The following is a 91315-nucleotide window of genomic DNA, read 5'->3' on the forward strand; positions in this document are numbered from 1 at the left end:
AACCCGGAAGCTAAGCCTTACAGCGCCGATGGTACTGCAGGGGGGACCCTGTGGGAGAGTAGGACGCCGCCGAACAAATTTTGAGAAAACCCCCGGCCGGGATTCCCGGCACGGGGGTTTTCTGCGTTCCGAGTTCCTGGCCTATGTCCGACTCCGCAGAGTGAGCGAACCCTCCCCTCAGAGCGCGCTCACCCCTCATCTCACAGGCGACCGGCAGCCTTCAGCGCCAGATACGCGTCCGCCAGCGTGGGAGCCAGTTCGTCCGGAGTCGCATCGATGACCGTGACTCCATGCCGGCGGAGCTGTTCGGCTGTGCGATGGCGTTCTGCTTGGGCCTGGGCGGCGGCCGCAGCCTCGTACACCGCGTCGGCGTTGCCGCGTGCCGTCGCCATACGGGCGATGCGCGGGTCGGCGACCGATGCAACCAGCACCGTATGGCGCTGGGTGAGCTGGGCGAGGACGGGGAGGAGGCCTTCCTCCACAGGGGCCGCGTCGAGGGTACTGAGCAGCACGATCAAGGAGCGGCGGGGGGCGGTACGAAGGGCGGTGGCCGTGAGGCCACGGGCGTTCGTCTCGACCAGTTCAGGTTCGAGTGTGGCCATGGCGTTGACCAGGGACGGCAGGACGTCGCTTGCGGTTCGGCCCTGGACGAGGGCGCGTACCCGGCGGTCGTATGCGAGCAGGTCGACTCGGTCGCCGGCGCGGGATGCCAGGGCTGCCAGTAGCAGGGCCGCGTCCATCGAGGCGTCGAGGCGTGGGGCGTCGCCCACGCGACCCGCCGAGGTACGACCGGTGTCGAGGACCAGCAAGATGTGGCGGTCGCGTTCGGGGCGCCAGGTGCGTACAGCGACCGTGGTCTGGCGGGCCGTGGCTCGCCAGTCGATGGAGCGGGTGTCGTCGCCGGGGACGTACTCGCGCAGGCTGTCGAATTCCGTGCCTTCGCCCCGGGTGAGCACGCTGGTGCGGCCGTCGAGCTCGCGCAGACGGGCGAGTTTGGACGGCAGGTGCTTGCGGCTGGTGAAGGGGGGAAGGACCCGTACCGTCCACGGGACTCTGTGGGTGCCTTGACGGGAAAAGAGGCGCAGGGGCCCGTAGGAACGGATTGTCACTCGGTCCGCCTGGCGGTCGCCTCGGCGGGTGGGGCGTAGGCGAGTGGTGATCTGCCTGCGTTCGCCCGCCGGGACCGCCAGGCGGTGGCGGGAGGCGGGTCCCTCGGTGCCGGGCTGCCAGCTGCTGGGGGGCCAGGCGTCGCGGAGTTGTGCGCGAAGCGGGCGGCGAGTGGGGTTGGTGACGGTGAGGGTGACGTCGGCGGCCTCGCCCAGACGCACGGAAGTGTCGCCGGAGCGCGTCAGGCCCAGGCGTCGTACCGGTGCCGCGAGGGCGAAATCGCAGGCGCACGCCACGGCCAGGGGCGCGTTCACCGCGAGGATGCCCGTCCAGCTGGGGGCCCAGATGCCGATGGGGACGGAGCCGAGTGCCGCCAGAAGGGCGGCGCGTCCGGTGAGCGCCATCAGCGGGGGACGGGGACGTGGGCGAGGATCGCGGTGATGACCGAGTCGGCCGTCACGCCCTCCATCTCTGCCTCCGGGCGAAGCTGCACGCGGTGGCGGAGCGTGGGCAGGGCCAGGGCCTTCACGTCGTCGGGGATGACGTAGTCGCGGCCCGTGAGCCATGCCCAGGCGCGCGAGGTGGCCAGGAGGGCGGTGGCGCCGCGCGGGGAGACGCCCAGGGTGAGGGACGGGGACTCGCGTGTGGCGCGGCAGATGTCCACCACGTAGGCGGTGATCTCCGGGGAGACCGTCGTCTTGGCGACCGCGGCGCGGGCGGCTTCCAGGTCGGCCGGGCCTGCTACGGGGCGTACGCCGGCGGCGCGCAGGTCGCGCGGGTTGAAGCCCTCGGCGTGGCGGGTGAGGACGTCGATCTCGTCCTGTCGGGAGGGGAGAGGGATCGTCAGTTTGAGGAGGAAGCGGTCCAGTTGGGCCTCGGGCAGAGGATACGTGCCTTCGTACTCGACGGGGTTCTGGGTCGCGGCGACCAGGAAGGGGTCGGGAAGCAGGCGGGGGGTGCCGTCGACCGTGACCTGGCGTTCCTCCATGGCCTCGAGGAGGGACGACTGGGTTTTCGGGGGCGTGCGGTTGATCTCGTCGGCGAGCAGGAGGTTGGTGAAGACCGGGCCGGGCTGGAAGGAGAACTCGGCGGTGCGGGCATCGTAGACCAGGGAGCCCGTCACGTCGCTCGGCATCAGGTCCGGAGTGAACTGGACGCGTTTGGTGTCGAGTTCGAGCGCGGAAGCGAGGGCGCGGACGAGCAACGTTTTGGCGACTCCGGGGACTCCTTCGAGGAGAACGTGTCCGCGGCAGAGGAGGGCGACGACGAGGCCGGTCACGGCGGGGTCCTGGCCGACCACGGCTTTGGCGATCTCGGCGCGCAGGGCTTCCAGGGAGTTCCGGGCGTTGCCCTGATCCCTGGTGTACCCGGCGTTGTCAGTGGTCGGGTCCATCATGGACGGCGTACCTCTCTTTCGAGGGCGTCGAGTTGGTCGGCGAGTGCGATCAGGGCCGTGTCGTCGCTGGGCGGCGGGCCGAACAGCAGGGAGTGCAGGGACTGTCCGTCGCCGTGGAGGTGGGCGGACAGCGCGGGGAGCAGGGCTTCGGGCGCGTGCGCCTGGGGCACGGGGACGCCTACGAGGGGGGCGAGGCGGGTGCGGGTGGTGGAGCGAAGAGCGGCGGCCGCGCGGTCGCGGGCGTTCGCCTTGCGGTAGAGGCGGGCGCGGCCTTCGACGGTTTCGGAGGCGCGGATCGCCACGGGGAGTCTTTCGGGCACGAGAGGGCCGAGTCGGCGTGCCCGCCACAGGGCGGCCAGGGCTGCGGCGACGAAGAGCTGCAGGGTGCCCCAGAGCCAGCCGGACGGGAGCAGGTCGAAGAAGTCCTTTTCGCCGTCCGGGCCGGTGGCCGAGTCGTCGGAGAGCGAGGGGAGGTACCAGACCAGATGGGGGCGGGAGCCGAGGAGTTGGAGGGCGAGCGAGGCGTTGCCCTGCTCGTCGAGGGTGTCGTTGTAGAAGATGTCGGGCGCGCCGAGTACGACGGTGTCGCCGTCCCCGGAGGCGTCCGGGATGCGCAGCAGGGTGGCCAGGAGCTCACTGGGGTAGCACTCGTCGGCGTCGAGGTGGGTGGTGGTGTAGCGGATGCCGCCGGTGTCGGCGGTGCCCGCGCGCCGGGCGGCGGGCAGGTTGCACGAGGGGGAGAGCGTCGAGTCGAGGCTCGTGGCGGGGTCCGCGGTGACACCGGGGGCGAGCTTCCGGACGGACCAGCTGCCGGCGGCGACGAGGACGGTACGGCCGCCGGAGGCGGCGGTCGCGGAGTGCAACCGGGTTTGTTGGCGATCCGTCAGCAGGTCGGGGACGGCGACCAGGAGGGTGGTGTCCGGGGCGGCCGCGGCGCGGGCCTCCTGCAGGGTCGTCACCACGCGTGTGTCGACGCCGCGTTCGGCGAGGAGTTCGGCGACCGCGCGGCTGCCGTAGGGGTCGGCGGAGCGTGGGTCGAGCTCGCCGTGCCGGGCGTCGGAGCGCAGGACGGCGATCGCTACGGCCCCTGCCAGGAGCAGGACGAGGGCGAGAGCGATGCCTCGCGCGCGGGTCCACACCTGGCGGGTGGTGGGCGAGGTCGAGGTGGATGGCAGCGTGGCCCCGATGGTCATTCGGAGGCTCCCTGGCGGGCGTGGTGGGCCGTGCTGGGGGTGCTGCTCGCGAGCTGGGGTTTGGTGCGCTCCAGGTCGCGGTCGAGTTCGGCGATGCGGTGGTACGACTGCTCGCTCGCTCTGCGGCCGCCGTATGTGACGTCGTCGAAGTCCCGCGCGGTGGTGCGCAGCCGGTCCGTGTGGTCGGGCAGTGCGCGGCCCGCCTCCGCGGCGGCCTCGTCGGCCGTGCGACCGGGGCGGACGTCGAGGAGGGCGCGTTCCTCCAGGGAGCGGACGATGGCCCGCATGCGTTCCTGGACGGCCTGGTTCCAGTGGCCCTGGGCGGCGTGGGCCTCGGCGGCCGCGCGGTGCTCGGCGGCGGTACGGGGGCGGTCGTCGAACAGGGCGGGGGAGGAGGTGGGTCGGCGGCGCGGGGTGCCCAGGCGCCACCACAGGGCGACCAGGACGGCGACGACGGCCAGGACGATCACGACCAGTCCGAGTGTCCCTCCGGGAGTCGCGGTCGAGGCGGTGTCGAGCAGTTTGCCGACCCAGTCCCAGAAGGCGTTCATGGCGCGTTCGATCAGGCCGGGGTCGTTCTGGTGGTACACGCCCTTGGACAGCTCGCGCCGGGCGGCCTCCCGCGCGGGGTCCCGCCCGATCGTCACCGGCGGCTCGCCGCCGGAGCGTGCCGGCGACAGTACGGATGTGTCGCCGGCGCGCAGCAAGGACCGTACGGCCGTGGTGGTGGTGCGGGGCAGCGCCGGCACCGTTGTGAGAACTCCCCCCGTCAGGCTCACCGCATCAGCTCCCTGGTGTGGCGCCGGAGGAGCCGTAGCCCTGGACGCCTGCGGCGCGGGCCAGTTCGAGGTCGAGGGCCTCGCGGCGGATGCGCTGGTCGATGTAGAGGAGCACGGTGACGCCGGCACTGATCGGGAACGTGATCATGGAGCCGATCACCGCGCCGATTCCACTGATGATGAGGAACGTCCAGCCGTAGTCGCTGCTGCTGGTGAGGAAGCCGGAGACGCCGCCGCCGCTCAGAGCGGCGGCGAGGAAGGTGAAGGGGACGACGACGATCGCGGCGACGATGTTCGCGATGAACGCCCCGAGCAGCTGGATGCCGAAGACCCGCCACCAGGCGCCGCGCACGAGCTTCGCGGAGCGGCTCATCGACTTCACGATGCCCTGCTTCTCCAGCATCAGCGCGGGCGAGGCCAGGGAGTAGCGGACCATCAGCCACAGGGCCACGACGGTGGAGCCCATGCTGCCCAGGATGGCGAGGGCGGTGCCCGCGTCACCGGCTCCCGCGACGGCGATGAGGATGCCGGGCACCGCGCCGGCGACGGCGACACCGAACGTGAGGAGCAGGAGCAGGAAGATCAGGCCGAACAGTTTCGCCACCTGCGGGCGGGCGTCGCGCCAGGCCTCGCCCGTGGTCACCGACTTGCCGAGGACCGCGCGGCTGGTGACCGCGGTGAGCAGGGCGGTCGCCACGATGGTGCCGATCATGGAGACCAGGAGGAGGACACCGGAGTTGAGCAGGGAGTTCCCCATGGCTCGGGTCAGTTCGCTCAGTGTCGCGCTCGGGTCGTCGAGGGCCTCGGCGCCCGCGCTCTCGTCCAGGACGAGGCCGCGCAGCAGGACGACGACGATCTCCATGACGACCGCGACAGCGAGCGAGAAGCCCAGCACGGTGCGCCAGTGGGTGCGCATGGTGGCCACCGCGCCGTCGAGGATCTCGCCGACGCCGAGCGGGCGCAGTGGGATCACGCCGGGCTTGGCCGCGGGCGGGGGGCCGCCCCAGCCTGCTCCCCAGCCGGGGTAGCGGGCCGGGCCGCCGGGGCCGCCGTAGCCCCCGCCGGGGGCGTTGGGGGGCCGGTTGCCCCAGCCCGGGCCGGGCGGTGGGGGCGGCGGAGCCTGGCCGGGGCTCTGCGGGCCGGTCGGCGCGGACCACTGGGCCGGTGGCGGCTGCACCTGGGACCACTTCGCGGCGGGGTTCTGCGGGTCTGTGCCCGACTCGCCCGCGGGCTGTGCGGAGCCGGGTCGGTCGGCGGGCTCGGCAGGGCCGGACGCACCGGGCTCCTGCCCGTTGGACGGGGCGGATCCGGGCGAGGCCCAGCCCGGAGTGTCTTTCATCGTCGCTCCTTCACGGTGCCCGTCCGCGGTCGCGGCGGAAGGTTGGCAGACATCGTGCCATGGGGTGGTCACCGAGGGACCGGCCGCGGTCGGTGCTGTACACCTTCAATTGTCCGCCGGATACGGGGCAGACTGACCGCATGGCTGATCAGTACGCGCAATCCGGCGAGGACAAGCGGCCGACCGAGATACCCGTGATCCGTTGGGAAGAGCCACCCGAAGGCCCGGTACTGGTGCTTCTCGACCAGACGAGACTGCCGGCCGAGGAGGTCGAACTGGTTTGTACGGACGCGTCCGCGCTGGTGGAGGCGATCCGTTCGCTCGCCGTGCGCGGCGCGCCGCTGCTCGGCATCGCCGGGGCATACGGCGTCGCGCTCGCCGCCGCTCGCGGGTTCGACGTGGACGAGGCCGCGAACGGGCTGGCGGGTGCCCGGCCCACGGCGGTGAACCTCGCCGTCGGTGTACGCAGGGCGCGGTCGGCGCACGCGGCCGCGCTCGCCCGCAGTGGTGACGAGCGGCAGGCCGCCGAGGCGGCGCTGGCTGCGGCGCGGCAGCTGCACCGGGAGGACGCGGAGGCCAGCGCCCGTATGGCCCGGCACGGGCTGGCGCTGCTCGACGAGCTGCTGCCCGGCGGCGGGCACCGCGTGCTCACGCACTGCAACACCGGATCGCTGGTGTCCGGCGGGGAGGGAACGGCGTTCGCGGTGGCCCTCGCGGCGCACCGGGTGGGGCGGCTGCGGCGCCTGTGGGTGGACGAAACGCGTCCGTTGCTGCAAGGTGCTCGCCTGACGGCGTACGAGGCGGCCCGTACCGGCATGGCGTACACCTTGCTCACGGACAACGCGGCAGGTTCGCTGTTCGCGGCGGGGGAGGTGGACGCGGTGCTGATCGGGGCCGACCGCATCGCGGCCGACGGTTCGGTGGCGAACAAGGTGGGGAGCTATCCGCTCGCGGTGCTCGCGCGGTACCACCATGTGCCGTTCATCGTGGTGGCACCGGTGACGACGGTGGATCCGCAGACGCCGGACGGGGCGGCGATCGAGGTCGAGCAGCGTCCGGGATTCGAAGTGACCGAGGTCACAGCACCGCAGGTGCCGGTGACGGGAGGGGGTGGCGGGGTTCCGGTGGCACCCCTGGGAACCCAGGCGTACAACCCGGCGTTCGATGTGACGCCGCCGGAGCTGGTGACGGCGATCGTCACCGAAGAAGGCGCCGTTTCGCCCGTGACCGCTGAGGCTCTTGCCGAGCTGTGTGCCAGGTCACGCCAGGTAACGATTAGCTAATGGGATGATGTCGTTTATGAAGGGACGAGTCCTTGTCGTCGATGACGACACCGCACTGGCCGAGATGCTCGGCATTGTGTTGCGTGGTGAAGGTTTTGAGCCGTCTTTCGTAGCCGACGGCGACAAGGCGCTGGCCGCTTTCCGTGAGAGCAAGCCCGACCTGGTGCTCCTGGACCTGATGCTGCCCGGACGGGACGGTATCGAGGTGTGCCGCCTGATCAGGGCGGAGTCAGGGGTGCCGATCGTGATGCTCACGGCGAAGAGCGACACCGTCGACGTCGTCGTGGGCCTGGAGTCGGGTGCCGACGACTACATCGTGAAGCCGTTCAAGCCGAAGGAGCTGGTCGCCCGGATCCGGGCGCGGCTGCGGAGGTCGGAGGAGCCGACGCCGGAGCAGCTCGCCATCGGCGATCTGGTCATCGACGTGGCCGGTCACTCCGTGAAGCGGGACGGGCAGTCGATCGCGCTGACGCCGCTGGAGTTCGACCTGCTGGTCGCGCTGGCCCGCAAGCCGTGGCAGGTGTTCACGCGTGAGGTCCTGCTCGAGCAGGTGTGGGGCTACCGGCACGCGGCGGACACCCGTCTGGTCAATGTGCATGTACAGCGGCTGCGCTCCAAGGTCGAGAAGGATCCGGAGCGGCCGGAGATCGTGGTGACCGTCCGTGGGGTGGGTTACAAGGCAGGGCCGAGCTGACATGTCCGGTGACAGTGCCGCGTCGGCGCCCGGGCGGAACGGGGCCCGAGCCGGGCGGCCTGTCGGCCGGAAGACGGCGGGCTCCCGCTGGGGACGCCTGTGGGAGGCCGGGCTGCTCCAGGGCGGAGTCCAGGGCAGCCCGGTCCTCCGCCTGTTCATGCGCTGGGTGCGCCGGCCGCTGCTGCCTGTCATGCGGCTGTGGCGGCGCAACATCCAGCTCAAGGTCGTCGTCACGACGCTGCTGATGTCGCTGGGTGTCGTCCTGCTGCTGGGCTTCGTCGTCATCGGCCAGGTGCGCAACGGCCTGCTGGACGCCAAGGTGAAGGCGTCGCAGAGTCAGGCCACGGGCGGGTTCGCGGTGGCCAAGCAGAAGGCGGACGAGGCGGCGGCCGGCACCGACGGCGAGGCCTCCGCGGTGGACGGCCAGCCCTCCCAGAACCTCATCGAGTGGATGAGCAACCTGGTGTCGTCGCTCTCCAGCGGCGGCCAGGGGGCCTTCGACGTGGTGACCCTGCCCGCGGGCGACGACAGCGCCGGCGGGCGCGGACCGCGTGCCTCCGGCGGCGTCGACCCGACGTCGAGCGTGCCCGAGGATCTGCGCGCGCGGATCGACAGCAGCACTGGGGCAGCCCAGCGCTATACCCGCATCATCTACAAGGACGACGACAAGGAGTCGCAGCCGGCCCTGGTCATCGGCAAGCAGGTCAACGACCCGCACGGCGACCCGTACCAGCTGTACTACCTCTTCCCGCTCACGCAGGAGGAGAAGTCCCTGAGTCTGGTCAAGGGCACGCTCGCGACCGCCGGGCTCTTCGTCGTCGTACTCCTCGGGGCCATCGCGTGGCTCGTGGTGCGGCAGGTCGTCACGCCCGTGCGGATGGCTGCCGGGATCGCCGAGCGGCTGTCCGCGGGGCGCCTGCAGGAACGTATGAAGGTCACCGGCGAGGACGACATCGCGCGGCTCGGCGAGGCCTTCAACAAGATGGCGCAGAACCTGCAGCTGAAGATCCAGCAGTTGGAGGACCTGTCGCGGATGCAGCGACGGTTCGTGTCCGACGTGTCCCACGAGCTGCGCACGCCGCTGACGACCGTGCGGATGGCCGCCGACGTCATCCACGACGCGCGCGTGGACTTCGACCCGGTGACCGCGCGGTCGGCCGAGCTGCTCGCCGATCAGCTGGACCGGTTCGAGACGCTGCTCGCGGACCTGCTGGAGATCAGCCGCTTCGACGCGGGCGCGGCGGCGCTGGAGGCCGAGGCGATAGACCTCAGGGAGGTCGTGTGGCGGGTGGTCAGCGGTGCCGAGCCACTGGCCGAGCGCAAGGGCACGACGATACGGGTCGTCGGCGACCAGCAGCCGGTCGTCGCCGAGGCGGATGCCCGGCGGGTGGAGCGGGTGCTGCGCAACCTCGTCGTCAACGCCGTGGAGCACGGCGAGGGCAACGACGTCGTCGTCAAGCTCGCCGCGGCGGGCGGAGCGGTCGCGGTCGCGGTGCGCGACTACGGCGTCGGGCTCAAGCCCGGCGAGGCGACCCGCGTCTTCAGCCGCTTCTGGCGGGCGGACCCGGCACGCGCGCGTACCACCGGTGGTACGGGCCTGGGGCTGTCCATCGCCCTGGAGGACGCGCGGTTGCACGGCGGCTGGCTGCAGGCCTGGGGTGAGCCGGGCGGCGGGTCACAGTTCCGGCTGACGCTGCCGCGCACCGCGGACGAGCCGCTACGGGGCTCGCCGATACCGCTGGAGCCCAAGGACTCGCGGCGTAATCGTGGACTTGATGAGGCCGGTCTGCCGCGCGGGGGCGGGGAGAAGGCCGCCACCGTGCCGGTGCAGCAGACCGGTGACCAGGTGTCGCCGTCGCGGGCCGCTCTGGTACCGCGGCCGGCCACCGTGGTCCCCACCGCCGACCCGACGGCGCTGCCCGGCAACGGCGCGCGCGTGGTGCCACGGCCGGGTCCGCCCGGTCCGGACGGGCGACGACAGGACGACACGCCCGCCGTGGATGCGGGGGTCGCCTCCCGCCGGGACACCGGGCCTGAGGACGCGGACAAGCAAGGGGAGGCATTTCGTGGGCGCTGACCGCGAGGGGGGCGCCCGGCGCAGGCCAGGGCGCGCGGTGGCCTACGCCGCCGGTGGGGTCGTACTGCTGGCGGGGTGTGCGTCGATGCCGGACAGCGGGGACCTGCGTGGTGTCGAGTCCACGCCGCGCCAGGACACGCAGGTGCGCGTGTTCGCGATGCCACCGCGGGAGGATGCGCAGCCCTCGGAGATCGTTCAGGGCTTTCTGGAGGCGCTGACCAGCGACGATCCGACTTATGCGACCGCGCGCCAGTACCTGACGGGTGAGGCCAAGCAGACGTGGAAGCCGGACGTGTCGACCACGGTGCTCACGGACGGGCCGGGGACCGAGGCCGACCCTTCGGGGAGCCGGGTGGACGGCGTCGACTTCTCGTTCACACTGACCGGCACCCGGGTCGCCAGCGTGGACGCACAGCAGGCCTACACGCCCGCCTCCGGGAGCTACCGCCAGCAGGTGCACCTCACGCGGAACCAGAAGTCCGGGCAGTGGCGCATCGACGGGCTGCCGCAGGGCGTCGTCATGGGCAAGTCGGACTTCCAGCGCAACTACATGTCCGTCAACAAGTACTACTTCGCCTCGAACAGTGCCGTCTCGGCGAACAGGCAGCCGGCGGCCGTCGCCGATCCCGTCTACGTGCGTGAGCGCGTGGATCCGATGACGGAGATGGTGCGCTCACTCCTCGAAGGGCCCACCAGCTGGCTGCGGCCCGTCGTCAGGTCGAGCTTTCCCACCGGTACGGCGCTGACGAAGGGCGTCACCTCGCTGACGCCCGACGACCAGAACAAGCTGACCGTGCCGTTGAACGACAAGGCCGCCCGGGTCGGGCAGGCCCAGTGCAACGAGATGGCGGCCCAGCTCCTGTTCACGCTGCAGAACCTCACCCCGGCCGTGGACGAGGTCGAACTGCGGGCGGGTAACACCCGGCTGTGCTCGCTCCGCGAGGGCCGGGCCAGGAGCGTCGCCTCTCGGGGCTCGGTGAAGCACCCCGAGTACCTCTACTTCGTCGACGGCAAGCACCGGTTGGTGCGGATCTCGGGCGCCAGCAGCGACACGAAGGCTGATCCGGTGCCGGGGGCGCTCGGTGAGGGCGCCAAGGGGCTGCGGGCGGCGGCCGTGTCACGGGACGAGCACATGGCGGCCGGCGTGAGTTATGACGGCAAGGCGCTGTACGTCGGGTCACTGGTCTCGGGCAGTTCGCTCGGGGAGCCCGTGCTGCGCAGCCAGGGCGCGAAGGAGGCCGACAGGCTGACGACGCCCAGCTGGGACGCGCGGGGTGACCTGTGGGTGGCCGACCGCGACCCGGCCGACCCACGGCTGCTCCTGCTGGAGCAGGGTGCGGGCCAGCCGCTGGAGGTGCGCACTCCGGGCCTGGACGGGCGCATCAGGGACGTGCGGGTGGCCGCCGACGGGGTGCGCATCGCGCTCGTGGTGGAGAAGGACGGCAAGGGGTCATTGCTCGTCGGGCGGATCGAGCGGGACGAGAAGGGCGGCGAGCGGCCGGTGGTCTCGGTCCTCGAACTGCGTTCCGCGACCCCTGAGTTGGAAGAGGTCACGACCATGGCGTGGGCCGGTGACAGCCGGCTCGTGGTGGTCGGGCAGGAGCAGGGGGGCGTGCAGCAGGTGCGGTACGCCCAGGTCGACGGCTCCGTCCCGGAGGCGCCGGCCCCGCCTGCCGCCCTGACCGGCGTGAAGGAGATCGCCGCGTCCGAGGACGAACGGCTGCCACTGGTGGCGTACTCGGAGGACGGGATCGTCCGGCTGCCCTCCGGGGCGCAGTGGCAGAAGGTGGTCAAGGACGGGTCGGCGCCGGTTTATCCGGGGTGAGCAGGCCGGTCTGCTCCGGTTTTCGGGGTGAGCTGACACGGCTCCGGATTCTTTCCCGGTGAAAGGTTGAGGCGGGCGGCCGTTTCCGTTCGGGGTATTGCCCGGGCGGAGGCGGCCGTCCGCTTTTGCGGGCTGTCGGCGCTCGGGGCGGTGACCGCGGAGTGTGGGCATTGGCGCGGAGTTTTCCACAGGCCGTTTTCCGCAGGGTGGGGGTTTTCCACAGGCCTGGTCGAGTCGTGCGGGTTTTGGCACAGTGGTGGGCATGCGGGGGTGGTGGCAGGACCTCACCGATCTGGTGCTGCCGGCCGAGTGCGGAGGCTGCGGAAGGCCTCGCACGGTGCTCTGCGTGGAGTGCCGTGCCGCCCTGAGCGGGGCCGCGCCGTGCCGGGTGCGACCGGTTCCGGAGCCGTCCGGGCTGCCGGTCGTGCACGCGGCGGCCCGGTACGGGGACGAGGCGCGGGCTGTGTTGCTGGCCCATAAGGAGCGGGGCGCGCTGGCGCTCGCGGGGCCGCTCGGCACCGCTCTGGCGGGAGCCGTGCGGTCGGGGCTGAGGGAGGCCGGGGCGCGGGGCCACGGGGCCGTCACCGCCGCAGGAGGCGGATGGGGGGTGGATGGCACCGATCGACCGGTGCTCCTTGTCCCCGTGCCGTCCGGGCGGCGTGCGGTGCGGGCGCGGGGACACGATCCGGCACGGCGGATCGCGCTCGCGGCGGCCGGTGAGCTACGACGGACCGGGACGCCGGCCCGTGTGCTCGCCGTGTTGCGACAGCGGCGGGCCGTGGCCGACCAGGCGGGACTCAACTCCCGGCAGCGGCTGGACAATCTCGCGGGCGCGCTGGCCGTGGTGTCCGGTGCGGAGCGGCTGCTGGGTGGCGGACCGGTCGTTCTCGTCGACGACCTGATGACGACGGGCGCCTCCCTCGCCGAGGCGGCGCGGGCCGTTCGGGCGACGACGGCGCAGGCCGGGGCGTACGGGAGGCCACCGTCAGCGGTCGTCCGCGGGGCTACGAGGGCAATGCCCGTGTATCCGCGGGCAAGTCGGGAAGGCAGAGAGGAGCGAACGGGCGGGGCAGCCGAAGGGAGGCCGGACCTGGGCAGGACCGAGCAGGCAACGGCGGATGCGGACGGGATCCACGGCCTGATCTGCGCGGCCGTGGTCGCGGCGCCGCAAGATTCTTTCGAATTAAACCGGAACTGACTGCGAACTTGCATCGTTGCAGGTATTGAGAGGGTCAATTCACCTGAACGGAGGTATGCCGCGGTAGAGGGTGACGACATCCGTCCGGGCGAGATATGTTCAGTTGTGAGGGAAACCTGCAGGCCACCCCTCGTATATCTGAATGCCGCGCTGGTGTTTTGCGCAATCAACCTCAGCGCCGGGGGTGTAGACCTTGCCCATGGGGGAGGAGGAGGTGGAAGTCACGGAGTCCGAGGTTCCGGAGTTCACCGGAGCCTGGTGCAAAAGGGAGACGCTCCGCCGCTGATGCGGGGCTATCCGGGAACGGAGTTCTGCGTGGACATCGTCGTCAAGGGCCGCAAGACCGAGGTGCCCGAGCGGTTCCGCAAGCACGTGGCCGAGAAGCTGAACCTGGAGAAGATCCAGAAGCTCGATGGCAAGGTGATCAGCCTCGACGTCGAGGTGTCCAAGGAGCCCAACCCCCGACAGGCCGACCGCTGCGACCGAGTGGAGATCACGCTCCGCTCCCGCGGGCCGGTGATCCGGGCGGAGGCAGCGGCCAGCGATCCGTATGCGGCGCTCGACCTGGCAGCGGAGAAGCTGGACGCCCGGCTGCGCAAGCAGCACGACAAGCGATACACGCGCCGTGGTGCCCGCAGGCTCACGGCAGCAGAGGTCCCCGACCACGTTCCGGGAGTGGCGACACTCAACGGCAACGGCCTCCCCGTCTCGGCGGACGAGTCGGAGGGCGTGCCCACGAAGAAGGTCGGCTCGCTGGAAGTACAGGGTGAAGGCCCCCTGGTGGTCCGCGAGAAGACCCACGTCGCCGCCCCCATGACGCTCGACCAGGCTCTCTATGAGATGGAGCTGGTCGGACACGACTTCTATCTGTTCGTCGACTCCGAGACCAAGGAACCGAGTGTCGTCTACCGGCGGCACGCCTACGACTACGGTGTGATCCACCTCAGCACGGACACGATGGTCACCCAGACGCACTCCCCCGACGCGGGCGGCGCGCTCGGTGGCTGACCCCTTCACGGATGACAGCTGAGGCGGTGCCCCTGGAGCGCGCGTGCGCTCCCAGGGGCACCGGTGTGCGCCCACTCCGCGCACCGCTCTGTCACCGCGTTGTGGTCCGGGCATGAAATCATGGGCACAACGGCTCAACCGGTGGGCCGTTGCCTTGGGTTGGCGATGGCACGGGACCACAGGCCGCAGCCTTCAGGGGGAGGAACGATGGCGGACAGCTTCGGACCGATGCATGACGGGGATGCCGACGGCGGCGTCGTCGGCATGGGCCCGGACACAGGCACACGCAAGGAACCGATCAGAGTCCTTGTCGTGGACGACCACGCCCTGTTCCGCCGTGGCCTGGAGATCGTGCTCGCGGCCGAGGAGGACATCCAGGTCGTAGGAGAGGCGGGCGACGGGGCCGAGGCCGTCGACAAGGCCGCCGACCTGCTGCCGGACATCATCCTGATGGACGTACGGATGCCGAAGCGCGGCGGTATCGAGGCGTGCACCTCCATCAAGGAGGTGGCGCCCAGCGCCAAGATCATCATGCTGACGATCAGCGACGAGGAAGCCGATCTCTACGAGGCGATCAAGGCCGGCGCGACCGGTTACCTGCTGAAGGAGATCTCCACGGACGAGGTGGCCACCGCCATTCGCGCGGTGGCCGACGGGCAGTCGCAGATCAGCCCCTCCATGGCGTCGAAGCTGCTCACCGAGTTCAAGTCGATGATCCAGCGGACCGACGAGCGCCGACTGGTGCCCGCGCCGCGGTTGACGGACCGCGAGCTGGAGGTGCTCAAGCTCGTCGCCACCGGGATGAACAACCGGGACATCGCCAAGGAGTTGTTCATCTCCGAGAACACCGTGAAGAACCACGTGCGCAACATCCTGGAGAAGCTGCAGCTGCACTCCAGGATGGAGGCGGTGGTGTACGCGATGCGGGAGAAGATCCTCGAGATCCGGTAGCCCGGTAGCCCGGTAGCCGGGAGCCGGGAGCGGCTATGCGAGGGCGCGGGCGAGTTCCTTGACGAGGGGCTCGCGCAGGTGCGGTGCGTCCACGCGCTCCACGCGTACGTCCGTGCAGTCGACCCAGCTCGCCGCTTCCACCAGGGCCTCGGCCACTGCCGGGACCGCCTTCGCGCCCTCCAGGGAGACCTGTTTGGCGACGAGCGTGCGGCCCTCGCGGGCGGGGTCCACGCGGCCGACGAGCCGGCCGCCGGCGAGGACCGGCATCGCGAAGTAGCCGTAGACACGCTTCGGCTTGGGGACGTAGGCCTCGAGGCGGTGGGCGAAGCCGAAGATTCGCTCCGTGCGCGCCCGCTCCCAGATCAGCGAGTCGAACGGGGACAGGAGCGTGGTGCGGTGGCGGCCGCGCGGGGCGGTCTCCAGCGCCGCCGGGTCGGCCCACGCGGGCTTGCCCCAGCCCTCCACGGTGACCGGCACGAGACCCGAGTCCGCGATCACCGCGTCGAACTGCTCGCCCTTGAGACGGTGGTAGTCGGCGATGTCCGCGCGGGTGCCGACGCCGAGGGACTGGCCGGCCAGGCGGACGAGGCGGCGCACGCACTCGGTGTCGTCCAGTTCGTCGTGCCGCAGCGCGCCCGGGATCGCGCGCTCGGCCAGATCGTACACACGCTTCCAGCCGCGGCGCTCGACGCAGACCACCTCGCCGTACATCAGCGCGCGTTCGACGGCGACCTTAGTGCCGGACCAGTCCCACCACTCGCTGGTCTTCTTCGCGCCGCCCAACTCCGTCGCCGTGAGAGGGCCTTCGGTGCGGAGCTGCTTGATGACCTGGTCGTAGGTGCCGTCGGGGAGATCGTGGTTCCAGTGGGGGCGGTTGCGGTAGGCGCGGCGGCGGAAGGCGAAGTGGGGCCACTCCTCGATGGGGAGGATGCAGGCGGCGTGCGACCAGTACTCGAACGCGTGCGTGTCCGTCCAGTAGGCGTCGTCCACCGTCTTGCGGCCCACGGCACCGAGGCGGGCGTACGGGACAAGTTCGTGGGAGCGGGCGAGGACGGAGATGGTGTCGAGCTGGACCGCGCCGAGGTGGCGGAGGACACCGCGGACGCCGCCGCGGCGGTCGGCGCCGCCGAGGAAGCCCTGAGCGCGGAGCGCGATGCGGCGGGCGTCGTCTGCCGACAGGGGGGTGGGGCGCGGGGTCGTCATGGTTCCGCACGATAGGGGGTGGGACTGACAACGGGGAGTGAGCTGCGGGTTTGGTGGGTACGCAGCAGCCCGCGGCTGCCCGCAGTCATGCCGGATTTACAGGCGCGGGCAGATACGGGGCCGTCGACGGCAACCCCACGTCCGACGGCAGCAGGGAGCCCACCCAGCAGTCTCGTCGTACGCCCTTGTTGTTGATCGCGGAGCGGAGTGTGCCCTCGATGGTGAAGCCGGTGTTCTCCGCTACTGCTCGGGAGGCGTGGTTGCCGACCTCGGCGCGCCATTCGACGCGGTCGACGGCGAGTCGGGTGAAGGCCCAGCGGGCGGCGGCCAGGGCGGCCTCGGTGGTGTAGCCGTTGCCGCGGTGCTGCTTCGTGGCCCAGAAGCCGATCTCCGCCATGCCCAGGGAGCGCATCGAGAGGGCGAGCATGCCCACCAGCTCCCCTTCGGGGAGGAAAACACCGAACGTGAACATCGAGGCGTTGGCCCAGCCGTCCGGGGCCAGCTGTTCCGTGAAGCCCTGGGCATGCTCGGGAAGATAGGGCGAGGGGATCATGGTCCAGCGCTGGATGTCGGGGTCCTGGGCGGCGGCGTACACGGCGTCGGTGTCGTCCGGGCCGACGGTGCGCAGGACCAGGCGGCCGGTGGTGAGCGTGACGGGTTCCATCGGGCGATTCTGCGCGTGGGCGCGTGGCGGACGCCAGATCTTTGCGGTGCGTGAGCAGGTGATCACATTTCGCGCGATTCGGCGGCAGGGCGCGGCACCATCCGAGGACCCCGGCCGTTGTCCTTATTGAAGACCGCGGTCGTCGTCGCGGCAGGCCTCCCGGCGTGGTGGGGTCCTCGCATACGATGGCCGTTGCTCAGTAAGTCAAATGGAAACCGACCGTCCCAGGCCCGACCGGCAAGGAGACCAACCCCCGTGTCCGTCCTCTCGAAGATCATGCGTGCAGGCGAAGGCAAGATCCTGCGCAAGCTGCACCGCATCGCGGACCAGGTCAACTCCATCGAAGAGGACTTCGTCGACCTCTCCGACGCCGAGCTGCGGGCCCTCACCGATGAGTACAAGCAGCGCTACGCCGACGGTGAGAGCCTGGACGACCTGCTGCCCGAGGCCTTCGCCACCGTGCGGGAGGCCGCCAAGCGCGTCCTCGGCCAGCGGCACTACGACGTCCAGATGATGGGCGGCGCCGCCCTCCACCTCGGCTATGTCGCAGAGATGAAGACCGGTGAGGGCAAGACCCTGGTCGGCACGCTGCCGGCCTATCTGAACGCCCTCTCCGGAGGCGGCGTCCACCTCATCACGGTCAACGACTACCTGGCCGAGCGCGACTCCGAGATGATGGGGCGCGTCCACAAGTTCCTGGGCCTGGAAGTCGGCTGCATCCTCGCCAACATGACGCCGGCCCAGCGCCGCGAGCAGTACGCGTGCGACATCACCTACGGCACGAACAACGAGTTCGGCTTCGACTACCTGCGCGACAACATGGCGTGGTCGCAGGACGAACTCGTTCAGCGCGGTCACAACTTCGCGATCGTCGACGAGGTCGACTCCATCCTCGTCGACGAGGCCCGTACCCCGCTGATCATCTCCGGGCCCGCCGACCAGGCCACCAAGTGGTACGGCGACTTCGCCAAGCTGGTCACGCGCCTGAAGAAGGGCGAGGTGGGCAACCCGCTGAAGGGCGTCGAGGAGACCGGGGACTACGACGTCGACGAGAAGAAGCGCACCGTCGCCATCCACGAGTCCGGCGTAGCCAAGGTCGAGGACTGGCTGGGCATCGACAACCTCTACGAGTCGGTGAACACCCCGCTCGTGGGCTACCTGAACAACGCCATCAAGGCCAAGGAGCTCTTCAAGAAGGACAAGGACTACGTCGTCATCGACGGCGAAGTCATGATCGTCGACGAGCACACCGGCCGTATCCTCGCCGGCCGTCGCTACAACGAGGGCATGCACCAGGCGATCGAGGCGAAGGAAGGGGTGCCGATCAAGGACGAGAACCAGACCCTCGCCACGATCACCCTGCAGAACTTCTTCCGCCTCTACAAGCGCCACGACCAGAACGGCAAGGAACTGCCCGGTCTCTCCGGCATGACCGGTACGGCGATGACCGAGGCCGCCGAGTTCCACCAGATCTACAAGCTCGGCGTCGTCCCGATCCCGACCAACCGGCCGATGGTCCGCAAGGACCAGTCCGACCTGATCTACCGCACCGAGGTCGCGAAGTTCGAGGCGGTTGTCGACGACATCGCCGAGAAGCACGAGAAGGGCCAGCCGATCCTCGTCGGCACGACGTCGGTCGAGAAGTCCGAGTACCTCTCGCAGCAGCTGAGCAAGCGCGGTATTCAGCACGAAGTGCTGAACGCCAAGCAGCACGACCGTGAGGCGACGATCGTCGCCCAGGCCGGCCGCAAGGGCGCCGTCACCGTCGCCACGAACATGGCCGGCCGTGGTACGGACATCAAGCTCGGCGGCAACCCCGACGACCTCGCCGAGGCGGAGCTGCGCCAGCGCGGCCTCGACCCCGAGGAGCACATCGAGGAGTGGGCCGCTGCCCTGCCCGCCGCCCTGGAGAAGGCCGAGCGGGCGGTCAAGGCGGAGTTCGAGGAGGTCAAGGATCTCGGCGGGCTCTACGTCCTCGGTACCGAGCGGCACGAGTCGCGTCGTATCGACAACCAGCTGCGCGGTCGTTCCGGCCGTCAGGGCGACCCCGGCGAGTCCCGCTTCTACCTCTCCCTCGGCGACGACCTGATGCGGCTGTTCAAGGCCCAGATGGTCGAGCGCGTGATGTCGATGGCCAACGTGCCCGACGACGTGCCGATCGAGAACAAGATGGTCACGCGCGCGATCGCGTCCGCCCAGTCGCAGGTCGAGCAGCAGAACTTCGAGACCCGTAAGAACGTCCTGAAGTACGACGAGGTCCTCAACCGGCAGCGCGAGGTCATCTACGGCGAGCGGCGCCGCGTCCTGGAGGGCGAGGACCTGCAGGAGCAGGTGCAGCACTTCACGAACGACACCATCGACGCCTACATCGAGGCGGAGACCGCAGAAGGCTTCCCGGAGGACTGGGACCTCGACCGGCTGTGGGGCGCGTTCAAGCAGCTCTACCCGGTGAAGGTCACCATCGAGGAGCTGGAGGAGGCGGCCGGCGACCGCGCCGGTCTGACCGCCGAGTTCATCTCCGAGTCCATCAAGGACGACATCCGCGAGCAGTACGAGGCGCGTGAGGCGCAGCTCGGCTCCGAGATCATGCGTGAGCTGGAGCGCCGGGTCGTGCTGTCGGTCCTCGACCGCAAGTGGCGCGAGCACCTCTACGAGATGGACTACCTCCAGGAGGGCATCGGCCTGCGCGCGATGGCCCAGAAGGACCCGCTGGTCGAGTACCAGCGCGAGGGCTTCGACATGTTCACCGCGATGATGGAGGGCATCAAGGAGGAGTCCGTCGGCTACCTGTTCAACCTGGAGGTCCAGGTCGAGCAGCAGGTCGAGGAGGTTCCGGTCGAGGACGCCCAGCCGTCGCTGGAGAAGGAGACCCAGGACGCGGTGCCGGCGCAGGCGGGCGCGCGTCCCGAGATCCGCGCCAAGGGCCTGGAGGCCCCGCAGCGCCGGGACCGGCTGCACTTCTCCGCGCCCACCGTGGACGGCGAGGGTGGCATCGTCGAGGGTGACTTCGCCGACGACGAGGAGCCGGTGCGCTCCGAGGCCGACGGCCTCACGCGCGCGGAGCGCCGCAAGCAGGGGCGTGCGGGGCGTCGTCGCAAGAAGTGACGGGCGCGGGCGCTCCGCGAGGAGCGAGTGGCGAGCAGCGAGCACACTGAGCCGTGAGCCGTGAGCCGTGAGCCGTGAGCCGTGAGCCGTGAGCCGTGAGCGCCGAAGGGCCGGACATCCTCCAGGATGTCCGGCCCTTCGGCTTGGGTGGACTCAGCCGGTGGTGAGCCGGTGGTCAGTCGTCGTCCGCGCTCGGCCTGCGTGGGCCGCCCAAGTCCACCGCCGTGCAGCGCCAGCGCTGGTCGGGGCCGAGTTCCAGGCGGAAGGCCATGGCGCGCAGGCGGTCGCCCGCGCCGATGCGAGCGAAGGCCTCGATGGCGCCGGGGCGGGGTTCGTAGTAGCCGATGTCGCGGACGACGGGGCGGGTGCCGTGGGTGGTGCGCAGGGGGCCGCGTTCGGCGAGCCAGGCCAGTTCGTCGTAGGCGCGGCCGATGGTGTGGCGCAGCATGCAGTGCACCGGTCGCAGGCCGCTGAGCACCGCGAGGAGGCGTTCGGCGAAGACGTCGGTGGGACGGGGCTGAGGGACCGGCCTGCGGGGCGTCTGGGTGGGCACTACGGGGGTGCTGAGGGCGGCGGGAGCGGTGCGTGGACGGGAGGCGGTGGCGGAAGTCGGGGGTGTGCGGGAGGGGCCTGTTCCTGGGGCGGTGCGTGTGGGGGTGCCGCCGGGGCGGCGGGTGTCGTGGCGGACCGGCGGGCGGCTGCCGGTGTGCCGGCGGGTCCTGGTCATCACCTTGTTCATGTGCGTCCCCGTTCCATGGGTCCATGGGTTCCACGGCCCGGTCGGTTGTCCGACCCGGGTGATACCGACGAGTAACTTTCGGTGGGGATCTTGTATGGGGTCGCGGGCGGCAGCGGCAAGGAAGCGATCGCCCGGGGCGAACGGCCGGAAGGTTCACCTATCCGGGTGGTCGAGGGGGGCGTGCGGCCGGTGCCTGCGGGGGCGTACCGGGTGAGTTCCGGGGCGCAGGGTGGACGCGTGCAGGGGCATGGGCAGGGACCCGAAAGGGGACTCCCGCACGTATCCTGAAGGCCCTCCGGGAGGTGCGGCCTCCGCCCTCCCCGGGGTCATCCGAGCTCCCGACCACGAAAGCGGCCAGCCATGCGCGTCTACGTCCCCCTGACCCTCTCCGGTCTCGCCGAGGCGTACAAGACGGGTGAGCTGGGGGCGGGACCCCTCGTCGCGTACGCCGTCACGCCCGGCCTGCGCGACTGGTACCTCTCCGACGACATCGAGGAACTGGAGTACGCGGCGCTGAGCCGGGCCGCGCTCGCCTCGCTGCGGCTGCTCGCGGCGGACTCGGGGGCGACGCGGCGGCGGGTCGTGGTCGCCGTCGACGTACCCGACGGTGCGGCGGCCGCCGACCCCGACCGGAGCCTCGACCCGGCAGCGCTCGGCGAGGTGCGGGTCGCCGGGGCCGTGGCGGTGGCCAAGGTGGCCTCCGTGCACGTCGACTCGGGGGACGCGGAGGGGGACGTGGCGGCCGCGGCGGAGGCGCTTTCGGCGGCGGACGACGGGGACGACGACGCGCAGTTCGTCGTGGACGGGGCCGAGGACCATGAGCTGCTGTGGTACGCGACGCAGGAGATCCCGAATCTGGTGGGGCTCGGGGGCTGAGGCGGCCTGCCGCTCGTCTTTGACCTGCTGTTCTCTTGAGTGTCAGTGGCTCCGGGTAGCTTTTGTGGCATGGGGAAGCATGGAGCTGCGCACATTGTCTGGGACTGGAACGGGACGCTGTTCCACGACAATGAGGCGATCATCGGGGCGACGAACGCGGCGTTCGCCGAGCTGGGTCTTGAACCGATCACGCTGGAGCGGTACCGGGCGCTGTACTGCGTGCCGGTGCCGAAGTTCTACGAGCGGCTGATAGGGCGGCTGCCGACCGGCGCCGAGTGGGAGGTCATGGACGAGACCTTCCACCGGTACTACGCCGAGCACCGGGCGACCTGCGGGCTCACCGCGGGAGTGGCCGAGCTGCTCTCGGGGTGGCGGTCGGAGGGGCGGAGCCAGTCGATCCTGAGCATGTACGTGCACGACGAGCTCGTCCCGCTGGTGCGGGGGTTCGGGATCGAGTCGCACTTCCTGCGTGTCGACGGGCGGACCGGGCCCTCCGGGGGCAGCAAGGCCGAGCACATGGTGCGTCACCTCGGGGCGCTCGCCGGGCTTGCCGGGGTGGACCCCGCTCGTACGGTGGTGATCGGGGACGCGGCAGACGACGCGGTGGCCGCGCGGCATGCGGGGGCGCGGGCTGTGCTCTACACCGGGGGGTCGCACAGTCGGGCCAGCCTGGAAGAGGTGGGGGTGCCTGTGGTGGACACGTTGGAGGAGGCGGTGGAGGAGGCGCAGCGGGTGGCTGCGTGAGGGGGTCCGCTGCGTGAGGCTGGCGCGGTGCGCCGTGGCGGGGCTGGGGGTGCGTGGGTGCGTCGGGCCGGGTTGGGCTGGGGGTGCGTGGGTGGCGCCGTGCCCGGTCGGGCTGGGGGTGCGTGGGGGCGGCTCGGGTGCGTAGGTGTGTGGATCAGGTGGCCGGTGCCTTTGCGCGCAGCACCTTCAGGAACTCGCGCATCCAGGCGGGGTGGTCCGGCCAGGCGCGGGAGGAGACCAGGGTGCCGTCGACCACGGCCTCGGTGTCCTGGAAGGTGGCGCCGGCGGCCTGCATGTCGAGTTCCAGCGCCGGGTACGCCGTGACGCGGCGGCCTCGGAGGCCGTCGATCGCCGCGGTGAGCAGGGGGCCGTGGCAGATCTGGGCGACCGGCTTGTCCGTGTCGAAGAACGACTTGAGGATCTTGCGGAGTTCGGGGTCGTTGCGGAGGTACTCGGGGGCGCGGCCGCCGGGGACGACGACTGCGGCGTACTGGCCGGGGTCGACCTCGGAGAAGGCGAGGTCGGCGGGCCAGGTGTAGCCGGGTTTCTCGGTGTAGGTGTCGAAGCCGGGTTCGAAGTCGTGGACGACGAACTGGAGCTTCTTGCAGGTGGGGGCTGCGATGTGGACTTCGTAGCCTTCTTCGCGGAGGCGCTGGTAGGGGTAGAGGACCTCCAGGGACTCTGCTGCGTCGCCGGTGAGGATGAGGATTTTCGCTGGCATGTCGGGAGGCTCCCCTCGGGCGGGCGTGGGCTGTCATGGGCAACGTGCCGCTTGGGGGCGGGGTTGCCAAGAGGCGCGGTCGCTTTCAGGGTGCGCGCAGCTGGGGCCGACGTCGACTTTTCTCGCCCCCGCCGCCCTTACCCGTCCCATCCTCAGGGGCGCAGCCCCTGCACCCCGCCAGGGGCTGCGCCCCTGCACCCCCGTTCGGCCTGAACGGCCTCGTCCTCAAACGCCGGACGGGCTGAATACAGCTCACCCGGCACGGCACGGCACGACACGCCCCCCGGCACGACACCCGCACGCACGACACCCGCACGCACCACACCCGCACGCACCACACCCGCACGCACCACACCCGCACGCACGACACCCACACGCACCACACCCGCACGCACGACTCCCGCGTACGCCCCCACGCACGACCCCCCTCCCCCCGCCCCTGTGCAGACTGTCAAAGTTCCACCCCCTGTTTTGTACACATACGGCTCATGACGGGCCCCCTGTAGGGAGCGATAGCCTTGGTGGCGTGATCAGCGCGATAGCTCGCGGGGGCGTTGTTGTCCCTGCCCTGCGCCCGGGATGCACGGACTACATCCGTGACCGGGCGGCGGTCGCTGGTCTTCGCGGGCGGGACGGGGCTTCCAGGGCTCCCAGGACGCCGTACACACCCCGGACCGAGGCTCGACAGAGAGCAGCGTCACACCCCGTGGGAGTGTCGAACATGGCTGATAAACCCGCGCTCATCTCACCTTGCGGCATAGCGTCGGAGCAGACCGGAGACCCCGCGTCGCGGCGTTACGCCGGAAGGCAAGGGACCGTACTTCCTTCTACGTCACGCAACGGCGCGCGACAGGAGTCAGAGGACAATGCAGACCAAGCTGGACGAAGCCAAGGCCGAGCTGCTCGAGAGGGCCGCCCGGGTCGCTGAGAACAGCCCGGTCGGGGGGCACCTACCGACTGGGACGACGAGCGAGGGGGCCCCGGACCGGGACTCCGTGCTCGCGTTCCTCCAGCGCTACTACCTGCACACCGCCCCGGAGGACCTCAGCGGCCGTGACCCGGTCGACGTCTTCGGAGCCGCCGTCTCCCACTACCGGCTGGCGGAGAACCGGCCGCAGGGCACCGCCAACGTCCGGGTGCACACCCCGACGGTCGAGGAGAACGGCTGGACCTGCAGCCACTCTGTCGTCGAGGTCGTCACCGACGACATGCCCTTCCTCGTGGATTCGGTGACCAACGAGCTGACTCGGCAGGGGCGTGGGATTCACGTCGTCATTCACCCCCAGGTCGTCGTCCGGCGCGATGTCACCGGCAAGCTCGTCGAGGTGCTCACTGACCCGCCCGCCGGTGAGCTGCCGCACGACGCACACATCGAGTCCTGGATCCACGTCGAGATCGACCGTGAGACCGACCGCGCCGACCTGAAGCAGATCACCGCCGATCTGCTGCGGGTGCTCTCCGACGTCCGCGAGACCGTCGAGGACTGGGAGAAGATGCGGGACGCGGCCATCCGTGTCGCCGACGGGCTGCAGAGCGAGCCCGTGCCCGGTGATCTGGCCCGGCCCGAGGTCGAGGAGGCCCGCGAGCTGCTGCGCTGGCTGGCCGCCGACCACTTCACCTTCCTCGGCTACCGCGAGTACGAGCTGCGCGGGGACGACTCCCTCGTCGCCGTCCCGGGGACAGGCCTCGGCATCCTGCGTTCCGACCCGCACCACGCCGGTGACGAGGGCCACCCCGTGAGCCCCTCCTTCGAGCGGCTCCCCGCCGACGCCCGCGCCAAGGCCCGCGAGCACAAGCTCCTCGTCCTGACCAAGGCGAACAGCCGGTCCACCGTGCACCGGCCGTCGTACCTCGACTACGTGGGTGTGAAGAAGTTCGACGCGGACGGCAATGTCGTCGGCGAGCGGCGTTTCCTCGGGCTGTTCTCCTCCGCCGCCTACACCGAGTCCGTGCGCCGTGTGCCGGTCATCCGGCGCAAGGTCGACGACGTCCTGCACCGCGCCGGCTTCTCGCCCGACAGTCACGACGGGCGCGACCTGCTCCAGATCCTGGAGACGTACCCGCGTGACGAGCTCTTCCAGACGCCGGTCGACGAGCTCCAGTCCATCGTCACGTCCGTGCTGTACCTGCAGGAACGCAGGCGGCTGCGGCTGTATCTGCGCCAGGACGAGTACGGGCGCTACTACTCCGCCCTCGTCTACCTGCCCCGCGACCGCTACACCACCGGTGTCCGGCTGCGCATCATCGACATCCTGAAGGAGGAGCTCGGCGGCACCAGCGTCGACTTCACCGCCTGGAACACCGAGTCGATCCTGTCCCGGCTGCACTTCGTCGTGCGTGTTCCGCAGGGCACCGAGCTGCCCCAGCTCAGCGACGCCGACAAGGAGCGCATCGAGGCACGGCTGGTGGAGGCCGCGCGGTCCTGGGCCGACGCGTTCGCCGAGGCGATGAACGCCGAGTGCGGCGAGGAGCGGGCCGCCGAGCTGCTGCGCCGCTACAACAACGCCTTCCCCGAGGGCTACAAGGCCGACCACACGCCGCGCGCCGCGGTCGCCGACCTCGGCCACCTCGAACGCCTCAGCGAGGAGGCGGGCAACGACTTCTCGCTCAGCCTGTACGAGCCGGTCGGCGCCGCCCCCGACGAGCGCCGCTTCAAGATCTACCGCAAGGGCGCCGCCATCTCCCTCTCCGCTGTGCTGCCGGTTCTCAACCGGCTCGGCGTCGAGGTGATCGACGAGCGGCCGTACGAACTGCGCTGCGCGGACCGTTCGAGCGCCTGGATCTACGACTTCGGCCTGCGCATTCCCAAGTCGATGGGCGGCGGCAACGGCGACTACCTCGGTGACGGCGGCCGTGAGCGCTTCCAGAAGGCGTTCGAGGCCACCTGGACCGGCAAGGCGGAGAACGACGGCTTCAACGCCCTCGTGCTGAGCGCCGGGCTGGACTGGCGGCAGGCGATGGTGCTGCGGGCGTACGCCAAGTACCTGCGCCAGGCGGGCTCCACCTTCAGCCAGGACTACATGGAGGACACCCTCCGCAACAACGTCCACACGACCCGACTCCTCGTCTCCCTCTTCGAGGCGCGGATGGCGCCCGAGCGCCAGCGCGCGGGCCTCGAGATCGTCGACGCCCTCCTCGAAGAGCTCGAAGCCGCCCTCGACCAGGTGGCCTCCCTCGACGAGGACCGGATCCTGCGGTCCTTCCTCACCGTCATCAAGGCGACCCTGCGCACGAACTTCTTCCAGGAGGCCGCGGCCGGCAAGCCGCACGACTACGTCTCCATGAAGTTCGACCCGCAGGCGATCCCCGACCTGCCGGCGCCGCGCCCGGCGTTCGAGATCTGGGTGTACTCGCCGCGGGTGGAAGGCGTGCACCTGCGCTTCGGCAAGGTCGCGCGGGGCGGGCTGCGCTGGTCCGACCGGCGTGAGGACTTCCGTACCGAGATCCTCGGCCTGGTCAAGGCGCAGATGGTCAAGAACACCGTCATCGTGCCCGTCGGCGCCAAGGGCGGCTTCGTCGCCAAGCAGCTGCCGGACCCGGCCGTCGACCGGGACGCGTGGCTGGCCGAGGGCATCGCCAGCTACCAGACCTTCATCTCGGCGCTGCTCGACATCACCGACAACATGGTCGCCGGTGAGGTCGTGCCCCCGGCGGACGTCGTGCGGCACGACGAGGACGACACCTACCTGGTGGTCGCGGCCGACAAGGGCACGGCGACGTTCTCGGACATCGCCAACGAGGTCGCGCAGTCGTACAACTTCTGGCTCGGCGACGCCTTCGCCTCCGGTGGCTCGGCCGGCTACGACCACAAGGCCATGGGCATCACCGCCCGTGGCGCCTGGGAGTCCGTGAAGCGGCACTTCCGGGAGCTGGGCGTGAACACCCAGGTCGAGGACTTCACGGTCGTCGGCATCGGCGACATGTCCGGCGACGTGTTCGGCAACGGCATGCTGCTGAGCGAGCACATCCGCCTGGTCGCCGCCTTCGACCACCGGCACATCTTCATCGACCCCACCCCGGACGCGGCCACCTCCTACGCCGAGCGCCGCCGCCTGTTCGAGCTGCCGCGCAGCTCGTGGGCCGACTACAACAGCGAGCTCATCTCCGCGGGCGGCGGTGTCTTCCCGCGCACGGCGAAGGCCATCCCGGTCAACGGCCACATCCGCGAGGCCCTCGGCATCGAGGCCAAGGTCCTCAAGATGACCCCCGCCGACCTGATGAAGGCCATCCTCCAGGCCCCGGTGGACCTGCTGTGGAACGGCGGCATCGGCACGTACGTCAAGGCGTCCACCGAGACCCACGCGGACGTCGGTGACAAGGGCAACGACGCCATCCGCGTCGACGGCCGCGACCTGCGCGTCAAGGTCGTCGGCGAGGGCGGCAACCTGGGCCTGACCCAGCTGGGCCGGATCGAGTTCGCGCGGCAGGGCGGCCGGATCAACAACGACGCCATCGACAACAGCGCGGGCGTGGACACCTCCGACCACGAGGTGAACATCAAGATCCTGCTCAACGGCCTGGTCGCGGACGGCGACATGACCGTCAAGCAGCGCAACAAGCTGCTCGCCGACATGACCGACGAGGTCGGCAGCCTGGTCCTGCGCAACAACTACGCGCAGAACACGGCGATCGCCAACGCCCTCGCCCAGTCCAAGGACATGCTCCACGCGCAGCAGCGCTTCATCCGCCACCTGGTGCGCGAGGGCCACCTCGACCGGGCGCTGGAGTTCCTGCCCACCGACCGCCAGATCCGCGAGCGACTCGGCTCCGGCCAGGGCCTGACCAGCCCGGAAACGGCCGTCCTGCTGGCGTACACGAAGATCACGGTCGCCGAGGAACTGCTGCACACCTCGCTGCCCGACGACCCGTACCTGCGCAGCCTGCTGCACGCGTACTTCCCGACGGCGCTGCGCGAGCAGTTCTCCGAGCGCATCGACAACCACCCGCTGCGCCGTGAGATCACCACGACCGTGCTGGTCAACGACACGGTCAACACGGGCGGTACGACCTACCTGCACCGGCTGCGCGAGGAGACCGGCGCCTCGCTGGAGGAGATCGTGCGTGCGCAGACCGTGGCCCGCGCGATCTTCCGCTCGGCGCCCGTGTGGGACGCGGTCGAGGCGCTGGACAGCAAGGTCGAGGCCGACGTCCAGACCCGGATCCGGCTGCACTCGCGCCGCCTGGTCGAGCGCGGCACGCGCTGGCTGCTCAACAACCGGCCGCAGCCGCTCCAGCTCGCCGAGGCCGTCGACTTCTTCGCCGAGCGGGTCGAGCAGGTCTGGCAGCAGCTGCCGAAGCTGCTGCGCGGCGCGGACGTGGAGTGGTACCAGCACATCTACGACGAGCTGACGGGCGCGGGCGTCCCGGACGAGCTGGCCACGCGCGTGGCCGGGTTCTCCTCCGCCTTCCCGGCGCTCGACGTGGTCTCGGTGGCCGACCGCATGGGCAAGGAGCCGCTGGACGTCGCCGAGGTCTACTACGACCTCGCCGACCGTCTGCACATCACCCAGCTCATGGACCGCATCATCGAGCTGCCCCGCGCCGACCGCTGGCAGTCCATGGCCCGCGCCTCGATCCGCGAGGACCTGTACGCGGCCCACGCGGCCCTCACCGCGGACGTCCTCGCCGTCGGTAACGGCACCTCGACTCCCGAGCAGCGCTTCAAGGCGTGGGAGGAGAAGAACGCGGCGATCCTCGGCCGGGCGCGCGCGACGCTGGAGGAGATCCAGAGCTCGGACACGTTCGACCTCGCCAACCTGTCGGTGGCGATGCGGACGATGCGGACGCTGCTGCGGACGCATTCGTAGCAAGTAGGAATACGTCGACGGGGGCGCCCCGGGCCGGTCTGGCTCGGGGCGCCCCGTTTCTACTGCCACCGTGCGGAGAATTTGCCTTTCCCTCCAATTGGGATGATTCGCTTAAAGTGGCGCGTAAGGTGGCGCGCGTGACGGTGAATCAGGATGCGCGGCGCGCCTTCTAGGGCGACGGCGGCCGTTCCGCCGGCGGCCGCCGCGCTCGTGCTCGGCCTCATGGTCCTGGTGATCGTCCGTCTCCCGTGGGCGGGCGATCTCGGCATGCACGCGGCGACCGTCGAACGCCTGCGCCACAACCTCCTCGACCCGGGCAACCCGCTGGTCGACGCGGACACGCCGAGCCCGTACTACTCGCCGTGGATGCTGCTGCTGGGGTGCGTCGCGCGGGTGACGGGACTGTCGGTCTTCGTCGTCCTGCGCATCGGAGCGGTCGTCGGACTCGCGCTGCTCGTGACCGGGGTCCAGCGGTACGTGCGGACCCTGAGCCGGCATCCCGTGGCGCCGGCGCTCGTGCTGCTGTGCCTGCTGTTTCTGTGGGGCACGGCGTTGTTCGAGTGGAGCGGGTTCCTCGGTCTCAACTCCCTCGCGTTGACGGTGTCGTATCCGAGTGTGTTCACCCTGGGGCTCGCCTTTCACTTCTGGGCGTGGCTGGCGCGGGCGGTGCATTCGTCCGGGAGTTTCGGGAGTTTCGGGAGTTTCGGGAGTTCTGGGGGGTGGGGGGACTGGCTCGGGCTCGGGGTGCTGTGGGCGGTGATCCTGCTCTGCCACCAGTTCTCGGGCGTCGTCGCCTCGCTGGGCGCGCTCGCCACGGTGCTCGCGGCGCGGCCGCGGCCCGCGCGGGCGGTGTGGGCGCGGCCGGCGGCGGGGCTCGCGCTGGGGGTGGTGGTGCTGTGGCTGTGGCCGTACTACGACTTCTTCGCGCTGTTCGGGGCCGGTGCGGATCTGGAGTCGGTGCACCGGGCGCTGTACCGGGACCCGGTCGGGCGGTTCGGGCTGGTGCTGGTGGGGGTGGTGGCGCTGGGGCTGCGGTGGCGGCGGGACCGGTGGGATCCGCTGGTGCTGTTCTTCGGGCTGGGGGTCGTGGTGTGCGCGGGGGGCTGGCTGAGCGGGCACTACTCGTGGGGGCGTGCGCTGCCCGCCGTACTGATTCCGGCGCAGGTCGCCGCCGCCCTGGAAGTGGTGGCGGCCGGGCGGCGGAGTGTGCGGGTGGCGTGGGCGTGTGTGCTCGGCGCGGCGCTGCTGGTGGGGGCGTGGACGCAGGCCGGGACGCTGGGGTACGTGGTGGGGCGGGAGCGGCTGCCGGAGGTGGTCGCGGCGAAGTACCGGGAGCCTTGGGTGGGGTACCGGTGGATCACGCCGTGGGTGAAGTACGGGGATGTGGTGCTGGCGCGGACGTCCGCGGCGCGGCAGATCCCGGCGTACGGGCCGTACACCGTGGCTCCCGGGTATCCCGACTTCTTCCTCTCGGACGAGGGGCGGCGGGTGGCCGCGGTGCGCAGGTACTTCGCGGCGGGGACGGCGGACGGGGTGCGGCGGGACATCGTGAAGTCGTACGGGGTGCGGTGGGTGGTGGCCCGGGGGGCGGTGCGGGGGGCCGGTGAACTGCGCGAGGTGACTCGGGGGCCGGGCGGGCAGGTGCTGTACGTCGTCGTGCCGTGAGTGGACTTCGCCCCGCCGCCCTGCCCATGGGCGCTGATGTCTTCCCTCACCTCAGTGCGCTTCTCACCAGCCGGGCCGCTCTCCTCACCCTCGGCCGTGCCACCTTGCGCGCCAGCGGTCGTACGACCCGTGCCGTCACGCCCACCGGGCGCCACCGCACCTGCAGGCGGCCCGGGCCGCGGCCCTCCGGTTCCACCGTGACCTGGTGGAAGGACGTGCCGGAGCGGTAGGCGATGTGGGCCGTGACGGTGGGGAAGGTGAGGGGAGCCAGGAGGAGGGCGGTGTGCGGCATGCCCTGCTGTTCGATGCGGAGCACCGGGTGGCGGACGCCGGCGAAGCCCCGGATGGGCAGGGGGGCCGTCGCGAGGTCGAGGTGGACGCGGCCCTCGAAGACGCCGGGGCGGACCGGGAGCAGGCGGAAGGGGACCGTGAGGCGTCGTCCTGGCGCGAGGAGGAGGCAGGCGCGGTGGGGGCCGACGGCCAGGCGCAGGCCCGGGTCGTACGTCCGTATGGCCAGGTCGAGCGAGGCGCCCGGCCCCGGGGTCAGCTCCGTGATCTCGTGGCGGAACTGCGCGCTCGGGAAGGGCCGCGTGTCCAGTTCCAGGTCGGAGACGTCCAGTTCGCGGCGGGCATCCGGGGACTGCGGGACCGTGTCGCCCCAGTACGTCCTGCCCTGCGCGTCCGCAGTCACCGTCCTCGGGGACACGCCATGGCCCAGGCCTCGGGCCGCCAGCCGGGCCTCCGCCAAGTGCCCCTCGCGGATCAGCTGGAGGACCACACGCTCCGCGCGCGGGAGGCGGGCGTACGCACCCGGTGCCAGCGTCGCCAGATACGGGTTCACGATCTCCGCGAACGACGCCAGCCACTCCTCGTCCCGGTAGGGCAGGTCGCCGGCGTACATGCGGAAGTCGTGCTTGAGGAACTTGTAGTCCTTGTCCTCACGCAGCGACTCGTGCCCGCTCTCGGCCAGGAAGGCGTCGATCAGCCGCTGCACATGGACGCGGTCGCCGACGTTGCTGAGCTTGTGCCGCTGGTTGGAGATCGACCGCGACTCCGAGTCCGCGTACGGCTCGATGTACCAGCGGTAGACCGGCTCCGGGATGACGGTGAACTCCTTGGCCAGGCAGTACGCCTGGGCCGTGAACAGCTGGTCCTCGTAGTGGATGCCCTCGGGGAAGCGCAGGCCGTGGCGGTCGAGGAAGGTGCGCGCGTACATCTTGCTCGTCGACAGGTGCTCGAACAGCAGGCGCGGGTCGGCCTCGATGCCCTCCACCGTGCGCCGCTCGGCGACCAGGTGCGGCATCCAGGTCGAACGGCGCCCGGTGTCCGTGCGCACCCGCTGCACCGCGCCCATCACGAAGTCGACCTCGCGCTCACGGTGCGCCGCGAGGAGCAACTCCACCGCGTCGGCGGGGAGTTCGTCGTCGCTGTCCAGGAACATCAGGTACGGCGCCCGGGCGATCTCCAGCGCGCGGTTGCGCGGGGCGCTGCAACCGCCGCTGTTCTCCGGCAGCCGCAGGAGCAGGATGCGCGGGTCCTCGGCCGCCAGTCGCCGGGCCACTTCCGGTGTGTCGTCGGTCGAGTGGTCGTCGCTGATGATGATCTCGATGTCGGCGTGCGTCTGCCGGCGCAGTGAGGCGACGGCGCGGGGGAGGCGTTCGGCGTCGTTGTAGACGATCACCGTGACGGTGACATCGGGGGTCGCCTCGGGCAGCGTGGTCATCGGGCGCTCGCCTCCTCCGGGGTCGGGGCCGGGATCCGTTCGTCGACCGGGATCACCGGTGGCAGGGACTTCTCGTGCTCGCCGAGGAAGACGCGCCGTACGACCCGTTCGGCGGCGCGTCCGTCGTCGTACTCGCAGAAGCGGCGTCGGAAGGCGGCCCGCGCCTTCGCCGCGCCCTCGTCGCGCCAGGCGCCCGAGGCGAAGACCTCGGTCAGTTCCTCCTGGGTGCGGGCCACCTGGCCCGGCGCCTCGGCCATCAGGTCGAAGTAGACGCCTCGGGTCGTCGCGTACGTCTCCCAGTCGTCGGCGTAGATCACGATCGGGCGGTCGAGGTTGGCGTAGTCGAACATGATGGACGAGTAGTCCGTGACCAGCGCGTCGGCGGCCAGCGCGAGTTCCTCGACCGGGTCGTAGGAGGAGACGTCGATGATCCGGCCCGCGCGGCGCAGGCCCGTCAGGGGGGTCGCCGAGCCGTCGTAGAAGTAGTGGCCGCGGACGAGGAGGACGGTGTCCTCGCCGAGGTGGTCGGCGAGGGCGGCGAGGTCCAGGCGCGGGGTCCAGCCGGCCTCGTAGTCGCGGTGGGTGGGGGCGTAGAGGATGGCTCGCCGGCCGGGAGCGATGCCCAGGCGTTCGCGGACGGCGAGGACGTCCGCCGCCGTGGCGCAGTAGTAGACGTCGTTGCGCGGATAGCCGTGGTCCAAGGAGGCGAAGCGGGACGGGTACGCGCGTTCCCACATGCGGGTGGAGTGGCTGTTGGCGGAGACGCTGTAGTCCCACTTGTCGATGCGGGCCAGCAGGGCGGCGAAGTCCATGCCCTTGGCGGCGGCCGGGAAGCGCATCTGGTCCAGGCCCATACGCTTGAGGGGGGTGCCGTGGTGGGTCTGGAGGTGGACCGCGTCCGGGCGTTTGACCACCGCGTTGGCGAAGTTGACGTTGTTGACCAGGTACTTGGCCGTCGCCAGGACCTCCCAGTAGCGGCGGGTGCCGGGGGCGACGTGGTCCGTGCCGGGCGGGAGGAGCGCTTCGTTCTTCGGCGAGACCACCCACACCGGGTGGATGTGCGGGGCGAGTTCGGAGAGCTTCGCGGCGATCGCGGCCGGGTTACAGGTGACCCCGCGGTTCCAGTAGGCGGAGAAGACGGCCAGGTCCGGGTCGACCGGGCGGCCGAGCGCCCTGCGGTACTGGTGGTCGCGAAGCTTCGCACCGAGCTTGCGCCTGCGGGCCCGGACGGCCGATCTGGCCGCGCGGCGCGTGCGGTTGGCGGCCTGGAACGCGCGGTACTTGGTGTAGGCGCCCTCTTCGAGGAGGGAACGGCGAACGCCTTCGAGGCCGGCCGGGTGACGGTGGTGCTCCGGGCGCCGGCGGACCGCCGCGAGCGACGCCCGGCGGAAGAACTCCCGGGCCACCGCCTCCGGCATCGCCGAGCGGGCGAATGTGCGCAGGCAGTCCTGGACCATCACGTCGTAGAGGACGGCGTGGGGGCCGGGACGGTCCTGCGTGGTGCGGGCGAGGAGCGTCTCGTAGCGGTCGATCAGGGCGTAACGGTCGTCCGGGGTGAGCGGCGGGAGACTCTCGGGGCGCAACTCGCGGTGTTCGTACGCGATCTGGGGGAGGCAGGCGACGTGGTCGGCGTGCAGGAGGGCGGCATACGCGGCGAACGGCTCGTCGTCCGTGGTGAGGTCCTCCTCGTGCGCCCGCCAGAAGTCGGCGCGGATCGCGCGGTTGCCGAGCAGCGGGGCGAGGCGCAGGAGGTGCGGGGCGTCGTTCAGGGCGTGGGCGGTCCGGCCCGCGCGGGCCAGCAGGCGGCCGTCCTTGGAGGGCCTTTGGGGCGTCTGCCAGGTGGAGTGGACGTGGTCGAAGAGCAGGATGTCCACCGTGTCCGGCAACTCCGCCAGCTCAGCGGCGCGCTCGGCGACCGTGCGCGGGGCGCCCGTGGGCAGTCCGTCCCTGGCGTGGACGAAGTGCAGCCAGCGGCCGGACGCCCGTGCGGCCCCCGCGGCCCTGGCCTCGGCGTCTCCCGTGCCGTCCGGCAGGGGCAGCACCGTCAGCTCGGGTGCGTGCCCCTGGGCGGTCTCGCGGGCCCAGGCGCCGACCGCGGCGACGATCACCTCGACGTCCGGGAGGGGGTGGGCGGCCAGGCCGTCGAGGAGGGCGGTCAAGTGCCCCTGGGTGTTAGGGCCGTGGACGATGACGCTGAGCTCGGGCATCGCGGTGGACTCCTTCGCATGGTGACGTCTCGTCGTCGTCCGCCTTGTCGTCGGCCGGGCGTCCCCTTCTGGTTCATAGTGGCATTAGTCGGATGAATGGATCGGGTGTGATTGGGCCGATCGTGTCAGGTGTGCTGGTTGTGCTGGTCGTGTCGGGTGTTGCGGATCAGGAGGGAAGGGCGACCTTCTCCCGCCGCGGTTCCGGGCGTGCCTCCCGGAGCGGCCGGGGCGCCTTGCCCGTGCCGTTCGTGAACGCCTCGTACTCCTTCATGACCTCGTCCGTCGGACCGTCCATGAGCAGCTCGCCGCGCTCCAGCCACAGGACGCGGTCGCAGGTGTCGCGGATCGACTTGCTGCTGTGGCTGACCAGGAACACCGTGCCCGCCTCCTTGCGCAGCTCGCGGATCCGCTGCTCGGAACGCCGTTGGAAGGAGCGGTCACCGGTGGCCAGTGCCTCGTCGATGAGGAGGACGTCGTGGTCCTTGGCGGCGGCGATGGAGAAGCGCAGCCGGGCACCCATGCCGGAGGAGTACGTCCGCATGGGGAGGCTGATGAAGTCGCCCTTCTCGTTGATGCCGGAGAAGTCGACGATCTCCTGGTAGCGCTCCTTGATCTGCTCCCGGGACATGCCCATGGCCAGGCCGCCGAGGTAGACGTTGCGCTCGCCGGTCAGGTCGCCCATCAGGGCCGCGTTGACACCGAGGAGCGAGGGCTGGCCGTCGGTGTAGATCCTGCCGCTCTCCACCGGAAGCAGGCCGGCGACCGCCTTGAGCAGGGTCGACTTGCCGGAGCCGTTGGTGCCGATCAGACCGATCGCCTCGCCCTTGTACGCGACGAACGACACCTCCTTCACCGCGTGCACCTTGCGCACGCCCGCCGCCCTCTCGGCCTTCTCGCGGCGCATCATGCGGTTGAGGGCGGCGGTCGCGGAGCCGCGGCCGGCGCCGGTGCCGTTGACCCGGTAGACGATGTCGACGTGGTCGGCGACGACGGTGGGGATCTGCGCGTTCACGGAAGTCGAGTTCTCAGCCACGGCCGTACGTCTCCTCAGCCTTCCAGAAGTAGATGAAGCCGCCGACTCCGGCGAGCAGCGCCCAGCCCGTCGCGACCAGCCACACGTGGGGCGGCAGCTGGCCGGCGTGGAAGCTGTCGATCAGGGCGAAGCGCATCAGGTCGATGTAGACCGCGGCCGGGTTGCACTGGAGTGCCGTCATCGCCCAGTGGGGCAGATCGTCCTTGCTGAGCACCTTGTCGATGCTCCACATCACGCCCGAGACGTACATCCAGGTGCGCAGGATGAACGGCATCAGCTGGGCGATGTCCGGCGTCTTCGCACCCATCCGGGCCACGATCAACGAGACGCCGGCGTTGAAGGTGAACTGCAGCACCAGGGCGGGCACCGCCAGCACCCAGGACATGCTGACGGGCACGCCGAAGCAGAGCAGGATGACGATCAGCGCGGCCATCGAGAACAGCAGCTGCTGCAGCTGCTGGAGGCAGAAGGAGATCGGCAGCGCGGCCCGCGGGAAGTGCAGGGCCCGTACGAGGCCGAGGTTGCCGGAGATCGCCCGCGTGCCCGCCATGATCGAGCTCTGTGTGAACTGCCAGATGAACACGCCCGTAACCAGGAAGGGCACGAAGTCCGGCACGCCGTGAGAGGTGCCCAGCAGCAGGCCGAAGATGAAGTAGAACACCGCCGCGTTCAGCAACGGGTTCATCACCTGCCAGAGCTGGCCCAGCTTCGCCTGGCTGTACTGGGCGGTGAGCTTGGCGGTGGCGAAGGCGTTGATGAAGTGGCGTCGCGCCCACAGTTGGCGGATGTACTCGGGCAGGGAGGGGCGGGCACCGCTGACCGCGAGACCGTGGCGGGCGGCCAGGGCCGGGAGGTCGTCGTCGGCCGGGGCCGGTGCGGGGGGCGGTGTGTGGAGGACCTGGCTCACATCCGCTGCTTTCGTTCGGGGGAGGGGGTGCGCGCGTCCGGCTCGCGCCGGGTCCGTGGGCCCGGAGTTCCTTACGCTCTTCTTAACGATTTCTCACGTCGGGACGGGACCGTATCGTCGCAACGTGAGCGTAGGCCGAGTCGGCGTCGGAACGCAACCGTTTCGTCGTGACGAGCTACGCGAGGACGAGACCGTATCGACGCAAGGACGAGACCGTTTCGTCGCGGTGACGAGACTCTGGCGTCGAGGGGACGGGATCGTGGCGTCGTGGCGACGAGGCCGTGGCGTTGCGAGGGCGAGACGGTAGCGTCGCGGGGACGGGCCCGTTGCGTCGCTACGTGTTGCGTGGGGACGGAACCGTATCGTCGTAACGCCCTATGCTGGTCCGCATGACGACGAACGCCGACGGGCCCCAGACGCGTCCGCGCCGCCGCACCCCTGCGGGAGCTGCCGTACTCCGCGAGGATGTGACGGAAGCCATCCGCGCGGCCGTCTTCGAGGAGCTCGCAGCCGTCGGCTACGCGCGGATGTCCATAGAGGGCATCGCCCGCCGGGCGGGCGTCGGCAAGACGGCGGTGTACCGCCGCTGGCGCTCCAAGCTGCACCTCGTCCTCGACGTGGTCTCGGCGATCGCCATGCAGGGCCTGCCCACCCCGGACACGGGCTCCCTCGAGGGTGATCTGCGACTGCTGTACGAGATGACCTCCCGTGCGCTGCGCCACCCCGTGGCCTCGCAGATCATCCCGGACCTCCAGGCCGAGGCGGCCCGCAACCCCGAGATCGCCGAGGCCATGCAGAAGGCCCTGCGGGAGGGGCAGGAGGGCGTCGCCAGCGGGATCGTCGCGGCGGCGGAGCGGCGCGGCGAGGTCCGTCCGGGCATCGACGAGGAGCTCGCCCTCGACCTGATTTCGGGCCCCCTGTACTGGCGTTCGGTGGTGATCCGCAGCGCGAAGCTCCCGAAGGGATACTTGGGGGCCTTGGCGCGAGCGACCAGTGAGGCGCTCAAGGCGCTCTGACTGGAGGGCCCAAGAGAGTAGTGATCGCCGAGGACAACGCCCTCCTCGTGTTCACCGTGGATCGTCCGGAACTGGAGGACGTCATGCGCGACGACCCGTACTACCACCGCACCCCGGGTGTCGAGGTCCGTTCGATCCGTGAATGGACCCCGGTCGTGGGCGCCCCGGAATCCGCCTAGGTATCCGCGCGCGTGCACCACGCCCGCGCCTACGCGCGTGCCGCCTCCGGATGCAGCCGAACCCAGCCCGCCCACGCCGACATGATCATGTCCTGGACGTCGTGCTTGGCCTTCCAGCCCAGTTCGGTGGCGATGCGGTCGGCGGAGGCGACGACCCGGGCTGGGTCGCCGGGGCGGCGCGGGGTGACCGTGGGGGGACGGTCGTAGCCGGTGACGGCGTTGATGCGGTCGATCATCTCGCGCACCGAGACGCCCTCCCCGCGGCCGATGTTGAGGGTGAGGTCGCGGCCGGGGGCCGCCTGCAGGGCGCGGGCCGTGGCCACGTGGGCCTCGGCCAGGTCGACGACGTGGATGTAGTCGCGGACGCAGGTGCCGTCGGGGGTGGGGTAGTCGTCGCCGAAGATGCGCGGGGGCGCCTTCTCCGTGAGCTTCTCGAAGACCATGGGGATGAGATTGAAGACGCCCACGTCCGCGAGTTCGGGGCTTGCCGCGCCCGCCACGTTGAAGTAGCGCAGCGAGGCCGTGGACAGGCCGGTTGCCCGGCCCGTCGCCCGCACCAGCCACTCGCCGGCCAGCTTTGTCTCGCCGTACGGCGACATGGGCACGCACGGCGTCTCCTCCGTCACCAGGCCGTCGCGACCCGCGGCGGCGTCCGGCATGCCGTACACCGCGGCGGAGGAGGAGAAGACGAAGGAGGGGACGCGGGCCGCGGTGACCGCCTCCAGGAGGACGCGCAGGCCCTCCAGGTTCTCGCGGTAGTAGTGCAGGGGGAGGTCCACCGACTCGCCCACCTGTTTCTTCGCCGCCAGGTGCACCACGCCGGTGACGTCGTGGTCGGCGAGGGTGCGCGCCAGCAGCGCCCCGTCCAGCGTCGAGCCCACGACCAGGGGCACCTCGTGCGGCACGCGCTCGGCGATGCCGGTGGACAGGTCGTCGTACACCACGGTCCTCTCGCCCGCCTCGGTCATCGCCCGGATGACATGTGCCCCGATGTAGCCGGCGCCGCCGGTGATCAGCCAGGTCATGTGCGGCCGTCCCCTCGTCAGTTGGCCCCTGGGTGGTGCGAGCTCGTGCGCGGTATGTGCGGCTTTCAGTCAATCAGGCGGCGGAGCCTCCTGTGGACGACTGCCGCGACTCCCCGTGCTCCTGGCGCCACGCGCAGTGCCAGCGCCCCGGAGTGTGTGGCGTACGGCTGCACGAGCACGACGGCGTGGCGGGCGCTCACCACGGCGCGACGGCGCAGCCGACCGGCGCCCGTGACGGCGTGCGCAGTCACTTCGCGGCCCGTGCTGTCCGCGAACAGTACGTGCAGGCGCAGGTCCCAGGTGCCTGCGCCGCACGCCCCGAGCGCCGCCAGGTCCACGGTCGTATCGGCCGTCCAGGTGCCGTCCAAGGCGGGGGTGAATGCGACGGAACCGGCGCCGGCCGCACGCACGCACCCCCTTCCCCCGCCGTCGCGCATCCGCCACTCCACCTCCACCGCCTCGGGGCACGCCTCCTCCATCCGGCCGTACAGCTCGTGCAGGCGCAGCCGCAGGAGGGTGCCACGCGCGCGTGGGCGCAGTTGTGCGTCGACCGTGAAGGGGAGGAGGCGGACGGGGCGGGTCAGCAGGGGCTCCAGGGTGACCTGGGGGAGGTCGGCGGACCAGACGGGCGTGCCGTCCGCGGCGCGCGTGTAGGGCGGGAGCAGGCGCGCCGGGCGGGCCGCCAGCTCCCTGAGCCGGGGCAGGTCACGCGGCTCGGTGGAGGCGAGGACGACCCGCGCGAGGAGACGGCCGGGTGCGGTCGGGTCGGGCGTCCAGTCGGCGGCGTCGTACTCCGCGAGGTACGCCCGCGTGTGCGTCCACCACGCGCGCTGGTATCGCGTGTCGCGCAGCCCCAGCTCGCGCGCGTACATGCGCAGCTCGTGGTCGAGGAACTTGGCGCGTGCCGCCCGCGCGAGCTCCTTCTGCCCGGCGCCCAGCAGGATCTCGTAGGCCATCCGGCTCGCCTCCGTGCGCGCCCGCCAGTTGTCGATGCCCGCGCGGTCCAGGGAGATCGACAGCCGCTCGGCGGACCGGCGTACGTGCCACACGTACACGCGCTCCGGGACGAGCGCGAAGCGCGGGCCGGCGGCGAGCACGCGCGCGGTGAAGACGACGTCCTCGTAGCGGAAGCGGCCTTCGGGGAAACGGATGCCGTGCGCGTTCAGGAAGGCGGTGCGGTAGAGCTTGTTGACGCAGAGCGTGTCGTGGACCAGGTGCGGGCGCCGTGCGGGACGCGCGATCACGGCACGCTCCGCGTACAGGCGCCCCTGCCAGGGCACTTCGCGTCCCGAGGGCAGCTCGCGGCGCACGCACAGGCCGCCCGCCACCTCCGCGCGCTCCTCGGTCGCCGCTGTGAGCAACGCGTCCACCGCACCCGGCGGCAGTACGTCGTCGCTGTCGAGGAACATCACGTACGGCGCCGTCACCGCGTCGAGCCCGGTGTTGCGCGGGGCGCCGCAGCCACCGCTGTTGACCGCGCGCCGCACCACGCGCAGCCGCGGCTCCGCCCCGGCGAGGCGGGCGAGCAGCTCGGCGCTGCCGTCCGTCGAGCAGTCGTCGACGGCGACGACCTCACGCACGGCGGGACCCTGCGCGAGCGCCGAGCGCACGGCGTCGGTCACATGTGCGGCGTCGTTGTAGCCGATGACGACGACCGCGATCTGGGGGAGCTGACGGTGAGGCATGAGGTCCACGTGCCGGAGTCGGAGTCGGAGGAGAGGTGGGCGGGGCGTCCGGACCGCCACAGGCGGACGAAGGACAGCCCGGCGGCCGTGACCAGCAGCCCGTTGCGGACGAGCATCAGCGCGCAGCCGGTCCAGGTGGAGGCGATGACGTCGGGGTAGAGGGTGGGGAACACGGCGGTGCTCACCGCGGTGGCCACCACGACCAGCACGGCCACCGGACGCTGTGTGGTGTGCCGCGAGGTCAGGCACACGGCGGCCAGGCCCAGCAGCCAGATCATGTACTGCGGGCTGATCACCCGGCTGGTGACGACGAACAGGAGCAGGGCAGTCAGCGCGGCGTCGTACGGCGTCGCCTCGGTCCACCGCCTGGCCCTGAACCGCCACAGCAGCAGGAGCCCGAAGGAGACGGCCGTCAGGGCGAGACAGGCGTGCGCGACGGCGGAGACGTGCGGGCCGGTGAACTCCATCGCGCCGTACTGGTACCGCACCTTGCCCGGCCACCCGGCGTGCGTCGCGAGGCCGAGGACCGTGCCGCCGAGGGACTCGATCTGCACGCCCCTTCCGCCCTGTTGGCGCAAGAAGGCAAGAGAATTGTTGAACGAAACTACGAGAGGAATGAGGACCGCGCCCCCCGTCACCGCCGCCCACGTCCACACCGACCGAGTCGCCCGCCCCTTCGCCACCCCCACCAGCAACAGCAGCGGCCACACCTTCACCAACGCCGCGAGCGCCGCGAACGCCCCGCACACGCGCGTGGAGCGCGACAGCGCCAACAGTGAGACGACGGCAAGCGCCGTGACCTGGACGTCGTAGCGCGCGAGCGGGAGGCGCAGCAGCAACGGCAGCGCGCCCACCCACAGCACGGCACCGCGCAGGCTGCGGCCGGGCCGCAGGCCGGCGCGGGCCAGCGCCACCGTGACGACCGCGTCCGACGCGAGGGTGAGGACGACGAACGCCTGGAGGTACGTCAGCCACGGCAGCAGCCCTGGCGCCAGCAGTACCGGTCCGGCGCCCGGCGGGTACTGCCACAGCCTGTCGTGGGCCGGGAAGGCGCCGTGGGAGAGCACGACGTACCAGTGGTGGTACAGGCGCCACACCTCCCGGGCGACGCGGCCTCCCAGCAACGGCAGGGAGTCGTGGGCGAGCAGCCACAGCATCAGGGCTCGGGTGGCGAGCCAGGCGGCGGCGAGCGGCAGGAGGCGGCGGCGACGTGTCATCACCGCGGATCGTAAGCCGCGCGAGTGGAGCGTAAGCGCTGATACCCCATCAATAGCCAGAAAGCGTCCATTAATAGCACAAAATCGGTCGCGTGTTGAGGGGAAAGCCGAGGTGCGCGAGGAGCGGCGCGGCCGGTGTCGTGGCGGTGGCCGTCCCCGCCGCCGTCATGCTCGCGCTCGGCCTGTGGGGCCTGGACCGCGGCGGCGCCTGGCGCGACGAGGCTGTCACCCTCCAGGTCGCCCGGCGCTCGGTGCCGCAGATCTGGCGGCTGCTGCACGGCGTGGACGCGGTGCACGGCCTGTACTACCTGCTCATGCACGCCGTCCTCACCGTCCGCCCAGCCGGCGGGGTGGCCGACGAGGTCGTCCTCCGCCTCCCGTCCGTCGGCGCCGCGGCCGCCACCGCCGGCCTGGTCGCGGCGCTCGGCACCCGGCTGGACCGGCCGCGGGTCGGCCTCTGGGCAGGACTGCTGTACGCGATCACCCCGCTGGCCGGCCACTACGCGCAGGAGGCCCGGTCGTACGCGCTGGTCGCGGCGGGGGCGGCCGCGGCGACGCTGTGGCTGACGAAGGCCATGGGCGGGCGGTCGTGGTGGCCGTACGCGGCCGTCGTCGCCGTCACCTGCCTCCTGCACGAACTGGCGGTGCTGCTGCTTCTCGCACACGCGGTGACACTCGCGCTCGCGCGGGCGCCGAGGCGCGTGTGGGGACGCTGGGCGGCGGCCTCCGGCGCCGCCCTGCTGCTCATGGCGCCCCTGGCGCTCGTCTCACGCCGGCAGGCCGGTCAGGTGGCGTGGCTTCCGGCGCCGGGCGTCGGCACGGCCGAGCGGCTGTTGCGGGAGTTCATGGGGCGGACGGACGGGGTGTTCTGGGCGTGCGTCGGTCTCGTCGCCGTGGCGTCGGCGGCGGGGCGGCGGTCGGAACTCGTGCGGGTGGCGCTGCCGTTGACGGTGGTGCCACCCCTGACTCTGATGGCCGTGTCGCAGGTGCGGCCGATGTACGACGACCGATACGTGCTGTACGCGCTGGCGGGCGCGCCGCTGCTGGCGGCCGCAGGAGCCGACCGTCTCCTGAGATCCCTACCCCGCACCGGCCCCCGCACCGGAACCCTCGTCGGCATCCTGGCCATCACCCTCGCCTTCGCCCACGAGCTCCCCCTTCACCGCCAGGACCGCACCCCCGCCCACCGCCCCGACAACCTCGCCGCCGTCTCCGCGCTCGCCGCGCGTGAACTGGGCCCGGGTGACCCGGTGGTGTTCCTGCCGTCCATCGGGCGGCGCTCGGCGCTGGCGTACCCGAAGGGATTCCGGCGAGTGCGGGACGTAGCCCTGAAGGCGTCCGGCCCGGCGTCCGGGACGCTGTACGGGCGTGAGGTCGCCGCCCCGGTGCTGCGCCGCAGGCTCGCCGCCCTCGACCGGCTCTGGGTCGTCGCCGAGCCGTACGCCCTGCGCACGCCCTGGTATCCGCGCAACCCGACCGAGCGGCTCAAGCTCATCACCGTGACCGAGGAGTTCGTACCGCGCGAGCCCCGGCGGGAGTTCTCCCGTGGCGGGGTCACCCTGCGCCTCTACGTGCGCCGCCCGCCCCAGAGTCGCCCGCCTACCGGCAGCCCGGCGCCTGCTGGCGGCCTGGCGTCAACCGGCAGCGGCAGCCCTGCGCCTACCGGCAGCCCGGCGTCTCCTCCAGTGCCGCCGCGTCCAGCGTCGTGGTGAGCTGGTCGAGGCGCTCGCGCAGCTCGCGGATCTCGTCGAGGTCGAAGCCGGTCGCGGCGACGATCCGGCGCGGCACCTGAAGGGCCCGCTCCCGCAGCGCGACCCCCTGCCCGGTCAGCCGCACCTCGACCGAACGTTCGTCGCGCGCGCTGCGCTCCCGCGTGACCAGGCCGGCCGCCTCCAGCCGCTTGAGGAGCGGCGACAGCGTGCCGGAGTCGAGACGCAGGTGCTCGCCCAGCTTCTTCACTGGCAGGTCGCCCTGCTCCCACAGGACCAGCATCACGAGGTACTGGGGGTAGGTGAGTCCGAGGTCCTTGAGGATCACGCGGTAGACGCCGTTGAAGGCGCGCGAGGCCGCGTGCAGGGAGAAGCAGATCTGGCGGTCGAGGCGGAGCCAGTTCTCCCCGGTCTCCCCGGCCTCGGTGATGGGCGTCTGGGTCGGCGTCATGGCCCCAGGATAGCTCTTGCGGGCCATTTAGTTGTGCACAATTGAATCGTGTGCTCTACTTGTGGTCGTGAGGGCGGCCGGACCGGGTCGCCGGAACGTGACTTGAGAGGGATGGTTCATCCATGGACGCGCTCTACACCGCTGTCGCCACCGCCACCCACGGCCGCGACGGCCGTGCCGTCTCCTCGGACGGCAAGCTGGACCTCCAGCTGGCCATCCCGGTGGAGATGGGCGGTAACGGCCAGGGCACCAACCCGGAGCAGCTGTTCGCCGCCGGCTACGCGGCCTGTTTCGCCAGCGCCCTGGGCATGGTCGGCCGCGCCGCCAAGGTGGACGTCAGCGAAGCCGCCGTCACCGGCGAGGTCGGCATCGGCAAGCAGGGCGAGGGCTTCGGCCTGGCGGTCACCCTCCGCGTCGAACTCCCCGACACGGTGGACCAGGCCACCGGCCGCAAGCTGGTCGAGCAGGCCCACCAGGTCTGCCCCTACTCCAACGCCACCCGCGGCAACATCCCCGTCGAGCTCGTCATCGAGTAGATCAAGTAGATCAAGTAGATCAAGTAGATCGAGCAGATCCCCCGCGGGAACCGTCGTCGACCCGCGCCAGCACCTCTCCCGTCCGCCGGCTCCACGCCACCACCACCGCCTCCTCGGGCACCTTGCGCCAGCGCGTCAGCAGCAGCCAGCGCACGTGGTAGCGGCGGGCGATGGAGGTGCGCTCGGCGCGGGTCGCGGACGGGGAGAGGTAGGCCTGGACGTCGGCGAGCCGGCGAAGCCGGACCCGCTCGTCCAGGGCCGCGTCCGGCCAGGCGGGCGCGGCGAGGTTCGGGCCGTAGCCCGCGATCGCGTGGACGGCGTAGTACCCGTCGGTGATCACGACCTCGCCGGGCCCGATGTGCCGCGCGGCCCAGTCGTACGAGGGCCAGTCCGGCGGCTGCTCGAAGCCGACCGGGTCCAGCGAGGGCGGCACCACGGCCCCCGCCTGCACGGTGAGGAAGCCCAGGCAGGCCCCGGCCGTCGCCACCGTGCCCAGCGCCCGCCGCCACACCGGCCACGGCCGCACCGCCGCCAGCTCCACCGCCAGCGCGAACTGCGGCCCCACGAGCGTCAGCCCGAGGATCCGGCCGTAGGTGTAGTGACCGCTGAACCAGCCGTACGTCACCACCAGGCAGTCCAGTACGAACATCAGCGCCAACGGATCCCGCCACGACGTTCTGCGCGCCCGCAGCCACAGCACCGGCACCCCCAGCAGCGCCAGCCAGAAGTGCCCGCCGAGGCCCAGGTACAGCCGTTGGTGCATCGCGTCCACACTGCCGTCACCGGCCAGGGCGAACACGTCGAAGTACGGCCAGCTCGCCGCGACGGCCAGTGCCATCGCGCCCGCCACCGCCCACCGCAGCACCACCGCCGGTCGCCATTCCCGCTGCCACCCGGCGACACAGGCCACCGCCCCCAGCACCGCCGCCACCGACGTGATCGGATGGACGAGCAGGATCAACCCGTACAGCGCGCCGAGCCCCGCGTACCCGGTGAAGCCGCGCAGCCCGCTGGGTCCCACGTACCGCACCTGCCGCGTGTCCCGTGCCCGTGTGCCCGTCAGGGACCAGGCCCAGAAGGCGAGCCCGATCGCGAATGCGGACGGGTAGGCGAGGGTGCCGGTCATCGACATCAGCCCGAGATAGCCGCTCCACCAGGCCCGCTCGGTACCCCACAGCAGCGTCATCGAGGCCAGCGCCAGCACCGGCGCCCACGGCCGGGGCGTCAGCACACGCACGAAGCGGCCGATGCCGGTCAGCAGCACCAGCAGGTTCACCGGCCCGGCGAGCTTCACCACCGCCCAGCCGGACAGCCCCGTCAGCCGGGCGAACGCGCCCTGCGCGACCGCGTACGGCGAGTAGTACGGGCTGCCCGCGCCCGGCAGGTCCGCCATCGGGTGGCGGGGGTGGAGGAGATGCGCCTCGAGGCGTTCGACGACCGCCGCGTGCTGGCCCGCGTCGCAGCACAGCGGGACCCGCCAGTACGCCAGCGACATCACCAGCCAGAACAGGAAGCCGAAGACCTGGTACGGGGTCGGATGCCGGACGCGGCCGCCGCGCAGCGCCGTGGCTCCGCGCGCCGGCCGTCGGACGAGGGCGCCGGCGCTCACCGGACCGGCACGGGGACGGAAAGGGACATCAGGGGCATTGGCCGTATCTTCCCGCTGGAGTCAACGGCCCTACCGACTGTCACCTCATCGAGTGAGCCTGCTTGATCCGGTCCTGCATGGGCACGACGACCCGACCCCGCACGACGGGCTCCAGCAGCAGCGGCACCCCCACCACCGGCAGCAGCCACGCCAGCACGATCAGCCGGTCGCCCCAGATGTTGATGTCGGGGTGCCCGGCCTGGGTGAGGATCCCGGTGAACGCGGCCGCGAGCAGGAAGCAGCCGAACGCCCGGCGCCGCAGCGCCCCCCACGCCCCCGCGGCCAGCGCGGCCACGAAGAACGGCTCCCACAGCTGCCGCCGCAGCCACTCCACCCAGAAGTTGAGCTGGAGGTGGTAGAACTCCGACCACGGGTGGGCCCGGTCGGGCCGCGAGAAGTGGCCGGTGAGCAGGTCCTGGAGGCTCTCCGACTCGGACGGATAGTGCAGCACCTTCGCCAGCAGCAGCGTTCCGAGCGCACCGCAGCAGCCCGCCGCCGTGACCGCCACGAGGCCGCGCCCGTACGGCGCGCCCGCCCGCCGTCGTCGTACACCGATCGCCGCGCCCGCCCCCGCCAGGCACAGTCCGAGGAACAGTGCCTGGGAGTGCTTCACGGTGAACAGCGCGGCCAGCGCACCGCAGACGAGCAGAGTCCCCGTCCGCACCCGCCCGTCCAGTGCCAGCGCGCAGCCCCACACCGCCGTCAGGGTCAGCGTCAGCAGCAGGCCCTCGGTCATCGGGCGCATGGCGGTGGTGCCGCACGGCAGGACGTAGAACAGGGCCTGCCCGGTCAGGCACAGGGCCGTCGGAGTGCGCAGCGTCCGCAGGATCAGGAAGGCGAGGACACCGCCCGCGACCGTGACGACGACGCTCGCCGCCCACAGGCCCCACGTCACGCCGAGCACCGTGATGAACGGCAGCAGGAACACCGGGTAGCCGGGCCGCACCTCGAAGATCCGCATGAACCGTTCGGGCATGTACGGCACGGTGTGCCCGCCGGTCTGCCCGGCCTCGAGCCGTGCCCCGACGGCCTGCCACTCCTGGGCCCGGCACGCTGCCAGGACCCGTGCGGTGGGGTCCGGCCGGTGGAAGCGGATCACGTCCACGCTCTGGTTGCGGCGCGTGATCGACGCCTTGCCCGAGCAGGCGTAGTCGATGGTCCTGGCCGCCGCCGCGTGCTTGTCCTCGCCGCGCAGGCTCAGCGCGTAGGACAGGTAGTTCTTGGTGTCGGGGGTGTCCCGGCCGGTGACGTTCGCGAGCTGGAGCAGGGCGAAGACCGCGGCCAGGACGAGTACCCAGGTACGGGGCCTCATGAGGATGCGAGCAGGTCGTGCTGCCCGGCGCCGGCCGGTTCCGGCACCCGGGCCGTGGCGGACGCCGGTGGCATGGACTCGCCCAGCATCAGGGTCCGTACGACGCGTTCGGCGGCGTGCCCGTCGTCGTACTCGCAGTACCGCGTCCGGAAGCCGGCCCGCAGCCGCGTCGACTCCTCGTCCCGCCAGCTGCCGGAGGCCAGCAGCCAGGCCAGTTCCCGGTAGGTGCGCGAGACATGGCCGGGGGGTTCGGCGGTGATGTCGAAGTAGGCGCCCCGGCTCGCCGTGTACGCGGCCCAGTCGTCGGCGTGGACGACGATCGGCCGGTCCAGGTTGGCGTAGTCGAACAGCAGGGCCGAGTAGTCGGTGACCAGCACGTCGGAGGCGAGCATGACGTCCTCGACGTGCGGCTCGTCCGTCGCGTCGACCAGCACCCCGCGCCGGTGCAGGTCCGCCAGGCCCAGCCCGCGCGCCGGGCCGGTGGCGAGCGAGGGGTGCAGCCGTACGACGAGGGTGTGGCCCTCGCCCAGGTCCTCGGCGAACCGGGCCAGGTCGAGGCGGTCGACATGGCCGCCGCGCCGGTAGTCGCGGCGGGTCGGCGCGTACAGCACCACCGTGTGGTCCTGCGGGATGCCCAGCCGCGCCCGGGCCGCCGCACTCTCCTGCGGCCCGGCACCGACCAGGACGTCGTTGCGGGGGCTGCCCGTGCGCGCGGACGTGAAGTGGCACGGGTACGCCCGCTCCCACACCAGCTCGGAGTGCCGGTTGGCGACCAGGCTGTGGTCCCAGCGGTCGGCGCGGCGCAGCATCTGCGGCACGTCGAAGCCGTGCCGGGCGCCGGGCTTGTCGAGCAGGTCGGCCGCCATGTACTTCAGCGGGGTGCCCTGGTGGGTGTGGATGTGCACGCTGCCGGGGCGTTTGACCAGCGTGCCCGGCCAGTTGACGTTGTTGACGAAGTACGTCGCCCGCGAGGTGATCTCGCGGTAGCGCAGGGAGTCGAGGAACACGTGCTCCACGCCCGCCGGCAGCAGCGTCGCGTCCGCCGCCTCCTCCTCGCTCCGCACCACCCACACCCCGCGGATGTGCGGGGCGATCTCCAGCGCCTTGCGGTAGACGGCCGCCGGGTCGCCGAGCACACCCCGGTGCGAGAACGCCGAGTACACGGCGAGGTTCGGGTCGAGCGGACGGCGGGCGTGGAGCACCGACCACCCCTGCTTGACCCGCCCGGCCGCCGCCTTGCGGGCCGGCAGCACCCGCCGTACGAGCTCCCGGCCCGCGCGCTCGGCCTGCCGCCTCACCAGGTAGGCCGCGTAACCGCCTTCCAGCAGCCGCAGTTCACCGTCCACCGGCGCGCCCGCCGGCTTGTGCGTGCGGAACATCTCCGCCGTGAGCCGGAAGAACTCGGCCTTGTCCGACGACGGCAGCCGGTCCGGCTTGGCGAGGATGTCGAGGCAGTGCTCGCCCATCTTGCGGTGCAGGTACGGGCGCCAAGTGGCCAGGGCCGGGCGGGAGTCGACGAAGGCGAAGACCCGCTCGTACTGCTCGTGGATGTCGAAGTGCTTGCGGCTGGTGGTGGACAGGATGTTTCCCTGGCGGCGCTGGCGGTAGTTCAGGCAGATCCGGTCCAGCGTGGCGATCCGCCCGGCGCTGAGCATGACCGGGAACGTCCAGGGCGTGTCCTCGTAGTAGCCGGGCGGGAACTCGAAGCCGTTCTTCGCCACGAACTCCCGGCGGTAGACCTTGTTCCAGACCACCATCAACAGGTCGAGGATCTCGGGGTGTTCGGCGACCGTGAAGGTGCCGTCGCCCGCCTCTGTGAGCACGTGGGCGAGGACGTTGCGCCGCGTCCCGCCCCACCAGTAGGTGCGGGCGTAGTCGAAGACCAGGACGTCCGGGTCGGCCGTCTCGTCGAGCCGGTCGGCCATCGCGCGCAGCGCGCCCGGGGTGAGGGTGTCGTCGCTGTCGAGGAAGAAGAGGAAGTCGCCGGTGGCGTGGGGGATCCCGGCGTTGCGGGCGCGGCCCAGGCCGACGTTCTCCGGCAGGTGCAGCACCGTGACGCGCGGGTCGCGGGCCGCGTACTCGTCGAGGATCGCTCCGCAGCCGTCCGGGGAGCAGTCGTCGACGGCGATCACCTCGATGTCCCGGTACGACTGCTCCAGGACCGAGTCGAGGCACTCGCGCAGGAAGCCCTGCACCTTGAAGCAGGGAATGATGACGCTGAAGCGGGGCACTACGGGGTCAGCTCCTTACGAGGGTGGCGGCGGCGGGGGCCGGGACGCGCTCCGCGAGCGGCAGTACGGGCGGGATCGCCTCCGGCGGCTCGCCGAGCAGCACCCGGCGTACGACCCGCTCGGCGGCCCGGCCGTCGTCGAACTGGCAGAAACGCGCCCGGAAGGCGGCCCGCAGCGCGCGTGACTGCGGCCCCGCGTACGAACCGTCGCGGAAGACCCCGGCAAGCTCCTGAGGCGTGCGGGCCACCGGGCCCGGCGGTGCCTCCAGCAGATCGAAGTAGACGCCCCGTGTCTCCTGGTAGACCTCCCAGTCGTCGGCGTACACGACGATCGGCCGGTCCAGGTTGGCGTAGTCGAACATGATCGACGAGTAGTCGGTGACCAGCGCGTCGGCGGCCAGACAGACGTCCTCGGAGGAGCGGTGCGAGGTGACGTCGATGATCCGGCCGCTGCTGTTCCCGCGCCCCCGGTCGTAGAAGTAGTGGGCGCGCAGCAGCACCACGACGTCCTCGCCGGCCTCCTCGCAGAAGGCCTCCAGGTCCAGACCCGCCTCGAAGCCGGTGTGGTGGTCGCGGTGGGTGGGGGCGTAGAGGACGGCCGTCCTGCCCTCCGGAACGCCCAGTTCGCGGCGGACGCGGGCCACGTCGTCGGCGGTCGCCGTGCAGTAGACGTCGTTGCGTGGATAGCCGTACTCCAGGGACTCGTACGAGCCGGGGAAGGCGCGCTCCCACATCTGGGTGGAGTGGCGGTTGGAGGAGAGGTTGTAGTCCCAGCGGTCGACGCGGCCCAGCAGCTTGGCGAAGCTGCCGGTCGCGGCCGCCACCACGGGGTACGTCGACTGGTCGACGCCCATCTTCTTCAGCGGGGTGCCGTGCTGGGTCTGCACGTGCACACTGCCCTCGCGCTTGACCACGCCCTCGGCGAAGTTGGCGTTGTTGACGAGGTACTTGGCGCGGGCCAGGACCTCCCAGTAGCGGCGGCTGCCGATCACCGCGTGGTCGATGTCCTTCGGCATGGCGTGCGCCTGGTCGGGCTCGACCAGGAACACCGAGCGGATGTGCGGGGCGAGTTCGCGGGCCTTGGCGTGGATCGCGGCCGGGTTGCAGGTGTAGCCGCGGCCCCAGTAGGCGCAGTACACGGCCAGGTCGGGGTCGAGTGGGCGGCGCAGCTGCCTCCGGTACAGCAGGCTGGTGCGCAGCATGCGGGGGCGCGGGACGAGCTGGGCGGCCCTCGTCGCACACTGGTTGGCGCCGCGCAGCGCGCGGAACGCCGTGTACGCCCCGGCCGCCAGCAGCCGGTGCTGCACGCCCAGGCGGCCGCCGGGCCTACGGAAACCGGTCGGGCGGTGACGGCGGTAGAGCTTGCCCGCCCGGCGGAAGAACGCGCGCTTCCTGGCCGGCAGCCGCCGAGGATGGGCGGCCGTCTTCAGCACCGTCGCGAACAGTTGCTCGAACAGCTGCTCCGAGCGTGCGCCGGACAGCCCCTGCTCGGTTGCCCGCGTGAGCACCAGGTCGGTCTGGTCGAGCAGCTCGAAGTGGTGCGCGCCCGGCTGGTTGAGCCGGCTGCCCTGCCGGCGCACCAGATGCCGTACGACGACACCGCGCAGCACCGCCATCCGCTCGGCCGCGATCGTGACCAGGCCGCCGAAGCCCACGTCCGTGAAGTGCCCGTCGGGGAAGGCGAGCCCATGGTCCGTGACGAACGCCCTGCGGTAGGCCGCGCTCCACGCGGGCAGCTGCACGCCGGTCACCTCGGGTGCCCGCTCGGGGGCGAAGGCCCCCGCCGGTGCCTTCGCCAGCAGCGGCGCGGCCGGATTGGTCGGCTCACCCTCCCACCAGGGGGTCCGTTCGTGCTCGAAGTACAGGACGTCGACGTCACCGGTGGCGTCGAGGCGGTCGGCCAGCGCGGCCAGCGCGCCCGGCACGAGCACGTCGTCGCCGTCGAGGAACAGCAGATACACGCCGTTCGCCGCCCGCATCCCCGTGTTGCGCGCCCCGCTCGGACCGGCGGACGGCGGCGAGTGCACCGGGGTCACCCGCGAGTCCCGCTCGGCATACCCGGCGGCGACGTCCGCCGCGGGGGCGTCGGGCGCGTCGCAGACCGGGATCAGCTCGAAGTCGCCGAAGGACTGGGCGAGGACGGAGTCCAGCGCCAGGGACAGCCGGCCGGCGACCCCCTGGGACGGGACGATGATGCTGAAGCGGGGCATTCTGCTCTTTCTCTGTCGGTGACCTGGTCGCGGTCCTGGCGCTCAGGCCGTACGGATACGGCCCGGCCGCCCGGTCGGTCGCCAGGTGGACGGCCGGGTCGGGGTGGGCCGCGAGGTGCTGGGGCGCATACGAACTCCCGGAAAGGCAAACGGCGTTCAGTGGCTCTCGGTGACGGGGCGGGGCCCGGAAGGTTGCGGCACCGTTGCGAGCGGGGAGCGCGCGAGCGCGCTTGCCGCCGACGGCGCGGGGTGGCGCTCGTCGAGCGGCACGAACGGCGGCAGCCCCGCCGTCTCGCCCAGCACCACATGGCGTACGACCCGTTCGGCGGCGTGTCCGTCGTCGTACGGGCAGAAGCGCTCCCGGAAGGCGGTGCGCAGCTGGGTGGAGCGGGAGCCGCGCCAGTGGCCGGTCGCGAAGATGTCGATCAGCTCGTCCTCGCTGCGCGCGACCGCGCCCGGCGGGAAGGAGCGCAGGTCGAAGTAGGTGCCGCGGGCCGCCTCGTACGCCTCCCAGTCGTCGGCGTGGATCACGATCGGCCGGTCGAGGTTGGCGTAGTCGAACATGATCGACGAGTAGTCGGTGAGCAGCACGTCCGAGGCGAGGCACAGGGACTCCACGCTCGGGTGGCCGGTGACGTCGATGACGCGGCCGCCCCCGGCCAGGGGGCCGTCGTGCCAGTAGTGGGCGCGGGCCAGGATCACGAAGCGCGGGCCCAGGCGGCGCAGGACGCGCTCCAGGTCGAGGGTGGTGCGCTGGGTGCGGCGGTGGTCGCGGTGGGTGGGGGCGTACAGGATCGCCACCGTGCCCTCGGGGATGCCGAGCAACGCGCGCAGCCGGGTCACGTCCGCCGAGGTCGCCTGCTGGAGGGCGTCGTTGCGGGGGTAGCCGTACTCGAGCGTGGTGTAGCCGCCGGGGTAGACGCGCTCCCAGGTCAGCGTGGTGTGGCGGTTGGCGGACAGGACGTAGTCCCACTTGTCGACGCCCTTGAGGAGCTCCCCGAAGTCCATGTCGCGGGCGGCCGCCGGATGCTCCTGGAGGTCGAGGCCCATGTGCTTGAGCGGGGTGCCGTGCTGGGTCTGGACGAACACCTGGCCCTTGCGTTTGACCAGGCGGCGGTCGAAGTTGACGTTGTTGACGAGGTACTTGGAACGGGCGAGCGCCGTCCAGTAGGCGGCCGTGCCGGGGCTCAGCCGGCGGGGGCCCGGCGGGATCGTGGGGTGGTGCTCGGGGCGGGCGATCCACGCCGTGCGGATGTGCGGGGCGTGGGTGCGGAAGGCGGTCTCCAGCGCGCCCGGGTTGCAGCCGTGGCCGCGGCCCCAGGAGGCGGCGAAGACGGCGCGGTCGGCGCGCAGCGGGAGGCGGAGCTGGACGCGGTAGTGCAGCTGGAGGGCCGCGGCCCGCACGGCCTTGAGCAGGCGGCCGGCGAGCTTGGCGGTCCGGCGGCGCAGGGTCATCGCCCGTTGCAGCACGCGAAACGTGCGGTGCAGGCCGAGGTGGACCAGGGTGTGGCGCAGCCGGGAACGGAGCGGGACGGGGGCGCCGGGAGCGCGGTAACGGCGATAGTGGGTGCGGGCCTTGCGCAGGAACTCGGCGCGGGCGGCGCGCGGCAGCCGGCCCGGCTTGGTGAACACCGTCGAGAGGTGGTCGACCATGCGGCGGAACAACAGCGGCCGCCAGCGGGCCAGTTCGGGACGTTGCTCGATGAACGCGAAGACCCGGTCGTACTGCTCGAACACGTCGAAGTGCCTGCGGCTGGTGGTGCCGAGGATGTTGCCCTGCCGGCGCTGCCGGTAGTGCACGCACACCCGGTCGAGGGTCGCGATCGTCTGCGCCGCCATCAGGACCGGGTAGGTCCAGGGCGTGTCCTCGTAGTAGCCGGGCGGGAAGGTGAGGCCCTCGCGCGCCACGAACTCCCGCCGGTACGCCTTGTTCCAGGCCACCATCAGCACCTTGAGCAGGCCGGGGCGGTCCGCAAGCCGGAAGGGGGCCGGGCCCTTCTCGGTGAGCTGGGCGGCGACCTTGTTGCGGACGGCCTCGCCGGACCAGTACGTACGCGCGTAGTCGTAGACCAGGACGTCCGGTTCGCCGGTCTCCTTGACGCGGTCGGCGATCGCGCGCAGCGCGTCCGGGGTGAGCGTGTCGTCGGAGTCCAGGAAGATCAGGTAGTCGCCGGTCGCCTCCTCCATCCCGGCGTTGCGGGCCCGGCCCAGGCCCCGGTTCTCCGGCAGGTGCAGCGCTCGTACGCGCGGATCGCGGGCCGCGAACTCGTCGATGATCGCGCCGCAGGCGTCCGGCGAGCAGTCGTCGACGGCGATCAGTTCGAGATCGGGATACGACTGGGAGAGCACCGATTCCAGGCACTCGTGCAGGTACGCCTGAACCTTGTACGCGGGGACGATGACACTGAACCTGGGCAAGGGACATCCATGGGTCGGCGCGGGCGGTAGACCCTGCCGTCGCCTTCCCGCCTGCCCGCCGAGCGGACGACGGGAATGCGACAACATGGCCTTGCCCGGGAACGGCCGATGGGGTGACTTGGTTACGGCGCGTACGGCATACGGGGGATGCGTGGTGAACGGGACGGGGCGGCCCGATGTCGGGCCGCCCCGTCAAGTAGGGGTGTTTTCCGGCTACTTCACCGCGCCCGCCATCACCCCGGAGACGAACTGCCGCTGGAACGCGAAGAACACGGCCAGCGGGATCACCATGGAGATGAACGCACCGGGCGCCAGCACGTCGATGTTGTTGCCGAACTGGCGTACCTGCGTCTGCAACGCGACCGTGATCGGCTGCGTGCCGGACTTGGTGAACACCAGCGCGACCAGCATGTCGTTCCACACCCACAGGAACTGGAAGATGCCCAGGCTCGCGATCGCGGGCCCGCCCAGCGGCATCACGACCCGCGCGAACAGCCGCAGCTCGCCGGCTCCGTCGAGGCGGGCCGCCTCCAGCAGCTCGCGGGGGATCTCCGCGAAGAAGTTCCGCAGCAGGAACACGGCGAAGGGCAGGCCGAAGCCCGTGTGGAACAGGACGACACCGAGGGCCGTGCCGAACAGGCCGATCTTGCCGAACAGTTCGGCGATCGGGATCAGCGCGACCTGAACCGGGACGACCAGCAGGCCGACCACGCCCAGGAACCACCAGTCGCGGCCCGGGAACTCCATCCAGGCGAACGCGTAGCCCGCGAGGGAGCCGATGACCACGACCAGGAGCGTCGCCGGGACCGTGATCAGGACCGTGTTCACCAGGGAGCTGGTGATGTCGCCGTTCTCGAGCAGCTTCTGGTAGCTGTCGAAGGTGAGTTGCGAGGGTCGGCTGAAGACCTTCCACCAGCCGCTCGCGCTCATGTCCGTCGGCGTGCGCAGTGAGGAGATGAGCAGACCGATCGTCGGCACCAGCCAGAACAGGCCGACGACGATCAGGAACACCCGGACCAGGCCGCCGCCGAGCTTCTCCACGATCCGCGCGCTGAGCGACCGCCTCGCCTTCACGGTCTCGACGGGGGCCACCTCGGTGAGACCTTCGGCATGCGTCGTCATCGCCGCACCTCCCGCCTGAGCCTGCGGACGTTGAACCACATCACCGGGATCACCAGCAGCAGCAGGAACACCGCGATCGCGCTGGCGATGCCCGGCTGGTCCTCGGAGAAGCCCTTGCGGTACAGCTCCAGGGCGAGGACGTTCGCGTCGTCCTGGGAGGAGCCCGGGGCGATGATGAAGACCAGGTCGAAGACCTTCAGCACGTTGATCATCAGCGTGACGACGACGACCGCGAGGACGGGCGCGAGGAGAGGCACCGTGACCCTGCGGAACACCTGCCACTCGTTGGCGCCGTCGACCCGGGCGGCCTCCAGCAGCTCACGGGGCATGCCCGCGAGCCCGGCCGCGATCAGCACCATCGCGAAGCCCGCCCACATCCAGATGTACGAGCCGATGATGGCCGGGGTGACCAACGACGGGCCGAGCCAGTCCAGGCCGTTGTACGGCTCCTTGAAGTTGCTCGCGGGCAACCGGAGTTGAGCCCCGTCCGCCTTCGCCGGAAGCGTGAACGTGCCGTCGGCCGCGGCCTTCGCCGACGCCACCACCTTGCCGTCCTTCACCGCCTCGATCCGCATCCCCGCGTAGCCCACCTCGGACGGGTCCGGCGCGCCTAGAGTGCCCACGCCCTTGCCCCGGGTGAAGTCCTGCCAGGTGCTGCCGGTGATCTTCCCCGGGTCGGCCTTAGGCGCCACCGCCGGCTCGGCGCTGTCGGGCATCTGGTCGGGGGCGACGCCGACGAGGGGCAGGGTGACGGTTTCGCCGGTGTGGACGGGGGTCTTGGTGATGAAGCCGCCCTGTGCGGCTTGCAGCGGCGAATCACGGCCCGGGTGCGCCTTCGGGAACGCCGACGACTCGGCGAACGTGTCGTGGACGCCCACCCACACCGCGTTGGCGACGCCCTTGTCCGGGTCCTGGTCGTAGACCAGACGGAAGATGATGCCGGAGGCGAGCATGGAGATCGCCATCGGCATGAAGACGACCAGCTTGAACGCCGTTCCCCAGCGCACCCGTTCGGTCAGCACCGCGAAGATCAGACCGAGGGCGGTCGCGACCGTCGGCGCGAACACCACCCAGATCACGTTGTTCTTCAGCGCGGTGCGGATGCCGTCGTCCGTGAAGAGGGCCTTGTAGTTGTCGACCCCGGCGAAACCGTCGCCGGACTGGTCGTAGAAACTGCGCACGACCGAGTACCCGATCGGGTAGACCACGAGCGCGCCGAGCAGCACCAGGGCGGGCAGCAGGAACAGGGCTGCCACGGTCTTGCGGGTGCCGGTCACGCTCTTGCGACTCTTCGGCGCGGCAGGGGTCGGAGGGACCCCTGCCGCCGTGGCCGACGTCATCGCCGGATCAGCTCCCGCTCCCGTACGCCGCCGCCGCGTCCTTCTCCAGCTTCGCCTGGGTGCCCGCGACGTCCGTCGGGTTCTTCAGGAAGTCCTGGAGGTCCTTCCACTCGCCCTTGCCTGGCGTGCCGCCGAAGGCCTGCGGGGCCTGGTCGGACATGTCGAAGCGGAAGTCGTCGCCCGCCGCGATCAGCGACTGGGCGATCTTGCGCTGGACCTCGTTCGGGTACGCGGAGAAGTCGACGTTCTTGTTGGGCGAGAGATAGCCGCCCAGCTTCGCCTGGATGGTCGCCGCGTCCGGCGAGGCCAGGAAGGTCGCCAGCGCCTGCGCGCCCTTGGAGTCCTTCAGGATGACGGCCGCGTCGCCACCGGAGACCACGGGCGCGGTGTCGCCGACCGTCGGGAACGGGAACACCTTCGCGTCCGTGCCGACCTTCGACTTCGTCTGCCCGATGTTGACCTGCACGAAGTCGCCCTCGTAGACCATCGCCGACTTCGGCTGGTCGCCGCCGGTGAAGGTCTGCGTGACCGAGCTGGTGAACGACGTCTGCAGGGCGCCCTTCGCGCCGCCCGCCACATAGTCCTTCTTGCCCCAGATCTGGGCGAGCGTGGTCAGCGCCTCCTTCACGGAGGGGTCCGTCCACTTGATCTCGTGCTTGGCCAACTGGTCGTACTTCTCCGGGCCCGCCTGGGAGAGATAGATGTTCTCGAACCAGTCGGTCAGCGGCCAGCCGTCCGCGCCCGCGACGGAGAACGGGGTGACGCCGGAGTCGTAGACCGACTGAGAGGTCGTCAGCAGGTCCTGCCAGGTCTTGGGCTCACTGGCGCCCGCGTTCTCGAAGACCTTGGCGTTGTACCAGATCAGGGACTTGTTGGCGGCCTTGTAGTAGACGCCGTACTGGGTGCCGTTCACCGCGCCGATGTCCTGCCAGCCCTGCGCGTAGTTCTTGGCGAGCTCGGCCTTGGCCTCGGCGCCCAGCGGCTTGGCCCACTTCTTGTCCACGGCCTGCTTGATCGCGCCCGGCTGCGGGAGCATCGCGATGTCCGGGGGCTGTCCGCCGGCGATCTTCGACCCGAGGAAGTTGATGATCGGGTCCTGCGCGGGCACGAAGGTGATCTTCGCGCCCGTGCGCTTCTCGAACTCCGCCAGGACCTTCTTGAAGTTGGCCTGTTCGGCGCCGGTCCAGACGGCGGCGACCTCCAGGGTGGTGCCGTCGAGTTTGGGGAGGGTGACGGTGGTGCCGGTGTCCTTGGTGCTTTCGTTGCTGCCGCTGCTCTTCTTGTCGTCGCTGCCGCCGCAGGCGGTGAGTGAGAGCGCCAGTGCGCCTGCGGCGACGGCCGCCGCGGTTTTCGCGGCCCTGCTTGCCCTGCTTGTCGCGCTTGTCCGGTGTGTTCTGCTCGTGCTCCGCATCACTGCCCCGTTCTTCGTTCGTCGTCGAACGTCGAGCGCTTGCCCCGTGCGCTCTGGTCTACGCCGGGTCCCTGGGGTCGGCAAGAGCGCATACGGTGTCAAGTGGGCGATCGTGACCGCGTCGTGATGGCGTGCGGGTGACTTTGCTCCGGGGTCGTGGGGACTTGCTGAAGACGCGTGGCGAGTTGCTGAAGACGACGCGTGGCGAGTTGCTGAAGACGCGTGGGGGCTTGCTGAAGAGTGGGGCCTTGCTAGAGAAGTGACGGCACCTCCGCCGCCGACACCTCCCGGGCCGCCCGCTCCAGCGCGCTGGCCAGCAGGGCCAGGTCCGTCGGACCGTTGCCCAGCTCACGTACCGGGCGGCGGGCCGGCGGGTCGCCCATGCGATGCCAGTCCAGGGGGACAACAGTGGGGCGCAGGGTCGCCGTGCGGGGGATGCGGCCCGTGACGCGGCCGCCCTGGAAGGGGGCCGGGCGTCCGTCCGCGCCGGTCAGATACCCGCGTCCCGGCGTCGGTTCGTCCGTCCCGGAGGCCGGCGCCTCGAGCGTCACCCGCAGCGCGGCCCGGCGGGCCGGCTCCGTCTCCGCCGTACGGCCACCGGGGCCGGTGGCCGCCACCAGATGGACGCCGAGCCGCTCGCCCTCGCGGGCCACGGCCTCCAGCGCGCGCATCACGGAACCCGCGGCGGGCCGCCCCGGCGAACCCAGCGCGGGGGAGACCAGCGCGTCCAGGTCGTCCACGACCACCACCAGCCGGGGCATCGGCGGCGCGGCCTGACTCTGCTGGCGGGCCGCTCCGGGGCGCAGCCGGATCGTCGAACTGGGCGGCGCGTCGAGATCGGCCGCCCCGTCGGCCCCGGTCCCGGTCCCCGTCCCGGCCCTTGACGTGCCGCGCGCCGACGCCGTGCGCTGGGCGACGATACGGCCCGACACCTCGCGGTGCGTGTGCCAGGCGGCGAAGTCGGAGCGGCCGAGCAGCTCGGCCCGGCGCTTCAGCTCGGCGCTCAGCGACTGCGCGAACTCCCGCATCCGCACGGGGTCGTTGGCGGTCAGATGGGTGGTGACATGCGGTACGTCCGTACAGACCCGCAGGCCGTCGCCGTGACCGCCGCCCGCGCCCCCGGTGTTGTCCCGGCCGTCCATCAGGACGATGCCCAGGCGGTCGGGGCGCTCGGCGGCGGCGAGCGAGGCGACGACGGCACGCAGCAGCTCCGTACGCCCGCTGCCCGCCGGTCCCTCGATCAGCAGGTGCGGGCCCTCGGCGACGAGGTCCACGCCGACCGGCCCGCGCGGCCCCGCCCCCAGCACGGCCCATGCCCGGCCGCCGAGCGCATCCTTGTCGTCGGCGGCGTCCGCCCAGCGTGCCATCAGGGACGCGGGGGTCGCCCGGGCCAACCCCAGCTCGTCGAGGAGCCGCGCCGCCTGGGGCAACGGCACCGACACGCGCGTGTGCCGCTCGCCGGGGGCGCCGTCCGGACGCAGCGGTGCCAGTGCCCGCCCGAACCGCTCGGCCCAGGCGAGGGAGACGGCGTCCACGGCGGCGACCGTGCCGTGGCCCACCGGGCCGTGGCGGGGCGGCTCCGCGGTGATCCGGCCGACCCGCATCAGGTGCAGCGCCGTCGCCACGTCCCCGCTGAGCAGCGCCACGGCACCGCACTCCCGGAACACCGGCGCCACCGCGCAGGCCGCCTCGTACGTATCCGTCACCGGTGACGCGGGCGACGCCGGGGCCGTCTCAGCCAGGCACACCACGTGTATCCCGGCGCGCGGCCCCTCCAGCGTCAGCCGCGCCACCGCCTCGCGCAGGTCCGCGCCCCCGGGGTCGCCGTCCACGACGACCACGCTGTACGGCCCCGGGAAGCCGCCGGCCGCGTCCGCCGTGTCGTCGGCGTCCTGGGCCCAGGAGGGCCGTCGTGGGGAGGCCGAGGGGGAGGAGTAGGGGGATGACGGTCGGGGCGCGGCGCCCGGGTCCGCCAGGTGGTCCTCCAGCCGGCGCAGGAGTTCGTCGGTGCGGGCCGCGGCCTGTTCGCGGTCGTAGGCGAGGAGGAGACGGCAGTCCTGGCCGTGTCCCGGACGCACATGGGGGAGCCAGCCGAGCCAGGACCACTCCGCGATGCGCTCTTCCAGGGAGCGGGAGCGGTCCGTGCTGACCAGGACGATCTCCAGGGCGTCGGGGGAGTGCAGCGCGGTGAGCTGGGCCACGACCGCGCGCGCCAGCCCGGACAGCCGGGGGCGCGGTCCCGCGAGCCCCAGCGCCCCGGCCTCGCGGAGGTCCGCGGTCACCGGTACCGCCGAGAGCGGTCCGGAGCCGTCGGGCGCGGTGCGGTCAGTGGTGCCGAGCCGCACCGTGAGCGTCTCCGGGTGCCCCGGGCCGCGCTCCCACAGCCGGGGGCCGGGGCCCAGCGCCGTCAGCAGCAGGGCGGCCGGGTCCGGCCAGGTCTCCGGAACCCGGGGCGGGACGGCTGACGGCCCCGCGGCCGCGCCCTCCGGCACCTCGCCGTGCGCCCCGTGTCCACCCGCGCCCGGCGCGCCGCGCCCGCCCGCCAGCCGTCGGGCCCAGGCGGTGAGCCCGCCGGCGCGCTTGCGTGTGGCCTGTGGTTCGTCGCTGGGGTGCGGGGCGGGTGAAGCCGGCGGGTGCGTGGGCGTGCGTCCCGCGTCCGTCGTCCCGCCGGGATCGCCGGCCCCGAACCGTCCCGCGTGGGTTTGCCCGCCGTCGCCGCGCACCGGGTTCGGTGCGGCGCCGTGGCTCTCGATACGAGGTGCCCCGCCCTGGACCGGCACGACGGGCGGCTCCACCGGGCCGTGTGCGCGGGCGCCCGGGGCGGTTCCCGAGGCGCCCCAGCTCACCGAGCCATAGGCGTGGCCGGTGCTGGACCCGTCCGTGCTGCCCTCGTCGTTCACTGCCCCCACGCGCGTGGGGGCAGTACTCGCACCACCGCGGTCCCCCGCGCCCCCGGAGGATCCGGTTCGCTCGCGGTCCCCCGGGCCCCCGGAGGAGCCGATTCCCCCGCGGTGACCGGTGCTTCCGGAGGATCCGGTTCGCTCGCGGTGACCGGTGCTTCCGGCGGACCCGTCCACGTCGTCGTCGCTGCCGGCCGCGCGCGTGCGGGCCGCACCCGGGGCCGGGCTCGGTGCCGTCGCCGTATCACCGCGGCCCCCGGCACCCTCTGCGGCGGATCCGGTCCCGTCGCCGCGTGGCACGCGCACGTGCCCCTCTCCGTCGGGCGTCGTCGCCACCCGCGCTCCGGGCCCCCCGGCGGGGGCGAGGCGCAGGGCCGACTCGCCGATGCGTAGCAGGGCGCCCGGCGCGAACCGCACCGGGCGGGTATGCACGCGCGTGCCGTCCAGGGCGGTGCCGTTCGTGGAGTCGAGGTCGGAGACCGAGACACGGCCGTCGGGGGCGAGGGTGACCGCGCAGTGCAGCCGGGAGACGTCCGGGTCGTCGAGCGGGACGTCGGCGTCGGCGGAGCGGCCTATGGTCACCTGGCCGCCGTGCAGCAGATGGACTCCGCCCGCGTCCGGGCCGGCCACCACGTGCAACTGGGCCGGGGCGTCGTCGAGCTCGGGGTGCGGCTCGGGCTCGGCGGGCGCGCCCAGGGACAGCACGGCGCCGTCGACCAAGGGAGGCTCGCCCAGCGTGCAGCGCTGGGCGTCCAGCCGCTCCGCCCCGGCGTACAGCACCACGGGACCGCCTCCGGACTCCCGGCCGCGCTCGTGCGGGGAGGAGGCGCCCGCGTCGCCGGAGACCGCCGAGGCCAGCGCCGACGCCACCGCCGCCAGGGCCGTCCCCGCGGGGGCCGTGACCAGCACGTCGCGGGTCGTGGCGCGGCCCCGCGCATCGGAGGGCGGGCCCAGCGGGTCTACGACGGTCAGCCGGATCTGCATCGCCGTCAGCGGTCCCTTCTGCGCGGGCCCGCCGGGCGAGGACGGAACTGCGCCGCGGTCCCCCACCGCGGACTTCCCCCACCGCACACGAGCACGTCGGCCAGTACTGGAGGCATCCTCGCACCTGCCACCGACAATGCGCCCGCCGCCCACCGGCAAGTGATCTTGATTGGTCGGCTCTGCCCGCAAAAGTGCCTGACCGGGGCCACCCGGGTGACCGCTTGAGATCGGTCACGTTCGGCTTCGGCAACCACAAGGACCCGGGCGAGCGTCTTTCCTTCGAACATGTACGGGAAGGGGTACGTAAAAACCACAGAAAGACGACAGCCCGGTGCCAGGCATGGCGGCACTACAGTGGGGCGGAACATCGGACAGTGGGCCGGAACATCAGCCAAGCAAGCAGCAGGGAGCGCATGACGTGCGGCCGGTAGGCAGCAAGTACCTGCTCGAGGAGCCGCTCGGACGCGGCGCCACGGGCACCGTCTGGCGAGCCCGCCAGCGCGAGACCGCGGGCGCCGAGGCGGCCGTGCCCGGCCAGCCCGGCGAGACCGTCGCGATCAAGGTCCTCAAGGAGGAGCTCGCGAACGACGCGGACATCGTGATGCGGTTCCTGCGGGAGCGCTCCGTCCTGCTCCGTCTGACCCACCCGAACATCGTCCGGGTTCGCGACCTGGTGGTCGAGGGCGATCTGCTGGCGCTGGTCATGGACCTCGTCGACGGTCCCGACCTGCACCGCTACCTGCGCGAGAACGGGCCCTTCACGCCCGTCGCCGCCGCCTTGCTCACCGCCCAGATCGCCGACGCGCTCGCCGCCAGCCACTCCGACGGCGTAGTGCACCGCGACCTGAAGCCGGCGAACGTCCTGCTTCAGCAGAACGGCGGCCAGATGCACCCGATGCTGACCGACTTCGGCATCGCGCGCCTCGCCGACTCGCCCGGCCTCACCCGGACCCATGAGTTCGTCGGCACGCCCGCTTACGTCGCTCCCGAGTCCGCGGAGGGCCGTCCGCAGACGTCCGCCGTCGACATCTACGGCGCCGGAATCCTGCTGTACGAGCTGATCACGGGGCGTCCGCCGTTCTCCGGCGGGTCCGCGCTGGAGGTGCTGCACCAGCACCTGAGCGCCGAGCCCCGTCGGCCGTCCACCGTTCCGGACCCGCTGTGGACGGTCATAGAGCGCTGTCTGCGCAAGAACCCGGACGAACGGCCCAGCGCCGAGAACCTCGCGCGCGGTCTGCGGGTCGTCGCCGAGGGCATCGGCGTGCACGCGAACTCCGCGCAGATCGCCGCCGCGGAGGCCGTAGGGGCCCTGCTGGCGCCCGATCCGCGGCCCGCCGCGGTGCCCGGGTCCGCCGACCCGACGCAGGTGCTGCCCACGGGCCAGGCCCCCGGGGCTTACGACCCGAACGGCGCGACCAGCGTCCTGCCGCACACCGGGGGACCGGTGGGCGCCGCCGACCCCACCGCCGTACTGCCGAACACCGGTGCGGCGGATCCGACCGCCGTCATGCCGCCGGTGCCGCCCCACAATCCTGGACAGCACCCGGGGAACCCGGCGGAGCCACATCCGTGGCAGTCACAGCTGAGGGCCGCCCGCGACCGCAACGAGCAGACGCAGGTCCAGTACCTCGACCCCGGCGAGGACCCGCTGCGCCGCCGCCCGCAGCGGCAGGTCGCCCGGCCGCAGCAACAGCAGCAGCCCGCACCGCGGCCGGCGCAGCAGCAGCAGCGGCCGCCGCAGCGCGCTCAGCAGGGGTACCAGCAGGGCTACGGGTATCAGCAGCCGCAACAGCAGCCGCGGCAGCCGCAGCAGTACGCACCGTCCCAGCAGCCCCACCAGCCCCAGCAGCCTCAGCGGCCCGTGCGGGAGCCTCGGGAGCCCCGGCAGCGCAGTGCCAACCCGATGAAGATCCCGGGTCTGGGGTGCCTGAAGGGGTGCCTGTTCACGATCGTCATCCTGTTCGTCGCCGGGTGGCTGATCTGGGAGCTGAGCCCGCTGCAGGACTGGATCGGCACGACCAGGAGTTTCTGGGGGGAGATCAACCACTGGTACGACCAGGTGTCGGGCTGGGTAGGGGATCTGGGCGGCGCCGGATCGTCGAACGGCGACGGCAACTGACGCCGGGGGCGAGCCTCGCCCGATCGCTTGTCTGGAGATTTGTCGACACCTGGCGGGTGATTTCCGCCTCCGCGGTGAAGGTTGGCTTGTCGGACGCGTAGTTTTAGCGACAACACGCGTCTGTAGGAGCAGTCTTGGCACGGAAGATCGGCAGCCGGTACACCGCCCACCAGATCCTGGGGCGTGGCAGCGCCGGCACGGTGTGGCTGGGCGAGGGCCCCGAGGGGCCCGTCGCCATCAAGCTGCTGCGCGAGGACCTCGCGTCCGACGAGGAACTCGTGGGCCGCTTCGTGCAGGAGCGCACGGCGCTGCTGGGGCTCGAGCATCCGCATGTGGTGTCCGTGCGGGACCTCGTCGTCGACGGGAACGATCTGGCGCTGGTCATGGACCTCGTCCGCGGTACGGATCTACGCACCCGCCTGGACCGGGAGCGGCGGCTCGCGCCCGAGGCGGCGGTGGCGATCGTGGCGGACGTCGCGGAGGGCCTGGCGGCGGCGCATGCGGCCGGGGTCGTGCACCGGGACGTCAAGCCGGAGAACGTACTGCTGGACATGCAGGGCCCGCTGGGGCCGGGCGGCGCCCATCCGGCGCTGCTGACGGACTTCGGGGTCGCGAAGCTGATCGACTCGCCGAAGCGGACGCGCGCCACGAAGATCATCGGGACGCCGGACTATCTGGCGCCGGAGATCGTGGAGGGGCTGCCGCCGCGGGCGGCGGTGGACATCTACGCGCTCGCGACCGTGCTCTACGAGCTGCTGGCCGGGTTCACGCCCTTCGGGGGCGGGCACCCGGGCGCCGTACTGCGGCGGCATGTGACGGAGACGGTGGTGCCGCTGCCGGGGATCCCCGAGGAGCTGTGGCAGCTGCTCGTGCAGTGCCTGGCGAAGGCGCCGGCGTCGCGGCTGCGGGCGTCGGAGCTGGCGGCGCGGCTGCGGGAGCAGTTGCCGACGCTGGCGGGGATGCCGCCGCTGGACGTGGACGAACCGGACATGGAGCCGGGGGAGGACGCGGCGGCCGAGGCCGAGGAGACGGCCGCGCCCGGGGGCGAGCCGGGGGTACGGCGGCGGGGAGCTGTGCCACTGGTGCCCGGCGCCAAGCCGGACTCCAACCGGGACACGCATACGTCGATGAGGGTGCCGGGGCCGGACGAGCTCGCGGGTGGGGCTCGGGGGACGGCGCGGGCGCCGCGGGCCGCGGGGGCGCCGCGGCCCGGGTCCGCGCGGCATCGGGCGTCGGCGCGCAGGCGTCGGGTGACGTTGGGGGTGGCCGCGGTGGTGCTGGTGGCCGCGGTGGGGGCCGGGACGTGGTGGGCGACGGCGGGGGATGACGCCGGGGCGACGCCGCAGGACACGAAGCACTCGGCGCCGCAATCGCCGTGACCTCGCCCACTCGCTCACCTCCTCACTCGGCCACTCGCCCAGCTGCCCCTCTCCCTGCCGGACGCCGGCCCCGTCGCCCCGGCGCTTGCCGCTTGGCGGAGCCGTTACGCTGGAGGCGTGGCAGTCGTCGATGTATCCGAAGAGCTCAAGTCCCTCTCCTCGACCATGGAGTCGATCGAGGCCGTTCTGGACCTCGACAAGCTGAGGGCAGATGTCGCCGTGCTCGAGGAGCAGGCGGCCGCGCCGTCACTGTGGGACAACCCGGACGAGGCGCAGAAGATCACCAGCAAGCTCTCCCACCTCCAGGCCGAGGTCAGGAAGGCGGAGGCGCTGCGCGGGCGGATCGACGATCTCTCCGTGCTCTTCGAGATGGCTGAGGAGGAGGACGACCCGGACACCCGTGCCGAGGCCGAGTCCGAGCTCGCCGCCGTCAGGAAGGCGCTGGACGAGATGGAGGTCCGGACGCTCCTCTCCGGCGAGTACGACGCCCGCGAAGCGCTCGTCAACATCCGCGCCGAAGCCGGTGGCGTCGACGCCGCCGACTTCGCCGAGAAGCTGCAGCGGATGTATCTGCGGTGGGCGGAGCAGAAGGGCTACAAGACCGAGATCTACGAGACCTCGTACGCGGAGGAGGCCGGCATCAAGTCGACCACCTTCGCCGTGCAGGTTCCGTACGCCTACGGCACCCTCTCGGTCGAGCAGGGCACGCACCGCCTCGTGCGCATCTCCCCCTTCGACAACCAGGGGCGCCGCCAGACCTCCTTCGCGGGTGTGGAGGTGCTGCCCGTCGTCGAGCAGACCGATCACATCGAGATCGACGAGTCCGAGCTGCGCGTGGATGTGTACCGGTCCTCCGGACCCGGCGGCCAGGGAGTCAACACGACCGACTCCGCGGTCCGGCTCACCCACCTCCCCACCGGCATCGTCGTCTCCTGCCAGAACGAGCGCTCGCAGATCCAGAACAAGGCCACCGCCATGAACGTCCTCCAGGCCAAGCTGCTCGAGCGGCGCCGCCAGGAGGAGCAGGCGAAGATGAACGCCCTCAAGGGCGACGGCGGCAACTCCTGGGGCAACCAGATGCGTTCGTACGTGCTGCACCCCTACCAGATGGTCAAGGACCTGCGCACCGAGCACGAAGTCGGCAACCCCGAGTCCGTGTTCAACGGTGAGATCGATGGCTTCCTCGAAGCCGGAATTCGCTGGCGCAAGCAGCAGGAGAAGTAACCAGCAGCTGATTTGTCGACAAGGCAACTGCCGTCCAGTGGGCGGCAGTTGCCTTTTGCGTCCCCGGATGTCTGGGCTTTACATCACACTCACACCTTCATCATCAGGCAAAGGCCCCGTACGCGGACATCGTGCACGCAACGGCCTTGACGTTGCTTTGAAAAATGGGAAGGGTAAAGCGCGGCATGCGTATCTATGGGGCGCATGTGAACCGGGGGCGCCATATATCTCAGCTGTCCCCGTCGATCACCGCCCCGAACGCGGCTCTCACTGACGATCGGCTACTGGGGGTAGCAACCATATGACCAAGAAGACGCGCATCCGCGTCGCGCGGATAGCTGCCGGCGCCGTGATCGCCGCCGGTGCCTCGCTGACGGCGGCGGGCGCCGCCTCGGCCCTCGACTTCGGCGTCGGCATTTCGGCGTCCGTCGGTGACGACGACGGCGGCAACAGTGACGGCGGCAACAGTGACGGCGGCGGCGGTGACCTCTGCGACGTGTTCCCCACCGACCCTTCGTGCACCGACAGCACGACCGGTGGTGACAACAGCACCACGGGCGGCGACGACAGCACGACCGGTGGCGACGACAGCACCACGGGTGGCGACAACAGCACCTCCGGCGGCGACGACAGCACGACCGGCGGCGACGACAGCACGACCGGCGGTGACAACAGCACCACGGGCGGCGACGACAGCACGACCGGCGGCGACGACAGCACCACGGGCGGCGACAACAGCACCTCCGGTGGTGACAACGGCACCGGTGGCAACGACAACAGCACCTCCGGCGGCAACAACGGCACCGGTGGCAACGACAACAGCACCTCCGGCGGCAACAACGGCACCGGCGGCAACGACAACACCGACACCGACAGCAGTGGCAACGACAACTCCGCCCAGGAGGAGGGCTCCTCCGCCCTCACTGACACCTCGGAGTCGTCGTCCAACACCTCGGCCCAGGGCAGCGGTGACCAGCTCGCCGAGACCGGTGCCGGGCAGACCGCGTTCCTGCTGGTCGGTGCCGCCACGATGATCGCCGGTGGCGTCGGCTTCCGCGTGCTGCCGCGCCTCGTGAGCGGCCGCGGCGGTGCGGCTGCCTGACGGTAGCCGCCTGCGTACGGAACGTGTGCACGCGTGCATGTGAAAGGGCCCGGAGCGAAGCCATCGCTCCGGGCCCTTCACGCGAGTTCTTTACCGCGGGTTCTTCACCGCGAGTTCGTTACGTCGACGCCGTTACGCGGTCTGGTGCGCCAGCAGGGCCACCGCCGCGATCAGCACCGCGAGCAGGGCGATCAGCGTCATCGGGTTCAGGTTCGCGAGAAAGTTCTCCTGCTGCAGCCGCTCGCGGTTCGCGCGGCACACGGGGCATCGGCCCTCGCTCACGGGCGCCGCGCAGTTCGCGCACACCAGCCGGTCGTACGTCATGCGCTCGCCCTCCTTGCGCCGGTTCCACAGATACAACGCTTTCGGAAACGAGAACGTTCCCCTTCCACTGTGCCAGGTTCGGCGGATTTCAGCGCGGCTCGCCTAGTCCTGCCCCGACGCTACGCCGGACAGCCTTCAGTCTTCCCCGACGTCATCCCCACGGAAAGCCCCGCACAAAACCGTACAACCCTCACGCAACCGTGACCGGCACCTGCGCTTGCGTACCCGGGTCGCGTATGGTCACGCTCATCTACCCCCGGCGACCCGTGGTGCATCCGTGATCCGATTCGACAACGTCTCCAAGGTCTACCCCAAGCAGACCCGCCCCGCACTCAGGGATGTCTCCCTCGAGGTGGAGAAGGGCGAGTTCGTCTTCCTCGTGGGGTCCTCCGGCTCCGGAAAGTCCACCTTCCTGCGGCTGGTCCTCCGCGAGGAGCGGTGCAGCCACGGTCAGGTGCACGTCCTGGGCAAGGACCTCGCGCGTCTGTCCAACTGGAAGGTGCCGCAGATGCGCCGCCAGTTGGGGACCGTCTTCCAGGACTTCCGTCTGCTGCCCAACAAGACGGTCGCCGAGAACGTGGCCTTCGCGCAGGAGGTCATCGGCAAGTCGCGTGGCGAGATCCGCAAGTCCGTGCCCCAGGTGCTCGACCTGGTCGGGCTCGGCGGCAAGGAGGAGCGGATGCCGGGCGAGCTGTCCGGTGGTGAGCAGCAGCGCGTCGCCATCGCGCGGGCCTTCGTCAACCGGCCCAAGCTGCTGATCGCCGACGAGCCCACCGGCAACCTCGACCCGCAGACCTCCGTCGGCATCATGAAGCTGCTCGACCGGATCAACCGGACGGGCACCACCGTGGTGATGGCCACGCACGACCAGAACATCGTGGACCAGATGCGCAAGCGCGTCATCGAGCTGGAGAAGGGCCGCCTCGTCCGCGACCAGGCGCGCGGCGTCTACGGCTACCAGCACTGACCGCACCGTCCACCCCGAAAGGCCCAACCAGACGCCATGCGCGCCCAGTTCGTTCTGTCGGAGATCGGTGTCGGTCTCCGCCGCAATCTGACGATGACCTTCGCGGTCGTCGTCTCCGTCGCCCTGTCGCTCGCCCTGTTCGGCGGGTCGCTCCTCATGAGCGACCAGGTGAGCACCATGAAGGGCTACTGGTACGACAAGGTCAACGTCTCGGTCTTCCTCTGCAACAAGAGCGACGCCGAGTCCGACCCCAACTGCGCCAAGGGCGCGGTCACCTCGGACCAGAAGAAGCAGATCCTCGCCGACCTGGACAAGATGACCTCGGTCGTGCAGAAGGTCACCTACGAGTCGCAGGACGAGGCGTACAAGCACTACAAGGAGCAGTTCGGCGACTCCCCGCTGGCCAGCTCCCTCACGCCGGACCAGATGCAGGAGTCGTACCGGATCAAGCTGAAGGACCCGGAGAAGTACCAGGTCATCGCGACCGCCTTCGACGGGCGCGACGGCGTGCAGTCCGTGCAGGACCAAAAGGGCATCCTGGACAACCTGTTCGGACTGCTCAACGGTATGAACTGGGCCGCGCGGGCCGTGATGGCGCTGATGCTCGTCGTCGCGCTGATGCTGATCGTCAACACCGTGCGTGTCTCGGCGTTCAGCCGTCGGCGTGAGACCGGGATCATGCGGCTCGTCGGCGCCTCCGGCTTCTACATCCAGGCGCCGTTCATCATGGAGGCGGCTGTCGCCGGGCTCATCGGAGGCGGCGTCGCCTGCGGATTCCTGGTGGTCGCGCGGTACTTGATCATCGATCATGGTCTGGCCCTGTCGCAGAAGCTGAACCTGATCAACTTCATCGGCTGGGACGCGGTCCTGACGAAGCTGCCGCTGATCCTCGCGACGAGCCTGCTGATGCCCGCGCTGGCCGCGTTCTTCGCGCTGCGCAAGTACTTGAAGGTGTGACGCACGCCAAAAGGGCCGTACGGGCAACCGCCCGTACGGCCCTTCGCGTTGTCCTAGACTCGCCGCCATGTCAGGTCGTGACCCGTTCTGTCAGCCCCGCCGCGCAGGCCGCGGGGCCGCCCTGACATTGGTGTTCGCGAGCCTGCTCGTCGCCGGTGCGGCGACGGGCTCCTTCCCCGACCTCGACCGGAAGGCCGCCTCGGGAGCGGCCCGTTCAGCCGACCCGGCCGCCCCCGCCGGCCACCACGAGGACATCGCCAGGGCCGCCGCGGAGGCGATGGCCGACGGCAAGTCCCCCACGGAGGCCGCCGAACGCGCCGTCAGCCGCAGCGGGGACCGCTGGGGCGCGGTGTACTCGCAGGGGGAGTACGAGGAGTTCGAGGAGGCCCTCGACGGCCAGTACACCGGCGTCGGTCTGTGGGCGCGGCGCGAGCGCGACGGCCGTATCGAGGTGACCAAGGTGGCCGCCGGGTCGCCCGCGGCCGCCGCCGGGATCCGTAAGGGCGACCGGCTGCGCAGCGTCGACGGCGTGAAGGTCGACGGGCGGCCCGTCACCGAGGTCGTCTCCTTACTGCGCGGGGATGCCACCGACGCGGCCGCCGGCACCGCGGTCACCCTCGGTCTGGAGCGCGGCACGCGCGTGTGGACCCGGACCCTGCACCGGGCCACGCTGTCCACCGATTCCGTGGCCGTCGAGAAGCTCGCCGACGGCGTCACCGTCATCAGGGTCGCCGCGTTCACCAAGGGCGTCGGCGACGACGTACGCACCGCCGTACGGCTTGCCCCGGCCGGCGCCGGGATCATCCTCGACCTGCGTGGCAACTCCGGCGGTCTCGTCACTGAGGCCGTCACCGCCGCGTCCGCCTTTCTCGACGGCGGCCTCGTGGCCACATACGACGTGGACGGCGCCCAGCGGGCCCTGCACGCCGATTCCGGCGGTGACACCACCAGACCGTTGGTCGCGCTCGTCGACGGCGGCACGATGAGCGCGGCCGAGCTTCTCACCGGCGCCCTCAAGGACCGGGGCCGTGCGGTCGTGGTGGGCTCCAGGACCTTCGGCAAGGGCTCGGTCCAGATGCCGAGCAGGCTGCCCGACGGCTCCGTCGCCGAGCTGACCGTCGGGCACTACCGCACTCCGTCGGGCCGCGGCGTCGACGGGACGGGGATCACGCCCGACCTCGAGGCCGACGACACGGCCGACGACACGGCGGACGGCACGGCGGACGGTGCGGCCGACGACGCGGCGCTGGCGCGGGCGGAGACCGTGCTGAGCGGCCTGGGCGACACCTCGCGATCCCTGTCGTGATCCCAGGGGAATCGGCTTTCCCTCCGACCCCCCTGTAGTGCGAAAATGCAAGCACTATGTCCAAGGGAATGTACGTACCGAAAGAGTCCCAGCAGAAGCAGCAGGGGACGGCCGCCAAGTCCAGGGACGGCGAGAAGGGCGGCAAGCGCAAGATCGTCGCGCAGAACAAGAAGGCGCGCCACGACTACGCGATCATCGACACCTACGAGGCGGGCCTCGTCCTGTCCGGCACCGAGGTGAAGTCGCTGCGGCAGGGTCGGGCCTCGCTCGTCGACGGCTTCGTCCAGATCGACGGGCACGAGGCGTGGCTGCACAACGCCCACATCCCCGAGTACAGCCAGGGGACGTGGACCAACCACTCCGTGCGCCGCAAGCGCAAGCTGCTGCTGCACCGCGAGGAGATCGACAAGCTGGAGGCGAAGTCCCAGGAGACGGGTCACACGATCGTGCCCCTCGCGCTGTACTTCAAGGACGGCCGGGCCAAGGCCGAGATCGCCCTCGCGCGCGGCAAGAAGGAGTACGACAAGCGGCAGACGTTGCGTGAGCAGCAGGACCGCAGGGAGAGCGACCGCGCGATCGCGGCGGCGAAGCGCAAGCAGCGGGGCGCGTAGCGGCGGGGAATACAGTGGCATCGGCGTGCGTTGGTCACGTACGATGGGACTGCACCCCACAGAGGGTGCGCGCCCTCTCCGGAGGGGCCCTCTCCGGAGGGATTGAAAAAACAACATGGGGATGATCGGTTTCGACAGCGGATGTTGAAGCAGGGGAAGCGTGTCGAGGAAGCGGCAATGATCTCGTTAACCATATGTCGCAACCAATAATCGCCAATTCTAAGAGCGATTCCCAGTCCTTCGCCCTCGCTGCCTAATAAGCAGTGAGTGAAGGACCCTTAATGGGTGTCAGCCCGGGGGTGTTCCCGACCCGGACCCTGGCATAATCTAGGGAACTAAACCATCTGGCCCGGTCACGGGGTCGGATGGGAAATCAAACAGTGACTGGGCCCGTCGGCGACTTGTTCGCGTGATCGCCGGGGCCGAGAAAATCGCAGCGAACTGCACACGGAGAAGCCCTGATTTTGCACCGTTGGACGCGGGTTCGATTCCCGCCATCTCCACTCATCCCATGTTTCGCATACAGCAGAGGCCCTGTCGCTTTCGAGCGGCGGGGCCTTTGTCGTACGGGTCATGGATGAGCGTGCAGCTCGAGTGGTTGGAGCGCGGGCCACCCCCGATCAGCTGGCGCGGGTCCTCGTTGCCGCACTCCCCGAGCACGTGTACTCGCCCCGCGCCTTCGTCCGGTGCAGGCTTGTCGACAAGATGCCGCCCGAGCAGGTCGCCGACGGCCCCCGCGCGCCTCGCATCCTCATGGAGTGCACCGACTGCGGCGTACCCGGCCGCCCGGAAGCCCTGCCGGGAGGCCTCTGTCGGGCCTGCGGCAGCAGGGGCGACGGCGCGTCCCGAACGCCGACTGCGATGCGGCCGGTGGCGGTGCGTGAACGGGCGGATCAGGTGCGTGCCTCGATCCGTGCACCTCAGCGCGTCTGAAGGGTCACGCAGGCGTCGTACGGTCAGGAGCGGTGCGCGGGTCGTTGTTTGCGGGACGTCCTGGCCGTACGCAGGACGACCTTCCGCGCCCAACCCACAGGTCCGCGCAGCGTGACACTTTTCGTGAATGTGTCACGCTCGCCGACGGCACACCCCGGGCCCACCGGCACGAGTTCAAGGCAACCCTGAGCCGTCGGGCGGAGTTCGCCAACAACATCTCTCCCGCGTGGGGCCCTTCCGTGTGCTCCTGCCCGCAGATCAACAACGCCGTTTCGCGTGTGGTGTCAGGGCGCCTCGCGCGGCGCGGTGCTCGCGCGTTCCGTCAGGCGGGGTGGCAGCAGGGTCGCCTCCGGTACGTCGGTGCCGGCCAGTTTGCGCATCAGCAGCTCCACCGCCCGCTCACCGAGTTCCGCCGAGGGCAGGGCGACCGAGGTGACGGGGACGCGCAGGACGGCGGCGGTCTCCTCCGGGCAGATCGCGGTCACCGACAGGTCGGCCGGCACGCGCAGCCCGAGTTGCTCGAACGCGTCGATCAGCGGCTCCAGCAGGGGTTCGTTGTGCACGACGACACCGGTCAACGCGGGCCGTTCGCGTAGCAGCCGCTCGGCGACCGCGCGGGCGGCACCGGGCGCGGACTCGCACGGATGGACCGAGGAGGCGAGGCCGGCCCGGTCGGCGGCGGCCGTGAACCCCTGGACCACGCGCTGCGCGAACGCCGTACCGCGTACGTAGACCTCCGGCGGAGACCCGACCAGCGCCACCACCCGGTGCCCGAGCCGGGCCAGATGCTCCACGCACGCCTCGCCGGCCGCCTTGAAGTCCAGGTCGACGCAGGTCAGCCCGGCTGGTTCGGAGGGGAACCCGATCATCACGGACGGCCGGTCGAGAGAGCGCAGCAGCGGCATCCTGGGGTCCTGGAGTTGCACGTCCATGACGATCAGAGCGTCCACCAGTGCCGTGTCCGCGACCCTGCGCAGCCCCTCCTCGCCCTCCTCCTGGGTCAGCAGGAGCACGTCGTGGTCGTAGCGCCGGGCCGTGGTCACCACCGACACCGCGAACTGCATCACCACCGGCACATGGATTCCGGCCCGCAGCGGCACCACCAACGCCAGTACGTTCGACTTGCTGCTGGCCAGCGCGCGGGCGCCGGCGTGCGGCCGGTAGCCCAGCTCGCGGATGGCGGCTTCGACGCGCTGCCGGGTCTCCTCGGAGATCGGGCGCTTGCCGCTGAGCGCGTACGACACGGTGCTCGGGGAGACCCCGGCGTGCCGCGCCACATCAGTGATCTTCACCATCAGCCCAGCTCCAGGGTCAGGAACCCGGTCCCGGCCGGCGCCCGCCCGACCCGCTCCCCGACCGCCAGCGCCCACGGCGCCGAGGGGTCGCTGCAGGACGCCCGGAGCGTGTCCCCTTCCCGTACGACGGTGAAGGTCACCTCACCGACCGGCACGGTCACCTGGGCGCCGCGCTCCAGGCCGTACGCCCGCAGGGTGACCCCGTCGGCGTGGTCGTAGTCGGGCCGGTCGTCCACCGCCCCGACCGGGATCACCGCGCCCGGCCTGACCAGGAGGGGCACGCTCAGGAAGTCGTGTCTCTCGCGCACCCAGCGCGGCCCGGTCACCGTCCGCCCGGTCAGGAAGTGCGTCCAGGTGCCCTCGGGCACGTAGTACGCCACGTCCCCCTCGTCGCTGAACACCGGCGCGACCAGCAGATCGGGGCCGAGCATGTACTGCCGTTCCAGGTGCGCGCACCCGGGGTCGTCCGGGAACTCCAGGACCATGGCCCGCATCACCGGCGTCCCCTCGGCGCGGGCGGTGCGGGCGGCCCCGTACAGATAGGGCATGAGCCGCAGCTTCAGCCGGGTGAACAGCCGCAGCACGTCCACCGACTCGTCGTCGAACAGCCACGGCACGCGGTAGGAGGAGCTGCCGTGCAGCCGGCTGTGCGAGGACAGCAGTCCGAAGGCCAGCCACCGCTTGAACAGCGCGGGCGTCGGCGTCCCCTCGAAGCCGCCGATGTCGTGGCTCCAGTAGCCGAACCCGGAGAGCCCGAGCGACAGCCCACCGCGCAGCGACTCCGCCATCGACTCGTACGTCGCCTCGCAGTCGCCGCCCCAGTGCACCGGGAACCGTTGGCTGCCCGCCGTCGCCGACCGCGCGAAGACGACGGCCTCGCCCTCGCCGCGGTGTTTGCGCAGCACGTCGAAGACGGTCCGGTTGTAGAGGTACGGGTAGTAGTTGTGCATCCGCTCCGGATCGGAGCCGTCGGACCAGGCCACGTCGACCGGCACCCGCTCACCGAAGTCGGTCTTGAAGCAGTCGACGCCCTGCGCGAGCAGCGCCTCCAGCTTGCCCGCGTACCAGTCGCGGGCCGCCGGGCTGGTGAAGTCGACCAGCGCCATCCCCGGCTGCCACAGGTCCCACTGCCACACACTGCCGTCCGGCCGCCGCAGCAGATGCCCGAGCGCCTTGCCCTGCGCGAACAACGGCGAGCGCTGGGCGATGTACGGGTTGATCCAGACGCTGATGCGCAGCCCGCGCTCCTTCAGCCGGGCCAGCATGCCCTCCGGGTCGGGGAACACCCGCGGATCCCACTGGAAGTCGCACCAGTTGAACTCGCGCATCCAGAAGCAGTCGAAGTGGAACACGGAGAGCGGCAGTTCGCGCTCCCGCATGCCCTCGATGAACGACGTCACCGTCTTCTCGTCGTAGGAGGTGGTGAACGACGTCGACAGCCACAGCCCGAACGACCAGGCGGGCGGCAGGGCCGGGCGCCCGGTCAGGGCCGTGTACTTGCGCAGGATGTCCTTGGGGGTCGGGCCGTAGATGACGTAGTACGTCAACTGCTGTGACTCGACGCTGAACTGGACCCTCGACACCGCCTCCGAGCCGACCTCGAAGGACACCTTGCCCGGGTGGTCGACGAAGACGCCGTACCCCGCGTCCGTCAGATAGAAGGGGACGTTCTTGTAGGCCTGCTCGGTCGCCGTGCCGCCGTCGGCGTTCCAGATGTCGACGACCTGGCCGTTCTTGACGAGCGGCCCGAAGCGCTCACCGAGGCCGTAGACGCTCGTCCCCACCCCCAGTCCCAGCTGTTCCCGGAGGTAGTGCGCCCCCGTCGCGTCCCGCATGATGCCCATGCCCTTGGGGCCGCTGCTGGTGAGCGTGCGGCCGTGGGCGAGGAAGTCGATGTGCCAGGGGCCGGTGCGGGCGACCTTGACCGACAGCGCGCCCGACGTCAGGGTCGCGTGCTCGTCGTCGTAGGAGACCTGGGTACTCAACTCCTCCTTCCGGACCTCGAACTCCGGCCCCCGCGGCTGCTCGCCCGCGAAGTGGGTGAAGGTGACGCCGATGACGTCGGGCAGCGGGGCGTGCGCGCTGATCGTCACGACCGGTCCCTTCAGCAGGTCGCCGCGGTGGCGGATGGGCTGGGTCGGTGCGTGGATCTCCAGCGTGCCGTCCGGGGCGGTGACATCGAGGACCTCGACCGGGTGGGCCGCGGTGACGCCCTCGCGCAGCAGCCAGTAGCCGTCGGTGAACTTCACGTGGGGGGTCCTTACTTCACAGCACCGACGGCGATGCCGCGGGTGAGGGTCCGTTGGAAGACGAGGAAGAACACGATCGCGGGCAGGACGCCGAGCAGGGCCGCCGCGTTGGTCATCGTGGCGTCCATCAGGCGCTGGCCCTGGAGGACGCCGAGGGCCACCGACACGGTCTGGTTGTCGTTGGAGATCAGCATCACCAGGGGGAGCAGGAACTCGTTCCAGGTCCAGATGAAGAAGAAGACCAGGAGGACACCGATCGTCGGCCGGCTGACCGGGACGACGATCCGCCAGAGGACCTGCCACTTGTTCGCGCCGTCGATGCGGGCCGCCTCGATGATCTCGCGGGGGAACTGGCCCAGGACGGAGGAGAGCAGATACGTGCCGAAGGCCGCCTGGATCACCGTGAAGACGATGATCACGCTCAGCCGGGTGTCGTACAGGCCGGCTTCCTTGCTCAGGTAGTAGACGGGGTAGACCAGCGCCTCCTGCGGCAGCATGTTCGCGAGGACGAAGAAGGCCAGGACCCAGGTGCGGCCCTTGATCCGGCCGATGCCGATCGCGTACGCGTTGAGTACCGAGAGGATCGCCGCGAGCACCGCCACCGAGCCGCTGATCAGCACGGAGTTAAACAGCTTCTGGCCGTAGTCGACCCGCTGCCAGAAGTCCTTGAGACCGTCCAGATAGAGGCCCTGGGGGAGGCTGAGGGGGCCGTGTTCGGAGTACTCGGCCGGTGACTTGACGGCGTTGATCGCGACGATCAGGAACGGGACGACCATGAAGAGGGCCGCGATGCACAGGGCGATCAGCACCGGGTAACGGCGTAGTGCGGTGGTCATGTCCGTGCCCCTTCCTCGGCGTCCTCGGCGCGGGTCTGGAGTTTCAGGCCGATCAGGGAGAGGGCCAGGATGATCACGGTGAGGATGGTGGAGATCGCGGCGCCGTAGCCGACCTGGGTCTTCTCGAAGAACGTGGTGAAGGAGAAGTAGGAGGGCACGTCCGTCGCCCCGCCGGGGCCGCCCTTGGTCAGCACGTACACCGCGCCGAACACCTTGAGCGCGGCGATCGTGCACCAGGTCAGGACGACGTAGATCTCCGGGCGGATCTGCGGCAGCGTGATGTGCCAGAAGCGGCGCCACCAGCCGGCGCCGTCCAGCTCGGCCGCCTCGTACAGCTGCGGGTCGACGCGTTGCAGCCCGGCCATGAAGATGACCAGCGGGAAGCCGATCTGGACCCACACCATCACGCCCATCACGCTGTACAGCGCGATGTCGGGGTCGCCGAGCCAGTCCTGTTGCCAGGAGCCCAGCCCCACGGCCTTCAGCAGCTCGTTGAGGGAGCCGTTGTCCGGGGCGAGGATCCAGCTCCAGACGATGCCGGCGACCGCGATCGGCAGCACCTGCGGGAGGTAGAAGCAGGCGCGCAGCACCGCGGCCCACTTCGACCCGAAGTGCTTGCCGATGTAGTCGAACAGGGCGGCGGCCAGGACGAGACCGATCATCGTCGGTACGGCGGCCATGGCGACGACCATGAACAGGCTGTGCCGGAAGGACGCCCAGAACTCGGAGTCGTCCATCAGCTCGCGGTAGTTGGCGAGCCCGCTCCACTTCGGGCTGCCGATGCCCTGCCACTCGGTGAAGCTCACGCCTGTGTTCATCAGGAACGGGACGACGATGACCGCCGTGAAGGCGAGGATGCCGGGGAGCAGGAACAGGGCGTACGAATCGCGGGTACGGGGGCGGCGCGGGCCGGCGTGCGGGTGCTTGCCGACGGCCCGCGCACCCCGTTCGACGGTGACCGTCATTGCTTCGGCGCGCCCTTGTCGTACGCCTGCTGCAGGGCGGAGAGATAGGCGTCCGGTTTCTCACTGCCCGTGATCAGCTTCTGGGTCTCGGAGACGAGGACGTCGTAGAAGCCGGTGACCGGCCAGTCCGGGTAGAAGGCCAGGCCGTCCTTCTGGCTGACCGTGTTGAAGTTGGAGATGAGCTCCTTGGACTTCGGGTCCGTGATGGCACTCGCGTCGGCGGCGACCGGGACGCCGCCCTTGTTGCCGAGCAGGTTCTGGATCTTCTTCGACATGGTGATGTCGATGAAGTCGTAGGCGAGCTCCTTGTTCTTGGCGTTCTTGGGGACCACCCAGAGGTTGCCGCCGGAGCCCGGGGTCAGATCGGAGCCGGGCCACAGGGTGGTGCCCCAGTCGAACTTGGCCTCCGACTGGAAGCGGCCGTACCACCAGCTGCCGGAGAACAGGATCGGCGCCTTGCCCTGGATCCAGGACACGCCCGCGTCCTCGGCCTTGGTACTGGTGGACTTCTTGCTGATGTAGCCCTTCTTCACCCAGTCGGCGAAGGTCGTGGCGCCGTACGTCCAGGCCGCGTCGTGGAAGTCGGTCTTGCCCTTGTACAGCTCGTACTTGTCGACCCAGGAGCGGTCGGCCTTGGAGAGGGCGAGCTGGTAGAGGTACTGCTGGGCTATGTACTCGGCGCCGGCGTTGGCGAGCGGGGTGACGCCCTTCTTGGCGAACGCGTCCATGGCGGCGGTCAGTTCGTCGAACGTCTTCGGCTCGGCGATCCCGTACTTCTTGAAGAGATCCTTGTTGTAGTAGACCATCGTGTACTCGGCATAGTTGGGCACGCCGTACCACTTGCCGGAGCCCATGACCCCGTTCGTGTCGTACATGCTGGTCGTGGCCACGCCCGCGCTGAGCTTCTTGTCCCAGCCACGCTTGGTCGCCTCGGCGGTCAGATCGGTCAGCAGGCCCTGCTTGGAGAGCTGGCCCGCGGTCGCGTTGCCCTTGTTGTACTCCATGAGGTCGGGCGCGTCCGAGGAGTTCAGGATCATGGGCGCCGTCTTCTGGATCTGCTCGAAGCCCTTCTCCTCGTACTTGACCTTCACGCCCGGATGGGTCGCCTCGAACTCCTTGATGGCCTCGTTCCAGGCGACGCCCATCGCGCTGGTCGGGCCCTCGTAGTGCCACAACTTCAGGGTCTTGCCGTCGGAGGAGCCGCCGTCCGAGCCGCCGCAGGAGGTCAGGAGCAGGGATCCGGCCAGGATCACCGCGCTCGCCACCACACGCCTTCGTGCCGTCAACATCCAGTGCCTCCAGGGGAGTCGGATGGGTATCGGGGCGTCACGCGACGGTCGTCGAATCGATTCGATGCGTGACGTCGAAGCGCTTCGACGGGCGAAGGTAGGTGGCGGCTGTGAGCGCGTCAATGGGGTGCGCGCGAATTACTCGGTGAGGGCCTGGTGCGCCAGGGCGATCAGCAGGGCCAGGGCCGCCGCCGTCACCGGTACCCCGAACCCGGCCGCCGGTGCCGCGTGTTCGGCCACCCAGCCGCCGGTCGCGCTGCCGCAGGCGATGCCGCCGAGCAGGCCGGTCACGGCGAGCGTCATGCCCTCGTTGAGGCGGCCCTCGGGGGTGCGCTCCTGCACCAGGGCCATCGTCGTGATCATCGTGGGGGCGGTGGCCGTCCCCGCGACGAACAGCGCGGCAGCCAGGAGCAGGAGCGAGCCGGTCAGGGCCGCGGCGAGCAGCGGCAGCGTCAGCAGCGCCGCCATCGCGGCGAGGCACCAGGGGTGGCGCCACTCGGCCGGCCCGGACGGCTTCAGCGCCCCGAACGCCAGACCCGCCAGGCACGAACCGCCCGCCTGGAGGGCCAGCACCACGCCCGCCGCCGCGCGGTGCCCGTGCGCGTCCGCGAACGCGATCGTGACGACTTCCGTCGCCCCGAACACCGCGCCCGTGGCCAGGCACACGGCGAGCAGCGGGGGCATGCCGGCGGCGCGCAGCGGCGAGCGCGCCGTGGTGCGGCGGTGCGGCGGCGGCTCCGTCGAACGCTGGGCGGCGAAGACGAGCACACCGGTCACCAGCAGCACCACGCCGACCAGCGTCCCGGCCTCCGGGAAGAAGGCCCCGCACAGGAAGGCCGCGAGCACCGGGCCGAGCATGAAGCACAGCTCGTCCGCGGCCTGTTCGAAGGAGTTCGCGGTGTGCAGCGCCTCGGGAGCGTCCTTCGTCAGGTGGGCCCAGCGGGCCCGGGACATGCCGCCGGTGTTGGGGGTCGTCGCGGTGGCGGCGTACGCGGCGAACAGGGTCCAGTCCGGGGTTCCGTGGCGCACGCACAGCAGCAGCGCCAGCGAGCCGAGCGCCGCGAACAGCGTGGCGGGTACGGCGATCCGGGCCTGGCCGTACCGGTCGACGAGCCGGGCGATCCAGGGAGCGACCAGCGCGGTCGCGGCGAGGCCGGTCGCGGTGACGGCGCCGGCGAGGGCGTACGAGCCCCGGCTCCCGGCGATCATCACGACCGCGCTCACACTGAACATGCCCATCGGCAGGCGGGCCACCAGGTTCCCGGCGGTGAAGGCGCGGGTGCCGGGGCGGGCGAAGAGACGGCGGTAGGGGCCGGGCGGACGGCCGCCGCGGCGGGCGGCGAAGCCGACGGCGACGAGAGCGTCGGCGGTGACGGTGTAGAGCGGTGCCTTGCGGGGGCTGGACTGCGGCATGGGTCAACCGTGGCGCGGGGGCGATCAACGGGTCCAACACCTTCTGCGTACCGATTCACGCACTTCCGTTGTAAGTTCGCCGGATGCCCGCCCCCGGTCACCTCGACCCCCGCCTCCTGCGAGCCTTCCTCGCCGTCGCCGAGGAACTGCACTTCACACGTGCCGCGGCCCGCCTCTACGTCGCCCAGCAGGCGCTCAGCCGGGATGTGCGGCGGCTGGAACGGGAACTGGGCACCGAGCTGTTCGTACGGTCCACCCGGCAGGTGACGCTGACCGGCGACGGCGAGCGACTGGTGCCGCTGGCGCGCCGGGCGCTCCAGGCGCAGGACGACCTGCTGGCCGCCTTCGGGCAGGCCCGTCCCCTGCTGGTCGACCTCAACTTCCCCGACCAGGCCACCGCCCGCCGCGTCCTGCACCGAGCCCGCGAACTCGCCCCCGACCAGGAGCTGATGGCCCGCTACGAGAGCGGCCTGGCGGGGGCGGCGGGCGAGATGGTGGCGGGCCGGCTCGACGTGTCGTTCGGGCGGTTCGCCGGTCTGGAACCCGCGCTGCGGGCCCAGTTGGACCACCAGCCCGTGCGCTACGAACCCATGGCCGTCGTACTGCCCGAGGACCACCGGCTGGCGGCGCTGGAGGCGGTACCGCTGGCCGCGCTGGCGGGCGAGACGGTGTACGCGGGTGCGGGGAACCCGCGGACGACGGAGTGGACGGACCTGGCGCACCGTCTGTTCGAACAGCGGGGGATCAGGATCGCGGCCCCCGTACCGCTGGCCGTCGGTGACGAGGAGTTCCAGCGGATCATGGCCAAGATGCGGAACCCCATCCTCGCCGTGGTGGGTTTTCCGGCCATGCCTGGGACGGTGCTGCGGCCCCTCATCGACCCCGTCCCCTTGTCGCCTGTGTCACTGGTGTGGCGAAAGGGGCTGGTCCATCCGGGATTCGATGCTCTTCGGCGGGCTGCGGCCGAGATCTCCGCCGAGGAAGGGTGGCTGCGACGGCCCGCCGATGGATGGATTCCAGCCACTGATGTGGGCATGATGCGAACCCCCAATTGACACGTTGCGCGCACGGGTCCTCTCTGTGCGCTACATTCGAGGGTCTGAGCACAGTGTGGTAATGGGGGCGTTCGAATTGGGTGGGGGCCCGGTTCGGCGGCGGGTGCTCGGCGTCGTACGCGCTTCCGGACCTGTCCCGTGGGGGGAAGTGCGCACGTGAAAAAGTGGCGGGAAGACGCCCAACCGGAGTGGCCCGAGGCCGCATCAGCGACCCAGGACCTGCCGTTGACGGGGGGAAACACTCAGAGCTTTCCAGAAACCGGACGAACCGGTCGGCGACGCGACGGCAGAGGCGGCCAAGCGCGTCTCGCCGGGACCGAGCCCGAGCCCGGGACCGAGATCCTGTCGTCGCCGGGCGGTGCCCAGGCCGCCTTGCTCCGCGACCCCTGGGGTGAGTCGGGGGCGGCGGCGCCGGAGGGCGAGAACGCCCACGATCCGCACGAGGTGACGGTCCAGCTCGACTCCGTCCAGTTCGGCGAGTCGGCCCTACGAGCGGCCAAGGGCAAGGCACCCGGCGGCAGACCGGGCAGTGGACCGGGCGGCGGCCAGGACGCCTCCGACGCACCGGTGTTCGTGGACGAGTCGGGGCGGCGCAGCCGTACCTTCCGGCGTATCGGCATCGCCGTGGGCATCTCCTGCGCGGCCTACGCCGGCGTCATCGTCGTCACCCTGCTGTCGGGCAACTCCAGCGCACCCTGGCTTCCGGTCCCGGGTCAGGACGACGACAAGCCGGCCGGCCAGGTCGACGTCTCCCCGACGCCGCGGCTCTCCGCCGACCCTGTCGGCGTCGGAACCGGCGGCGTGCCGGTGCCGGCCCTGTCCGTGCCCGGCGGCACGACCGCCACGCCGGGGGTGCCGGCCCCGCTGCCCAGCCAGTCCGCCGGCAGCGGCAAACCGAGCGCCTCCGCCGACCCCGGGCCGTCGACCGGCACGTCCGCGCAGCCCAGCCCGAGCGGCACCAGCAAGGACCCGGTGCCGGAGTCCTCAGCACCGGTCGTCCAGTCGCCGTCCCCGTCTGCGTCCCCGACGGACGGCGGCGGCTCGGCCGCTCCCTCGGTGACCCCGGGCGGCGGCACGGGCCCCGTCGCAGACGGACCCGCGGACCCGGCCCCCGTCCAGTCGAGCCCCGCCGGCTCGGCCTCGTCCGCCGCACCTGCCGAGCCTTCCGCGCCCTCGTCCTCGTCGACGGAGAACGTCCTCTGATGGCATCCCGCTCCAGCCGCCGCTCCACGGGACGGGCCGACCGGCGGCGATGGCTGCCGCTGCGCCACCTGCTCCCGCTCCTGATCCTGTTCGCGATGCTCGCCATGCTCATGCTGCGCGGCTATGTGCACAGCGAGATCCTCGCCGACTTCCGGGTACGGCCCGAGGCGTCCTCCGACAAAGTCCCGCAGAAGATCCTCGACGGCGGGCCGGTCATCGACACCCGGGGCGGCAAGGCCACCAGCCTGGAGGTGCCGGACCACCGCATCGTCCTCACCTTCGACGACGGCCCCGACCCGACCTGGACGCCGAAAGTCCTCGACATCCTGAAGAAGCACCACGCGCACGCCGTCTTCTTCGTCACCGGCACCATGGCCTCCCGCTACCCGGACCTGGTCAGACGCATGGTCGACGAGGGCCACGAGGTCGGCCTGCACACCTTCAACCACCCCGACCTCTCCTACCAGTCCAAGGAGCGCATCGACTGGGAGCTGTCGCAGAACCAGCTCGCGCTCGCGGGCGCGGCCGGCATCCGCAGCTCCCTGTTCCGGCCGCCGTACTCCTCCTCCGCCGACGCCATGGACAACAGGTCCTGGCCGGTCACCGAGTACATCGGCAGCCGCGGCTACCTCACGGTCGTCAACGACGCCGACAGCGAGGACTGGCGCAAGCCGGGCGTCGACAGCATCGTCCGCAACGCCACCCCGCGCAGTGGCAAGGGCGCGATCGTCCTGATGCACGACTCCGGCGGCGACCGCCACCAGACGGTGCAGGCAATCGACCGACTCGTGCCCCAACTCCAGGCGAAGGGATACGAGTTCAACAACCTCACCGAGGCCCTCAAGGCCCCGAACGCGGACACCCCGGTCACCGGCGCCGAGCTGTGGAAGGGCCGGGCCTGGGTCTTTCTCGTGCAGGCCTCCGATGACATCACCGGCGTCCTGGTCGTCGGCCTCGCGGCCATCGGCGTCCTGGTCTTCGCGCGCTTCGGCCTGATGCTGCTGCTGTCCGGCCTGCACACCCGCCGCACCCGCCGTCGCACCTTCCGCTGGGGCCCGCGGCCGATCACCGAACCGGTGTCGGTGCTGGTGCCCGCGTACAACGAGGCCAAGTGCATCGAGAACACCGTGCGTTCCCTGATGCGCAGCGAACACCCCATCGAGATCCTCGTCATCGACGACGGCTCCAGCGACGGCACGGCACGGATCGTGGAGTCCCTGGGACTGCCGAACGTACGGGTGATCCGCCAGCTCAACGCGGGCAAGCCGGCCGCCCTCAACCGCGGCCTGGCCAACGCCCGGCATGACCTGATCGTGATGATGGACGGCGACACCGTCTTCGAACCGGCCACCGTGCGCGAACTGGTCCAGCCCTTCGCCGACCCGCGCGTCGGCGCCGTCGCCGGCAACGCCAAGGTCGGCAACAAGGACACCCTCATCGGCGCCTGGCAGCACATCGAGTACGTGATGGGTTTCAACCTCGACCGCCGTATGTACGACGTCCTGCAGTGCATGCCCACCATCCCCGGCGCGGTCGGCGCCTTCCGCCGCTCCGCCCTGGAGCGCGTCGGCGGCATGAGCGACGACACCCTCGCCGAGGACACCGACATCACGATGGCCATCCACCGCGACGGCTGGCGGGTGGTGTACGCGGAGAAGGCCCGCGCCTGGACCGAGGCCCCGGAGTCGGTCCAGCAGCTGTGGTCCCAGCGTTACCGCTGGTCGTACGGCACCATGCAGGCGATCTGGAAACACCGCCGTGCGATCGTCGAACGGGGCCCCTCGGGCCGCTTCGGCCGCGTCGGCCTGCCCCTGGTCTCCCTCTTCATGGTCGTGGCCCCGCTGCTGGCCCCCCTGATCGACATGTTCCTCGTCTACGGCCTGCTCTTCGGCCCGACCGAGAAGACGATCGTGGCCTGGTTCGGCGTCCTGGCCGTCCAGGTGGTCTGCGCGACGTACGCGTTCATCCTCGACCGCGAACGCCTGACCCCGCTCATCTCGCTGCCCCTCCAGCAGATCCTCTACCGCCAGCTCATGTACGTCGTGCTGCTCCAGTCCTGGATCACGGCACTCACCGGGGGCCGGCTGCGCTGGCAGAAACTGCGCCGCAAGGGCGGGGTGTCGGCACCGCCGACCGCGCCGGAGCCTGGCCGGCGCGTCATGGACGGAAGGCCGGTCGCATGAGCATGCGAGACCACGACGCTGCTACGACGACACAGGCGCCGACGCCGGGGCCGACGCCGGGGCAGGTGCCTGGGCAGGCGTCGCCATCTGCGTCCGCGCCCGCGTCGGCGTCCGCGGGGGCGCCCCGTCGCGCCTCCGGACGCGACCGGTACTTCGACCTGCTCCGGGCGATCGCGCTCTTCAGGGTCGTCTTCTATCACCTGTTCGGCTGGGCCTGGCTGCCGGTGGTGTTCCCCTCCATGGGCGTGATGTTCGCCTTGGCGGGCAACCTCATGGCCGGCTCCCTCGGCAGACGCCCAGCCGTGCAGGTCGTGCGCAGCCGTATGCGGCGCCTGCTGCCGCCGCTGTGGCTACTGGGCGCGGTCGGCGTGACGGGCATGCTGCTCGGGGGCTGGGGCCCCGACTCCGAGGGCCACCCCGGCTGGTGGTGGATCCACCTCGGCTTCTGGATCCTGCCGCTGAGCGACCCGCCGTACGGCGAGGGCCTGCACGGCATCCACGGTCTGATCGGCGACGAGTGGGCCGTGGAGCTGGCCGTACCGCTCTGGTACATCCGCGCCTACCTCTGGTTCGTCCTGCTGTCCCCGCTCCTCCTGCGCGCCCTGCGCAGGCTGCCCTGGACAACGATCCTCGCGCCGATCGCCCTGTCGGCGGCGCTCGAGTTCGGCTGGATCAGCGTGCCCAGCTGGCGGCTCGACTCCAACCTCAGCGACTTCGGGGCGTTCGGCGCCTGCTGGCTCCTGGGCATGGCCCACCACGAGGGCATCCTCAAACGCCTGCCCCGCTACGTCGTGCCGTCCCTCGCACCGGCCGTCGCCGGCATCGGCCTCTGGTACGCGCTCACGCACGGCTTCGCACCGGGCCACGACCTGGACGACATGCCCTTCGCCCAGTCGCTGTGGTCCTTCGCCACCGTGCTGCTGCTCCTGCACATCAGCCCCTCGTGGTCCGAGTGGCCCCGCCCGCTGCGCCGCTGGGACCGGTTGATCACCCTCTTCAACTCCCGTGCGGTGACGATCTACTTGTGGCACAACGTGTGCATCGTCGCCGCGCAGTCCCTGTGGGACCACCTGTGGAACGTCCCACTTCTGGAGGAACACGCCCCCTGGTTCCTGGAGAGTTCCTGGCCCCTGCTGGTCGTTGTCTGGGCCCTCACGGCCTGCTGCATCCTCTGCTTCGGCTGGATGGAGGACCTGGCGGCGAAACGGAGGCCGCGGCTGTGGCCGGACGGCTCGCCGTCGCGTGCGGGGGCGCACCGGGCCTGAGGGGGCCGTGTGTCCATGTGAGGTGTGTGCAAGTCCCTTTGGCCGCACTGGTGTCACGACCCGAAGTCCCGCTGCCGTAGCGGGGCTTCGCCACTACGACTCAGGAGCCACCCGTGACCCGCCGTCCTCACCTGCTCACCACAGCCGCCGCCGGAGTAACGGCGTTGCTGCTCACCTCCCGTTCGACGCCGACCACACCGTCACCGCCAGCGCGGCGCAGGACGCGAGGGGCCAGCGGGTGCGTTCCAGAGCGTGCTGAACCCGCCGTGCAGCGAGGCGTACACCAGGGTCAGCGGCTTGCCGTCGACGAAGTCGGGGTAGCGGGCCGGCGGGCAGGCGTACAGCCCGCCCTGGCGGAGCAGCTCCGACACGCACCAGGTGGCCGAGGACACCGGACGCCCCCAGTAGAAACCGGCGTACGGCTTCGGTCATGTGTCTCTCCTGTGAGTTCGTGGACTATGGCGAGGCCGTCAGGAGGCGAGACGGCGGGCCAGTGATTCCACGCTCTGGCCGGCGTCGTCCATGATTCTCACCAGCGCTTTGTAGTTGCGCTCCACGGTCGCCTTGTCCTCCGCAGCGGTTGCTTTTGCGCTTTTCAGCTCTTCCGGCTTCGTCTTGACCTTGCTCTGCTCGATCTCGCGGACCGTCTTTTCGATGGACCGCTGTCGCTCACGGATTCCACGCTCGAGCTGCTGGATCTCCTGGCTCACCTCCCGCTCCCGTTCCAGGAGATAAGAATTTCCGGAGGTATTGCCAGAAGCGGCTCGGCCTGGTGAACAGGGTTGGCCGTGACGACTCGGATGCCCTGACCGCCACAGCTGCGCGTGATCACCCCGCTGTATGCGTGTGATCAGGCAACTTTGGTGGCCATAGAGCGATAGCGTTGCCAACCGTGACTACATCTTCTTGGTATGTCTTCGTAGAAGAGGACACTGATGAGCTCGTATGGGTCGATAACAAGAACTTCTTCGTGCATCGCTGGCATCTGGTGGAAAGTCGGCACGTCGACGGAGGCAGGCAGGAGGCTGAAGCGGCAGCGCAGGAGTTGGCCGACAGCTACGTCCCGCACATCACATACGGACGCGGGGCGTCTGGGTCCCGGCCTGGCCGGAGCATTTTCCGGATGCACGACGGGGCATGGCTGGTGACAGTCAAATACGGAGCCGCGAAGGCGCACTATCGAGTGAGCATAGGGGAGCTTATTCGCATAGAAGAGGAAATAGAGGGTGAACAGCCCTCCAAGCCCAAGGGTGGATTGAAAAGAATGTTCGGGAGTTAGTCCCGGCCGCCGATCGCCATAGGTGCCGCAACGGAGATTGTGTATGACCCCGAGGGTCGTAAAGAAATCCGGTTCGCTGCCGACGCGTACGCCGGGAAATGGGCTCCCCTGCTGATCGGCATCGTGAGCGTCCTCACGATCCTGGCCGTGCTGGCGCTCATCTTCTGACGGCTCGTGGTGTGGAATACCAGGCAGAACACGGTGCCCATCGAATGTTTCCCCTCGTCCCCGGTGCGGCCGCAGGTGGCACGACGCCCATGGCGGCGCGTGTGATCGCGGCTGTTGATGGTGGGCCAGGTACCGACGAGGCCCAGGCCGACTCGAGCACCTCGGCGAGTCCGGAGGAGGCCGAGGAGACCGCGGCCGACCCGACCGACGCGGCGTCGGCCGACGAGGGCACGGGTGACGACCTGACGGACGACGCCACCGACGACTCGACCGGCTCCGCGACCCCGCCCGACGCGACGGGCTTCGCGGGTCAGCGGCAGGACGACTCGGGCAAAACCCTCACCATCGGGGAGAAGTACACCTCGGGCGAGTTCAAGGGGAAGTACGCGATCTCCTACATCGAGCCGGGCGGTGACGGCATCCTGACCGGCCTCGGCCTGGACCGCAGCGACGGTTCCTTCCGCGTCGCCCTCAAGCCCATCTCCAGCGACACCGAGTCGGACAGCGACGTCCGCGCGGCGACCCTGACCCGTTCGGGTGATGACGTGGACGTCACATGGGACGACGGCGGGCGGGACATCCTGGCGTGGGTGGAGTGAGCTGACCTCTCCCCCGAGCTGACCTCTCATCCGGCCTCCTCCCGGGGTGAGAGCAAAGTTCCCTTCCGGTCACCCACAGCCACAGGCCGGAAACGCGCCCTCCCTACCTTCGGGACTTATCACCGCTCGTCACCCCGAAGAAGCACCTGAGTCCCGGAGCACCGTGGAGGCGTCATGACAGCCCCTAGTACAGCCCCCGCAGCGAGCAGGGGAGGCCGCTGGATCGAGCACTGGGATCCGGAGGACGAGGCCTTCTGGCAGGAGACCGGCGAGAAGGTCGCCCGCAGGAACCTGCTCTTCTCCGTCCTCTCCGAGCACATCGGCTTCTCCATCTGGACCCTGTGGTCCGTGCTGGTGCTCTTCATGGGCCCGGAGTACGGGCTGACCCCCGCCGACAAGTTCATGCTGACGTCCATGGTCACGCTGGTGGGAGCCGTGGTGCGGGTGCCCTACACCTTCGCCGTGGCCGTGTTCGGCGGACGGAACTGGACGATCATCTCGGCCAGTCTCCTCCTCATCCCCACCATCGCCGCGTTCACCGTGATGAAGCCGGGGACGTCGTTCTCCACCTTCCTCCTCATCGGTCTGCTCGCCGGCGTCGGCGGCGGCAACTTCGCCTCCAGCATGACCAACATCAACGCCTTCTTCCCGCTCAGGAAGAAGGGATGGGCCCTCGGGCTCAACGCCGGCGGCGGCAACATCGGCGTGCCGGTCATCCAGCTCGTGGCACTCGCGGTCATCGGAGCCAGCGGCGGGCCGCGTGTGCTGCTCGGGATCTACATCCCGCTCATCGTCGTCGCCGCCACGCTCGCCGCGGTCTACATGGACAACCTCGCGTCCGTGAAGAACGACACCGGCGCCGCGATCGACGCCGCGAAGGACGCGCACACCTGGATCATGTCCTTCCTCTACGTCGGCACCTTCGGCTCCTTCATCGGCTACAGCTTCGCCTTCGGGCAGGTGCTGACCAACCAGTTCGGGCGTACGCCCCTGCAGGCGGCGTACCTCACCTTCATCGGCCCGCTGCTCGGCTCGCTGATCCGGCCGGTGGGCGGCTGGCTCGCCGACCGGTACGGCGGCGCGAAGATCACCCTCTACAACTACGTCGGCATGGCGGCGGCCACGGGCGGCCTCGTCTTCGCCTCCATGCAGAAGTCGCTGCCGCTGTTCGTCTCCGTGTTCGTCGTGCTCTTCGTGCTCACCGGGCTCGGCAACGGGTCGACGTACAAGATGATCCCCGGCATCTTCCACGCCAAGGCCCTCGCCAAGGGGCTGGAGGGCGAGGAGGCCGCCCGTTACGGACGGCGGCTCTCCGGGGCCTCCATGGGCCTGATCGGCGCGGTCGGCGCGCTCGGCGGCGTCGGCATCAACCTCGCCTTCCGGCAGTCCTTCCTCTCCTACGGCTCCGGCACCGGCGCGTTCGTCGCCTTCCTCGCCTTCTACGGGCTGTGCTTCGTGGTGACCTGGGCCGTATACCTTCGCCGCCCGGCCGTCCAGGCCCGGGCAGAGGCTGCCTCCGAGACGAAGCCGCAGCTCAGCTACGCCGAGGTGTGACGTAACACTGGCGACATGAAGCGGAACCGAGCCTGTCACGCATCGTTGACAGGCTCGGTCGGCATGTAGGTGCAACCACTCCAGCGCGGGACGAGAGTCTATGTACGACGAAGAGCAACGACCGGTCCCCGGTCCCCTCGCGGGGTTCACCGTGGGCGTGACGGCCGCGCGGCGGGCCGACGAGCTCGGAGCGCTGCTCCAGCGCCGCGGGGCCGCCGTGCTGCACGCGCCGGCGCTGCGCATCGTGCCGCTCGCCGACGACGGTGAGCTGCTGGCGGCGACGAAGCAGCTGATCGACCAGGCGCCGGACATCGTGGTGGCCACCACCGCCATCGGCTTCCGTGGCTGGGTCGAGGCCGCCGACGGCTGGGGGCTCGGCGAGGTCCTGCTCGACCGGCTGCGCCAGGTGGAACTGCTGGCGCGCGGGCCCAAGGTCAAGGGCGCCGTACGGGCCGCCGGGCTGACCGAGGAGTGGTCGCCGTCCAGCGAGTCCATGGCGGAGGTACTCGACCGGCTCCTGGAGGAAGGGGTCGAGGGCCGCCGTATCGCCGTACAGCTGCACGGCGAGCCGCTGCCGGGGTTCGTGGAGGCACTGCGGGTCGCGGGCGCCGAGGTGGTGGGGGTACCCGTGTACCGCTGGATGCCGCCCGAGGACATCGCGCCCCTGGACCGGCTGCTGGAGGCCACCGTCTCGCGTGGACTGGACGCGGTCACCTTCACCAGCGCCCCGGCCGCCGTGTCCCTGCTGTCCCGCGCCGAGGACCGCGGTCTGCTGCCCGAGCTGCTCGCCGCCTTCCACCACGACGTGCTGCCGACCTGTGTCGGCCCGGTCACCGCGCTGCCGCTCCAGGCCCATGGCGTCGACACGGTCCAGCCCGAACGCTTCCGGCTCGGCCCCCTCGTTCAGCTGCTGTGCCAGGAACTGCCCGGGCGAGCGCGGTCGTTGCCGATCGCCGGGCACCGGGTGGAGATCCGTGGGCACGCGGTGCTGGTGGACGGCGACCTCAAGCCCGTACCGCCGGCCGGCATGTCCCTGCTGCGGGCGCTGTCCCGGCGGCCGGGCTGGGTGGTCGCCCGCGCCGAACTCCTGCGCGCGCTGCCCGGCGCGGGCCGCGACGAGCACGCGGTGGAGACGGCGATGGCCCGCCTCCGCACGGCCCTCGGCGCGCCGAAGCTGATTCAGACAGTGGTCAAGCGGGGATACCGGCTGGCGCTGGACCCGGCGGCGGACGCGAAGTACGCCGACGCGTAGGAAGGCACCCTGCGTTGTTGCGGGGGTGGGGGGGGGGGGCCCCCCCCCCCCCCCCCCGCCGCCGGGGGGGGCGCGGGGGGGGGGGGCGGCGGGGGGGAGAGGGCGCCGGGGGGGGGCACGGGGGCCCGCGGCCGGGGCGCGGCGGGCCCGG

Annotated in this window: 67 protein-coding genes, 1 rRNA gene and 1 other RNA gene; 34 read left to right on the forward strand and 35 right to left on the reverse strand. The window is 71.0% G+C overall.

Annotated features, from left to right (window positions below):
* A 5S ribosomal RNA gene (rrf, locus tag ABT114_RS42365) occupies positions 1–75 on the forward strand; the annotation flags it as partial.
* 125 nt (positions 76–200) lie between these two features.
* Here rrf and ABT114_RS42370 read toward each other — a convergent pair.
* Genes ABT114_RS42370 through ABT114_RS42390 form a run of 5 tightly spaced genes read right to left on the reverse strand, consistent with a single transcriptional unit; the run spans position 201 to position 5814 of the window.
* Entirely contained in the window at positions 201–1511 is a 1311-nt protein-coding gene (locus tag ABT114_RS42370) for a DUF58 domain-containing protein (protein ID WP_351150221.1), read from the reverse strand.
* Positions 1511–2500: an AAA family ATPase gene (locus tag ABT114_RS42375; protein ID WP_351150394.1), complete on the reverse strand. Its 990-nt coding sequence runs from the start codon at positions 2498–2500 to the stop codon at positions 1511–1513. Before ABT114_RS42375 ends, ABT114_RS42370 begins: the two co-directional genes overlap by 1 nt.
* On the reverse strand, positions 2500–3696 hold the full coding sequence (locus tag ABT114_RS42380; protein WP_351150224.1) for a DUF4350 domain-containing protein: 1197 nt from the start codon (positions 3694–3696) through the stop codon (positions 2500–2502). Before ABT114_RS42380 ends, ABT114_RS42375 begins: the two co-directional genes overlap by 1 nt.
* On the reverse strand, positions 3693–4475 hold the full coding sequence (locus tag ABT114_RS42385) for a DUF4129 domain-containing protein (RefSeq protein ID WP_351150227.1): 783 nt from the start codon (positions 4473–4475) through the stop codon (positions 3693–3695). The genes ABT114_RS42380 and ABT114_RS42385 overlap by 4 nt, the downstream gene beginning before the upstream one ends.
* Positions 4476–4479: 4 nt before the next feature.
* Entirely contained in the window at positions 4480–5814 is a 1335-nt protein-coding gene (locus tag ABT114_RS42390; RefSeq protein WP_351150230.1) for a hypothetical protein, read from the reverse strand.
* 140 nt (positions 5815–5954) lie between these two features.
* Between ABT114_RS42390 and mtnA the strand changes: the two genes are divergently transcribed.
* From mtnA to ABT114_RS42425, 7 genes are all read left to right on the forward strand, one after another.
* Positions 5955–7097, forward strand: coding sequence for an S-methyl-5-thioribose-1-phosphate isomerase (mtnA, locus tag ABT114_RS42395; protein ID WP_351150233.1), 1143 nt, complete (start codon positions 5955–5957; stop codon positions 7095–7097).
* A 4-nt stretch (positions 7098–7101) separates the two neighbouring features.
* Entirely contained in the window at positions 7102–7791 is a 690-nt protein-coding gene (gene mtrA, locus ABT114_RS42400; protein ID WP_351150236.1) for a two-component system response regulator MtrA, read from the forward strand.
* Between the two features lies 1 nt (position 7792).
* A complete protein-coding gene (gene mtrB / locus ABT114_RS42405; RefSeq protein WP_351150239.1) occupies positions 7793–9868 on the forward strand; it encodes an MtrAB system histidine kinase MtrB in 2076 nt (691 codons plus the stop codon).
* Positions 9858–11693, forward strand: coding sequence for an LpqB family beta-propeller domain-containing protein (locus ABT114_RS42410; RefSeq protein WP_351150241.1), 1836 nt, complete (start codon positions 9858–9860; stop codon positions 11691–11693). The genes mtrB and ABT114_RS42410 overlap by 11 nt, the downstream gene beginning before the upstream one ends.
* 262 nt (positions 11694–11955) lie before the next feature.
* Positions 11956–12891: a ComF family protein gene (locus ABT114_RS42415; RefSeq protein WP_351150244.1), complete on the forward strand. Its 936-nt coding sequence runs from the start codon at positions 11956–11958 to the stop codon at positions 12889–12891.
* A 315-nt stretch (positions 12892–13206) separates the two neighbouring features.
* Complete coding sequence (gene hpf / locus ABT114_RS42420) at positions 13207–13899, forward strand: ribosome hibernation-promoting factor, HPF/YfiA family (protein ID WP_351150395.1); 693 nt, start codon at positions 13207–13209, stop codon at positions 13897–13899.
* A gap of 207 nt (positions 13900–14106) precedes the next feature.
* Positions 14107–14850, forward strand: coding sequence for a response regulator (locus ABT114_RS42425; RefSeq protein WP_351150246.1), 744 nt, complete (start codon positions 14107–14109; stop codon positions 14848–14850).
* Positions 14851–14883: 33 nt separating this feature from the next.
* Here ABT114_RS42425 and ABT114_RS42430 read toward each other — a convergent pair whose 3' ends face one another.
* Both ABT114_RS42430 and ABT114_RS42435 read right to left on the reverse strand, forming a co-directional pair.
* Positions 14884–16053 carry a winged helix-turn-helix domain-containing protein gene (locus ABT114_RS42430; protein WP_351150249.1) on the reverse strand — a complete coding sequence of 390 codons (1170 nt, stop codon included), beginning with the start codon at positions 16051–16053 and terminating at the stop codon, positions 14884–14886.
* Between the two features lie 85 nt (positions 16054–16138).
* Entirely contained in the window at positions 16139–16717 is a 579-nt protein-coding gene (locus ABT114_RS42435; RefSeq protein ID WP_351150252.1) for a GNAT family N-acetyltransferase, read from the reverse strand.
* 255 nt (positions 16718–16972) lie between these two features.
* Between ABT114_RS42435 and secA the strand changes: the two genes are divergently transcribed.
* Positions 16973–19822 (forward strand): preprotein translocase subunit SecA, encoded by a 2850-nt coding sequence (gene secA, locus ABT114_RS42440; RefSeq protein ID WP_351150255.1) that lies wholly within the window; start codon positions 16973–16975, stop codon positions 19820–19822.
* A gap of 175 nt (positions 19823–19997) precedes the next feature.
* On the opposite strand, the gene ABT114_RS42445 is transcribed toward secA, so the two are convergent.
* Positions 19998–20561, reverse strand: a complete 564-nt coding sequence (locus tag ABT114_RS42445; RefSeq protein ID WP_351150258.1) for an Rv3235 family protein — start codon at positions 20559–20561, stop codon at positions 19998–20000.
* Between the two features lie 360 nt (positions 20562–20921).
* On the opposite strand from ABT114_RS42445, the gene ABT114_RS42450 reads away from it, so the two are divergent.
* Positions 20922–21437, forward strand: coding sequence for a DUF6912 family protein (locus ABT114_RS42450; RefSeq protein ID WP_351150260.1), 516 nt, complete (start codon positions 20922–20924; stop codon positions 21435–21437).
* Positions 21438–21506: 69 nt separating this feature from the next.
* Entirely contained in the window at positions 21507–22181 is a 675-nt protein-coding gene (locus ABT114_RS42455) for an HAD family hydrolase (protein WP_351150263.1), read from the forward strand.
* 154 nt (positions 22182–22335) lie between these two features.
* Here ABT114_RS42455 and ABT114_RS42460 read toward each other — a convergent pair whose 3' ends face one another.
* Positions 22336–22902: a DJ-1/PfpI family protein gene (locus tag ABT114_RS42460; RefSeq protein WP_351150266.1), complete on the reverse strand. Its 567-nt coding sequence runs from the start codon at positions 22900–22902 to the stop codon at positions 22336–22338.
* An 866-nt stretch (positions 22903–23768) separates the two neighbouring features.
* On the opposite strand from ABT114_RS42460, the gene ABT114_RS42465 reads away from it, so the two are divergent.
* Together ABT114_RS42465 and ABT114_RS42470 are read left to right on the forward strand one after the other, a co-directional pair.
* Positions 23769–28709, forward strand: a complete 4941-nt coding sequence (locus ABT114_RS42465) for an NAD-glutamate dehydrogenase (protein ID WP_351150269.1) — start codon at positions 23769–23771, stop codon at positions 28707–28709.
* A 153-nt stretch (positions 28710–28862) separates the two neighbouring features.
* Positions 28863–30374 carry a putative glycosyltransferase family protein gene (locus tag ABT114_RS42470; RefSeq protein WP_351150272.1) on the forward strand — a complete coding sequence of 504 codons (1512 nt, stop codon included), beginning with the start codon at positions 28863–28865 and terminating at the stop codon, positions 30372–30374.
* A 46-nt stretch (positions 30375–30420) separates the two neighbouring features.
* Here the strand turns inward: ABT114_RS42470 and ABT114_RS42475 are convergent, their stop codons facing one another.
* From ABT114_RS42475 to ABT114_RS42490, 4 genes are all read right to left on the reverse strand, one after another.
* Positions 30421–32097 carry a glycosyltransferase family 2 protein gene (locus tag ABT114_RS42475; protein ID WP_351150275.1) on the reverse strand — a complete coding sequence of 559 codons (1677 nt, stop codon included), beginning with the start codon at positions 32095–32097 and terminating at the stop codon, positions 30421–30423.
* Entirely contained in the window at positions 32094–34304 is a 2211-nt protein-coding gene (locus ABT114_RS42480; protein ID WP_351150278.1) for a CDP-glycerol glycerophosphotransferase family protein, read from the reverse strand. Before ABT114_RS42480 ends, ABT114_RS42475 begins: the two co-directional genes overlap by 4 nt.
* A gap of 166 nt (positions 34305–34470) precedes the next feature.
* On the reverse strand, positions 34471–35337 hold the full coding sequence (locus ABT114_RS42485; RefSeq protein ID WP_351150280.1) for an ABC transporter ATP-binding protein: 867 nt from the start codon (positions 35335–35337) through the stop codon (positions 34471–34473).
* On the reverse strand, positions 35330–36244 hold the full coding sequence (locus tag ABT114_RS42490; RefSeq protein WP_351150283.1) for an ABC transporter permease: 915 nt from the start codon (positions 36242–36244) through the stop codon (positions 35330–35332). The genes ABT114_RS42485 and ABT114_RS42490 overlap by 8 nt, the downstream gene beginning before the upstream one ends.
* Before the next feature lie 377 nt (positions 36245–36621).
* Between ABT114_RS42490 and ABT114_RS42495 the strand changes: the two genes are divergently transcribed.
* Together ABT114_RS42495 and ABT114_RS42500 are read left to right on the forward strand one after the other, a co-directional pair.
* A complete protein-coding gene (locus ABT114_RS42495) occupies positions 36622–37260 on the forward strand; it encodes a TetR/AcrR family transcriptional regulator (RefSeq protein WP_351150285.1) in 639 nt (212 codons plus the stop codon).
* Positions 37261–37280: 20 nt separating this feature from the next.
* Positions 37281–37439, forward strand: coding sequence for a YciI family protein (locus ABT114_RS42500; RefSeq protein ID WP_351150288.1), 159 nt, complete (start codon positions 37281–37283; stop codon positions 37437–37439).
* Positions 37440–37468: 29 nt separating this feature from the next.
* Here ABT114_RS42500 and galE read toward each other — a convergent pair whose 3' ends face one another.
* From galE to ABT114_RS42515, 3 genes are all read right to left on the reverse strand, one after another.
* On the reverse strand, positions 37469–38464 hold the full coding sequence (gene galE, locus ABT114_RS42505) for a UDP-glucose 4-epimerase GalE (RefSeq protein WP_351150290.1): 996 nt from the start codon (positions 38462–38464) through the stop codon (positions 37469–37471).
* Positions 38465–38529: 65 nt separating this feature from the next.
* Positions 38530–40149, reverse strand: a complete 1620-nt coding sequence (locus ABT114_RS42510) for a glycosyltransferase (RefSeq protein WP_351150293.1) — start codon at positions 40147–40149, stop codon at positions 38530–38532.
* The gene (locus tag ABT114_RS42515) at positions 40083–41366 is read right to left on the reverse strand and encodes a glycosyltransferase 87 family protein (RefSeq protein WP_351150295.1); all 1284 of its coding nucleotides are present in this window, start codon (positions 41364–41366) and stop codon (positions 40083–40085) included. Before ABT114_RS42515 ends, ABT114_RS42510 begins: the two co-directional genes overlap by 67 nt.
* A gap of 92 nt (positions 41367–41458) precedes the next feature.
* On the opposite strand from ABT114_RS42515, the gene ABT114_RS42520 reads away from it, so the two are divergent.
* On the forward strand, positions 41459–43078 hold the full coding sequence (locus ABT114_RS42520; RefSeq protein WP_351150298.1) for a glycosyltransferase family protein: 1620 nt from the start codon (positions 41459–41461) through the stop codon (positions 43076–43078).
* On the opposite strand, the gene ABT114_RS42525 is transcribed toward ABT114_RS42520, so the two are convergent.
* Positions 43026–43526: a MarR family winged helix-turn-helix transcriptional regulator gene (locus tag ABT114_RS42525; protein ID WP_351150301.1), complete on the reverse strand. Its 501-nt coding sequence runs from the start codon at positions 43524–43526 to the stop codon at positions 43026–43028. The genes ABT114_RS42520 and ABT114_RS42525 overlap by 53 nt on opposite strands.
* Positions 43527–43648: 122 nt before the next feature.
* Between ABT114_RS42525 and ABT114_RS42530 the strand changes: the two genes are divergently transcribed.
* A complete protein-coding gene (locus ABT114_RS42530; RefSeq protein ID WP_351150304.1) occupies positions 43649–44062 on the forward strand; it encodes an organic hydroperoxide resistance protein in 414 nt (137 codons plus the stop codon).
* A 19-nt stretch (positions 44063–44081) separates the two neighbouring features.
* Here the strand turns inward: ABT114_RS42530 and ABT114_RS42535 are convergent, their stop codons facing one another.
* The 9 genes from ABT114_RS42535 to ABT114_RS42575 form a co-directional block, all read right to left on the reverse strand.
* The gene (locus tag ABT114_RS42535) at positions 44082–45671 is read right to left on the reverse strand and encodes a hypothetical protein (RefSeq protein ID WP_351150307.1); all 1590 of its coding nucleotides are present in this window, start codon (positions 45669–45671) and stop codon (positions 44082–44084) included.
* Positions 45672–45750: 79 nt separating this feature from the next.
* The gene (locus tag ABT114_RS42540) at positions 45751–47022 is read right to left on the reverse strand and encodes a hypothetical protein (RefSeq protein ID WP_351150310.1); all 1272 of its coding nucleotides are present in this window, start codon (positions 47020–47022) and stop codon (positions 45751–45753) included.
* Positions 47019–49253: a bifunctional glycosyltransferase/CDP-glycerol:glycerophosphate glycerophosphotransferase gene (locus ABT114_RS42545; protein ID WP_351150313.1), complete on the reverse strand. Its 2235-nt coding sequence runs from the start codon at positions 49251–49253 to the stop codon at positions 47019–47021. Before ABT114_RS42545 ends, ABT114_RS42540 begins: the two co-directional genes overlap by 4 nt.
* Before the next feature lie 7 nt (positions 49254–49260).
* Positions 49261–51462 (reverse strand): bifunctional glycosyltransferase/CDP-glycerol:glycerophosphate glycerophosphotransferase, encoded by a 2202-nt coding sequence (locus ABT114_RS42550; protein ID WP_351150316.1) that lies wholly within the window; start codon positions 51460–51462, stop codon positions 49261–49263.
* Positions 51463–51618: 156 nt separating this feature from the next.
* Positions 51619–53880 (reverse strand): bifunctional glycosyltransferase/CDP-glycerol:glycerophosphate glycerophosphotransferase, encoded by a 2262-nt coding sequence (locus ABT114_RS42555; protein ID WP_351150318.1) that lies wholly within the window; start codon positions 53878–53880, stop codon positions 51619–51621.
* A gap of 213 nt (positions 53881–54093) precedes the next feature.
* Positions 54094–55002, reverse strand: a complete 909-nt coding sequence (locus ABT114_RS42560) for a carbohydrate ABC transporter permease (protein ID WP_351150320.1) — start codon at positions 55000–55002, stop codon at positions 54094–54096.
* Positions 54999–56342: a carbohydrate ABC transporter permease gene (locus ABT114_RS42565; RefSeq protein ID WP_351150322.1), complete on the reverse strand. Its 1344-nt coding sequence runs from the start codon at positions 56340–56342 to the stop codon at positions 54999–55001. Before ABT114_RS42565 ends, ABT114_RS42560 begins: the two co-directional genes overlap by 4 nt.
* 7 nt (positions 56343–56349) lie before the next feature.
* Complete coding sequence (locus ABT114_RS42570; RefSeq protein ID WP_351150325.1) at positions 56350–57753, reverse strand: ABC transporter substrate-binding protein; 1404 nt, start codon at positions 57751–57753, stop codon at positions 56350–56352.
* A gap of 251 nt (positions 57754–58004) precedes the next feature.
* The gene (locus ABT114_RS42575; protein ID WP_351150397.1) at positions 58005–61637 is read right to left on the reverse strand and encodes an FHA domain-containing protein; all 3633 of its coding nucleotides are present in this window, start codon (positions 61635–61637) and stop codon (positions 58005–58007) included.
* A 418-nt stretch (positions 61638–62055) separates the two neighbouring features.
* Between ABT114_RS42575 and ABT114_RS42580 the strand changes: the two genes are divergently transcribed.
* From ABT114_RS42580 to ABT114_RS42595, 4 genes are all read left to right on the forward strand, one after another.
* Positions 62056–63756 carry a serine/threonine-protein kinase gene (locus ABT114_RS42580; RefSeq protein ID WP_351150327.1) on the forward strand — a complete coding sequence of 567 codons (1701 nt, stop codon included), beginning with the start codon at positions 62056–62058 and terminating at the stop codon, positions 63754–63756.
* A 134-nt stretch (positions 63757–63890) separates the two neighbouring features.
* Positions 63891–65135 carry a serine/threonine-protein kinase gene (locus tag ABT114_RS42585; protein ID WP_351150331.1) on the forward strand — a complete coding sequence of 415 codons (1245 nt, stop codon included), beginning with the start codon at positions 63891–63893 and terminating at the stop codon, positions 65133–65135.
* A 117-nt stretch (positions 65136–65252) separates the two neighbouring features.
* Entirely contained in the window at positions 65253–66359 is a 1107-nt protein-coding gene (prfB, locus tag ABT114_RS42590) for a peptide chain release factor 2 (RefSeq protein ID WP_351150334.1), read from the forward strand.
* Positions 66360–66660: 301 nt separating this feature from the next.
* Positions 66661–67461, forward strand: a complete 801-nt coding sequence (locus ABT114_RS42595) for a hypothetical protein (protein WP_351150336.1) — start codon at positions 66661–66663, stop codon at positions 67459–67461.
* A 132-nt stretch (positions 67462–67593) separates the two neighbouring features.
* On the opposite strand, the gene ABT114_RS42600 is transcribed toward ABT114_RS42595, so the two are convergent.
* Positions 67594–67785: a hypothetical protein gene (locus ABT114_RS42600; RefSeq protein WP_351150339.1), complete on the reverse strand. Its 192-nt coding sequence runs from the start codon at positions 67783–67785 to the stop codon at positions 67594–67596.
* Between the two features lie 277 nt (positions 67786–68062).
* Between ABT114_RS42600 and ftsE the strand changes: the two genes are divergently transcribed.
* The 5 genes from ftsE (at position 68063) to ssrA (ending at position 72132) form a co-directional block, all read left to right on the forward strand.
* A complete protein-coding gene (gene ftsE, locus ABT114_RS42605) occupies positions 68063–68752 on the forward strand; it encodes a cell division ATP-binding protein FtsE (protein WP_130436517.1) in 690 nt (229 codons plus the stop codon).
* 36 nt (positions 68753–68788) lie between these two features.
* On the forward strand, positions 68789–69709 hold the full coding sequence (gene ftsX, locus ABT114_RS42610) for a permease-like cell division protein FtsX (protein WP_351150342.1): 921 nt from the start codon (positions 68789–68791) through the stop codon (positions 69707–69709).
* 67 nt (positions 69710–69776) lie between these two features.
* Complete coding sequence (locus tag ABT114_RS42615) at positions 69777–71015, forward strand: S41 family peptidase (protein WP_351150344.1); 1239 nt, start codon at positions 69777–69779, stop codon at positions 71013–71015.
* 68 nt (positions 71016–71083) lie between these two features.
* Positions 71084–71626, forward strand: coding sequence for an SsrA-binding protein SmpB (gene smpB / locus ABT114_RS42620; protein ID WP_351150346.1), 543 nt, complete (start codon positions 71084–71086; stop codon positions 71624–71626).
* Positions 71627–71743: 117 nt separating this feature from the next.
* Positions 71744–72132, forward strand: a transfer-messenger RNA (tmRNA) gene (ssrA, locus tag ABT114_RS42625).
* A gap of 711 nt (positions 72133–72843) precedes the next feature.
* Here the strand turns inward: ssrA and ABT114_RS42630 are convergent.
* The 6 genes from ABT114_RS42630 to ABT114_RS42655 form a co-directional block, all read right to left on the reverse strand.
* Positions 72844–73854 carry a LacI family DNA-binding transcriptional regulator gene (locus ABT114_RS42630; protein WP_351150349.1) on the reverse strand — a complete coding sequence of 337 codons (1011 nt, stop codon included), beginning with the start codon at positions 73852–73854 and terminating at the stop codon, positions 72844–72846.
* Positions 73854–76103 carry an alpha-xylosidase gene (yicI, locus tag ABT114_RS42635; RefSeq protein WP_351150352.1) on the reverse strand — a complete coding sequence of 750 codons (2250 nt, stop codon included), beginning with the start codon at positions 76101–76103 and terminating at the stop codon, positions 73854–73856. Before yicI ends, ABT114_RS42630 begins: the two co-directional genes overlap by 1 nt.
* 11 nt (positions 76104–76114) lie before the next feature.
* On the reverse strand, positions 76115–76939 hold the full coding sequence (locus ABT114_RS42640) for a carbohydrate ABC transporter permease (RefSeq protein WP_351150355.1): 825 nt from the start codon (positions 76937–76939) through the stop codon (positions 76115–76117).
* Complete coding sequence (locus tag ABT114_RS42645) at positions 76936–77904, reverse strand: carbohydrate ABC transporter permease (RefSeq protein ID WP_351150358.1); 969 nt, start codon at positions 77902–77904, stop codon at positions 76936–76938. Before ABT114_RS42645 ends, ABT114_RS42640 begins: the two co-directional genes overlap by 4 nt.
* Positions 77901–79193 (reverse strand): ABC transporter substrate-binding protein, encoded by a 1293-nt coding sequence (locus ABT114_RS42650; RefSeq protein WP_351150361.1) that lies wholly within the window; start codon positions 79191–79193, stop codon positions 77901–77903. Before ABT114_RS42650 ends, ABT114_RS42645 begins: the two co-directional genes overlap by 4 nt.
* A 138-nt stretch (positions 79194–79331) precedes the next feature.
* Positions 79332–80606 carry an MFS transporter gene (locus tag ABT114_RS42655; protein ID WP_351150364.1) on the reverse strand — a complete coding sequence of 425 codons (1275 nt, stop codon included), beginning with the start codon at positions 80604–80606 and terminating at the stop codon, positions 79332–79334.
* Between the two features lie 83 nt (positions 80607–80689).
* Here ABT114_RS42655 and ABT114_RS42660 point away from each other — a divergent pair, with 83 nt between their 5' ends.
* From ABT114_RS42660 to ABT114_RS42675, 4 genes are all read left to right on the forward strand, one after another.
* Complete coding sequence (locus ABT114_RS42660) at positions 80690–81661, forward strand: LysR family transcriptional regulator (RefSeq protein ID WP_351150366.1); 972 nt, start codon at positions 80690–80692, stop codon at positions 81659–81661.
* Between the two features lie 372 nt (positions 81662–82033).
* On the forward strand, positions 82034–82864 hold the full coding sequence (locus ABT114_RS42665; protein WP_351150369.1) for a hypothetical protein: 831 nt from the start codon (positions 82034–82036) through the stop codon (positions 82862–82864).
* Entirely contained in the window at positions 82864–85047 is a 2184-nt protein-coding gene (locus ABT114_RS42670) for a bifunctional polysaccharide deacetylase/glycosyltransferase family 2 protein (protein WP_351150371.1), read from the forward strand. Before ABT114_RS42665 ends, ABT114_RS42670 begins: the two co-directional genes overlap by 1 nt.
* Positions 85044–86312 carry an acyltransferase family protein gene (locus ABT114_RS42675; protein WP_351150374.1) on the forward strand — a complete coding sequence of 423 codons (1269 nt, stop codon included), beginning with the start codon at positions 85044–85046 and terminating at the stop codon, positions 86310–86312. Before ABT114_RS42670 ends, ABT114_RS42675 begins: the two co-directional genes overlap by 4 nt.
* Positions 86313–86512: 200 nt before the next feature.
* Here ABT114_RS42675 and ABT114_RS42680 read toward each other — a convergent pair whose 3' ends face one another.
* The gene (locus tag ABT114_RS42680) at positions 86513–86704 is read right to left on the reverse strand and encodes a hypothetical protein (protein ID WP_351150377.1); all 192 of its coding nucleotides are present in this window, start codon (positions 86702–86704) and stop codon (positions 86513–86515) included.
* Between the two features lie 78 nt (positions 86705–86782).
* The gene (locus tag ABT114_RS42685) at positions 86783–87022 is read right to left on the reverse strand and encodes a hypothetical protein (RefSeq protein WP_351150379.1); all 240 of its coding nucleotides are present in this window, start codon (positions 87020–87022) and stop codon (positions 86783–86785) included.
* A gap of 608 nt (positions 87023–87630) precedes the next feature.
* On the opposite strand from ABT114_RS42685, the gene ABT114_RS42690 reads away from it, so the two are divergent.
* From ABT114_RS42690 to ABT114_RS42705, 4 genes are all read left to right on the forward strand, one after another.
* On the forward strand, positions 87631–87759 hold the full coding sequence (locus tag ABT114_RS42690; RefSeq protein WP_351150382.1) for a hypothetical protein: 129 nt from the start codon (positions 87631–87633) through the stop codon (positions 87757–87759).
* Between the two features lie 89 nt (positions 87760–87848).
* Entirely contained in the window at positions 87849–88358 is a 510-nt protein-coding gene (locus ABT114_RS42695) for a hypothetical protein (RefSeq protein WP_351150385.1), read from the forward strand.
* 174 nt (positions 88359–88532) lie between these two features.
* Positions 88533–89912: a nitrate/nitrite transporter gene (locus ABT114_RS42700; RefSeq protein ID WP_351150388.1), complete on the forward strand. Its 1380-nt coding sequence runs from the start codon at positions 88533–88535 to the stop codon at positions 89910–89912.
* Positions 89913–90012: 100 nt separating this feature from the next.
* On the forward strand, positions 90013–91164 hold the full coding sequence (locus tag ABT114_RS42705) for a uroporphyrinogen-III synthase (RefSeq protein WP_351150391.1): 1152 nt from the start codon (positions 90013–90015) through the stop codon (positions 91162–91164).
* The last annotated feature ends 151 nt before the right edge of the window (positions 91165–91315 follow it).

The sequence above is a fragment of the Streptomyces sp. NPDC002088 genome (assembly GCF_040296605.1).
In the GTDB taxonomy this organism is placed as follows: Bacteria; Actinomycetota; Actinomycetes; order Streptomycetales; family Streptomycetaceae; genus Streptomyces.

Excerpts from the sequence above, each read along its gene's own strand:
- ABT114_RS42645 (WP_351150358.1), bottom strand. The coding sequence starts at position 77,904 with ATGACGGTCACCGTCGAACGGGGTGCGCGGGCCGTCGGCAAGCACCCG.
- mtrB (WP_351150239.1), top strand. The coding sequence starts at position 7,793 with ATGTCCGGTGACAGTGCCGCGTCGGCGCCCGGGCGGAACGGGGCCCGA.
- ABT114_RS42375 (WP_351150394.1), bottom strand. The coding sequence starts at position 2,500 with ATGGACCCGACCACTGACAACGCCGGGTACACCAGGGATCAGGGCAAC.
- ABT114_RS42515 (WP_351150295.1), bottom strand. The coding sequence starts at position 41,366 with ATGACACGTCGCCGCCGCCTCCTGCCGCTCGCCGCCGCCTGGCTCGCC.
- ftsX (WP_351150342.1), top strand. The coding sequence starts at position 68,789 with ATGCGCGCCCAGTTCGTTCTGTCGGAGATCGGTGTCGGTCTCCGCCGC.
- ABT114_RS42390 (WP_351150230.1), bottom strand. The coding sequence starts at position 5,814 with ATGAAAGACACTCCGGGCTGGGCCTCGCCCGGATCCGCCCCGTCCAAC.
- ABT114_RS42475 (WP_351150275.1), bottom strand. The coding sequence starts at position 32,097 with ATGACCACGCTGCCCGAGGCGACCCCCGATGTCACCGTCACGGTGATC.
- ABT114_RS42530 (WP_351150304.1), top strand. The coding sequence starts at position 43,649 with ATGGACGCGCTCTACACCGCTGTCGCCACCGCCACCCACGGCCGCGAC.
- ABT114_RS42615 (WP_351150344.1), top strand. The coding sequence starts at position 69,777 with ATGTCAGGTCGTGACCCGTTCTGTCAGCCCCGCCGCGCAGGCCGCGGG.
- ABT114_RS42460 (WP_351150266.1), bottom strand. The coding sequence starts at position 22,902 with ATGCCAGCGAAAATCCTCATCCTCACCGGCGACGCAGCAGAGTCCCTG.
- ABT114_RS42380 (WP_351150224.1), bottom strand. The coding sequence starts at position 3,696 with ATGACCATCGGGGCCACGCTGCCATCCACCTCGACCTCGCCCACCACC.
- ABT114_RS42455 (WP_351150263.1), top strand. The coding sequence starts at position 21,507 with ATGGGGAAGCATGGAGCTGCGCACATTGTCTGGGACTGGAACGGGACG.
- ABT114_RS42435 (WP_351150252.1), bottom strand. The coding sequence starts at position 16,717 with ATGGAACCCGTCACGCTCACCACCGGCCGCCTGGTCCTGCGCACCGTC.
- smpB (WP_351150346.1), top strand. The coding sequence starts at position 71,084 with ATGTACGTACCGAAAGAGTCCCAGCAGAAGCAGCAGGGGACGGCCGCC.
- ABT114_RS42540 (WP_351150310.1), bottom strand. The coding sequence starts at position 47,022 with ATGAGGCCCCGTACCTGGGTACTCGTCCTGGCCGCGGTCTTCGCCCTG.
- ABT114_RS42450 (WP_351150260.1), top strand. The coding sequence starts at position 20,922 with ATGCGCGTCTACGTCCCCCTGACCCTCTCCGGTCTCGCCGAGGCGTAC.
- ABT114_RS42370 (WP_351150221.1), bottom strand. The coding sequence starts at position 1,511 with ATGGCGCTCACCGGACGCGCCGCCCTTCTGGCGGCACTCGGCTCCGTC.
- ABT114_RS42550 (WP_351150316.1), bottom strand. The coding sequence starts at position 51,462 with ATGCCCCGCTTCAGCATCATCGTCCCGTCCCAGGGGGTCGCCGGCCGG.
- ABT114_RS42560 (WP_351150320.1), bottom strand. The coding sequence starts at position 55,002 with ATGACGACGCATGCCGAAGGTCTCACCGAGGTGGCCCCCGTCGAGACC.
- ABT114_RS42655 (WP_351150364.1), bottom strand. The coding sequence starts at position 80,606 with ATGCCGCAGTCCAGCCCCCGCAAGGCACCGCTCTACACCGTCACCGCC.
- ABT114_RS42430 (WP_351150249.1), bottom strand. The coding sequence starts at position 16,053 with ATGACGACCCCGCGCCCCACCCCCCTGTCGGCAGACGACGCCCGCCGC.
- ABT114_RS42650 (WP_351150361.1), bottom strand. The coding sequence starts at position 79,193 with ATGTTGACGGCACGAAGGCGTGTGGTGGCGAGCGCGGTGATCCTGGCC.
- ABT114_RS42565 (WP_351150322.1), bottom strand. The coding sequence starts at position 56,342 with ATGACGTCGGCCACGGCGGCAGGGGTCCCTCCGACCCCTGCCGCGCCG.
- ABT114_RS42600 (WP_351150339.1), bottom strand. The coding sequence starts at position 67,785 with ATGACGTACGACCGGCTGGTGTGCGCGAACTGCGCGGCGCCCGTGAGC.
- ABT114_RS42510 (WP_351150293.1), bottom strand. The coding sequence starts at position 40,149 with ATGCCTCACCGTCAGCTCCCCCAGATCGCGGTCGTCGTCATCGGCTAC.
- ABT114_RS42480 (WP_351150278.1), bottom strand. The coding sequence starts at position 34,304 with ATGCCCGAGCTCAGCGTCATCGTCCACGGCCCTAACACCCAGGGGCAC.
- ABT114_RS42445 (WP_351150258.1), bottom strand. The coding sequence starts at position 20,561 with ATGAACAAGGTGATGACCAGGACCCGCCGGCACACCGGCAGCCGCCCG.
- galE (WP_351150290.1), bottom strand. The coding sequence starts at position 38,464 with ATGACCTGGCTGATCACCGGCGGCGCCGGCTACATCGGGGCACATGTC.
- ABT114_RS42640 (WP_351150355.1), bottom strand. The coding sequence starts at position 76,939 with ATGACCACCGCACTACGCCGTTACCCGGTGCTGATCGCCCTGTGCATC.
- ABT114_RS42465 (WP_351150269.1), top strand. The coding sequence starts at position 23,769 with ATGCAGACCAAGCTGGACGAAGCCAAGGCCGAGCTGCTCGAGAGGGCC.
- ABT114_RS42415 (WP_351150244.1), top strand. The coding sequence starts at position 11,956 with ATGCGGGGGTGGTGGCAGGACCTCACCGATCTGGTGCTGCCGGCCGAG.
- ABT114_RS42675 (WP_351150374.1), top strand. The coding sequence starts at position 85,044 with ATGAGCATGCGAGACCACGACGCTGCTACGACGACACAGGCGCCGACG.
- ABT114_RS42700 (WP_351150388.1), top strand. The coding sequence starts at position 88,533 with ATGACAGCCCCTAGTACAGCCCCCGCAGCGAGCAGGGGAGGCCGCTGG.
- ABT114_RS42570 (WP_351150325.1), bottom strand. The coding sequence starts at position 57,753 with ATGCGGAGCACGAGCAGAACACACCGGACAAGCGCGACAAGCAGGGCA.
- ABT114_RS42670 (WP_351150371.1), top strand. The coding sequence starts at position 82,864 with ATGGCATCCCGCTCCAGCCGCCGCTCCACGGGACGGGCCGACCGGCGG.
- ABT114_RS42425 (WP_351150246.1), top strand. The coding sequence starts at position 14,107 with ATGGCGGACAGCTTCGGACCGATGCATGACGGGGATGCCGACGGCGGC.
- ABT114_RS42525 (WP_351150301.1), bottom strand. The coding sequence starts at position 43,526 with ATGACGCCGACCCAGACGCCCATCACCGAGGCCGGGGAGACCGGGGAG.
- ABT114_RS42470 (WP_351150272.1), top strand. The coding sequence starts at position 28,863 with ATGCGCGGCGCGCCTTCTAGGGCGACGGCGGCCGTTCCGCCGGCGGCC.
- ABT114_RS42660 (WP_351150366.1), top strand. The coding sequence starts at position 80,690 with ATGCCCGCCCCCGGTCACCTCGACCCCCGCCTCCTGCGAGCCTTCCTC.
- ABT114_RS42695 (WP_351150385.1), top strand. The coding sequence starts at position 87,849 with ATGGCGGCGCGTGTGATCGCGGCTGTTGATGGTGGGCCAGGTACCGAC.
- ABT114_RS42575 (WP_351150397.1), bottom strand. The coding sequence starts at position 61,637 with ATGCAGATCCGGCTGACCGTCGTAGACCCGCTGGGCCCGCCCTCCGAT.
- ABT114_RS42595 (WP_351150336.1), top strand. The coding sequence starts at position 66,661 with ATGACCAAGAAGACGCGCATCCGCGTCGCGCGGATAGCTGCCGGCGCC.
- mtrA (WP_351150236.1), top strand. The coding sequence starts at position 7,102 with ATGATGTCGTTTATGAAGGGACGAGTCCTTGTCGTCGATGACGACACC.
- ABT114_RS42630 (WP_351150349.1), bottom strand. The coding sequence starts at position 73,854 with ATGGTGAAGATCACTGATGTGGCGCGGCACGCCGGGGTCTCCCCGAGC.
- ABT114_RS42495 (WP_351150285.1), top strand. The coding sequence starts at position 36,622 with ATGCTGGTCCGCATGACGACGAACGCCGACGGGCCCCAGACGCGTCCG.
- mtnA (WP_351150233.1), top strand. The coding sequence starts at position 5,955 with ATGGCTGATCAGTACGCGCAATCCGGCGAGGACAAGCGGCCGACCGAG.
- ABT114_RS42705 (WP_351150391.1), top strand. The coding sequence starts at position 90,013 with ATGTACGACGAAGAGCAACGACCGGTCCCCGGTCCCCTCGCGGGGTTC.